Source organism: Streptomyces sp. NPDC007872 (genome assembly GCF_042868165.1).
In the GTDB taxonomy this organism is placed as follows: domain Bacteria; phylum Actinomycetota; class Actinomycetes; order Streptomycetales; family Streptomycetaceae; genus Streptomyces.
Genome location: NZ_JBIAEA010000004.1, coordinates 312,686 through 425,291, shown reverse-complemented (window position 1 = coordinate 425,291; position 112,606 = coordinate 312,686). Strand labels below are relative to the sequence as shown.

105 protein-coding genes and 4 tRNA genes (1 of these 109 only partly in view) are annotated in these 112,606 nt (G+C 71.7%); 44 read left to right on the top strand and 65 right to left on the bottom strand.

Going from position 1 to position 112,606, the window contains the following annotated elements:
• The 3 genes from rpsJ to gdhA form a co-directional block, all read right to left on the bottom strand.
• Positions 1-7 carry the beginning of a 30S ribosomal protein S10 gene (rpsJ, locus tag ACFYNX_RS16465; RefSeq protein WP_003948644.1) on the bottom strand. 302 nt of this gene lie to the left of the window's left edge, so only the first 7 of its 309 coding nucleotides appear in the window; it begins with the start codon at positions 5-7; the stop codon falls past the left edge of the window.
• Positions 8-392: 385 nt separating this feature from the next.
• Entirely contained in the window at positions 393-1,121 is a 729-nt protein-coding gene (locus tag ACFYNX_RS16460) for a sigma factor-like helix-turn-helix DNA-binding protein (RefSeq protein WP_388662057.1), read from the bottom strand.
• 68 nt (positions 1,122-1,189) lie between these two features.
• Positions 1,190-2,557 carry an NADP-specific glutamate dehydrogenase gene (gene gdhA, locus ACFYNX_RS16455; protein WP_365542571.1) on the bottom strand — a complete coding sequence of 456 codons (1,368 nt, stop codon included), beginning with the start codon at positions 2,555-2,557 and terminating at the stop codon, positions 1,190-1,192.
• Positions 2,558-2,914: 357 nt separating this feature from the next.
• On the opposite strand from gdhA, the gene ACFYNX_RS16450 reads away from it, so the two are divergent.
• Positions 2,915-4,903 (top strand): PIG-L family deacetylase, encoded by a 1,989-nt coding sequence (locus tag ACFYNX_RS16450; protein ID WP_388662055.1) that lies wholly within the window; start codon positions 2,915-2,917, stop codon positions 4,901-4,903.
• A gap of 132 nt (positions 4,904-5,035) precedes the next feature.
• On the opposite strand, the gene tuf is transcribed toward ACFYNX_RS16450, so the two are convergent.
• The 5 genes from tuf to ACFYNX_RS16425 form a co-directional block, all read right to left on the bottom strand.
• The gene (gene tuf / locus ACFYNX_RS16445) at positions 5,036-6,229 is read right to left on the bottom strand and encodes an elongation factor Tu (protein WP_026058274.1); all 1,194 of its coding nucleotides are present in this window, start codon (positions 6,227-6,229) and stop codon (positions 5,036-5,038) included.
• Positions 6,230-6,381: 152 nt separating this feature from the next.
• Complete coding sequence (fusA, locus tag ACFYNX_RS16440; protein ID WP_125657882.1) at positions 6,382-8,508, bottom strand: elongation factor G; 2,127 nt, start codon at positions 8,506-8,508, stop codon at positions 6,382-6,384.
• Positions 8,509-8,547: 39 nt separating this feature from the next.
• Positions 8,548-9,018, bottom strand: a complete 471-nt coding sequence (gene rpsG, locus ACFYNX_RS16435) for a 30S ribosomal protein S7 (RefSeq protein WP_015035567.1) — start codon at positions 9,016-9,018, stop codon at positions 8,548-8,550.
• 2 nt (positions 9,019-9,020) lie between these two features.
• On the bottom strand, positions 9,021-9,392 hold the full coding sequence (gene rpsL, locus ACFYNX_RS16430; protein WP_003948652.1) for a 30S ribosomal protein S12: 372 nt from the start codon (positions 9,390-9,392) through the stop codon (positions 9,021-9,023).
• Positions 9,393-9,695: 303 nt separating this feature from the next.
• Positions 9,696-10,145 (bottom strand): helix-turn-helix transcriptional regulator, encoded by a 450-nt coding sequence (locus tag ACFYNX_RS16425; protein ID WP_365542576.1) that lies wholly within the window; start codon positions 10,143-10,145, stop codon positions 9,696-9,698.
• A 199-nt stretch (positions 10,146-10,344) separates the two neighbouring features.
• On the opposite strand from ACFYNX_RS16425, the gene ACFYNX_RS16420 reads away from it, so the two are divergent.
• From ACFYNX_RS16420 to ACFYNX_RS16410, 3 genes are read left to right on the top strand one after another with little or no spacing between them, the layout of a single operon-like run.
• Positions 10,345-10,674, top strand: a complete 330-nt coding sequence (locus ACFYNX_RS16420) for a WhiB family transcriptional regulator (RefSeq protein ID WP_365542578.1) — start codon at positions 10,345-10,347, stop codon at positions 10,672-10,674.
• Positions 10,667-11,500: a hypothetical protein gene (locus ACFYNX_RS16415; RefSeq protein ID WP_388662051.1), complete on the top strand. Its 834-nt coding sequence runs from the start codon at positions 10,667-10,669 to the stop codon at positions 11,498-11,500. The genes ACFYNX_RS16420 and ACFYNX_RS16415 overlap by 8 nt, the downstream gene beginning before the upstream one ends.
• The gene (locus ACFYNX_RS16410) at positions 11,494-11,697 is read left to right on the top strand and encodes a hypothetical protein (RefSeq protein WP_388662049.1); all 204 of its coding nucleotides are present in this window, start codon (positions 11,494-11,496) and stop codon (positions 11,695-11,697) included. The genes ACFYNX_RS16415 and ACFYNX_RS16410 overlap by 7 nt, the downstream gene beginning before the upstream one ends.
• Positions 11,698-11,753: 56 nt before the next feature.
• Here ACFYNX_RS16410 and ACFYNX_RS16405 read toward each other — a convergent pair whose 3' ends face one another.
• On the bottom strand, positions 11,754-12,581 hold the full coding sequence (locus ACFYNX_RS16405) for a hypothetical protein (protein WP_365542582.1): 828 nt from the start codon (positions 12,579-12,581) through the stop codon (positions 11,754-11,756).
• Positions 12,582-12,896: 315 nt separating this feature from the next.
• On the opposite strand from ACFYNX_RS16405, the gene ACFYNX_RS16400 reads away from it, so the two are divergent.
• The 4 genes from ACFYNX_RS16400 to ACFYNX_RS16385 all read left to right on the top strand — a co-directional run bounded on the left by ACFYNX_RS16400 (position 12,897) and on the right by ACFYNX_RS16385 (position 14,893).
• Positions 12,897-13,307, top strand: coding sequence for a hypothetical protein (locus tag ACFYNX_RS16400; protein ID WP_365542584.1), 411 nt, complete (start codon positions 12,897-12,899; stop codon positions 13,305-13,307).
• 182 nt (positions 13,308-13,489) lie between these two features.
• The gene (locus ACFYNX_RS16395; RefSeq protein ID WP_388662047.1) at positions 13,490-14,101 is read left to right on the top strand and encodes a phage tail protein; all 612 of its coding nucleotides are present in this window, start codon (positions 13,490-13,492) and stop codon (positions 14,099-14,101) included.
• Between the two features lie 88 nt (positions 14,102-14,189).
• Complete coding sequence (locus tag ACFYNX_RS16390; protein ID WP_388662046.1) at positions 14,190-14,480, top strand: hypothetical protein; 291 nt, start codon at positions 14,190-14,192, stop codon at positions 14,478-14,480.
• Positions 14,481-14,593: 113 nt separating this feature from the next.
• Complete coding sequence (locus ACFYNX_RS16385) at positions 14,594-14,893, top strand: hypothetical protein (protein WP_388662045.1); 300 nt, start codon at positions 14,594-14,596, stop codon at positions 14,891-14,893.
• Between the two features lie 36 nt (positions 14,894-14,929).
• Here ACFYNX_RS16385 and ACFYNX_RS16380 read toward each other — a convergent pair whose 3' ends face one another.
• A complete protein-coding gene (locus ACFYNX_RS16380; RefSeq protein ID WP_388662044.1) occupies positions 14,930-15,730 on the bottom strand; it encodes a hypothetical protein in 801 nt (266 codons plus the stop codon).
• A gap of 301 nt (positions 15,731-16,031) precedes the next feature.
• On the opposite strand from ACFYNX_RS16380, the gene ACFYNX_RS16375 reads away from it, so the two are divergent.
• Complete coding sequence (locus ACFYNX_RS16375; RefSeq protein WP_388662043.1) at positions 16,032-16,262, top strand: hypothetical protein; 231 nt, start codon at positions 16,032-16,034, stop codon at positions 16,260-16,262.
• A gap of 96 nt (positions 16,263-16,358) precedes the next feature.
• Here ACFYNX_RS16375 and ACFYNX_RS16370 read toward each other — a convergent pair whose 3' ends face one another.
• Positions 16,359-16,781 carry a DUF3592 domain-containing protein gene (locus ACFYNX_RS16370; protein ID WP_388662041.1) on the bottom strand — a complete coding sequence of 141 codons (423 nt, stop codon included), beginning with the start codon at positions 16,779-16,781 and terminating at the stop codon, positions 16,359-16,361.
• A gap of 86 nt (positions 16,782-16,867) precedes the next feature.
• Here ACFYNX_RS16370 and ACFYNX_RS16365 point away from each other — a divergent pair, with 86 nt between their 5' ends.
• The 12 genes from ACFYNX_RS16365 (at position 16,868) to ACFYNX_RS16310 (ending at position 27,296) form a co-directional block, all read left to right on the top strand.
• Positions 16,868-17,740: a hypothetical protein gene (locus ACFYNX_RS16365; protein WP_388662039.1), complete on the top strand. Its 873-nt coding sequence runs from the start codon at positions 16,868-16,870 to the stop codon at positions 17,738-17,740.
• A gap of 24 nt (positions 17,741-17,764) precedes the next feature.
• On the top strand, positions 17,765-18,961 hold the full coding sequence (locus tag ACFYNX_RS16360; RefSeq protein ID WP_388662037.1) for a phage tail protein: 1,197 nt from the start codon (positions 17,765-17,767) through the stop codon (positions 18,959-18,961).
• The gene (locus ACFYNX_RS16355) at positions 18,958-20,205 is read left to right on the top strand and encodes a tape-measure protein (RefSeq protein WP_388662035.1); all 1,248 of its coding nucleotides are present in this window, start codon (positions 18,958-18,960) and stop codon (positions 20,203-20,205) included. The genes ACFYNX_RS16360 and ACFYNX_RS16355 overlap by 4 nt, the downstream gene beginning before the upstream one ends.
• 61 nt (positions 20,206-20,266) lie before the next feature.
• Positions 20,267-21,187, top strand: a complete 921-nt coding sequence (locus ACFYNX_RS16350) for a phage distal tail protein (protein WP_388662033.1) — start codon at positions 20,267-20,269, stop codon at positions 21,185-21,187.
• Between the two features lie 70 nt (positions 21,188-21,257).
• Positions 21,258-22,451, top strand: coding sequence for a hypothetical protein (locus ACFYNX_RS16345; protein WP_388662031.1), 1,194 nt, complete (start codon positions 21,258-21,260; stop codon positions 22,449-22,451).
• Between the two features lie 29 nt (positions 22,452-22,480).
• Positions 22,481-23,623 (top strand): hypothetical protein, encoded by a 1,143-nt coding sequence (locus ACFYNX_RS16340; protein WP_388662029.1) that lies wholly within the window; start codon positions 22,481-22,483, stop codon positions 23,621-23,623.
• A 10-nt stretch (positions 23,624-23,633) separates the two neighbouring features.
• Positions 23,634-24,731 carry a hypothetical protein gene (locus tag ACFYNX_RS16335; RefSeq protein ID WP_388662027.1) on the top strand — a complete coding sequence of 366 codons (1,098 nt, stop codon included), beginning with the start codon at positions 23,634-23,636 and terminating at the stop codon, positions 24,729-24,731.
• Positions 24,731-25,378 carry a hypothetical protein gene (locus tag ACFYNX_RS16330; protein ID WP_388662025.1) on the top strand — a complete coding sequence of 216 codons (648 nt, stop codon included), beginning with the start codon at positions 24,731-24,733 and terminating at the stop codon, positions 25,376-25,378. The genes ACFYNX_RS16335 and ACFYNX_RS16330 overlap by 1 nt, the downstream gene beginning before the upstream one ends.
• 28 nt (positions 25,379-25,406) lie before the next feature.
• On the top strand, positions 25,407-25,808 hold the full coding sequence (locus tag ACFYNX_RS16325; protein WP_388662023.1) for an ATP-binding protein: 402 nt from the start codon (positions 25,407-25,409) through the stop codon (positions 25,806-25,808).
• 75 nt (positions 25,809-25,883) lie between these two features.
• Entirely contained in the window at positions 25,884-26,795 is a 912-nt protein-coding gene (locus ACFYNX_RS16320) for a peptidoglycan-binding protein (protein ID WP_388662021.1), read from the top strand.
• A gap of 11 nt (positions 26,796-26,806) precedes the next feature.
• Positions 26,807-27,040, top strand: coding sequence for a hypothetical protein (locus ACFYNX_RS16315; RefSeq protein WP_388662019.1), 234 nt, complete (start codon positions 26,807-26,809; stop codon positions 27,038-27,040).
• Positions 27,027-27,296: a hypothetical protein gene (locus ACFYNX_RS16310; RefSeq protein WP_121831420.1), complete on the top strand. Its 270-nt coding sequence runs from the start codon at positions 27,027-27,029 to the stop codon at positions 27,294-27,296. Before ACFYNX_RS16315 ends, ACFYNX_RS16310 begins: the two co-directional genes overlap by 14 nt.
• A gap of 64 nt (positions 27,297-27,360) precedes the next feature.
• Here ACFYNX_RS16310 and ACFYNX_RS16305 read toward each other — a convergent pair whose 3' ends face one another.
• From ACFYNX_RS16305 to ACFYNX_RS16260, 10 genes are all read right to left on the bottom strand, one after another.
• A complete protein-coding gene (locus tag ACFYNX_RS16305; protein ID WP_125657876.1) occupies positions 27,361-31,260 on the bottom strand; it encodes a DNA-directed RNA polymerase subunit beta' in 3,900 nt (1,299 codons plus the stop codon).
• A gap of 100 nt (positions 31,261-31,360) precedes the next feature.
• Positions 31,361-34,843: a DNA-directed RNA polymerase subunit beta gene (gene rpoB, locus ACFYNX_RS16300; protein WP_125657873.1), complete on the bottom strand. Its 3,483-nt coding sequence runs from the start codon at positions 34,841-34,843 to the stop codon at positions 31,361-31,363.
• A 562-nt stretch (positions 34,844-35,405) separates the two neighbouring features.
• Positions 35,406-35,792, bottom strand: a complete 387-nt coding sequence (rplL, locus tag ACFYNX_RS16295; protein WP_125657869.1) for a 50S ribosomal protein L7/L12 — start codon at positions 35,790-35,792, stop codon at positions 35,406-35,408.
• 113 nt (positions 35,793-35,905) lie between these two features.
• Positions 35,906-36,436, bottom strand: coding sequence for a 50S ribosomal protein L10 (gene rplJ / locus ACFYNX_RS16290; protein WP_062752794.1), 531 nt, complete (start codon positions 36,434-36,436; stop codon positions 35,906-35,908).
• 251 nt (positions 36,437-36,687) lie between these two features.
• On the bottom strand, positions 36,688-37,617 hold the full coding sequence (locus ACFYNX_RS16285; protein ID WP_365542616.1) for a hypothetical protein: 930 nt from the start codon (positions 37,615-37,617) through the stop codon (positions 36,688-36,690).
• A 117-nt stretch (positions 37,618-37,734) separates the two neighbouring features.
• On the bottom strand, positions 37,735-38,463 hold the full coding sequence (gene rplA, locus ACFYNX_RS16280; RefSeq protein WP_125657863.1) for a 50S ribosomal protein L1: 729 nt from the start codon (positions 38,461-38,463) through the stop codon (positions 37,735-37,737).
• Positions 38,464-38,542: 79 nt separating this feature from the next.
• Positions 38,543-38,977, bottom strand: a complete 435-nt coding sequence (rplK, locus tag ACFYNX_RS16275; RefSeq protein WP_030318720.1) for a 50S ribosomal protein L11 — start codon at positions 38,975-38,977, stop codon at positions 38,543-38,545.
• Positions 38,978-39,135: 158 nt separating this feature from the next.
• Positions 39,136-40,026: a transcription termination/antitermination protein NusG gene (gene nusG / locus ACFYNX_RS16270; RefSeq protein WP_388662015.1), complete on the bottom strand. Its 891-nt coding sequence runs from the start codon at positions 40,024-40,026 to the stop codon at positions 39,136-39,138.
• Between the two features lie 44 nt (positions 40,027-40,070).
• Positions 40,071-40,358 (bottom strand): preprotein translocase subunit SecE, encoded by a 288-nt coding sequence (secE, locus tag ACFYNX_RS16265; RefSeq protein ID WP_125657856.1) that lies wholly within the window; start codon positions 40,356-40,358, stop codon positions 40,071-40,073.
• Positions 40,359-40,461: 103 nt separating this feature from the next.
• A tRNA-Trp gene (locus tag ACFYNX_RS16260) sits at positions 40,462-40,534 on the bottom strand.
• Between the two features lie 203 nt (positions 40,535-40,737).
• On the opposite strand from ACFYNX_RS16260, the gene ACFYNX_RS16255 reads away from it, so the two are divergent.
• From ACFYNX_RS16255 to ACFYNX_RS16245, 3 genes are all read left to right on the top strand, one after another.
• Positions 40,738-41,964, top strand: coding sequence for a pyridoxal phosphate-dependent aminotransferase (locus ACFYNX_RS16255; protein ID WP_365542620.1), 1,227 nt, complete (start codon positions 40,738-40,740; stop codon positions 41,962-41,964).
• Positions 41,965-42,080: 116 nt separating this feature from the next.
• A complete protein-coding gene (locus ACFYNX_RS16250) occupies positions 42,081-43,103 on the top strand; it encodes an adenosine deaminase (protein ID WP_365542621.1) in 1,023 nt (340 codons plus the stop codon).
• Positions 43,104-43,131: 28 nt separating this feature from the next.
• Complete coding sequence (locus ACFYNX_RS16245) at positions 43,132-43,767, top strand: NAD(P)H-binding protein (protein ID WP_365542623.1); 636 nt, start codon at positions 43,132-43,134, stop codon at positions 43,765-43,767.
• A gap of 10 nt (positions 43,768-43,777) precedes the next feature.
• On the opposite strand, the gene ACFYNX_RS16240 is transcribed toward ACFYNX_RS16245, so the two are convergent.
• The 6 genes from ACFYNX_RS16240 to ACFYNX_RS16215 all read right to left on the bottom strand — a co-directional run bounded on the left by ACFYNX_RS16240 (position 43,778) and on the right by ACFYNX_RS16215 (position 46,329).
• Positions 43,778-44,833, bottom strand: a complete 1,056-nt coding sequence (locus ACFYNX_RS16240; protein WP_365542625.1) for a UDP-N-acetylmuramate dehydrogenase — start codon at positions 44,831-44,833, stop codon at positions 43,778-43,780.
• A gap of 86 nt (positions 44,834-44,919) precedes the next feature.
• Entirely contained in the window at positions 44,920-45,348 is a 429-nt protein-coding gene (locus ACFYNX_RS16235; RefSeq protein ID WP_125657841.1) for a MaoC family dehydratase, read from the bottom strand.
• A gap of 2 nt (positions 45,349-45,350) precedes the next feature.
• Positions 45,351-45,803, bottom strand: coding sequence for a MaoC family dehydratase N-terminal domain-containing protein (locus ACFYNX_RS16230; RefSeq protein WP_388662011.1), 453 nt, complete (start codon positions 45,801-45,803; stop codon positions 45,351-45,353).
• Positions 45,804-45,886: 83 nt separating this feature from the next.
• On the bottom strand, positions 45,887-46,051 hold the full coding sequence (gene rpmG / locus ACFYNX_RS16225) for a 50S ribosomal protein L33 (RefSeq protein WP_003956487.1): 165 nt from the start codon (positions 46,049-46,051) through the stop codon (positions 45,887-45,889).
• An 89-nt stretch (positions 46,052-46,140) separates the two neighbouring features.
• Positions 46,141-46,213 (bottom strand) — tRNA-Met (locus ACFYNX_RS16220).
• Positions 46,214-46,256: 43 nt separating this feature from the next.
• A tRNA-Thr gene (locus ACFYNX_RS16215) sits at positions 46,257-46,329 on the bottom strand.
• A 218-nt stretch (positions 46,330-46,547) separates the two neighbouring features.
• On the opposite strand from ACFYNX_RS16215, the gene ACFYNX_RS16210 reads away from it, so the two are divergent.
• Entirely contained in the window at positions 46,548-47,831 is a 1,284-nt protein-coding gene (locus tag ACFYNX_RS16210) for an amidohydrolase family protein (protein ID WP_388662009.1), read from the top strand.
• A 2-nt stretch (positions 47,832-47,833) separates the two neighbouring features.
• A complete protein-coding gene (locus ACFYNX_RS16205) occupies positions 47,834-48,490 on the top strand; it encodes an SDR family oxidoreductase (RefSeq protein WP_388662007.1) in 657 nt (218 codons plus the stop codon).
• Between the two features lie 75 nt (positions 48,491-48,565).
• On the opposite strand, the gene ACFYNX_RS16200 is transcribed toward ACFYNX_RS16205, so the two are convergent.
• Positions 48,566-48,647 (bottom strand) — tRNA-Tyr (locus tag ACFYNX_RS16200).
• 172 nt (positions 48,648-48,819) lie between these two features.
• On the opposite strand from ACFYNX_RS16200, the gene ACFYNX_RS16195 reads away from it, so the two are divergent.
• The 3 genes from ACFYNX_RS16195 (at position 48,820) to ACFYNX_RS16185 (ending at position 50,528) form a co-directional block, all read left to right on the top strand.
• Positions 48,820-49,311: a YajQ family cyclic di-GMP-binding protein gene (locus ACFYNX_RS16195; protein ID WP_365542632.1), complete on the top strand. Its 492-nt coding sequence runs from the start codon at positions 48,820-48,822 to the stop codon at positions 49,309-49,311.
• Between the two features lie 96 nt (positions 49,312-49,407).
• A complete protein-coding gene (locus tag ACFYNX_RS16190) occupies positions 49,408-49,905 on the top strand; it encodes a methylated-DNA--[protein]-cysteine S-methyltransferase (RefSeq protein ID WP_365542634.1) in 498 nt (165 codons plus the stop codon).
• Entirely contained in the window at positions 49,902-50,528 is a 627-nt protein-coding gene (locus ACFYNX_RS16185; protein ID WP_365542635.1) for an alpha-ketoglutarate-dependent dioxygenase AlkB, read from the top strand. Before ACFYNX_RS16190 ends, ACFYNX_RS16185 begins: the two co-directional genes overlap by 4 nt.
• 3 nt (positions 50,529-50,531) lie before the next feature.
• Here ACFYNX_RS16185 and ACFYNX_RS16180 read toward each other — a convergent pair whose 3' ends face one another.
• From ACFYNX_RS16180 to ACFYNX_RS16120, 13 genes are all read right to left on the bottom strand, one after another.
• Entirely contained in the window at positions 50,532-50,939 is a 408-nt protein-coding gene (locus ACFYNX_RS16180) for a YccF domain-containing protein (protein ID WP_125668186.1), read from the bottom strand.
• Positions 50,936-51,799, bottom strand: a complete 864-nt coding sequence (gene htpX, locus ACFYNX_RS16175) for a zinc metalloprotease HtpX (protein ID WP_125668185.1) — start codon at positions 51,797-51,799, stop codon at positions 50,936-50,938. The genes ACFYNX_RS16180 and htpX overlap by 4 nt, the downstream gene beginning before the upstream one ends.
• Positions 51,800-51,946: 147 nt before the next feature.
• Positions 51,947-52,402 carry an MscL family protein gene (locus tag ACFYNX_RS16170; RefSeq protein WP_125668184.1) on the bottom strand — a complete coding sequence of 152 codons (456 nt, stop codon included), beginning with the start codon at positions 52,400-52,402 and terminating at the stop codon, positions 51,947-51,949.
• Positions 52,403-52,436: 34 nt separating this feature from the next.
• Positions 52,437-54,005, bottom strand: a complete 1,569-nt coding sequence (locus ACFYNX_RS16165; protein WP_388662004.1) for an NADH-quinone oxidoreductase subunit N — start codon at positions 54,003-54,005, stop codon at positions 52,437-52,439.
• A complete protein-coding gene (locus ACFYNX_RS16160; protein WP_388662560.1) occupies positions 54,002-55,555 on the bottom strand; it encodes a NuoM family protein in 1,554 nt (517 codons plus the stop codon). Before ACFYNX_RS16160 ends, ACFYNX_RS16165 begins: the two co-directional genes overlap by 4 nt.
• Positions 55,556-55,582: 27 nt before the next feature.
• On the bottom strand, positions 55,583-57,559 hold the full coding sequence (locus ACFYNX_RS16155) for an NADH-quinone oxidoreductase subunit L (protein ID WP_388662002.1): 1,977 nt from the start codon (positions 57,557-57,559) through the stop codon (positions 55,583-55,585).
• Positions 57,556-57,909: an NADH-quinone oxidoreductase subunit NuoK gene (nuoK, locus tag ACFYNX_RS16150; protein WP_365542642.1), complete on the bottom strand. Its 354-nt coding sequence runs from the start codon at positions 57,907-57,909 to the stop codon at positions 57,556-57,558. Before nuoK (ACFYNX_RS16150) ends, ACFYNX_RS16155 begins: the two co-directional genes overlap by 4 nt.
• Entirely contained in the window at positions 57,909-58,547 is a 639-nt protein-coding gene (locus tag ACFYNX_RS16145; protein ID WP_388662000.1) for an NADH-quinone oxidoreductase subunit J, read from the bottom strand. Before ACFYNX_RS16145 ends, nuoK (ACFYNX_RS16150) begins: the two co-directional genes overlap by 1 nt.
• Positions 58,544-59,110 carry a NuoI/complex I 23 kDa subunit family protein gene (locus tag ACFYNX_RS16140; RefSeq protein ID WP_388661998.1) on the bottom strand — a complete coding sequence of 189 codons (567 nt, stop codon included), beginning with the start codon at positions 59,108-59,110 and terminating at the stop codon, positions 58,544-58,546. The genes ACFYNX_RS16145 and ACFYNX_RS16140 overlap by 4 nt, the downstream gene beginning before the upstream one ends.
• On the bottom strand, positions 59,110-60,078 hold the full coding sequence (locus ACFYNX_RS16135; protein ID WP_365542648.1) for a complex I subunit 1 family protein: 969 nt from the start codon (positions 60,076-60,078) through the stop codon (positions 59,110-59,112). The genes ACFYNX_RS16140 and ACFYNX_RS16135 overlap by 1 nt, the downstream gene beginning before the upstream one ends.
• The gene (locus ACFYNX_RS16130) at positions 60,075-61,502 is read right to left on the bottom strand and encodes an NADH-quinone oxidoreductase subunit C (protein ID WP_388661996.1); all 1,428 of its coding nucleotides are present in this window, start codon (positions 61,500-61,502) and stop codon (positions 60,075-60,077) included. Before ACFYNX_RS16130 ends, ACFYNX_RS16135 begins: the two co-directional genes overlap by 4 nt.
• On the bottom strand, positions 61,499-62,092 hold the full coding sequence (locus ACFYNX_RS16125; protein ID WP_365542652.1) for an NADH-quinone oxidoreductase subunit B family protein: 594 nt from the start codon (positions 62,090-62,092) through the stop codon (positions 61,499-61,501). The genes ACFYNX_RS16130 and ACFYNX_RS16125 overlap by 4 nt, the downstream gene beginning before the upstream one ends.
• Positions 62,083-62,511, bottom strand: a complete 429-nt coding sequence (locus ACFYNX_RS16120; protein WP_199836967.1) for an NADH-quinone oxidoreductase subunit A — start codon at positions 62,509-62,511, stop codon at positions 62,083-62,085. The genes ACFYNX_RS16125 and ACFYNX_RS16120 overlap by 10 nt, the downstream gene beginning before the upstream one ends.
• A 217-nt stretch (positions 62,512-62,728) precedes the next feature.
• Between ACFYNX_RS16120 and ACFYNX_RS16115 the strand changes: the two genes are divergently transcribed.
• From ACFYNX_RS16115 to ACFYNX_RS16095, 5 genes are all read left to right on the top strand, one after another.
• Positions 62,729-63,904, top strand: a complete 1,176-nt coding sequence (locus ACFYNX_RS16115) for a sensor domain-containing protein (RefSeq protein WP_365542656.1) — start codon at positions 62,729-62,731, stop codon at positions 63,902-63,904.
• A gap of 257 nt (positions 63,905-64,161) precedes the next feature.
• The gene (locus ACFYNX_RS16110; RefSeq protein WP_388661993.1) at positions 64,162-65,448 is read left to right on the top strand and encodes a sensor histidine kinase; all 1,287 of its coding nucleotides are present in this window, start codon (positions 64,162-64,164) and stop codon (positions 65,446-65,448) included.
• A 130-nt stretch (positions 65,449-65,578) separates the two neighbouring features.
• The gene (locus ACFYNX_RS16105) at positions 65,579-66,238 is read left to right on the top strand and encodes a response regulator transcription factor (RefSeq protein ID WP_053641328.1); all 660 of its coding nucleotides are present in this window, start codon (positions 65,579-65,581) and stop codon (positions 66,236-66,238) included.
• Between the two features lie 369 nt (positions 66,239-66,607).
• The gene (locus ACFYNX_RS16100) at positions 66,608-68,545 is read left to right on the top strand and encodes a 2-oxoacid:acceptor oxidoreductase subunit alpha (RefSeq protein WP_365542660.1); all 1,938 of its coding nucleotides are present in this window, start codon (positions 66,608-66,610) and stop codon (positions 68,543-68,545) included.
• Positions 68,538-69,599 (top strand): 2-oxoacid:ferredoxin oxidoreductase subunit beta, encoded by a 1,062-nt coding sequence (locus tag ACFYNX_RS16095; protein WP_388661991.1) that lies wholly within the window; start codon positions 68,538-68,540, stop codon positions 69,597-69,599. Before ACFYNX_RS16100 ends, ACFYNX_RS16095 begins: the two co-directional genes overlap by 8 nt.
• Before the next feature lie 48 nt (positions 69,600-69,647).
• Here the strand turns inward: ACFYNX_RS16095 and ACFYNX_RS16090 are convergent, their stop codons facing one another.
• The 4 genes from ACFYNX_RS16090 to ACFYNX_RS16075 form a co-directional block, all read right to left on the bottom strand.
• A complete protein-coding gene (locus tag ACFYNX_RS16090) occupies positions 69,648-71,855 on the bottom strand; it encodes a bifunctional serine/threonine-protein kinase/ABC transporter substrate-binding protein (RefSeq protein ID WP_388661989.1) in 2,208 nt (735 codons plus the stop codon).
• 6 nt (positions 71,856-71,861) lie between these two features.
• The gene (locus tag ACFYNX_RS16085; RefSeq protein ID WP_388662558.1) at positions 71,862-74,039 is read right to left on the bottom strand and encodes a bifunctional serine/threonine-protein kinase/ABC transporter substrate-binding protein; all 2,178 of its coding nucleotides are present in this window, start codon (positions 74,037-74,039) and stop codon (positions 71,862-71,864) included.
• A gap of 485 nt (positions 74,040-74,524) precedes the next feature.
• On the bottom strand, positions 74,525-75,394 hold the full coding sequence (locus ACFYNX_RS16080) for a hypothetical protein (protein ID WP_388661987.1): 870 nt from the start codon (positions 75,392-75,394) through the stop codon (positions 74,525-74,527).
• 84 nt (positions 75,395-75,478) lie between these two features.
• Positions 75,479-75,895, bottom strand: a complete 417-nt coding sequence (locus ACFYNX_RS16075) for a helix-turn-helix domain-containing protein (RefSeq protein ID WP_365551495.1) — start codon at positions 75,893-75,895, stop codon at positions 75,479-75,481.
• Between the two features lie 120 nt (positions 75,896-76,015).
• Between ACFYNX_RS16075 and ACFYNX_RS16070 the strand changes: the two genes are divergently transcribed.
• The 4 genes from ACFYNX_RS16070 (at position 76,016) to ACFYNX_RS16055 (ending at position 79,389) form a co-directional block, all read left to right on the top strand.
• Positions 76,016-76,900, top strand: coding sequence for an NmrA family NAD(P)-binding protein (locus tag ACFYNX_RS16070; RefSeq protein WP_365551492.1), 885 nt, complete (start codon positions 76,016-76,018; stop codon positions 76,898-76,900).
• Between the two features lie 202 nt (positions 76,901-77,102).
• Positions 77,103-78,143, top strand: coding sequence for an EamA family transporter RarD (gene rarD, locus ACFYNX_RS16065; RefSeq protein WP_388661984.1), 1,041 nt, complete (start codon positions 77,103-77,105; stop codon positions 78,141-78,143).
• Positions 78,144-78,255: 112 nt separating this feature from the next.
• Positions 78,256-78,849, top strand: coding sequence for a DUF4291 domain-containing protein (locus ACFYNX_RS16060; protein ID WP_388661982.1), 594 nt, complete (start codon positions 78,256-78,258; stop codon positions 78,847-78,849).
• Positions 78,850-78,921: 72 nt separating this feature from the next.
• Positions 78,922-79,389: a VOC family protein gene (locus ACFYNX_RS16055; protein WP_388661980.1), complete on the top strand. Its 468-nt coding sequence runs from the start codon at positions 78,922-78,924 to the stop codon at positions 79,387-79,389.
• Positions 79,390-79,407: 18 nt separating this feature from the next.
• Here the strand turns inward: ACFYNX_RS16055 and ACFYNX_RS16050 are convergent, their stop codons facing one another.
• Positions 79,408-79,917, bottom strand: coding sequence for a DUF1203 domain-containing protein (locus ACFYNX_RS16050; protein ID WP_388661978.1), 510 nt, complete (start codon positions 79,915-79,917; stop codon positions 79,408-79,410).
• A gap of 322 nt (positions 79,918-80,239) precedes the next feature.
• Between ACFYNX_RS16050 and ACFYNX_RS16045 the strand changes: the two genes are divergently transcribed.
• Positions 80,240-81,559 carry a M28 family metallopeptidase gene (locus ACFYNX_RS16045; protein WP_388661976.1) on the top strand — a complete coding sequence of 440 codons (1,320 nt, stop codon included), beginning with the start codon at positions 80,240-80,242 and terminating at the stop codon, positions 81,557-81,559.
• A gap of 84 nt (positions 81,560-81,643) precedes the next feature.
• Here ACFYNX_RS16045 and ACFYNX_RS16040 read toward each other — a convergent pair whose 3' ends face one another.
• Complete coding sequence (locus ACFYNX_RS16040; RefSeq protein ID WP_388661974.1) at positions 81,644-82,870, bottom strand: outer membrane lipoprotein carrier protein LolA; 1,227 nt, start codon at positions 82,868-82,870, stop codon at positions 81,644-81,646.
• 247 nt (positions 82,871-83,117) lie between these two features.
• Between ACFYNX_RS16040 and ACFYNX_RS16035 the strand changes: the two genes are divergently transcribed.
• Positions 83,118-85,523: an FUSC family protein gene (locus ACFYNX_RS16035; protein WP_388661972.1), complete on the top strand. Its 2,406-nt coding sequence runs from the start codon at positions 83,118-83,120 to the stop codon at positions 85,521-85,523.
• Here ACFYNX_RS16035 and ACFYNX_RS16030 read toward each other — a convergent pair.
• Complete coding sequence (locus ACFYNX_RS16030; protein ID WP_125668293.1) at positions 85,466-86,476, bottom strand: polyprenyl synthetase family protein; 1,011 nt, start codon at positions 86,474-86,476, stop codon at positions 85,466-85,468. The two genes, ACFYNX_RS16035 and ACFYNX_RS16030, sit on opposite strands and share 58 nt — an antisense overlap.
• Positions 86,477-86,672: 196 nt before the next feature.
• Between ACFYNX_RS16030 and ACFYNX_RS16025 the strand changes: the two genes are divergently transcribed.
• Positions 86,673-88,178, top strand: a complete 1,506-nt coding sequence (locus tag ACFYNX_RS16025; RefSeq protein WP_388661970.1) for a peptide MFS transporter — start codon at positions 86,673-86,675, stop codon at positions 88,176-88,178.
• Positions 88,179-88,217: 39 nt separating this feature from the next.
• Positions 88,218-90,218, top strand: coding sequence for a CocE/NonD family hydrolase (locus ACFYNX_RS16020; protein WP_388661968.1), 2,001 nt, complete (start codon positions 88,218-88,220; stop codon positions 90,216-90,218).
• Positions 90,219-90,248: 30 nt separating this feature from the next.
• On the opposite strand, the gene ACFYNX_RS16015 is transcribed toward ACFYNX_RS16020, so the two are convergent.
• Entirely contained in the window at positions 90,249-91,586 is a 1,338-nt protein-coding gene (locus ACFYNX_RS16015; protein ID WP_388661966.1) for a peptidase, read from the bottom strand.
• 289 nt (positions 91,587-91,875) lie between these two features.
• Between ACFYNX_RS16015 and fahA the strand changes: the two genes are divergently transcribed.
• Complete coding sequence (gene fahA, locus ACFYNX_RS16010) at positions 91,876-93,102, top strand: fumarylacetoacetase (protein ID WP_388661964.1); 1,227 nt, start codon at positions 91,876-91,878, stop codon at positions 93,100-93,102.
• 3 nt (positions 93,103-93,105) lie between these two features.
• Here the strand turns inward: fahA and ACFYNX_RS16005 are convergent, their stop codons facing one another.
• The 16 genes from ACFYNX_RS16005 to ACFYNX_RS15930 form a co-directional block, all read right to left on the bottom strand.
• Complete coding sequence (locus tag ACFYNX_RS16005) at positions 93,106-93,936, bottom strand: carbohydrate-binding protein (protein ID WP_365543144.1); 831 nt, start codon at positions 93,934-93,936, stop codon at positions 93,106-93,108.
• Positions 93,937-93,977: 41 nt separating this feature from the next.
• A complete protein-coding gene (locus ACFYNX_RS16000) occupies positions 93,978-94,904 on the bottom strand; it encodes an AraC family transcriptional regulator (protein ID WP_365543141.1) in 927 nt (308 codons plus the stop codon).
• Positions 94,905-95,037: 133 nt separating this feature from the next.
• On the bottom strand, positions 95,038-96,699 hold the full coding sequence (gene nuoN / locus ACFYNX_RS15995; protein WP_365543138.1) for an NADH-quinone oxidoreductase subunit NuoN: 1,662 nt from the start codon (positions 96,697-96,699) through the stop codon (positions 95,038-95,040).
• Positions 96,696-98,267 carry an NADH-quinone oxidoreductase subunit M gene (locus tag ACFYNX_RS15990; protein WP_388661961.1) on the bottom strand — a complete coding sequence of 524 codons (1,572 nt, stop codon included), beginning with the start codon at positions 98,265-98,267 and terminating at the stop codon, positions 96,696-96,698. The genes nuoN and ACFYNX_RS15990 overlap by 4 nt, the downstream gene beginning before the upstream one ends.
• 5 nt (positions 98,268-98,272) lie before the next feature.
• Positions 98,273-100,210 carry an NADH-quinone oxidoreductase subunit L gene (gene nuoL / locus ACFYNX_RS15985; RefSeq protein WP_388661959.1) on the bottom strand — a complete coding sequence of 646 codons (1,938 nt, stop codon included), beginning with the start codon at positions 100,208-100,210 and terminating at the stop codon, positions 98,273-98,275.
• A 10-nt stretch (positions 100,211-100,220) separates the two neighbouring features.
• Positions 100,221-100,520, bottom strand: coding sequence for an NADH-quinone oxidoreductase subunit NuoK (nuoK, locus tag ACFYNX_RS15980; protein ID WP_365543129.1), 300 nt, complete (start codon positions 100,518-100,520; stop codon positions 100,221-100,223).
• Positions 100,517-101,398, bottom strand: a complete 882-nt coding sequence (locus ACFYNX_RS15975) for an NADH-quinone oxidoreductase subunit J (protein ID WP_388661956.1) — start codon at positions 101,396-101,398, stop codon at positions 100,517-100,519. Before ACFYNX_RS15975 ends, nuoK (ACFYNX_RS15980) begins: the two co-directional genes overlap by 4 nt.
• Complete coding sequence (gene nuoI / locus ACFYNX_RS15970) at positions 101,395-101,994, bottom strand: NADH-quinone oxidoreductase subunit NuoI (protein WP_388661954.1); 600 nt, start codon at positions 101,992-101,994, stop codon at positions 101,395-101,397. Before nuoI ends, ACFYNX_RS15975 begins: the two co-directional genes overlap by 4 nt.
• The gene (nuoH, locus tag ACFYNX_RS15965) at positions 101,969-103,330 is read right to left on the bottom strand and encodes an NADH-quinone oxidoreductase subunit NuoH (protein WP_388661952.1); all 1,362 of its coding nucleotides are present in this window, start codon (positions 103,328-103,330) and stop codon (positions 101,969-101,971) included. The genes nuoI and nuoH overlap by 26 nt, the downstream gene beginning before the upstream one ends.
• On the bottom strand, positions 103,327-105,825 hold the full coding sequence (locus tag ACFYNX_RS15960) for an NADH-quinone oxidoreductase subunit G (protein WP_388661950.1): 2,499 nt from the start codon (positions 105,823-105,825) through the stop codon (positions 103,327-103,329). Before ACFYNX_RS15960 ends, nuoH begins: the two co-directional genes overlap by 4 nt.
• Complete coding sequence (nuoF, locus tag ACFYNX_RS15955) at positions 105,822-107,174, bottom strand: NADH-quinone oxidoreductase subunit NuoF (protein ID WP_365543118.1); 1,353 nt, start codon at positions 107,172-107,174, stop codon at positions 105,822-105,824. Before nuoF ends, ACFYNX_RS15960 begins: the two co-directional genes overlap by 4 nt.
• The gene (nuoE, locus tag ACFYNX_RS15950; protein ID WP_365543115.1) at positions 107,171-107,911 is read right to left on the bottom strand and encodes an NADH-quinone oxidoreductase subunit NuoE; all 741 of its coding nucleotides are present in this window, start codon (positions 107,909-107,911) and stop codon (positions 107,171-107,173) included. Before nuoE ends, nuoF begins: the two co-directional genes overlap by 4 nt.
• Positions 107,908-109,230 (bottom strand): NADH-quinone oxidoreductase subunit D, encoded by a 1,323-nt coding sequence (locus tag ACFYNX_RS15945; protein WP_388661948.1) that lies wholly within the window; start codon positions 109,228-109,230, stop codon positions 107,908-107,910. Before ACFYNX_RS15945 ends, nuoE begins: the two co-directional genes overlap by 4 nt.
• On the bottom strand, positions 109,227-109,958 hold the full coding sequence (locus tag ACFYNX_RS15940) for an NADH-quinone oxidoreductase subunit C (RefSeq protein ID WP_125658824.1): 732 nt from the start codon (positions 109,956-109,958) through the stop codon (positions 109,227-109,229). Before ACFYNX_RS15940 ends, ACFYNX_RS15945 begins: the two co-directional genes overlap by 4 nt.
• Positions 109,955-110,509, bottom strand: a complete 555-nt coding sequence (locus tag ACFYNX_RS15935) for an NADH-quinone oxidoreductase subunit B family protein (RefSeq protein ID WP_365543107.1) — start codon at positions 110,507-110,509, stop codon at positions 109,955-109,957. Before ACFYNX_RS15935 ends, ACFYNX_RS15940 begins: the two co-directional genes overlap by 4 nt.
• Positions 110,510-110,526: 17 nt before the next feature.
• On the bottom strand, positions 110,527-110,886 hold the full coding sequence (locus ACFYNX_RS15930) for an NADH-quinone oxidoreductase subunit A (protein ID WP_019888619.1): 360 nt from the start codon (positions 110,884-110,886) through the stop codon (positions 110,527-110,529).
• 659 nt (positions 110,887-111,545) lie between these two features.
• On the opposite strand from ACFYNX_RS15930, the gene ACFYNX_RS15925 reads away from it, so the two are divergent.
• Complete coding sequence (locus tag ACFYNX_RS15925; RefSeq protein WP_365543104.1) at positions 111,546-112,460, top strand: C40 family peptidase; 915 nt, start codon at positions 111,546-111,548, stop codon at positions 112,458-112,460.
• Positions 112,461-112,606: the final 146 nt, after the last annotated feature.

The window sequence follows — 112,606 nt, the reverse complement described above, 5'->3', positions numbered from 1 at the left end:
CCGCCATGGCTACTAGTAGTCCTTTGTCTCGTAACGCTCTGGACTCGGGGGCTCTCGTGACTCCGCCTCCGACCCACGCGGTCGGGCGTGTCGCGCTCCCTCTACGCAGAAGTCCCTGAGGACTTCCCAACCAAGGGGGCGCGGTCCCGAGAACCGCGAGCCGGGGGCAGAACACCCACCGAGTGCCTGGCCGGTACCCCGCTGACGCTTCCCAGAAGATTCCCGTACGTCCGCTCCTGAGAAGGAGCGACGAGTACTGTGGGACTCGCTTCCGGTCCTCCCGACGGGAGGCGCGCAGCATCGGCACTCAACCGAGCAACCCCGACAGTCTGCCACACGGGGCCATCCGGCCGCCAATCGGGGTCCAAGACTGTACCCCACGTCACGTACACCTATGCGCCGGGGCGCACGCTTCGACGCCGCGCGCCCCGCCCCCCGCCCGGCAGGGACCGGTCCAGCAGCCGGGCGAGCCGGGCCGCCTCGGCCGCGTGTCCCCGGTCGTGGACGAAGCGGAGCACGGACCGCACCTCGGCGAGGCGGGCCGCGCGCTCCTCCCCCACGGGCAGGGCCCTCGCCCAGCCCCCCTCCACGATCGTCCGCCGAGCCCGGGCCACGTACCGCTCCAGGGTCTCCTCGGGCAGGTCGAAGAAGGCGGCGACCCGCGCGGGACCGAGGCCGCCGACGACGCGCAGGACGAGCGCGGTCCGGGCGGCCCGGGGCAGGTCCAGGTGGCAGCAGAGCAGGAACAGCGAGAGCGGCCCCTCCCAGACGTCCTCCCCCGGAGCGCCCCGCCCCGCGTACGCCAGGATCGCGCGGTCCGTGAGGGCCGGGGCCCCGGCCTCGCCGCGCCGGTCCGCCTCCGCGCGGCGCACCCGGTCGATCAGCGCGCCGACGGCGGTGGTGAGCAGCCGACTGCGCTCGTAGGAGGGGATCCCCCGCTCGGGCCACTCCCGGGCCGCCGCGACCAGGACCTCCTGGAAGACCCCCTCGCAGAGGTCGAAGTCGCCGAACCGGCCCACGAAGGCGGCGAGGACCTCCGGCGCGCACGCGCGCAGCAGGTCCTCGACCTCCTCCGGCCCGGCCGCACGCCGGAGGAAGACGTCCTCGTCACCGTGCCCCATCCCGGACGCTCCCTCCCCCGGCCCCCGCGGACCCGTCGTACGGACGCACGCGTGTGCGTGCGTACGGATCAGATGACGCCCTGCGCCAGCATCGCCTCGGCGACCCGCTCGAAGCCCGCGATGTTGGCCCCGGTGACGTAGTCGCCCGGCGCGCCGTAGCGCTCGGCCGTCTCGTGGCAGGCGGTGTGGATCGAGGTCATGATCCCGGCGAGCTCCGCCTCCACCCTCTCCGCGCTCCAGGACGTGCGGGAGTGGTTCTGGGCCATCTCCAGGGCGCTGACGGCGACGCCGCCCGCGTTGGCGGCCTTGCCCGGACCGAAGGCGACGCCGGCCCGCTGGAACAGGTGGACCGCCCCGGCCGTCGTGGGCATGTTGGCGCCCTCGGAGACGGCCTTCACGCCGTTGCGGACCAGGGTCGCCGCGTCGTCCTCATCCAGCTCGTTCTGCGTCGCGGAGGGCAGGGCGACGTCGGCGGGGACCTCCCAGACACGGCCGCCGGGCACGAAGCGCGCGGAGGCGCCCCGGCGTTCGGCGTAGTCGGCGACCCGGCCGCGCTCGACCTCCTTGATCCGCTTCAGCAGGTCGAGGTCGATGCCCTTGTCGTCGTACACATAACCGCTGGAGTCGGAGCAGGTGAGCGGGTTGGCGCCGAGGGCGAGGAGCTTCTCGATCGTATACAGCGCCACGTTGCCCGAGCCGGAGACGACGGCGGTCTGGCCCTCCAGGTCCTCGCCGCGCTCGCGGAGCATCGCCGCCGCGAAGAGCACGCTGCCGTAGCCGGTGGCCTCCGGGCGGATCGCGGAGCCGCCCCAGCCCGTGCCCTTGCCGGTGAGGACGCCGGCCTCCCAGCGGTTGGTGATCCGCCGGTACTGGCCGAAGAGGTAGCCGATCTCCCGGCCGCCGACGCCGATGTCACCGGCCGGCACGTCGGTGTGCTCGCCGAGGTGCCGGTACAGCTCGGTCATGAACGACTGGCAGAACCGCATGACCTCGGCGTCGCTGCGGCCGCGCGGGTCGAAGTCGCTGCCGCCCTTGCCGCCGCCGATGCCGAGTCCGGTCAGGGCGTTCTTGAAGATCTGCTCGAAGCCGAGGAACTTGACGATGCCCAGGTTGACGGAGGGATGGAAGCGCAGGCCGCCCTTGTACGGGCCGAGCGCGCTGTTGAACTCGACGCGGAAGCCCCGGTCGACGTGCGTCCGGCCCCGGTCGTCCTGCCACGGCACCCGGAAGACGATCTGGCGCTCCGGCTCGACGAGCCGCTCCAGGAGCCCCGGCTCGGCGAACTCGGGCCGGGCCGCGAGCACCGGGGCGAGGCTGTCGAGCACCTCGTGGACCGCCTGGTGGAACTCGGGCTGCGCCGGATTGCGGTGTTCGATCTCGGCGCGCAGGGCGTCGAGGGTGGAGCGGGCGGACTGCGGGTCGGGTCGGTTCGACACGTGGAACCCCCTTCTGGCACGGCTGTACGCCGGCGGAGAACCGGGTGGGAGCGCTCGGCGCCGTTGCCGCGCGCGCGGGAGGTGAGGACGGCCGCTCCGGGACTCCGTCGTCCCCGCCGCCGTGCTCACTGTTACATCCATGTGAATGCAAGCACCAGTAAGCAGATGCCCGGGTCCGCCATCCGAGACGCCCGCCGGCCCCGCCGCGCCCGCGCGCCCCCTCGTACGCGCCCGCGCGCACGCCCCTCGCACCCACCCGCACCCGCCTGCGCACACGCACAACCTCTTCGCACAGATGTCCGTCTTACAGACGTCCGTTTCCGCCGTCCCGGAGACCGCCGAGCGAAGGGCCCCGCAGTGCAGCACGTCCGACCCCGCCGCCGGGCGGTGCTCACCGCCGCCCTCGCCGTCACCGCGGCCGCCGCCGGGTGCTCCGTACCGGAGCCGCGCCGGAGCGCGCCGACCGCCGATCCGGCGCCGGGGAAGCCGATCGCGTCGGCACGGGCCCGCCGGGCGCTCCTGATGCAGTTCGCCGCGCACCCGGACGACGACCTGTACTTCATGAACCCGGACGCGCAGCGGCTGTTCGACGCGGGCGTCCCGCTCGTCTCCGTGTACGTGACGGCCGGCGAGCACACCGGCGTGAACCGGATCGCGGGGATGCCCGGGACGCCACCGGACCGGGCCGCCTACTCCGCCGCCCGCCACCAGGGCCTGCGCCAGTCGTACGCGGCGGCGCTCGGCCTGCCGCTGTTCACCCCGTGGAAGCGGGGCACGCTGGCGCTCCCCGGCGGCCGGCGGGCCGAGGTCGACGTCCTCGCACACGGCGGGCGCCGGGTCGAGCTGGTCTTCCTCAACCTGCCGATGCACACCCCCCGCCGGTACACGGCCCTGCCCGCGCTCTGGGAGGACCGCGCCCTGGAGCTGCGCACCCACCTGCCGGCCGGCTCCCCCGTCACCCGGGCCGACACCTACGACTACGACGGCCTGGTCGGCGTCCTGGCCGGGCTGCTCGCCCGCTACCGGCCCACCGTGGTGCACACCCTGGACCCCGACCCGGACGTCCAGCACAGCGACGAGGCCACCCGGCGGCGGGACTCCGAGCAGCCCGGCTACGCCGACCACGGGGACCACACGGCGGTCGCCTGCTTCACCTGGGCGGCGCTGTGCCGCCGGGTCTCGGACGCGGTCCGGGACGGCGAGCCGATACCGGCGTTCACCACGACGGCCTTCCGCGGCTACTACAACCGGCACTGGCCCAAGAACCTCCCGCCGGGGGTCCTGGCGGAGAAGGCGGCCCGGCTCGTCCCGTACGGCGGCGACCCCTCCTGGCCGTGCGGGAACCCCTCGGGCTGCGGCGACTACGGCGTCGGCGGCGACCGCCCGCTGACCAACCGCAAGGGCTGGGTCCGCTCCACCCACCACCGCTGGCCCGGCGCCCGCCCGGCCCTCGCCGAGGAGCCGGACGGCCGGCTCGCGGCGTACGGGGTCCTGGGCCTGCGCGCGGTCCGCTGGCGCGAGTCGGCGCCCGGCGGCGCCTGGGGCGAGCCGGAGGACCTCGGCGGCGGCCCGCTCGTCCCGGCGCTCGGCTCCGCGGTCCTGCCCGACGGGCGGGTGCTGCTCCTCGGGGTGCGGTTCGCCGCGCTCGACGGGCACGGCGGCGCCAACCGGCGCGAGGTGGTGCTCCTCGAACAGCGCTCCCCCGGCGGCCCGTTCCTCGCCTGGCGGGGCCTGGGGAACCCGGAGCGCGGGGACGACCGGGGGCGCCGGCTCGGCTCCCCGGTGGCGGTCGCGGCCCCCGACGGCCGGGTCCACCTCTTCGTGCGGAACGCGGACAAGCGCCTCTCGACCCGGGTCCGGGCGGTGGACGGCTCCTGGGGCCCCTGGCGGACGCTCCCCGGGACCGCCGAGGTCCAGGACGGCCCGGCCGTCTCGGTGGACGCCGCGGGCCGCGTCCACGTGTACGCGGCGGGCCGGGAGTCCGTACGGCACTGGGTGGACGGACGGGAGCGGACGGGGCGGCTGCCGCTCTCCGGCTCCACGGTGGCGAGCGCGGGCGGCGAGCTGTTCCACCGGCCCCCGGCGGACGCGCGGCTGCTCGGCCCGGCCGGCGACGCCGGTCTCGACGGGTACGGGGAGGTGGTCGCCGCGCGGTCGGCGGCGCTCGGCACGGTCCTGCTCGGCACGGACCCGCGCGGCCGCGCGGTGGTGCGGGCCGGCGGCCGGACCCGGGTCCGTACGGCGAAGGGCGGGGCGGCGGCCCCGGCCGCGCTGCACCTGGGGGCGCGGGGCGCGACCGTGGTGGGGCTCGGCGCGGACGGACGCCCGTGGAGCTGGAGGCCGTAGCGGAACCGACGGCCCCGGGAACGCGAGGACCTCGAAGAAAGCCCCGGGAACGCGAGGAGGCCCCGCACCTTTCGGTGCGGGGCCTCCCCCTACTGCTCGGCGACTCCTGCGAGTCACCAGGTCAGTTCAAGATCAGGCGGTGATCTTGACGACCTGGCCGGCGCCGACGGTCCGGCCACCCTCACGGATGGCGAACTTCAGGCCCTCCTCCATGGCGATGGGCTGGATCAGCTCGACGCTCATGGCGGTGTTGTCGCCCGGCATGACCATCTCGGTGCCCTCGGGGAGGGTCACGACGCCGGTCACGTCCGTGGTACGGAAGTAGAACTGCGGGCGGTAGTTGTTGAAGAACGGGGTGTGACGGCCACCCTCGTCCTTCGACAGGATGTAGGCCTGGGCCTCGAAGTTCGTGTGCGGCGTGACCGAACCCGGCTTGATGATGACCTGGCCGCGCTCGACGTCCTCGCGCTTGATGCCACGGAGGAGCAGACCGACGTTCTCACCGGCCTGGCCCTCGTCGAGCAGCTTGCGGAACATCTCGATACCGGTGACCGTGGTGGTGGTCTTCTCGGTCTTGATGCCGATGATGTCGACGGTCTCGTTGACCTTGAGGATGCCGCGCTCGATACGACCGGTGACGACGGTGCCACGACCGGTGATCGTGAAGACGTCCTCGATCGGCATCAGGAACGGCTTGTCGACGTCACGCTCGGGCTGCGGGATGGACTCGTCCACCGCGTGCATGAGGCCGAGGAGCTTCTCGCCCCACTCCTTGTCGCCCTCGAGCGCCTTGAGCGCCGAGACGCGGACGACCGGCAGGTCGTCGCCCGGGAACTCGTACTCGGAGAGGAGCTCACGCACCTCGAGCTCGACGAGCTCCAGGATCTCCTCGTCGTCCACCATGTCGGCCTTGTTCAGGGCGACGACGATGTACGGAACGCCGACCTGGCGGGCCAGGAGCACGTGCTCCTTGGTCTGCGGCATCGGGCCGTCGGTGGCGGCGACCACGAGGATGGCGCCGTCCATCTGCGCCGCACCCGTGATCATGTTCTTGATGTAGTCCGCGTGACCGGGGCAGTCGACGTGGGCGTAGTGACGCGACTCGGTCTGGTACTCGACGTGCGCGATCGAGATGGTGATACCGCGCTGGCGCTCCTCGGGAGCCTTGTCGATCTGGTCGAAGGCCGAGGCCTCGTTCAGGTCCGGGTACGCGTCGTGCAGCACCTTGGTAATGGCGGCCGTGAGGGTCGTCTTACCGTGGTCGATGTGACCGATGGTGCCGATGTTGACGTGCGGCTTAGTCCGCTCGAACTTCGCCTTCGCCACGGGGGTCCTCCTGGAGAGTGGTTCTGTACGCCTTGCTCATCGGCGCCAGGTGATCTTTGCTGGGATGCCATCCGCCGGGGACCGGATTCCTCGGGTCTCGGGGGCCGAGCCCCGGCGTCTGGTGTCAAGCCTAAAGCGTGAACTCGGGAGAGTTACTCGCCCTTGGCCTTCGCGATGATCTCCTCGGCGACGTTCCGGGGAACCTCGGCGTAGGAGTCGAACTGCATCGAGTAGCTTGCGCGACCCGAGGTCTTGCTGCGGAGGTCTCCGACGTAGCCGAACATCTCCGAAAGGGGCACGAGGCCCTTCACGACGCGAGCGCCGCTGCGCTCCTCCATGGCCTGGATCTGACCACGGCGGGAGTTGATGTCGCCGATGACCTCACCCATGTAGTCCTCGGGCGTGGTGACCTCGACGGACATCATGGGCTCGAGAATGACCGGCGAAGCCTTCCGCGCGGCCTCCTTGAAGGCCTGCGAACCGGCGATCTTGAACGCGAGCTCGGAGGAGTCGACCTCGTGGTAGCCACCGTCGAGAAGAATGACGCGGACGCCGGTCATCTCGTAGCCGGCCAGGATGCCGAACTGCATGGCCTCCTGCGCACCCGCGTCGACCGAAGGGATGTACTCCTTCGGGATGCGGCCACCGGTGACCTTGTTCACGAACTCGTAGGAGGCGTCGCCACCCTCGATGGGCTCGATCGCGATCTGCACCTTGGCGAACTGACCGGTACCACCGGTCTGCTTCTTGTGGGTGTAGTCCACGCGCTCGACGGTCTTGCGGATCGTCTCGCGGTACGCGACCTGCGGCTTGCCGACGTTCGCCTCGACCTTGAACTCGCGACGCATGCGGTCGACGAGGATGTCGAGGTGGAGCTCGCCCATGCCACCGATGATGGTCTGGCCGGTCTCCTCGTCCGAGTGGACCTGGAAGGAGGGGTCCTCCTCCGCGAGACGCTGGATGGCGACACCCAGCTTCTCCTGGTCACCCTTGGACTTGGGCTCGATGGCGACCTGGATGACCGGCGCCGGGAAGTCCATGGACTCCAGGATGACCGGGTTCTTCTCGTCGCACAGCGTCTCACCGGTGGTGGTCTGCTTGAGGCCCATGACGGCGACGATGTCGCCGGCGCCCACCGAGTCGATCTCCTCACGCTTGTTCGCGTGCATGCGGTAGATCTTGCCGATGCGCTCCTTCTTGCCCTTGACGGAGTTCAGCACCGCGGTGCCGGCCTCCAGGCGACCGGAGTAGATCCGGACGAAGGTGAGCTTGCCGAGGTGCGGGTCGCTCGCGATCTTGAACGCGAGGGCCGACAGCGGCTCCTCGTCGGACGGCTTGCGCCGGACGACGACCTCGGGGTCCTTGACGTCCTGGCCCTCGATGGCCTCGACGTCCAGGGGCGAGGGGAGGTAGCGCACGACCGCGTCGAGCAGGGGCTGAACGCCCTTGTTCTTGAAGGCGGTGCCGCAGAACACGGGGGTGACCGTGGTGTCGCCGCCCTTGCCGGAGGCGATGGTGATGCGACGGACGGCCGCGTAGATCTGCTCCTCGGTGGGCTCGACGCCCTCCAGGAACAGCTCCATGAGCTCCTCGTCGTTCTCCGCGACGGTCTCGACCAGCTTGCCGCGGTACTCCTCGGCCAGCTCGGCCAGGTCGGCCGGGATGTCGACGATGTCGTACATCTCACCCTTGCTGGCCTCGGCGGACCAGACGAGCGCCTTCATGCGGACGAGGTCGACGACGCCCTGGAAGTCGGCCTCGGCACCGATCGGGAGCTGCATGACGATCGGGGTGGCGCCGAGGCGGCCCACGATCATGTCGACGCAGCGCAGGAAGTCGGCGCCGGTGCGGTCGAGCTTGTTGACGAAGCAGATGCGCGGAACGCCGTAGCGGTCCGCCTGACGCCAGACGGTCTCGGACTGGGGCTCGACACCGGCCACACCGTCGAACACGGTGACAGCACCGTCGAGCACGCGCAGCGAACGCTCCACCTCGACGGTGAAGTCGACGTGGCCCGGCGTGTCGATGATGTTGATCGTGTGATCGACATTCTCGAGCGGCCAGTGGCAGGTCGTCGCGGCGGACGTGATCGTGATGCCGCGCTCCTGCTCCTGCTCCATCCAGTCCATCGTGGCAGCGCCGTCGTGGACTTCACCGATCTTGTACGAGACACCGGTGTAGAACAGGATCCGCTCGGTGGTGGTCGTCTTGCCCGCGTCGATGTGAGCCATGATGCCGATGTTGCGCACCTTGGCAAGGTCAAGCGAAGTGGTAGCCATATCGGCTCAGTCTTCTCTCGGTCTCGATGTGGGTTGCGACTACCAGCGGTAGTGCGCGAAGGCCTTGTTGGACTCGGCCATCTTGTGCGTGTCCTCGCGCTTCTTGACGGCAGCACCGAGGCCGTTCGAGGCGTCGAGGAGCTCGTTCATGAGGCGCTCGGTCATGGTCTTCTCGCGACGGGCGCGGGAGTAACCGACGAGCCAGCGGAGGGCGAGCGTGGACGCGCGGCCCGGCTTGACCTCGATCGGCACCTGGTAGGTGGCGCCACCGACACGGCGGGACTTGACCTCGAGGGCCGGCTTGACGTTCTCCAGCGCGCGCTTCAGCGTGATGACCGGGTCCTGGCCGGTCTTCTCGCGAAGACCCTCCATGGCGCCGTACACGATGCGCTCGGCGGTGGAACGCTTGCCGTCCAGCAGGATCTTGTTGATCAGCGAGGTGACAAGAGGAGAGCTGTAGACCGGGTCGATGATGACCGGGCGCTTCGGGGCGGGGCCCTTACGAGGCATTCTTACTTCTCCTTCTTGGCGCCGTAGCGGCTGCGAGCCTGCTTACGGTTCTTGACGCCCTGCGTGTCGAGGGAACCGCGGATGATCTTGTAGCGAACACCCGGCAGGTCCTTCACACGGCCACCGCGCACGAGCACGATGGAGTGCTCCTGCAGGTTGTGACCCTCACCCGGGATGTAGGCCGTGACCTCGATGCCGGAGGTCAGACGCACACGCGCGACCTTACGGAGCGCCGAGTTCGGCTTCTTCGGGGTGGTCGTGAACACACGCGTGCAGACGCCGCGACGCTGAGGGGAACCCTCGAGTGCGGGCGTCTTGTTCTTCTCGACCTTGTCCTGCCGGCCCTTACGGACCAGCTGCTGGATCGTAGGCACTACTTCTCCGGTTTCTGTGTGCCGTCGGTACAACTAACCTGGAACAGTCACCGACCCACGCGGTCGGGTGTGTCGAATCCTGCGGACCCCCGCCGGAAGCGGAAAGAACGGCGCGGATCACGGTGGCCGGTCTCGGACTCGTACAGCGGCTGTAGACACGCGCACGAGCCCGGGCACACCCCAGGCACAAGGTCTGAGCGTACCTATCGCACGGACTCCGGTCAAAACAAATGCGAGGCGGGGAAGGGCCCGGCCGGTGTCGGCCGGGCCCGGGTGACGACGACCGGAGCGAACGGGCGCCGGTCAGTCCCGCGCGACGCGGCGCGACTCGGCGGTCCCGCCGACACCGGGAGTCTCCCCGTCGGGCTCCAGGAACTGGTTCACGACTTTGACGAAGACGCCCATCCGCTCGTCGGGCACGCCCAGCCAGCGGGCGAAGTCCTCCAGGGAGGGCTGCCAGTCGCCGGCCGGGAGCAGGTCCGACGCCATCGGGAGTTCCTCGGGGGTCACGCGGCCGGACCGGATCAGCATGTCGCGGACGGAGACGCCGAGCAGCGGGGCGATCCTGCGCATGGTCTCCAGATCCGGCATGCTCTGCCGCTGGAGCAGTCGCGTCACGGCGGCGCGGTGCACGCCGGCCTCGTCCGCGATCCGGGACTTCCCGCCGCCGCGCGGGCTGTCGATGTCGTAACCGCGCTGTCTCATCAGGCCTTCGACCCAGCCTGCGAACGCGTCGAGCCCTTGGGTGCTCATGTGTCTACCACTCCCTCACTCCCCACCCTCCGGGTCCCACACTTTAGCGTGCTTGCGCGCACGGAATTACCTGATTTCGACGACGCAATCGTGTTGAACCGGTGAAGAACGGCGCGGAGGGCGGCTCGAATTTAGTTGCGCGCCCGCACGCAACGTGTCACTCTGGCTCGCCGCCGCACCCGTCGGCCCCCTAAGCCCCATGAGTCCCACCGGTCCCATGGCGTCCCGGCGGCCCCCGACCGTGGAGAACACCTTGTTCCAGCCCGAACCGTCCCCCTGGCAGGCCTCCGCCGCGTGCGCCGGCCTCTCCCCGTCCGTCGTCTTCGCCCGCCGCGCCCAGGAGGCGGCCCCGGCCCTGCGGGCCTGCGCCGACTGCCCCGTGCGCCGCGAGTGCGAGGCGGCGGTCGCCCCGGCCGAGAGCTACTTCGACGGCGTCTGCGCGGGCCGCCTCTGGCGCAACGGGCGTCCGGCGGACGCGCGGCGCGTGGCCAAGGCGGTCGCCCGGGTGGGCGGGGGCCGCCGTGGCTGACCGCACCGCGTCCGGTGCCGGGCCGGCGCGCGACGAGCGCGCCACCGAGTCCGTGCTGCGGGACATCGCGCTCTGGACCGCTTCCCTGGTACGGCAGTTCCCGGAGCTCTCCGAGGAGCTGGCGCCCGGCCGCCGCTCCCCCTCCGGCGCCGCACCCGCCGTCCCGCCGCCGGGACACGACGAGTTGGTCCGCCAGGAGCGGCGCGAGGCGCTGCTCCTGGAGCAGCGGCACGGACTCGCCGTCCCGGGCCACGGCGCCGCCCCGATCCGCCTCCACGTCTCCGACGCCATCCGGGACGTCACCGACGGCGTGGTGGAGCTGGAGGAGGCGGTCCGCGCCCGGCTCTCCCTGGCGCGACCGCCCCGGGCCGGGGTGATCGAACGCCTCCGGCGGATCGTCGGCCTCCTCGACCCGATCGCCGCGCACCCGGACCTGGCCCGGCACGTCCGGGACGAGATCCGCAGGATGGCCCGGCGCTGCGCCCGGACGCTGGGCGACGCGGAGACGGTCGTCCGGGTGTCGGGTCGCTGCCCCTGGTGCGACTCGGTGTCGCTGCGGGCGTTCCCGGACCGGCGCGCGGTGCTGTGCGTCAACCCGGCCTGCCTGTGTACGGACCCGGTGTGCGGCTGCCAGGACGACCCCGCCTACCGGCACCTGTGGCCGGAGCGGGAGTGGGAGGAACTCGCGGCCGCCTCCGGATCCCGTACGGAGGAGATCGAGGCGGCGATGGACACGGACACCGCGCCGGACGCGGTGAGGAGCGCCCCGCGCGCGACGACGAACGACGCGCGGACGACGAACGACACGGAGGAGACCTCGTGCTGAGCTCACCCGCCCTGCCGGCCCTGATCCCGGGACCGCTCGCCGCCGAGGAGGCGGGGGTCGCCCCCGCGACCATCCGCAAGTGGGTCCAGCTCGGCCACCTCAGGGCGGCCGGCAAGGCGGGCCGGGCGCAGCTCTTCCGCCTGGAGGACGTCTTCGCGGCGGAACGGGCGGCCCGTCGCCGCCCCCGCACCGTCTGACCCTCCGCCCGCCCGCACGAAGCGCCCCGCGTCCCCTCCGGACGCGGGGCGCTTCGTCATGCCGCCAGGAAGGCGCGGAGGGAGCGGACCAGGGCTTCCGCGAAGCGCTCGCGGACCGCCGGGTCGACGTGGTCCAGGGAGAGGTACGGGTTGAGGTCCTCCAGCTCGACGAGGAGCAGCCCGCCCTCCCGGGTACGGCAGGCGTCGACGCGCTGGACGCCGTGGTCGAGGGTGTTCCAGTCGACGAAGCGGCGCGCGAAGCCGAGGTCGCCGGCAGTGGGCTCGTACGGCTCCAGGACCCAGCGCCGCTCGGGGTCGGGGGCGTACAGGGCGTACTGGAAGAGGTCGTCCACGAAGTAGAAGGAGACCTCGTACCGGAAGTCGACGCGCGGCTGGACGAGGACCTCGCCGTACGCGAGGCCGGCGAGGTCCTCGTACGGCACGAAGCGCAGTCCTATGGAGTCGGCGCCGGTCTTGGGCTTGACCGCGTACAGCGCGGCGTCCGGCAGCCGGTCCAGGTCCTCGGGCCGGTCGACGGTGGGGATGACGGGGTGTCCGGCGGCGGTGAGGTCGAGCAGGTACTGCTTGCCGGCCATGTCCCCGCGGCCGTGCAGCGGGTTGTAGACGCGGACGCCGAGGGCGGTGGCCCGCGCGCGGAAGGCCTCGTACTCCTCCCGGTAGTGGAGGACGGGGCCGCTGTTGCGGACGACGACGGCGTCGAAGCCCTCCATGAGGGCAGCGGCGTCGAGCGGGTGGCAGAGGGCCAGGTCGAAGTCCTCGCGCAGCCGGGCGGTGAGGTGGACGTCCTCGTCGCCGTAGCGCCGGCCCCGGGCGGGATAGGCGAGGTCGGTGACGTAGAGCAGGCGGGGGCGGTCGGCGGGCACGGGCGGCTCCCTGGTTCGGTGGCGGTCAACCTACCGGGGCGGTGCGGCACGGCTTTCGGCGCGGCACGGCTTCCGTACGCCACGGCTTCCGGCGCGTCACAGCCCCCGTACGCCCCGCGTGCGGCAAGTCACCCACAGAACTAGTTGCGTGCGCGCACGCTCCCTGTCACAGTTGGTGCAGCGGCGGAGCTGCGCCCGCGGGTCGGGACACGGCTCCGCCGTCCGCCGTCCGGGCGCGCCACCGCGCCCCTCCCCCTCCCGCCGGGGCGCCCCGGGCGGCACCCCGTCCCGCTCCCCCTCCCGAGGAGACCCGTCATGACCACTCCCCCGAGTGCGTTCCCGGACGTCGAGAAGCTGGTCGTCGACGTCCTCAAGGCCGACCCCGCCCTGGCCGGCGCGACCGTCGCGGTCAACGCGCCGGCCGGCTTCGACGGCACGCAGAGCGCCGTCCTGGTGAACCGCCGCGGCGGCGCCTGGATCGGCGACCTGCACGTCGACATGCCGCTGATCGAGTTCGAGGTGTACGGGCCGACCAAGAACGCCGCCCACCTCCTCGCCAACGCGGCCCGGCGGGCGCTGCTCGCCACCATCGGCAAGCAGATCGGCACCGGCAATGTCGTCCACGACGTGGAGGAGCAGGACGGGCCGCGCTGGCTGCCCGACTACCTCTACCGGGGCGCCAACCGCTACCTCTGCGTCATCCGCCTCTCCCTGAGCGTCTTCTAGCCGCACCCGCCTCTCGCGGAGCGTCTCCCAGCCGCTCGCCGGGCGTCCGACCGGGCCGCTCACGGCCCCTCCCCGGACCGCCCGCCCCACAGACCAGGCCCCGCCGTCCGGCGGGGCCTTTGCCGTACCCGGGTCCCACGCCCGGAGCGGCGCCCTCACCCCCTCACAAGGAGAAACCCACCATGGCAGGAAACAACTCCGCCGAGATCCGCGTCGCCGGTACCGGAAAGCTCTACGTGGCGGAGGCCGGCACCTCCGCCCCGGCCACCTTCGGCACCGACGCCGCGGCCGACTGGACCGGCGCGGGCTGGAAGGACCTCGGCTTCACCTCCGGCGACGGCGTCACGTTCTCGAAGAAGGACAAGCTGGAGGCCATCGACTCGTGGCAGTCGGTCTCCCCGGTCCACTACATCTACTCCAGCCGTGACCTCTCGCTGAAGTTCTCGCTGCTCCAGTTCAACGAGGACACGCTGCCCTTCTTCATGGGCGGCGACGCCGTCAAGGCGGAGCCGACCCCGGCGGTCGACACCTACCGGTACGAGATCGCCGAGCGTCCGTTCGCGGACGTCCGCGCCCTCGGCCTGGAGTTCACCGACGTCAAGGCCGGCGGCACGACCGCGGTGCGGTACCGCTTCATCATCCCGCGCGGCCAGGTCACCGCCACCGACGACATCAAGCTGGCCCGCAAGGCGGCGTCCCAGCTCGGCATCACCTTCAGCGCGATGTCGAAGGGCGACGGCAAGCCGCTGGCGACCTTCCTCATGAAGGACGGCCAGTACTCCGCGACCGTCTGATCCCTCTCCACCCGGGGCGGGACGGCGCACCGCCGCCCGCCCCGCCCCCTCTCCTCCTCATCCACCCGACCAAGGAGTACGCATCACCATGGCCCGTTTCGACGTCAACGCCGCCCGCGCCCAGCGACAGGAGGCCCACGGCCGCAAGTGGTCCTTCGAACTGGACGGCGAGACCTACACCCTTCCGACCGAGCTGAGCCGCGCGACCGCCAAGGGGCTGCGCAAGCTCGACGACAACGACGTCGACGGCCTGCTCGCGCTCCTGATGGGCGAGGAGCAGTTCACCCGCTTCGAGCAGCACGACGTCACCGTGCAGGACGTGGCCGCCATCCTGGAGGCCTACGGCAAGGAGACCGGGCTCGGCCTGGGGGAAGACTGAGCCTCGTCGAGTTCGTCGACGAACACGCCGAGGCCCTCGAGGCGGACCTGCTCCGCTACTACGACGTCGACCTCCTCGACTGGCACCGGGGTGGTCTCTCCAGCCGCCGGATCGTGGTGTTGATCAAGCATCTGCCCAGGGAGAGCGCCGTCCAGCGCGAACTCCACGGCGAGGCCGCGGAGTGGTCGGTCACCGACCACCTGCTGGCGGCCGCGGTGGACCATCTGGCAGTCGCCAACTGGATGTTCGCCTGCGTCAACACGGGCGAGGACGATGATCCGCCGGAAGCACCGACGCCCGTGCCCCGTCCGGGCGGCCCCGACGGGGAAGGCGCCGGGCAGGACGCCCAGGACGCGTCCGCAGGGCAGGACGAAGGGGTGTCACCGCAAGCCCTCGCCCGGTTCTTCGGGTGATCTCGCGGCCCCGGAGCCCCCTTCCTTCCGAGCGGCTCAGGAAGGGGGCTCCGGAGGTACTTCCCGCGTCCGCTCGGAGATCATGTCCTCCTCCAGGGCCTTGGCCCGCTCGGACAGCCGGCGCCCCCGGCCCGCGCGCGACTCCGGCTCACCGGGCTCGGGGTCACGGCGGGCGGCGGGCGGCCCGGTCGGCGCATCGGTCAGCGGAGGGACGATCGGCCGACCGCCCTTGCGGCGGACGACCTTCCGCACCATCCGGGCGTTCCTGCGGGTACGGCCCTCCCGGACGACCGGCGCGGCTCCGTATTCCGCGGCAGCGGGTTCCCGTTCATCCGGGTCGGGCCGGGTCCGGAGTTCCGTTCCGTTTCCGACCCGGGGCTCCGGTTCCGGTTCGGGCTCGGAGGGCCGTTCGAACAGCTCGCGTTCCCGGCGGAGCCGCTCCTCGGCCTCGACGACCGCTGCGGGCGGTTCGAGGAGCCGGGCGAAAGGCAGCGCGATGACCCGAGCGCCCTCCCGGCCGTCGTCCGTACGCCGCGGGGGGCGGCGCGTTCCACGCGCGTCACCCTGGCCCTGGGCGTAGGCGTCGGCGAGACGTTTCTCGTACTCCCGCCGGATGCGAGGGAGTTCGTCCGTCACGGCCTCGGCCCAGCCGGCGGTGAACGCGGCAGCCTCCCGCCGGTCGACCTCGGGGCGGGGCAGGACGACGAGGTCCTCGGGTGCGTACCCATGGACGTGGACGAGTTCCGAGAGGTGTGCGATGAGGTGTGGCAGGTCCGGACGGGAGGCGAGCCAGTCGACACCCTGCTCCTGCCGGTCGGAACCCGGTTCCGTGTCCATGCGTCAGTACTGCCTTCCAGCCCCCTGGGGTCCCCGCGCCCCTCACACCCCTCGCCCCGTCGGATCCATACGGCCCGGGGGACGTGATCCCAGGTTACCTGGTCGAACACAAGCACCCATCGGACGTCAACCTGCCCGATAAATAGGCGGAAAGACGCCCCGTCAGGCGTTTCTCGCTCGACAAACATCGAACAAAGGTTCGAGAATGCATCACGCACAGCTCGTCGCAGCCGCCGGGACACCGCGCAGGCCCCACCCGTCACCGGGTCCTCGTCGGCACGCAATCGGAAGGCAGGGCACCATGACGTCCCAGTCCGGGGAAAGCCGCACACGGAGCACGCTCCGCGACCGCGTCCACGCGGTGCTGAACGGCCCCGGCCCTGTCGACGAGCATGCGCTGCTCGCCGTCCTCGACGCGGAGGCCGACGCCCGTGAACTCCGGGCGTACAAGGCCGGCTGGAACGACGCCCTCACCGAGCTGCGCGGCCGTCGCGGACACGACCACCGGAACCGCGCCCCCCGTCAGGACTGAGTCCTCCACCGATCCGTACGACACGACGGCCGCTCGCCCCGTTCACCAGGGGGTGAGCGGCCGTCGTGTCGTTCACGCCCACCGCTCCGCTCCGCGTCAGGAGAAGGACAGGGCCAATACGAGCCCGAGCACGAACACGGCGACCGCACCGCCGGTGACGTGCTTCGCGATCCACCCCTCCGAGGACGAGTCGACATCCGCCAAGGTGCCCGTCTGCGCCCGGGACGGCCGCTTCCGGTCGTACACGACCGGAACCACCGTCCCTACGGGGTCCGGCTCGGTGACCTGCAGCTCGTAGAAGTACGCGACGCGCTCCCCTCCCGGGAGGGAGATCCGGTAGTGGACCCGGAACTTGCCGTTCATGAAGTCGTGCATCGAGGAGACCGCCTCCCCCTCGACACCACGGAGCTCCAGCTTGCGCCGCCGGAGAAACATCATGACATTTCCGGTCGTCGCAAAAGCGGTGAACCCTCCTACGAGCGCAAGAACAATTCCTGTCACGAATAAGAACTGCCGCACAACTCCTCCTCCCGATCCCATGGGCCGCAAAAATAACAACGGCCTCTGCGCCGGGTCAATCCCGAGCAAAGATTTGAGGGACAGCCATGCCCGACGACCACGCCGAAGTTCTCGCCAGAATCGGCGAGGTGAAAACAAAGCTCGAAGAAGTGAGCAAGGCGGTCAATGCCAACAACAAGCCGCCGGCCGCCGTGACGAAAGAAGAACTCAACACGAAGACCGCTGAAATCATCGCGGCGGTCAAGGGAGGCAAGAGCGAGGCCAAAGAATGGTGGGAGGCCCTCCTCGAAGGGCTGGGCTTCAAGGACGCCCTCGCGGCCATCAAGGACCAGAAGAGTCTCGGCAGCATGCTGCCACTGCTCATCGGAGCCCTTGCCGTCCTGCTGGTCGGAAAAATGCTCGACCTAGGAAAGATCTTCAACGCGGGGCTGGAAAAGCTCACGAGGTCGATAGGTCGCCGTCGTGGCGATCCACAGGCCCAGGGGCGGATCCTCGCCATGACCGACAGCGGCATCCCCTGGGTGCGCCCCCGCGCCGAGGCCGAGGCCGCGCCGATCATCGCCATGGCCCGGGGAGCTCTCAGTCCCGGCGAACTGAACGACCTCAAGGACGCCCTCGTCGCGGTCAACCCCCACATCCGCACCTTCAACGAACGCATCGACGGCATGCCGTCGGGCCGACAGCTCGACAAGGCGGCCAAGGGCATCGAAAGGCTCAACACGGCCCTCGACAACACCGACACCCTCCGGCTCAAGGACATCACGAAGGACACCGGAATCCTCAAGAGCAACATGGAGGACTTCGCACCCCACAAGATTCCGCTTCGTCTCCGCCAGGCCACGGAAGCCGCCGAAAAACTCGACCGCGCCGGCCAGAACCTGCAAGAGCGTTTCCAGGCCCTGAAACTGGCCGCCGCCGGAGCAGAATCAGCCATCGCCGGTTCCGGGTCCGGCAACTGATCACTCCGGGAAAGGAGGGAATCCATGAGTCTCGTCAGTTCCACGAAGAAGGCGTCCGACGCCCTGCGCACCATGAAGACGCAGGCGTCCGGAGCCGGTGCCTCGGTCAAGAAGGTCGGCGACGCCGGCACGTCGGCCTCGGGTCGGCTCAAGAATCTCAAGACCAACGCCCAGGGATCCAGCACCCAGCTCAAGACCCTCAAGACCGCGTCGGATCAGGTCGAGCGCGCCATGAAGAAGGCCGGGGACACCGCCCAGTCGGCCGGCGGGAAGCTCGGCAAGTACGAGTCGGGTGCCGGAAAGGCCGCCAAGGGCCAGGACAAGCTCAACAAGTCCATGAAGGGCAACATCCTGGCCCGGTTGCTCGAACTCTTCATGCCGCTCATCGAGAAGATCGTCGAGATGGCGTCGCGGTCGAAGACCATGCAGACGGTCCTGAAGAAGGCGTTCGACGCCGTCAGGAGCGTCATCAGCTCGGTCATGAAGGCCATCGGCCCGATCATGAAGAAGGCCGGGGACCTGATCAAGTCGGTCTGGAACGGCATCAAAAGCGCCGTCTCCACCGTCGTCAAGGCCGTCGCGAACGTCATCAAGACCTACGTGAACGCCTGGAAGACGGTCATCACCACCGTGATGAAGGCGATCAAGTCCGTCGTCAGCTCGGTCTGGAACGGCATCAAGGCCGTCATCACCCCGGTGGTCAACTGGATCAAGACCACGATCCCGAAGGCGTTCAGCGCCGTCAAGGACAAGATGTCGTCCATCTGGAACGGCCTCAAGGACATCGCGTCCCGGGCGTTCAACGGCATCAAGGACGGCGTGAAGACCCCGATCAACGCCGTCATCCGGCTGATCAACAGCATGATCAACAGCCTCAACCGCGTCAAGGTCAGCGTCCCCGGCTGGGTGCCGCTCGTCGGCGGCAAGACCTTCGGCGTCAACCTGCCGACCATCCCCATGCTCGCCACCGGCGGTGTCGTCATGCCCCGCCACGGCGGCGTCCCGGCGATCCTCGCCGAGGCCGGTGAGGCCGAGGCCGTCCTGCCGCTCTCCAAGCTGGACCGGCTGCTCGCCCTCACCGCCCGCCGAGCCCGTGCGTCCCAGGCCCTCACCGGCGGAAAGGGCGGCGGGCTGCACATCGAGCACTACCACGCGGCCCGGGGCAGCGACCCGCAGTCCACGGCGGACGCCCTCATGTACCTGGCGAAGGCACGCGGATGAGTGCCTCCCTCGCTCTGCCGAACCCGTTCGCCGGCGTCGCCCCGGTGATGAACTCCCTGCGTCAGGGCCTCGGACAGGCGGGCGACTCACTGCGGCGACTACGGCAGGACGTCCAGCGGGCGGACGGTGGCCTCGGTGCCCTCGCCACTGGACTGCGCACCGCCGGCACCACCGTGCGGACCCTCGGTGCCAACGCCTCCGGGGCCGCGGCCTCCGTCGACAGGATCCGCCGGTCCACCGCGCCCGCCGGCGTCAAGCGGATCGGCACGGCGGCCGGCAAGGCCCGCACGGCTGCCGGGAGGATCGGCACCGGAGTCGGCGGCATCCTCGCGCTCCTCCTGCCGCTGCTGCCCGTCGCCGACCTCGTCACCGGTCTGATGGACACCTTCGGCACCGTGATGACCGTCGCCTCCGTCGCCATGACCGGCGTCAACGTAGCCATGCGGGCCAACCCGCTCGGCTTCCTCGTCGGCATCCTCGTGCCCGTCGCCGCGTACCTCATCGAGCTCGCGCTGAGCTCCGAGACCGGTCAGCGGATCATGAAGCAGGTCTTCGACCAGGCGCTCAAGGGCTTCCAGGCGATCCGGGCGTTCCTCGGCCCGCTCGTGAAGGCGATCGGCACCGCGATCGGAACCTACTTCAGGGGGTACCTGACGCTGATCACCGGAGTGGTCAGGGGCATCAGTGCCGTCGTCGGCGGGACCTCGAAAGTCGGAACAGCCGTCTCCACGGCCTCGAACGCGCTGCGCGGGATCGCCGCGAGCACCCTGGGCCAGGTCAAGGACGCCGTCCGGCCGGTCACCTCGTGGATCACCGAGAAGGCACCTGGCTTCTTCCGCACCGCCAAGGACGCGTTCTCCCGTTCCCTGCGCGGCATCGGCGACATGGTCGAGGGCGGCCTGAGCACCGTGCTCGGTGTCGTCAAGGGCCCGATCAACGGGCTGATCGCCTTCGCCAACTGGATCATCGACGGCCTGAACGAGCTGAGTTTCGACTTCCTCGGCAAGAAGTTCGGCGTCCACTTCGACAAGTTGCCCATGCTCGCCGAGGGCGGTGTCGTCTTCCCCGGCGGCACGGACACCTACCGCATCGACCCCGTCTCCCGGCTGGAGGACCGCCGCGTCCCGGCACTCACCGAGCCGCCCCTACCGCCCCACCGGATACGGGAGTTCCGCGAGCGGCCGGGCGCCGGCCCCCGGTCGACCGCCGAGGACCTGCTCTTCCTGGCGACCGCCCATCACTAAACGGCCGCCCCGCCCCGCCCCGCCCCGCCGACCCTCCCAGCAGAAGTGAGGTGACGGCCCCATGGCCGAGACCACCACGTACGCCGCACAGATCCTCACCGCCGACCTCGCGCCCGGCTCCCTCATCACCCAGGACGGACAGGTGCAGTGGGCCGGGTTCCTCATCGGGCCCGGCACCCCCTTCGCCGTCGACAAGTCCGGCCTGTCGGGCTGGGAGGACCTGCCCGAGTACGACTCCTCCGACGCCGACCGGCCCACCTCGCACGGCGCCTGGCCGGGCTCCCGGTTCGCCAAGCCGCGCAAGGTCGGCGGGACGATCGTGCTGATGCCCGAGTGGGACCAGGTGCCCGAGGCCGTCCGCGCGCTGCGCCAGGCCCTCGCCCTCCTCGACCAGGAGCGCTGGCTCACCGTCCGGCTGCACGGCGAACTGCTCACCGTGCGCGCCAGGATCGCCCAGCGCGTGGTCCCCGCCGACCAGGGCTTCGCCACCCAGGGCAGCTCCCGCATGTCCGTCCAGTGGCTGGCGGCCGACCCCCGCCGGTACGCCGTCAACGAGCAGACCGCGACCACCCCCGCCCCACAGCCCGAGTCCGGTCTGCGGTGGCCGCTGACCTGGCCGCTCGACTGGGGCCGGGCCACCTCCACCGGTGACATCGCCGTCGAGAACACCGGCTCGGCCGCCACCCACCCGGTGATCACCTTTCGCGGCCCGTGCTCGACGCCGACCGTCGCCGAGCGGGGCAGCACGCGCCGACTGCGGTACGCGATCGACCTGGCCGCGGGTGAGGAACTCACCATCGACACCGCCAACGGCACGGTCACGCTCAACAACACCGCGTCTCGCCGCCACACGGCGATGGCCGACTCCAGCCCCGAGGAGCTGTTCCTCCTCGAACCGGGCCCCACCGAGCTGTCCTTCCGGCCCGACGAAGCCTCCCCGGAGGCTCTGATGACGGTGCGCTGGCGCAGCGCCGAGTGGTGACCGCGGCCCCGCCGCCGAACGGACCGCGTCCCGATCCTCTTCTTCCCGCCCCTCCCCGAACGGAGAACCCATGAACCTGCGCAGTAGCTGGACCGCCGAGATCGGCCAGACCCGCGAGGACACCCGTCTGACGCAGACCGGCGTCACCACGCCGCTCGACCCCGTCCAGGTCCGCTCCGGCGTCCTGCCGGGCTCCTTCAACGGCCAGTACCGGCTCTCCGGTCTGTGGCTGGAGAAGGCCTCCGCGATGACGGCGACCCTCCACGAGGGGCGCGCCGTCATCCAGGGGTCGAGTTCTCAGGGCGCTTACCCGGTCACGCTCCCCGCCCCCCAGCAGCTCACCTTCGTGGCGGGCGACGCCCAGTACAACCGCGTCGACCTGGTCGTCGCCAGGGTCTACGACCACCTGTACGACTCCTCGAACCGCAACGAGGCGAAGATAGAGGTCGTCCAGGGCACCCCCGGCCAGGCCCCGCAGGCCCCGGCCGCCCCGCCGCTCAGCCTGCCGCTGTGGGAGGTGACCGTCCCGGCCGGCGCCAGCGCGGGCAACGGCGGCATCCCGTGGGGCACCGCCCTCAAGGACCTGCGCTCCACGGTCGTCTCCCTCGGCGGCATCGTCCCGGCCGAGGGCCCGGTCCAGTGGGGCAGCTACCCGGGGCAGTACCAGGACATCCCGAGCGGCGAGCTCCAGCGCTGGGACGGCGGTCGGTGGGTGTCGTACCCGGCGGGCATCGGCGGCGTCGTCCCGGCCAGCGCCTCCCTTGCACAGGGCGGCTACACCGGCCAGTACCGCGACACGGCCGCCGGACAGCTCCAGCGCTGGAACGGCACGGCCTGGCGGCCGGCGTTCCCGGGTCCGTACTACAGCGGGACCTTCGCCACGGGGACGACGACCTCGACGACGTACACGCCGACGCTCACGGGTTCGTCGGGCATCTCCCCCATCAGCTTCACGGCCCCGGCGGCGGGCAGCGTACTGGTCACGCAGAGCGCACGGATGTACGCCCAGGCGACCACGCCCCCCATGGTCTCCATGTCGGTCCGGATCACGCAGGGAAGCACGACGTGGTACGAGGTGGGTGACGACGCGGCGCTCGTCTGCACGAGCTCCACGCCCCTGTCGACGTCGTCGGTGATCCGCTTCTACGGACTGACCCCCGGGGTCGTCTACACGGTCACCCCTCATTACAAGGTCGGCGCCAACTCCACCCAGGTCAAGGGGTACTTCGGCGCCATCAACCTCGTGGTCCAGCTCCAGCACTGATCCCGCAGCCATCCCGACAGGAGATCCCCGTGCCCATACGCTCAGGCTGGCTGCTGCCCACCGGTCAGACCCGTCAGAACACCCGCGTCACCAGCATCGGCGCCGTCACCCCCACCGGCCCGCTCACCTCGCGCTCCGGCATCCTGCCCGGCGGAGGCGACGGCAAGTACCGCGTCGGCGGTCTCAACATCCTCGGCAGCGGCCCCATGACGGCCACCGTCCAGCAGGGCCGGGCCATCGTCCAGGGCGGCAGGACGGACGGCGCCTACGCGATCGCCGTCGACGAGGACACCACTGTCACCTTCGCCGACGGCGACCCGCTCAACCCGCGTCTCGACCTCGTCGTCCTGCGCGTGTACGACAACGACAGCGACGCCCTCGGCAAGTACGAGGCAGCCGTCGAGGTCGTCCGGGGCACGCCGGCCGCCACCCCGGTGGTGCCCGCCGCGCCTCCGGTCTCGCTCCCGCTGTTCGCAGTCAAGGTGAAGCCCGGGGCCTCCGCGGGCACCGGCGGCGTCGGCTGGGCCGACAGCGTCCTCACCGACCTGCGCACCACCCTGGTCTCGGCCGGCGGCATCCTGCCGGTCTACAACAACGCGGCGGTGCCGGGCGCCTACCCCGGCCAGTACCAGGACAACGACAATTCACACGTCCTCCAGCGCTGGGACGGCAGCGCCTGGGTCTCCTACCCCAAGGAGATCGGCGGCATCGCCCCCAACGGGGCACTGTCCACCGGAGGCTACGCGGGCCAGTTCCGCGAGACCAACGGCGTCCTCCAGCGCTGGAACGGCAGCTCCTGGGTGAACTACCACCCGCCGTACGACATCGAGGTCTTCAACACCGGCACCACCGCGTCGGCCGGTTGGTCCCTCCTCTACTTCTCGGGGCGCCGCACCCGAGCGGGCCTCGTCATGGTGCGTATAGCCCTCACACGCACCGGCCCGGACATCACCGCCAGCAACGCCGGCCGCATCAGCGACCAGCCCCTGTGCACCCTGCCGGCCGGTTGGTCCCCGGCCCTGCCCCTCGAAACGGTGGCCTCGGACATCTACGGCTCGGGCGCCGCGAGCATCGCCACGACCACCGCGCAGGTCACCCTGCGCGACTGGACCCCCAACGCCGTCATCCCCACCGGCCGGGTCCTCAACGTTACCGCCACCTACGTCCTGTAAGGAGCCCGCGATGGCACTCGACACGCCCTACCGGGCGATCTTCTGCGACCTGGTCACCGACCAGACCATCGACATCCTGCCGCTGCGGGACGTCCAGTTCGACGACTACATCGGCAAGGCCGGGTCCCTCTCCGGCACCATCCCCATCCCCGACAAGGCCATCGCCGACCGGGTGAAGCAGGTCAAGGAGGGACGCACCGCGGTCTATCTGGAGCGCGACGGCGACCTGTGGTGGGGCGGCATCGTCTGGACCACCACCCTCCAGTCCAGCGGCCGGGGGGTGCTGACCCTCTCCCTCCAGGCGGCCACCTTCGACTCGTACGCGGGCCGCCGGCGCATCCGCACCAGGATCGATTACCCCACGCTCACCGATCAGTTGGAGATCGCCCGCCGGCTGTGGAGGGAACTCACCCGGAAGGACACCTTCAAGATCACCTACGGCGAGGAGACCTCGACCGTCAAGCGGACCGCCTCCTGGCGGGACGGCGACGAGACCGTCTACCTGGAGGCGCTGGACCAGCTCGCCTCCCAGCAGAACGGTTTCGAGTACCAGATCATGGTCTACCGGGACCCGGTCAGCGGCGAACGCGTGCGGCAGCTCCGGCTTGGCGCACCCCAGATCCGCACCGGCGCGACCGACCTGGTCTTCGACCGGCCGGGGACGATCCTGTCGTACTCCTTCCCCTGGGACGCGACCCGCGGCGGCACCACCTCCGTCGCCCGGGGCGCGTCCACCAACAGCAACGCCGCCGCCGAGTCCCGGCCGCTGGTCTCCGCGCCGCAGGTCGACACCGCTCTGATCGCGGCCGGCTGGCCGCCGATCGACCTGTCGTCGGACCACAACGAGGTCACCGACAGGGCAACCCTGGACGCGATCGCCGCCGCGGAACTCGCACAGGCCCGCGGTGCCGTCGTGGTCCCCGCGATCAGCATCCGCCTCGGTGGCGTCGTCCCGCCCGCGCTCCTGGGCCGCTTCGCCCGCATCCGCATCACCGACGAGTGGTACTCCACCGGCCTGGACGTCCGTTACCGCATCGTCGGCGTCAAGGTCACCCCGTCCGAGCGCGGCCGTCCCGACACGGCCGAGCTGTACCTGGAGGAGGCCTGATGCCCCAGTTGCCCGAGGACATCATCGACCGGCTCAACCGGATGGAACGCCGGATCAAGGCCCTCTCCACCGCCGTCAACACCCGTCCGCCCCTCAACGAGATCGTCAACGGCCAGCTCACCGTGAAGCGCACCAGGGCCGACGAGTCGACGGTCCCCGTCGTCCAGATGGTCGCCGGTTCGCCGATGTCGTCCAGCAAGCAGGTCATCCAGGTCTTCGACGGGTACGAACACGAGCTCTTCGCGGACGACGCCAACACCGGCGGCCTCGCCCGGCCCTGGCTGGCCATGATGCCGCCCGTGGACCAGAACTACCTCCGGTGGCCGTCCACCACCAGCACCACCTTCACCACCATCGCCCGGTCCTTCAACCCGGTCTGGCAGCCATGGATGCGCCTGCTCATGTACACGAGGGCGATCGGCGGGGCCGGTCAGATCAAGGTCCTCGTGGACGGCGTGCAGTTCGGCCCCGTCGTCGCCGGCAACACCAACTTCGAACACATCGGCCCGGTCACCAGCGACCTGCAGAACAAGTTCGGCAAGGTCGTCAGCTTCGAGGTCCAGGCCATGGCCGCGACCGGCGCCACCGTCTACGCCCAGCCCGTCCTGATGTTCGGTACCAACAGCGTCAAGAGCCCGGGCGCCTGACGCCTCCGAAGCCGACGAGGAGCACACCATGAAGACCGATCCCGCACAGCCCTGGGGCGTGGCCATCGACTACGCGGGCCGCGCCATCGTCACCGAGGGCGGCCACACCTTCGCCGTACGCGTCTACGACAACACCTTCGGCAGCACCCTGGAACCGGACTCGATCACCGGCGCGTACCCGTCCGTGTACGTCTCCGCTCACATCACCGAGACCGGCGCGCGGGACGCCGTCCTGCGCGGCTCCGGCCTGGTCGTGGTCGACGCGCGGGACGGCGCCCCCACCGTTCCCGACGCCTCCGCCGTCGAGCGGGCCGTGGCCGCCGCGCTCGCCGACTTCGGCGCCCGGCGCGAGGCCTACGCCGCCCTCTGCGCGGCCTGGGCACCGCCCGCGCCGGAGCCGGAACCGACAGATCCGGCGCCCGTGCCGTAACCGGCGCTCCGCCCGCCCGTACCTCCGCCCCGAGCCCCCACCGGCCGGGGCCTTCACATGTCCGGAGGACACCCCATGGCCACTCCCCTCACCGCGGACCGGCTCCTCGCCGCGCTCCGCGCCGAAGGCGTCACCGTCGTCGAACACCCCGGCTGGCGCAACCACGACCGCAGCGGACACGGCGCCTGGGGCCCGGTCACCGGCGTGATGATCCACCACACCGTCAGCTCCGGCACCGCCTCGTCGGTCGACATGTGCTTCAACGGCTACGCGGGCCTGCCCGGCCCGCTCTGCCACGGCGTGATCGCCAAGGACGGCACCGTCCACCTGCTCTCCGCCGGGCGCGCCAACCACGCCGGCGGCGGCGACCCGTCCGTCCTCAAGGCCGTCGCCGGTGAGACGTACGGCGACCGGCCGCCCGCCCCCCGCGCCCACCAGGGCAGCGCGCACGCCGTCGACGGCAACTCCCGCTTCTACGGATTCGAGTGCGTCAACCTCGGCAACGGCACCGACCCCTGGCCGACCGCCCAGCTCGACGCGATCGAGCGGGTCTCCGCCGCCCTGTGCCGGGCCCACGGCTGGGGCGCCCGGTCCGTCATCGGCCACCTGGAGTGGTCCGACTGGAAGAGCGACCCCAAGGGCTTCGCCATGCCGGTGATGCGCGAGCGGGTCCGGGCCCGGCTGAACAAGGCCCCCGCCAAGCCCGCCCCGGGCGCCGGCAAGCCGGCCGCCCCCCGCCTCCACCCGTTCCCGGGCACCTCGTTCTTCCGCGCGGAGACGAGCTCCCCGGTCATCACGGCGATGGGCCGCCGCCTCGTCGCCGAGGGCTGCTCCGCGTACGCCGTCGGCCCCGGCCCCCGCTGGAGCGAGGCCGACCGGCGCAGCTACGCGAAGTGGCAGCACAAGCTCGGCTTCCGCGGCTCCGACGCCGACGGCGTCCCCGGCGCCGTCTCCTGGAACGCCCTGAAGGTCCCGTACACCCCGTGAGGAGCGCCCCGATGTCCGATGCCGCCAAGCGCACGGTCCGCACCGTCCTCCAGTCCGCCGTCGGCATCGCCGTCGTCCTCCCCGCGCTCGTCGACGCCTCCGGCGTCCCCGCGACCCTCCCCTGGGTCGCGGGGGCGCTCGCCGTCGCCGGCGGACTGGCCCGGGTGATGGCCCTCGACGCGGTGCAGGCCCTGTTGCCGTCCTGGCTGCGCAGCTCACCGGGCGGTGCCGATGACCGAGTCTGATCCGAACGACCCCGTCACCGTCGCCGTCGCCGTCGAACTGGAGCGCCTCCGGGGCACCCTGGAGGCCGGTTTCGCCCGGACGGACGGCTCCCTCGCGCTGCTCGTGCAGCGCAGCGACCAGACCGACAAACAGCTCGCGGACCACGAGGCCCGCCTCGACGCCCTGGAACGCACCCGCTGGCCGCTGGCCAGCATCGCCGCCCTGACCGCGAGCGCCGGGGTGCTCGTCGCGGTGTGGGAGCTGACGGCCCGGTGAGACGCCCGAAGGGCGGTCACCCCGTGTGCACGGGGTGACCGCCCTTCGGTATCAGGCGACTCGCCTACTGGTTGTACGGACCGTAGTCGTAGTCCTCCAGCGGAACGGCCTGGCCGGAGCCCGAGCCGAACGGCGAGTAGTCGATGTCGTCGTAGCCGACGGCCGAGTACATCGCGGCCTTGGCCTCCTCGGTCGGCTCGACCCGGATGTTGCGGTAGCGGGACAGACCCGTACCGGCCGGGATGAGCTTACCGATGATGACGTTCTCCTTGAGGCCGATGAGGCTGTCGGACTTGGCGTTGATCGCCGCGTCCGTCAGCACTCGGGTCGTCTCCTGGAAGGAGGCGGCCGACAGCCAGGACTCCGTCGCCAGCGAGGCCTTGGTGATGCCCATGAGCTGCGGACGGCCGGAGGCGGGGTGACCGCCCTCGGTGACCACCCGGCGGTTCTCGGTCTCGAACTTCGACCGCTCGACCAGCTCGCCCGGAAGCAGCTCCGCGTCGCCGGACTCGATGATCGTCACGCGGCGCAGCATCTGCCGGATGATGATCTCGATGTGCTTGTCGTGGATCGACACGCCCTGCGAGTTGTAGACCTTCTGGACTTCGCCGACCAGGTGGACCTGGACCGCGCGCTGACCGAGGATCCGGAGCACGTCGTGCGGGTTGGTGGCACCCACGGTGAGCTTCTGGCCCACCTCGACGTGGTCGCCCTCGCCCACGAGCAGACGGGCGCGCTTCGAGATCGGGAACGCCGTCTCGTCGCTGCCGTCGTCCGGGGTGACGACGATCTTCTTGGTCTTCTCGGTCTCCTCGATGCGGACGCGGCCGGCCGCCTCCGAGATCGGGGCGACACCCTTCGGCTGCCGGGCCTCGAAGAGCTCGACGACACGGGGCAGACCCTGGGTGATGTCGTCACCGGCCACACCACCGGTGTGGAAGGTACGCATCGTGAGCTGGGTACCGGGCTCACCGATGGACTGGGCGGCGATGATGCCGACCGCCTCACCGATGTCGACCAGCTTGCCGGTGGCGAGCGAACGGCCGTAGCAGAACGCACAGGTGCCGACGGCGGACTCACAGGTCAGGACCGAACGGGTCTTGACCTCCTCGACGCCCGCGTTGACCAGGGCGTCGATGAGCACGTCACCCAGGTCGACGTTGGCCGGCGCGATGACCTTGCCGTCCACGACGACGTCCTCGGCGAGCATCCGCGCGTACACGGAGGTCTCGACGTCGTCCGTCTTGCGCAGGACACCCGTCTCGTCCTTCGCCGCGATCCGCAGCTTCAGACCGCGCTCGGTGCCGCAGTCCTCCTCGCGGATGATGACGTCCTGCGAGACGTCCACCAGACGACGGGTCAGGTAACCCGAGTCGGCGGTGCGCAGGGCGGTGTCGGCGAGACCCTTACGGGCACCGTGCGTCGAGATGAAGTACTCGAGGACGGAGAGGCCCTCGCGGAAGGACGCCTTGATGGGACGCGGGATGGTCTCGTTCTTCGCGTTCGACACCAGACCGCGCATACCCGCGATCTGCCGCATCTGCATCATGTTTCCTCGGGCACCCGAGTCGACCATCATGAAGATGGGGTTGGTCTTGGGGAAGTTCGCGTTCATCGCCTCGGCGACCTCGTTGGTCGCCTTGGTCCAGATCGCGATGAGCTCCTGCGTGCGCTCTTCCTTGGTGATCAGACCGCGCTCGTACTGCTTCTGGACCTTCTCGTCCTGCGCCTCGTACCCGGCGACGATCTCCTTCTTCGCCTCGGGGACGACGACGTCGGAGATGGCCACGGTGACGCCGGAGCGGGTCGCCCAGAAGAAGCCGGACGCCTTCAGGTTGTCGAGCGTCGCCGCCACGATGACCTTGGGGTAGCGCTCGGCCAGGTCGTTGACGATCTCGGAGAGCTGCTTCTTGCCCACCGAGTAGTCGACGAACGGGTAGTCCTCGGGCAGCAGCTCGTTGAAGAGCGCGCGGCCCAGGGTGGTGCGCAGGCGGAACGAGTCCCCCTGCTGCCACTCGGGCTCGCCCTCCTCGCGCGCCGGCGGGGTCCAGCCGCGCGGCGGGATGGTGCCCACCGGGAAGCGGATGTCGATCGGCGACTGCAGCGCGAGCTCGCCGGCGTCGAACGCCATGATCGCCTCGGCCGTGGAGCCGAACGCGCGGCCCTCGCCCTTGGTGTCACGCAGCTCGCCGTCGGTGGTCAGGAAGAACAGACCGAGGACCATGTCCTGGGTCGGCATCGTGACCGGGCGGCCGTCGGCCGGCTTGAGGATGTTGTTCGAGGACAGCATCAGGATGCGGGCCTCGGCCTGCGCCTCCGCGGAGAGCGGCAGGTGGACGGCCATCTGGTCACCGTCGAAGTCCGCGTTGAACGCGGTGCAGACGAGCGGGTGGATCTGGATGGCCTTGCCCTCGACGAGCTGCGGCTCGAAGGCCTGGATGCCGAGGCGGTGCAGCGTGGGCGCACGGTTCAGCAGGACCGGGTGCTCGGCGATGACCTCTTCGAGGACGTCGTACACGACCGTGCGGCCGCGCTCGACCATCCGCTTGGCCGACTTGATGTTCTGCGCGTGGTTCAGGTCCACCAGGCGCTTCATCACGAACGGCTTGAAGAGCTCCAGCGCCATGGCCTTCGGCAGACCGCACTGGTGCAGCTTGAGCTGCGGGCCGACGACGATGACGGAACGGGCCGAGTAGTCGACTCGCTTGCCGAGCAGGTTCTGACGGAAACGACCCTGCTTGCCCTTGAGCATGTCGCTCAGGGACTTCAGCGGGCGGTTGCCGGGACCGGTGACCGGGCGACCGCGACGACCGTTGTCGAAGAGGGCGTCCACGGCCTCCTGGAGCATGCGCTTCTCGTTGTTCACGATGATCTCGGGCGCGCCGAGGTCGAGAAGCCGCTTCAGGCGGTTGTTGCGGTTGATCACGCGGCGGTACAGGTCGTTCAGGTCGGAGGTCGCGAAGCGGCCACCGTCGAGCTGCACCATCGGACGCAGGTCCGGCGGGATGACCGGCACGCAGTCGAGAACCATGCCCTTGGGGCTGTTCGCGGTCTGCAGGAACGCGGAGACGACCTTGAGGCGCTTGAGCGCACGGGTCTTCTTCTGGCCCTTGCCGGTGCGGATGATCTCGCGGAGGCGCTCGGCCTCCTCCTCCAGGTCGAAGGACTCCAGGCGCTTCTGCAGCGCCGCGGCGCCCATCGAGCCGTCGAAGTACGTGCCGAAGCGGTCACGCAGCTCGCGGTAGAGGAGCTCGTCGCCCTCCAGGTCCTGGACCTTGAGGTTCTTGAAGCGCGACCAGACCTCGTCCAGACGGTCGATCTCGCGCTGCGCGCGGTCGCGGAGCTGCTTCATCTCGCGCTCGGCGCCCTCGCGCACCTTGCGGCGCACGTCGGCCTTGGCGCCCTCGGCCTCCAGCTCGGCGAGGTCGTTCTCGAGCTTCTTGGCGCGGGCCTCCAGGTCGGAGTCGCGGCGGTTCTCGATCTGCTGGCGCTCGACGGAGACGTGCGCCTCCAGCGAGGGCAGGTCACGCGTACGGCGCTCGTCGTCGACGTACGTGATCATGTACGCCGCGAAGTAGATGACCTTCTCCAGGTCCTTCGGGGCGAGGTCGAGCAGGTACCCCAGGCGCGACGGGACGCCCTTGAAGTACCAGATGTGGGTGACGGGGGCGGCGAGCTCGATGTGGCCCATCCGCTCGCGGCGCACCTTGGCGCGGGTGACCTCGACGCCACACCGCTCACAGATGATGCCCTTGAAGCGGACGCGCTTGTACTTGCCGCAGTAGCACTCCCAGTCCCGGGTCGGACCGAAGATCTTCTCGCAGAAGAGTCCGTCCTTCTCGGGCTTGAGCGTGCGGTAGTTGATGGTCTCCGGCTTCTTGACCTCGCCGTGGCTCCACTGACGGATGTCGTCAGCGGTGGCCAGACCGATCCGGAGCTCGTCGAAGAAGTTGACGTCGAGCACTATGCGTCAATCCCTCTCAGGGTTGTAAGGCTGTGGGTCTGATACGGGGGTCCTGGGGCCGGCGGGGGGACCGTGACTGGTCCCCCCGGCCGGACTCCCGTCAGACCTCTTCGACGCTGCTCGGCTCGCGCCGGGACAGGTCGATGCCGAGCTCCTCCGCTGCGCGGAAGACGTCCTCGTCGGTGTCGCGCATCTCGATGGACATGCCGTCCGAGGACAGCACCTCCACGTTGAGGCACAGGGACTGCATCTCCTTGATGAGCACCTTGAAGGACTCGGGGATGCCGGGCTCAGGGATGTTCTCGCCCTTGACGATGGCCTCGTAGACCTTCACGCGGCCGGTCACGTCGTCGGACTTGATCGTCAGCAGCTCCTGGAGGGCGTACGCGGCGCCGTAAGCCTCCAGCGCCCACACCTCCATCTCACCGAAGCGCTGGCCACCGAACTGGGCCTTACCACCCAGCGGCTGCTGGGTGATCATCGAGTACGGGCCGGTCGAACGCGCGTGGAGCTTGTCGTCGACCAAGTGGTGGAGCTTGAGGATGTACATGTACCCGACGGAGATCGGGTCCGGGAACGGCTCGCCGGAGCGGCCGTCGAACAGCCTCGCCTTGCCGGTCGGGAGCACCATGCGCTCGCCGTCGCGGTTCGGGATGGTGTGGTTCAGCAGGCCCGCGAGCTCGTCCTCGCGCGCACCGTCGAAGACCGGGGTGGCGACGTTGGTGCCGGGGGCGACCTGGTCGGCGCCGATGGCCTGGAGGCGCTGCGCCCACTCGTCCGCGAGGCCGGAGACGTCCCAGCCGCGGCTGGCGAGCCAGCCGAGGTGGATCTCCAGGACCTGTCCCGGGTTCATTCGGGACGGGACGCCGAGCGGGTTGAGGATGATGTCGACCGGGGTGCCGTCCTCCAGGAACGGCATGTCCTCGATCGGCAGGATCTTCGAGATGACGCCCTTGTTGCCGTGACGGCCGGCGAGCTTGTCACCATCGGTGATCTTGCGCTTCTGGGCCACGTAGACGCGGACGAGCTGGTTGACGCCCGGGGGAAGCTCGTCGCCCTCCTCGCGGTCGAAGACGCGCACGCCGATGATCTTGCCGATCTCGCCGTGGGGCACCTTCAGGGAGGTGTCGCGGACCTCGCGGGCCTTCTCGCCGAAGATCGCGCGGAGCAGGCGCTCCTCCGGGGTCAGCTCGGTCTCGCCCTTGGGCGTGACCTTGCCGACCAGGATGTCGCCGGCGACGACCTCGGCACCGATGCGGATGATGCCGCGCTCGTCGAGGTCGGCGAGGACCTCCTCGGAGACGTTCGGGATGTCCCGGGTGATCTCCTCGGGGCCCAGCTTGGTGTCACGGGCGTCGACCTCGTGCTCCTCGATGTGGATCGAGGAGAGGACGTCGTCCTGCACGAGGCGCTGCGACAGGATGATCGCGTCCTCGTAGTTGTGGCCCTCCCACGGCATGAACGCCACGAGCAGGTTCTTGCCGAGCGCCATCTCGCCGTCTTCGGTGGCGGGACCGTCGGCGAGAACCTGGCCCTCGATGACGCGGTCGCCCTCGTCCACGACGACCTTCTGGTTCACAGAGGTGCCCTGGTTGGAGCGGGAGAACTTGTGCAGGCGGTACGTGATGTACGTGCCGTCGTCGTTGGCGACCGTGATGTAGTCGGCCGACAGCTCCTGGACGACACCGTCCTTCTCGGCCTTGAGCACGTCGCCGGCGTCGGTGGCGCAGCGGTACTCCATGCCGGTGCCGACGAGCGGGGCCTCCGACTTGATGAGCGGAACGGCCTGGCGCATCATGTTCGCGCCCATGAGGGCGCGGTTGGCGTCGTCGTGCTCCAGGAACGGGATCATGGCGGTCGCGACCGACACCATCTGGCGCGGCGAGACGTCCATGTAGTCCACGTCGGCCGGGAGGACGTAGTCGACCTCGCCGCCACGCTTGCGGACCAGGACGCGGTTCTCGGTGAAGCGCAGTTCGTCGTCGAGCCCGGCGTTGGCCTGCGCGATGACGAAGCGGTCCTCCTCGTCGGCGGTGACGTAGTCGACCTCGTCGGTGACCTGGCCGTCGACGACCTTGCGGTACGGCGTCTCGATGAAGCCGAACGCGTTGACGCGGCCGTACGAGGCGAGCGAACCGATCAGACCGATGTTCGGGCCTTCGGGGGTCTCGATCGGGCACATGCGTCCGTAGTGGGACGGGTGCACGTCTCGGACCTCGAAGCCGGCCCGCTCGCGGGACAGACCACCGGGACCCAGGGCCGAGAGACGACGCTTGTGCGTCAGACCCGACAGCGGGTTGTTCTGGTCCATGAACTGCGAGAGCTGGCTGGTGCCGAAGAACTCCTTGATGGAGGCGACGACCGGCCGGATGTTGATCAGGGTCTGCGGCGTGATCGCCTCGACGTCCTGCGTGGTCATGCGCTCGCGGACGACGCGCTCCATGCGGGCCAGACCCGTGCGGACCTGGTTCTGGATGAGCTCGCCGACGTTGCGCAGACGACGGTTGCCGAAGTGGTCGATGTCGTCGGTCTCGACGACGATCTCGTTGCCGTTCTCGCCGATCGTCTCGGTCTCGCCCGCGTGGAGCTTCACGAGGTACTTGATCGTGGCGATGACGTCGTCCGTGGTGAGGACGCCGGCGTCCAGCGGCTCGTCCGCGCCGAGCTTCTTGTTCACCTTGTAGCGGCCGACCTTCGCGAGGTCGTAGCGCTTCGGGTTGAAGTAGAGGTTCTCGAGCAGCGTCTGGGCGGCCTCGCGGGTCGGCGGCTCGCCCGGGCGGAGCTTGCGGTAGATGTCGAGCAGCGCGTCGTCCTGGCCCTGGGTGTGGTCCTTCTCCAGGGTGGCGCGCATGGACTCGTACTCGCCGAACTCCTGGAGGATCTGCTCGGTGGTCCAGCCGAGGGCCTTCAGGAGGACGGTGACGGACTGCTTGCGCTTGCGGTCGATGCGGACGCCGACCAGGTCGCGCTTGTCAATCTCCATCTCCAGCCAGGCACCCCGGGACGGGATGATCTTGGCGGAGAAGATGTCCTTGTCGGAGGTCTTGTCGATCGACGAGTCGAAGTAGACGCCCGGGGAGCGGACGAGCTGCGACACCACGACACGCTCGGTGCCGTTGATGACGAAGGTGCCCTTGTTGGTCATGAGCGGGAAGTCGCCCATGAAGACCGTCTGGGACTTGATCTCGCCGGTCTCGTTGTTGGTGAACTCGGCGGTGACGAAGAGCGGGGCGCCGTACGTGAAGTCACGGTCCTTGCACTCGTCGATCGAGTTCTTCGGCGGCTCGAAGCGGTGGTCGCGGAAGGTCAGCGACATCGACCCGGAGAAGTCCTCGATCGGGGAGATCTCCTCGAAGATCTCCTCCAGACCGGACTTCGTGGGGACGTCCTGTCCCGACTCAAGGGCAGCCTCGACGCGAGCCTTCCAGGCGGCGTTGCCGAGCAGCCAGTCAAAGCTCTCGGTCTGCAGCGCGAGGAGGTTCGGAACCTCGAGGGGCTCCTTGATCTTTGCAAAGGAGATGCGCAGCGGGGCGGTGCTTGCGCCGTTGTTCGTATTGGTCGAGGCGTTGCGCGAGGCGGCCAAGAGGGGGTCCTTCCGAGGGCTCGGACTCACTACGCGCGTACCGGTCCCCAGCAGAGCTTCATGGCAGACGTTTCCTGAGATGACCGAAAGGCCAGGTCAGAAAGGGTCGGTCGATGAAACGGATGCGAAGGTATGCCCCTGGTGACGGGCAGGGGGCAGCTAACAGGCAGCGCAAAGGGTCAGTGTAGCCACTTGGCTCACTGATGTCCAGGGCGAGTTCTTCGCGACCCTCGTTGCTCTCAACTCCGCGCTACTTCGCGCCGTGCGGCGCACCTCGATACTGCCCGTTCCGCCGTCGATCCATGCCTCGGATGTGGATCGTTGTGACGACGCGTCCTGAGAATTGCGCGCTCCGTGCGGTTCGTCAAGGGGCCCCGTCCCGCGGGGCGCACGGCGAAGATCACCATACTCCGCTTCCGGCGCCCCTCCGGACGCCCGCCACGCCCGTATCCGGGAACGCCGAAAGGCGACCACCCATGTGGATGATCGCCCTTCGGTGCCCCCGCGTTACACGGAAAGCGTCGCGCGGGAGCGGGAGTCGGCTCGGCGAACCGAAACGGCCTTACTTGACCGTGGCGGAGGCGCCGGCGGCCTTGAGGGACTCGGCGGCCTTCTCGGCGACGTCCTTCGCGACCTTCTCGAGGACCGGCTTCGGGGCGCCGTCGACGAGGTCCTTGGCCTCCTTGAGGCCCAGGGAGGTGAGCTCGCGCACGACCTTGATGACCTGGATCTTCTTGTCGCCGGCACCCTCGAGGATGACGTCGAACTCGTCCTGCTCCTCGACGGCGGCGGCGGCGTCGCCACCACCCTGACCCGGAGCGGCAACGGCGACGGCCGCGGCGGCGGTGACGTCGAACTTCTCCTCGAAGGCCTTCACGAACTCGGAGAGCTCGATGAGGGTGAGCTCCTCGAACTGGGCGAGGAGTTCGTCCTGGGTGAGCTTCGCCATGATGGGCGATCCTTCCACTAATTCGGCAGGTGCCGGAGGTGTGTAGAGGCGGGCGTACTGTCGGCCCGCTGCGATCCGCGCACTAGGCGGCGCGGATCAATGCGCGAGCCGAGTTACTCGGCACCGCCCTGCTCGGCGAGCTTGACGCGAAGCGCCTCCGCGGTGCGGACGAACTTCGACGGCAGCGCCTGGAAGAGCGAGGCAGCCTGGGACTGCTTGCCCTTGAACGCGCCGGCCAGCTTGCTGAGCAGAACCTCGCGGGACTCGAGGTCCGCGAGCTTCTTGATCTCATCCGCGGAGAGCGCCTTACCGTCAAGGACACCGCCCTTGATGATGAGGTTCGGGTTCTCCTTGGCGAAGTCACGCAGGGCCTTCGCCGACTCCACCGGGTCACCGGTGACGAAGGCGACCGCGGTCGGACCAGCGAAGTGCTCGTCCAGCGCGGTGATCCCGGCCTGGTTGGCCGCAATCTTGGTCAGCGTGTTCTTCACCACGGCGTACTGGGCGTTCTCACCGAGCGAACGACGCAGCGTCTTGAGCTGCGCGACGGTGAGACCCCGGTACTCGGTCAGCACAGCGGCGTTCGAGCTGCGGAACTGGTCCTCCAGCTCGGCCACCGAGGCAGCCTTGTCGGGCCTTGCCATAAGCGTCGGCCTCCTTCCGGGTGATGGGACCGCTCGGAAGGGGCTGAACAAAACAAAACGCCCCGGGCGCAGGCGCACGGGGCTCAGCTCGACCGTTTCACAAGGAATCGGGAACTCTTCCACAGTCACCTGCGCGGGTCGTTCGCATCTCTCAGCGAATCCTTCGGCCACCGCGCCCGAACGGGCGCAGAGACGACCAGCGGTCTTTGGCTTCTGTGGAAGAGTACGCGACCGGATCGGTCCGGGGCAAATCAGCCCTGGCCCAGCTCCTTCAGCATCGCGACCAGGTCGAAGGTGTCGCCGGCGGGCGGGGCCTGGACGGCGGCCTCGGTGCCGTAGTCGGTGTAGTCGGCGCGGATCTGCATCGCGCCGGCGGCCATGGTCATGCCGATGTCCATGCGGGCCGGGTAGCCGTCCTCGTTGACCCAGACCTCGGTGTCGTAGCCCTTGAGCCCGGTCTTCTTCACGTTGGCGAGGAGGGCCTGGTAGTCCTTCTCGGGGAGGAGCTTGGACGCCTCGTTCGCCTTGAGCATCTGCTCGAAGGTGAGCGTGCCCTTGTAGTGCTGCGTCTCCATGCCGTTGACCTTCTCGGCCCCCACGTGCTTGAGGTCCGGGGAGTCGAGCAGCAGGGCGAGCTGCTGGGCCGGGTCCTGGTTCATGCTCTCCAGGCTGCCGGTCATCTGCTTCTGCAGCGCCTTGTCGCCGGAGGCCTCGGCGGCGGCGCCCATGTCCAGCTTCATCCAGCGCTTGCCGCCCATCTCGGCGGCCTGCGCGGCACCCATGTCCATGTACATGACGTTGTCGGCCATGATCATGCGAACCTGCTGCGGGCCCGCCGGGTCGCCCGCGCCGAGCAGGGAGCCCTTCATGGTGATGTCCATCACCGCGGGGTCCCAGCCCTGGACGCCGGTGAGCTGCGCCGTGCCGGACTCCGCACCGGCACCGGTCATGCTCATCGTCATCCTGACCTTGGCGGCCTTGGCCTCGGAGGTCTTGACGTACGCGGCCTGGATGACCTTCGTGACCTCGCCGAGGGTCTGCGTCTCCGGCGCGGCGGGCCGCGGGGCCGCCGCCGGCTTCTTCGCGCCCTCGTCCCCGTCGTCCTGACAGCCCGCGAGGCCCGTCACGACGGCCGCGGCCGTCAGGACGACGCCCGCGCGCTTCCATGCGGACATGCTCATGTTCCCCACCCCTGGTCGTTCATGTTCTTTACAGTCTTTTGAACCGTAGCAAAGAGCCGGCCCCGCACCTCCGGAGAGGTGCGGGGCCGGCTGACCGCTTCAGCGAGCCGATGGGGCTCAGACCGCGGCCGGGTCCTCCTCGACGAGGAGGTTGCGGGTGCGGTTGGAGTCCAGCGGGATGCCGGGGCCCATCGTCGTCGTCAGGGTCGCCTTCTTGATGTAGCGGCCCTTGGCGGCGGACGGCTTCAGACGGAGGATCTCCTCCAGGGCCGCGGCGTAGTTCTCGACCAGCTTCGTCTCGTCGAAGGAGACCTTGCCGATGATGAAGTGCAGGTTCGAGTGCTTGTCGACGCGGAACTCGATCTTGCCGCCCTTGATGTCGTTGACGGCCTTGGCGACATCGGGGGTGACGGTGCCGACCTTGGGGTTCGGCATGAGACCACGCGGGCCGAGGACGCGGCCGAGGCGGCCGACCTTGCCCATGAGGTCCGGGGTGGCCACCACGGCGTCGAACTCGTTCAGGCGGTTGCCCTTGGAGATCTCGTCGATGAGCTCGTCGGAGCCGACGATGTCGGCGCCGGCGGCAATCGCGGCCTCGGCACGGTCACCGGTCGCGAAGACCAGGACCCGGGCGGTCTTGCCGGTGCCGTGCGGGAGGTTCACGGTGCCACGGACCATCTGGTCGGCCTTGCGCGGGTCGACGCCCAGGCGGAAGGCGACCTCGACGGTGCCGTCGAACTTCGTGGTGGCGGTGTCCTTGGCGAGACGGACGGCCTCGAGGGGAGCGTAGTTCCGCTCGCGGTCGACCTTGGCGTCCGCGCTGCGGAGAGCCTTGCTGCGCTTCACTTCTTCTCCTGTTGGTTCAGGTGTGGAGTCGTGGTGCGGACCAGCGCTTGGTCCTACCACTGGATCACAAGGGGGGTGATCAGCCCTCGACCGTGATGCCCATGGAGCGGGCGGTGCCGGCGATGATCTTCGACGCGGCGTCGAGGTCGTTGGCGTTCAGGTCGGGGAGCTTGACCGTGGCGATCTCGCGGACCTGGGCGGCCGTGAGCTTGGCGACCTTGGTCTTGTGCGGCTCGCCGGAGCCCTTGTCCACACCGGCGGCCTTGAGGATCAGCTTCGCGGCCGGCGGGGTCTTGGTGATGAAGGTGAAGGAACGGTCCTCGTAGACCGTGATCTCCACCGGCACGACCATGCCGCGCTGCGACTCGGTCGCGGCGTTGTAGGCCTTGCAGAACTCCATGATGTTGACGCCGTGCTGACCCAGCGCGGGGCCGACCGGCGGGGCCGGGTTGGCCGCACCGGCGTTGATCTGGAGCTTGATAAGCCCCGTGACCTTCTTCTTCTTGGGAGGCATTGCTCTCTCCGGGTCCTAGTGAGAGTGTTCAGCCCGCCACCCGGACATCCGGATGGAGGCATACCGCACCACGATAACGGGTATACACGTGCGGCTAAAAACCGAGCAGGTCAGAGCGGCTACGAGAGCCACTCTGACCTGGTCGGAAAACCGTGGGATCAGTTCTTCTGGATCTGGTCGAAGCTGAGCTCGACCGGGGTCTCGCGGCCGAAGATCTCGACGAGGCCCTTGACCTTCTTCGAGTCGGCGTTGATCTCGTTGATCGTGGCCTGGAGGGTGGCGAAGGGGCCGTCGGTGACGGTGACCGAGTCGCCGACCTCGAAGTCCAGGACCTGGACCTCCAGCTTGCGGGCCGGAGCCGGCTTGCCCTCGGCCTCGGCGGCCTCGCGGGCGGCCTTCTCCTCGGCCTCCGGGGCGAGCATCTTGACGATCTCGTCCAGGGTCAGCGGGTACGGGTCGTAGGCGTTGCCCACGAAGCCGGTGACGCCGGGGGTGTTGCGGACGACGCCCCAGGACTCGTTCGTGAGGTCCATGCGGACGAGCACGTAGCCGGGGAGCTTGTTCTGCTTGACGTTCTTCCGCTCGCCGCCCTTGATCTGGACGATCTCTTCCTCGGGGACCTCGGCCTGGTAGATGAAGTCCTCGACGTTGAGCGAGACGGCGCGCTGCTCCAGGTTGGCCTTCACGCGCTTCTCGTAGCCCGCGTAGGTGTGGATGACGTACCACTCGCCGGGAAGGGTGCGCAGCTCCTCGCGGAGCGCGGCGACCGGGTCGACCGGGGCGGCGTCCTCCTCGGTCTCCTCGACCTCGGCGGCGGCCTCGTCCTCGTCCGACTCCTCGGCGTCCTCGTCGGACTCCTCGGCGTCGGTCTCGTCGGCGTCCTCGGACTCGTCCTCGGCGCTCTCGTCCTCGGCGGTCTCGTCGGCGGCGGCCTCGCCCGCAGCGTCGTCAGCAGCGTCGGCCTGGTCCTCGTCGGCGGCCTCGACGATGTCCAGCTCGTCCTCGACGGACTCGGACTCGAAGGCGTCGTTCAGGTTCGCGTCAGACACGGTGGCTGCTTCTTCCTGCGATACAGATGGGGTGGAACAAAAAGTCAGCCGAAGACGTACTTGACTGCTTCCTGGAAGCCATAGTCAATCACGGTGACGAGGCCGATCATGATGACGACGAAGACGATCACCACGGTGGTGTACGTCGACAACTGGCTGCGCGTGGGCCAGACGACCTTGCGGAGCTCCGCGATGATCTGGCGGTAGAAGAGCGCGAGGCGGCCCAGGGGGCCCTTCTTCCCGCGCTTTCCGCCCTTACGGGACTTCTTCTTCGACTCTGCCGTCTCGTCGTCGGCATCAGGCGTGTCGATGGAGCCTACGGCGTCCGTCACGATGTCTCACCTGATTCCGGGTCGGCCGTGCCGCGCCCGGGTGGAGCCGCACGGCGGTGCAATGAAGTACGTACATGCGCACAACACCTGGCGGTGTGTGTAGCAGGGCCGGAGGGACTTGAACCCCCAACCGCCGGTTTTGGAGACCGGTGCTCTACCAATTGAGCTACGACCCTTTGTCAGTTACCCAACCTACCGCATCGTGAGACGCGGCCGGTGCGGACCAACGAGGAGTGAGCATACGTGGTCAGGGGCCCCTACGTCGAACAGAAACCGCGCCGACCTGCCGACGGGCGCGCGTACGACCGGGAATGACCGTTCCTGTCCGCTCCGTGAAACCTGTGTGCCCGCCGCCGAGACGGTCTGGGACGATGGCCGCATGAGCGCTGCTACCCCTCCCACCGAGCGTCGGGTCTCCGCCCGGATCGGTGCGATCTCCGAGTCCGCCACCCTCGCCGTCGACGCCAAGGCCAAGGCCCTCAAGGCCGCCGGCCGCCCGGTGATCGGTTTCGGCGCGGGCGAGCCCGACTTCCCGACCCCCGACTACATCGTCGAGGCGGCCGTGGAGGCCTGCAAGAACCCCAAGTACCACCGCTACACGCCGGCCGGCGGCCTGCCCGAGCTGAAGGCCGCCATCGCCGCCAAGACGCTGCGCGACTCCGGCTACGAGGTCGACGCGTCCCAGATCCTGGTGACCAACGGCGGCAAGCAGGCGATCTACGAGGCCTTCGCCGCGATCCTCGACCCGGGCGACGAGGTCATCGTCCCGGCGCCGTACTGGACGACGTACCCCGAGTCGATCCGCCTCGCGGGCGGCGTCCCGGTGGAGGTCGTGGCCGACGAGACGACCGGCTACCGGGTCTCGGTGGAGCAGTTGGAGGCGGCCCGCACGGAGAAGACCAAGGTCGTCCTCTTCGTCTCCCCCTCGAACCCGACCGGCGCCGTCTACAGCGAGGCCGACGCCGAGGCGATCGGCCGCTGGGCCGTCGAGCACGGCCTGTGGGTCCTGACGGACGAGATCTACGAGCACCTGGTCTACGGCGACGCGAAGTTCACCTCGCTGCCGGCGATCGTGCCCGAGCTGCGCGACAAGTGCGTCGTGGTCAACGGCGTGGCGAAGACGTACGCGATGACGGGCTGGCGCGTCGGGTGGATCGTGGGCCCGAAGGACGTCGTGAAGGCCGCCACGAACCTCCAGTCGCACGCCACGTCCAACGTGAGCAACGTCGCGCAGGTCGCCGCGCTCGCCGCCGTCTCCGGGAACCTGGACGCGGTCGCGGAGATGCGGACCGCCTTCGACCGGCGCCGCCAGACGATCGTGCGGATGCTGAACGAGATCGACGGCGTCCTCTGCCCGACCCCGGAGGGCGCGTTCTACGTGTACCCCTCGGTCAAGGAGCTGCTCGGCAAGGAGATCCGCGGCAAGCGCCCGCGGACCTCGGTCGAGCTGGCCGCCCTGATCCTGGACGAGGCCGAGGTCGCGGTCGTCCCGGGCGAGGCCTTCGGCACCCCGGGCTACCTGCGCCTGTCGTACGCGCTCGGCGACGAGGACCTGGTGGAGGGCGTGTCCCGGATCCAGAAGCTGCTGGCCGAGGCGACCGCCTGATCGCAGCCGCACACGGGCCCCGGTTCCCCGGAACCGGGGCCCGTTTCTGCGTTCGGGAGGACCCCGATCGGGGAAAGGGGCTGTCCTCGCCCGTTCGGGTGCGGCAGGATCGGCCGATGGAGCACGATTCCCGCGACCTCACCCTGTTGCCCAAGGCCCACCTGCACCTGCACTTCACCGGTTCGATGCGGCCCACGACGCTGATCGAGCTGGCCGACAAGTACGGCGTGCACCTCCCCGAAGCGCTGAGCAGCGGTACGCCGCCCAAGCTGCGGGCGACCGACGAGCGCGGCTGGTTCCGCTTCCAGCGGCTCTACGACATCGCCCGCTCCTGCCTGCGCGCGCCGGAGGACATCCGGCGGCTGGTCCGCGAGGCCGCCGAGGAGGACGTCAGGGACGGTTCGGGGTGGCTGGAGATCCAGGTCGACCCCACCTCGTACGCCCCGCACCTCGGCGGGCTCATCCCGGCCCTGGAGATCATCCTGGACGCGGTCGAGTCGGCGTCCCGGGAGACCGGGCTCGGGATGCGGGTCCTGGTGGCGGCGAACCGGATGAAGCACCCCCTGGAGGCCCGCACCCTGGCCCGTCTCGCGGTCCGGTTCGCGGACCGGGGCGTGGTGGGCTTCGGGCTCTCCAACGACGAGCGCCGGGGCATGGCCCGGGACTTCGACCGGGCGTTCGCCATCGCGCGTGACGGCGGCCTCCTGGCGGCCCCGCACGGCGGCGAGCTGACGGGCCCGGCGTCGGTGCGGGACTGCCTGGACGACCTGCGGGCGGCGCGGGTCGGCCACGGGGTGCGGGCGGCGGAGGACCCGCGGCTGCTGCGCAGGCTCGCCGAGCGCGGGGTGACCTGCGAGGTCTGCCCGGCGTCGAACGTGGCCCTCGGGGTGTACGAGAAGCACGAGGACGTACCGCTGCGGACCCTCTTCGACGCGGGGGTGCCGATGGCGCTCGGCGCGGACGACCCGCTGCTCTTCGGGTCGCGGCTCGCGGCGCAGTACGAGATCGCCCGCCGGCACCACGGCTTCACGGACGCGGAACTGGCGGAGCTGGCACGGCAGTCGGTGCGGGGTTCGGCGGCGCCCGAGGGGGTACGGGAGAAGCTGCTCGCGGGCATCGACGACTGGATCGGGTCCTGAACGGGCCCTGCCACGGGGGAGGCACGGGATGAGGCTCACCGTCTTCGGCGCGACCGGCGGCGTCGGCCGGGAGGTCGTCCGCCAGGCGCTGGCCGCGGGCCACGAGGTGACGGCGGTGGTGCGGAACCCGGCGCGGCTCGCGGTGACCGGTACGCGGCTCGTGGTCCGGCGGGCCGAGGACCTGTCGGACCCCGGGGAGCTGCGCGCGGCGGTCGCGGGCCGGGACGCGGTGCTCTCGGGCCTGGGCGCCAGGAGCCGGGCGGACGCGGGCGTGGCGGCCCGGCTGACCCGCTCGGTGCTCGCGGCCATGGAGGCGGAGAAGGTGCGCCGCCTCGTCGTGGTCAGCGCGGCCCCGCTGGGCCCGGTCCCGGCCGGGCAGGCCCTCGTGGACCGGGCGGCCCTCACGGTCGTGAGCGCGGTCCTGAAGGACGTCTACGCCGATCTGCGGGCCATGGAGGCCGACCTCGCCGCGAGCGACGCCGACTGGACGGCCGTGCGTCCGCCCCGGCTGACGGACGGTCCGGGCACCGGCCGCTACCGCACGGTCGTCGCCGGCACCCCGCCCCGGGGCCGCTTCCTGGCCCGCGCGGACGTGGCCCACGCGATGCTGGCGGTGATCGACGACCCGGCGACGGTCAAGCAGGGCGTGGGCGTCGCGTACTGAGGGGGCTCCCTCAGATCTCCACGCCGACGGTGACGGGCTCGTTGACGAGGGTGATCCCGAAGGCGTCCCTGACCCCGGCGACGACCTCGCGGGCGAGGGCGAGGAGGTCCTCGGTGGTCGCCCCGCCCCGGTTGGTGAGGGCGAGCGTGTGCTTGGTGGAGATCCGGGCGGGCCCGGAGCCGTACCCCTTGGTGAACCCGGCCCGGTCGATCAGCCAGGCCGCCGAGGTCTTCACCGCGTCGTCGCCCGCGGGGAAGGCGGGCGGGACGACGTCCGGGCCGAGGCGCTCGGCCACGCGCGCGAGGAAGGCCTCGTACTGTCCGGCCGTGAGGATCGGGTTGGTGAAGAAGGAGCCCGCCGACCAGGTGTCGTGGTCCTCCGGGTCCAGGACCATGCCCTTCCCGGCGCGCAGCTTCAGGACGGTCTCGCGGGCGGCGGCGAGCGGGACGCGGTCACCGGCCTCGACGCCGAGGGCGCGGGCGGTCTCGGCGTACTTGATCGGCGCGGAGAGCCCGTCGGCGTCCTCCAGGTCGAAGCGGACGCGCAGCACGACGTACCGCTCGGGGTGCTCCTTGAAGCGGCTGTGCCGGTACGAGAAGGCGCACTCGGCGTTGGTCAGCGTGACCGTCTCGCGGGTGGTCCGGTCGTACGCGACGACCTCGGTGACGGTGGCGGAGACGTCCTGTCCGTACGCGCCGACGTTCTGGATCGGGGTGGCCCCGGCCGAGCCGGGGATCCCGGCCAGGCACTCGATCCCGGCGAGCCCGGCCTCGACGGTCCGCGCGACGGCGTCCGTCCAGACCTCGCCGGCGGCCAGCTCGAGCCGGGTCCCGTCGAGCGAGAAGCCGGTGGTGGCGATCCGGAGCGCGGTGCCGTCGAAGCCCTTGTCCCCGATGACCAGGTTGGAACCGCCGCCGACGATCAGCAGCGGCGTCCCGGCGTCGTCGGCCTCGCGGACGGCCGCGACCACCTCGTCGTCGGTGGCGGCGGTGACGAGCCGGGAGGCGGGGCCGCCGAGGCGGAAGGTGGTGAGGGGGGCGAGGGGGGCGTCGTTGAGGAGCTGCACGGGGCCAAGAGTACGTTTCTCTGCTGCCACAGTAGAAAAGTAGAAGCCCCGGCGCCGTCGGGCACCGGGGCTCTCGTACGCACCCCTCAGGCGAGCCGCACCACGGCCCGGCTCATCCCCAGGACCTTCTGGCCCGCGCTGGTCGCGGTGAGGTCCACCCGTACGAGGCCGTCGTCCAGCTTGGCGGCGACCTTGGCGGCGACCTCGATCAGGGCGCCGGTGTCGTCGTCGGGGACGACGACGGGCTTGGTGAAGCGGACGCCGTACTCGACGACGGCGGCGGGGTCGCCGGTCCAGTCGGTGACGACGCGGATCGCCTCGGCCATGGTGAACATGCCGTGGGCGATGACGTCGGGCAGGCCGACCCCGACCGCGAACTTCTCGTTCCAGTGGATGGGGTTGAAGTCCCCGGAGGCACCGGCGTACCGGACGAGGGTGGCGCGGGTCACGGGAAACGACTGCGCGGGCAGTTCGGTGCCGACCTCGACCTCGTCGTAGGCGATCTTCGCGGTCATGGTCAGGCCTCCTCGGGCGCTCGGGAGACGAGCTTGGTCCAGGCGGTGACGACGTGCTCGCCGGTCTCGTCGTGGACCTCGCCGCGGATGTCCAGGATGTCGTTGCCGGCGAGGGACTTGATCGCCTCGATGGTGGAGGTGACCGAGAGCCGGTCCCCGGCCCGTACGGGGCGGGTGTAGACGAACTTCTGGTCGCCGTGGACGACCCGGCTGTAGTCGAGGCCGAGCTGCGGGTCCTCGACGACCTGTCCGGCCGCCTTGAACGTGATGGCGAACACGAAGGTGGGCGGGGCGATCGCGTCGGGGTGGCCGAGCGCCTTGGCCGCCTCGGCGTCGGTGTACGCGGGGTTGGCGTCCCCGATCGCCTCGGCGAACTCGCGGATCTTCTCGCGGCCGACCTCGTAGGGCGGGGTGGGCGGATAGGTCCGGCCCACGAAGGACTGGTCGAGCGCCATGGACTCGATACCTCCTGGATCTGTTGCCGACAAACGACACGAGGCCGCCCCCGGAATGGGGGCGGCCTCGTGTACGAGCCTGATTAGCGCGTCTCGCGGTGCGCGGTGTGCGAGTTGCAGCGGGGGCAGTGCTTCTTCATCTCAAGACGGTCCGGGTTGTTACGCCGGTTCTTCTTGGTGATGTAGTTCCGCTCCTTGCACTCCACGCAGGCCAGCGTGATCTTCGGGCGGACGTCGGTGGCAGCCACGTGAGTGCTCCTTGGACGGACGGTTGGACGGATGAACGCATAAAAGGGTAGCCGATCGAAGGACCGACCCCGCAATCGGCTACCGTGTGTAGCGGTGACCGGACTTGAACCGGTGACACAGCGATTATGAGCCGCTTGCTCTACCGACTGAGCTACACCGCTTTGATGATCCGGATCCCGCCCGAAGGCGGGTCCTTCTCACCAGAGCCCCAATACGGAATCGAACCGTAGACCTTCTCCTTACCATGGAGACGCTCTACCGACTGAGCTATTGGGGCGAGCGAGGAAGACATTACACGGTCTCCGGCCCATCTCCCAAATCCGTTTCCCCGCGACGATTCGGGCCCTCCCACCAGGCGTCACGTACGCCACACGTGCCCTCATCGGTACGCCCGTCGCGCCCCTCCCCGCAGGTCACCGCGGGCGCCCCTAGGCTCGGTCGCACGCCGCCCGACCCTGCCCCCGATCCCGTCCCCGAGGAGCGTTGAGGAGCCGGATGCCAGCCGACAGCAAGCAGCCCCAGCCGCCCGAGGAGGGGGCCGGGGCCGGCTCCGGCCCGACCTCGCTCCTGCTCTCGCACGCGCGGCTCGCCGACGGGCGGACCGTGGACGTGCGGCTCGTGGGCGACCGGATCGAGGCGGTCGGCACGGCGGGCAGCCTCGCGCCCGCGGCCGCGGGGGCCCGGGTGGACCTCACGGGGCATCTGCTGCTGCCCGCTCCCGCCGAGCCCCACGCCCACGCCGACACCGCGTTCTCCGCGGACCGGCCCGGCCCCGGCCCGTACGACGGGGAGGAGGTGCGGCGCCGGGCCACGGAGGCCGCGCTGCTCCAGCTCGGGCACGGGGCGACCGCGCTACGCGCGCACGTGCGGATCGACGACGGGCAGGGCCTCGGGCCGCTGGAGGAGGTGCTCCGGGCCCGGCGTTCGCTGCACGGACTCGGCGAGCTGCTGCCCGTCGCCGTGCCCCGGCTGCTGACCGGGACGGCGGGGGCGGACGGGCGGGCGCTGCTGCGGGACGCGGTGGGAAGGGGCGCGGTCGCGGTCGGCGGCCGTCCGGAACTGGACCCGGATCCGGCCGGGCACGTGGCGGCGGCCCTGGAGGTCGCGGCGGAGCACGGCGTACCGGTGGACCTGCACACGGAGGGTGACGATCCGGCGTGGCTGGCCCGGTTGGCGGCGATGGCCGGGGAGCTGGGGACGGGGGTGACGATCGGCCCGTGCGCGGGCCTCGCCCGCCTCCCCCCGGAGGTGGCGGGGCGGGCGGCGGAGCGGCTGGCGGCGGCCGGGGTGGGAGTGGTGTGCCTGCCGCAGGGCGGGTGCCGGGACGCGAGGTCGCGGGGCGTGGCGCCGGTGCGGCTGCTGCGGTCGGCGGGGGTGCGGGTGGCGGCCGGGAGCGGGGCGCTGCGGGACGCGGCCAATCCGGTGGGGCGCGGGGACCCGCTGGAGGCGGCGTACCTGCTGGCCTCGCAGGGCGGGCTCGCGCCGGAGGAGGCGTACGGGGCGGTGGGCGCGGAGGCGCGGGCGGTGCTGGGCCTTCCTGAGGTGCGGGTGGAGGCGGGCTTCCCGGCGGAGCTGCTCGCGGTGCGGGGCGAGCGGCTCGCGGGCGTGCTGTCCCTGGCGTACAGCCGGATCGTGGTGCACCGGGGGCGGGTGGTGGCGCGGACGAGCGCGGTGCGGGAGTACTGCGACTCGGCGGCGCTCGACCTGCCGCGGCAGGCGCGGACGAGGCGGCCGCCCGGGCCGGGGGGCCCTCGGGCCGGTCCCGTCGTACGGTCGTGAGTATGCGCATCGTCATCGCTGGAGGACACGGACAGATCGCCCTGCGCCTGGAGAGGCTGCTCTCGGCGGGCGGGCACGAGCCGGTGGGGATCATCCGCCGGCCCGAACAGGCGGCGGACCTGCGGGAGGCGGGTGCCGAACCCGTGGTCCTGGACCTGGAGACGGCGTCGTCCCCCCTGGTGGCCGACGCCCTGCGGGGCGCGGACGCGGTGGTCTTCGCCGCGGGCGCGGGCCCGGGCAGCGGGGTGGACCGCAAGGACACGGTGGACCGGGGGGCCGCGGTGCTCTTCGCGGACGCGGCGGAACGGGCGGGGGTGCGGCGGTACGTCGTCATCTCCTCGATGGGCGCGGACGCGTCCCACCCGGGCGAGGAGATCTTCGACGCCTATCTGCGGGCCAAGGGCGCGGCGGACGACGAGATCCGCTCCCGTACGGCCCTGGACTGGACGATCCTGCGCCCCGGCACCCTCACGAACGACGCGGGCACGGGCCTGGTCCGCCTGGAGGCCCGTACGGGCCGCGGCACGGTCCCCCGCGACGACGTGGCGGCGGTCGTCGCGGAACTCCTGGACACTCCGGCGACGTCCGGCCTCACCCTGGAACTGATCTCGGGCTCGACGCCGCTCTCGGTGGCGGTGAAGGCGGTGGCCGGAAACTGACCCGGAGCGGCACCGCACGCTCCGTACGACGAGAGAAGGTCCCCGGTACGAGTACCGGGGACCTTCGACATCGCGTGGCGGCGCCAGGATTCGAACCTGGGTAGGCTAAGCCGACGGATTTACAGTCCGCTCCCATTGGCCACTCGGGCACACCGCCATGGGATCGTCGCCTTGTAGATCCGCTTTTCGGCGGTGCTCCGTGGCAACGACGTAAACAATACCCGATCCCCGGGGGTGGTCCGCCACCGGTTTGATCAGCGGTTCGGGCCCCGGCTCGCCCCCTAGGCTTTGCGCTGTATCCACAGCACCCGAGCAAGGAGCCACGAGTCATGGCCGACTCCAGTTTCGACATCGTCTCCAAGGTCGATCGGCAGGAGGTCGACAACGCCCTCAACCAGGCCGTCAAGGAGATCTCGCAGCGTTACGACTTCAAGGGGACCAACGCCTCGATCTCCTGGTCGGGCGAGAAGATCCTCATGCAGGCGAACGGCGAGGAGCGGGTCAACGCGATCCTCGACATCTTCCAGTCCAAGCTGATCAAGCGGGGGATCTCGCTCAAGTCGCTGGACGTCGAGGGCGAGCCGCAGCTCTCCGGCAAGGAGTACAAGCTCTTCGCCTCGGTCACCGAGGGCATCTCCCAGGAGAACGCCAAGAAGGTCGCGAAGGCCATCCGCGACGAGGGCCCCAAGGGCGTCAAGGCGCAGGTGCAGGGCGACGAGCTGCGGGTCAGCTCGAAGAGCCGCGACGACCTCCAGGCCGTCCAGGCGCTCCTCAAGGGCAAGGACTTCGACTTCGCGATCCAGTTCGTGAACTACCGCTAGTCCCCCGTCGAAGGTCGTGTCCGAATCCCGCCGGACCCCTCGTCGGCGGCCCCGCACACTGGGTCGTGGAAGAGTCGTGCGGGAGAGGAAGCAGTCATGACCGTGTACGCGTACGTGGACGGCCCCCTGGGCGAGATGCTGCTGGTCGGGCGGCTCGCGCCGGGGGGTCGTGCCGTGCTGCGGTCGTTGTCCCTGCCGGAGCAGAAGGGCGCCGTCGTGGTCGAGGACGGCTGGACGCGCGCGCCCGGGGCCTTCGAGGAGGTCGCCGGGCAGTTGCGGGAGTACTTCGCCGGGGAGCGGGAGCGGTTCGAGGTGCCGGTCGACGGCGACGCCGGGACGGAGTTCCAGCGGCGCGTCTGGCGCGTGCTCGAAGACGTGCCGTACGGCACCACCGTCTCGTACGGGGAGGTCGCCCGGCGCGTCGGTTCGGCCGGGGCCGGGGTGCGGGCCGTGGGGACCGCGATCGGGCGCAATCCGCTGCTCGTGGTGCGGCCCTGCCACCGGGTGATCGGGGCCGATGGGGCCCTGCGCGGGTACGCCGCCGGGGTCGAGCGCAAGGAGCGCTTGTTGGGCCTGGAGGGGGTCCTGGTGTGAGTGAGGGGCTCTTTCCGCGGGATCGGGTCCTCGTGGCTCCCGGGGCCGTGCACGTGCCCGCGTGGCTCCCGTTCTCGCGGCAGCGGGAGCTGGTGGACGCCTGCCGGGAGTGGGGGCGCGGGCCCTTCCCGTACCGGCGGACCGTGCTGCCGGGCGGGGGCGTCATGTCGGTGCGCTCGCTGTGTCTGGGGCGGCAGTGGGTGCCGTACCGGTATCTCGACGCCGTCGGCCTCGCACTGCCCGGGTGGCTGGTCTCGCTCGGGCGGGAGGCCGTTGCCGAGGCCTACGGGGAGCACGGCGGTTTCACGCCCGACACCGCGCTCGTGAACTTCTACGCGCCCGGGGCGCGGATGGGGATGCACCAGGACCGGGAGGAGCGCTCCGGGGCGCCGGTGGTGTCGCTGAGCCTCGGGGACCGGTGCGTGTTCCGGTTCGGGAACGCGGAGGACCGGGGGCGGCCCTACCGGGACGTCGAGCTGGTCTCCGGGGACCTGTTCGTCTTCGGCGGGCCCTCGCGGTGGGCGCACCACGGGGTGCCCCGGGTGTTCCCCGGGACCGCCGAGCCCGGCCTCGGCGTGAAGGGGCGGCTCAACATCACCCTGCGGGAGACCGGGATCCCGTAGTCCTCAGTAGCTCTGGGGGACGTGGACGCCCGCGGCCCTGTCCGTGGAGACGATCTCCTTGCCGAGCGGCAGCAGCGAGACCGGGATCAGCTTGAAGTTCGCGATGCCCAGCGGGATGCCGATGATCGTGATGCAGAGGGCGATGCCGGTGGTGATGTGGCCGAGCGCCAACCACCAGCCGGCGAGGATCAGCCACAGGACGTTGCCCACGCAGGAGGGCGCGCCCGCGTCGCGGCGGTCGACGACCGTCTTGCCGAAGGGCCACAGGGCGTAGATCCCGATGCGGAAGGCGGCGAGCCCGAAGGGGATGCCGATGATCGTGATGCAGAGCAGGAGTCCCGCGAGCATGTAGCCGAGGAACATCCAGAATCCGCACAGGATCAGCCAAATGACGTTCAGGATCGTCTTCACGGGCGTCGACCTGCCATCTGTTCGAGCCGGGCGATGCGTTCGGCCATCGGCGGGTGGGTGGAGAACATCTTGGAGAGGCCCTGGCCGGGCCGGAACGGGTTCGCGATCATCATGTGGCTCGCGGTCTCGATCCGGGGCTCGGGCGGCAGCGGCAACTGCTTGGTGCCGGCCTCCAGCTTCCGCAGGGCGCCCGCCAGGGCGAGCGGGTCGCCGGTGAGCTGGGCGCCGGAGGCGTCGGCCTCGTACTCCCGGGAGCGGGAGATGGCGAGCTGGATGACCGAGGCGGCGATCGGGCCGAGGATCATGATCATCAGCATGCCGAGGAGACCGGGGCCGTCGTCGTCGTTGGAGCGGCCCACGGGGATCAGCCAGGCGAAGTTCACCAGGAACATGATCACGGAGGCGAGCGCGCCGGCGACCGAGGAGATGAGGATGTCCCGGTTGTAGACGTGGCTCAGCTCGTGGCCGATGACCCCGCGCAGCTCCCGCTCGTCCAGGAGGGCGAGGATGCCCTCGGTGCAGCAGACGGCGGCGTTGCGCGGGTTGCGGCCGGTGGCGAAGGCGTTGGGCGCCTGGGTCGGCGAGATGTAGAGCCGGGGCATGGGCTGGCGCGCCTGCGTGGAGAGCTCGCGCACCATCCGGTAGAGCGCGGGCGCCTCGAACTCGCTGACCGGGCGGGCGCGCATGGCCCGCAGCGCCAGCTTGTCGCTGTTCCAGTACGCGTACGCGTTGGTGCCGAGCGCCACGACGAGCGCGACGATCAGTCCCGTACGCCCGAAGAAGCTGCCGATGACGATGATGAGGGCCGAGAGCCCTCCGAGGAGGACGGCGGTCCTCAGCCCGTTGTGCCGGCGGTGCACGGTACGCCCTCCAGGTGGTGCGGCAGGGGAACCCTTTTCTCCGTGGTGGTCCACTCCTTCAGTGGACCCTCCCGTACTGGTCAACGCCAGGCGGGAGGTTCGGGTTCCCCCGGCCGCACCGGGGGTGGCCGTGGGCCGTTCGGGTGATCAGCGGGGCGCCGGGACCTCGACCTTCTCCAGGAGGGTGCCGACGGGCTCGACCTCGCCGGTGCAGAAGGCGCAGCGGGAGGCGATGGCCGGGATCTCGCTGTAGCAGTGGGGGCAGTCGCGCTTCTCCGACTTGGGGTCGGCCGCCGCCGCCTTGGCGAACTTGTGCTGGATCCCCGTCATCGGGACGACGATCAGGAAGTAGAGGACCGCCGCGGTGATGACGAAGGCGATGGTCGCGGAGATGGCCAGGCCGTAGGGGAAGACGGTCTTGCCGATGCTGAACGTCGCGTCGTTGAAGTTGCCGACGGAGCCGGTGGCGAGGCCGATGAGCGGGGTGATGAAGGCCTTGCTGAAGCCCGTGACGACGGAGGTGAACGCCGTTCCGACGGCCAGACCGATGGCCATCGAGATGACGTTCCCGCGAAGTATGAAGTCCTTGAATCCGTTCAGCACGGGGTCCTGCTCCTAGGTTCTGCTCGGATGGGGGTCAGAAGAGCGCCGTCGTCGCGAAGCGGAGGGCGAACTGCGGGTAGCCCGACAGGACGGCTCCGGCGGCGGCGGTCAGCGCGATCGCCAGGACGACCGGCACGGGGGGCCGGTGGGAGGGCCGGTGGTGGGGGGCGGCGCTGCCCTCCCGGGCCTCTTCCGGGGCTTCTGCCGGGGCCTCTCCCGGCGCTTCTGCCGGGGCTTCTTCCGGGGTGCGGAAGAGCAGGGCCGTCCAGCGGAGGTAGTAGGACAGCGCGATCACGACGTTGAGCGCCATGACCACGGCCAGCCAGCCCAGGCCCGCGTCGACGGCCGCCGAGAAGACGGTCACCTTGGCGAAGAGGCCGATGATACCCGGGGGCAAACCGGCCAGATTCAGGAGGAAGAAGGCGAGCGCGAGGGCGGCGGCGGGGTGCGTCGCGTACAGGCCCCGGTAGTCCTCGATCCGGTTCCGGGGGCGCACGCGCGCGACGAGCGCGACGACCGCGAAGGCGCCGAGGTTCACGACGGCGTACATCAGGGCGTACGCGACGGTGGCGCCGATCTGGTCGTCGCTGGAGTACGCGGCGGCCGCGATCGGCACCAGGAGGTAGCCGGCCTGGGCGACGGAGGACCAGGCGAGCAGCCGGACCGCGCTCCACGCGCGCGTGGAGAGCTGGCGCAGGGCGGCGACGTTCCCCGCGGTCATGGTGAGCGCGGCGAGGACGGCGAGCGCCGGGCCCCACACGTCCGCGTACGAGGGGAAGGCGACGACGGTCACCAGGATCAGGCCGGTGAAGCCGACGGCCTTGCCGACCACGGAGAGGTAGGCGGCGACGGGCAGCGGGGCGCCGACGTAGGTGTCGGGGACCCAGAAGTGGAAGGGGACGGCGGCCGTCTTGAAGGCGAAGCCGACGAGAGTGAGGGCGACGCCCGCCTCGGCGAGGGTCTGGAGCTGCCCGGGGACGTCGTCGAGGCGCTGGGCGATCTCCGTGAGGTGGAGGGTACCGGTCGTCGCGTACACGAAGCTCGCGCCGAGCAGGGTGACGGCGGTCGCGGTGACGGAGGAGAGGAAGAACTTGAGGGCGGCCTCGCCGGACATGCGGTCGCCGCGCTTGAGGCCGACGAGCGCGAAGGCGGGCAGGGAGGCCACCTCCAGGGCGACGACGAGGGTCGCGAGGTCCCGGGAGGCGGGCAGCAGGGCGGCTCCGGCGGCGGAGGAGAGCAGCAGGAACCAGTACTCGCCGGCCGGGAGCCTCTCCCGGGTCTCGTCCAGGGAGAGCAGCGCGGTGAGGAGCGCCCCGCCGAGGACGAGGAGCTGGACGACCAGGGTGAAGTGGTCGGCGGTGTAGCTGCACGCCGTGACCCGCGTGTCGGGGGTGAGGCAGAAGGTGGAGCGGTCGCCGGCCCGCAGCGGGACGAGGAGCGCGAGGGCGGCGACCAGGCCGCCGGTCGCGGTCCAGCCGAGGATCCGCTTGCGCTCCGGCGGGACGAAGAGGTCGGCGACGAGGACGGCGAGGGCGACCGCGGCCGTGAGGACGGGGGGCGCGATCGTGAGCCAGTCGACGGACTGGACGAGCTGCGACGTCACTGGGTGCCTCCGGCGAGGAGCTTCTGGACGGCCGGGTCGGTGAGGCCGAGGAGGACGGCGGGCCAGAGTCCGGCGAGGACGGTGAGGGCGACGAGCGGGGTCCAGGCGGCGAACTCGTACCCCTGGACGTCGGCGATCGGGGCCTCCCCGGCGGGCCGGGGGCCGCCCATGCAGACGCGGCGGACGACGATCAGGAGGTACGCGGCGGTGAGCAGGGTGCCGAAGGCGCCGATCGCCGTGAAGGTGAGGAAGGCGGGGCGGCTGAGGCCCTCGGCGGGGTCGAAGGCGCCGAAGAGGGCCAGCATCTCGCCCCAGAACCCGGCGAGGCCGGGCAGGCCGAGGGAGGCGACGGCGGCGAAGGCGAGGAGGGCGCCGAGGCGGGGCGCGCGGCCGTAGAGGGCGGCCCCGGTGGCGCCGGCGAGGGTGTCGAGGTCGGCGGTGCCGTACCGGTCCTTGACCGCGCCGGCCAGGAAGAAGAGCAGTCCGGTGACGAGGCCGTGGGCGACGTTGGCGAAGAGGGCGCCGTTGACCCCGGTGGGGGTCATGGTGGCGATGCCGAGGAGCACGAAGCCCATGTGCCCGACGGAGGAGTACGCGATGAGCCGCTTGAGGTCGCCCTTGGCGCCGGGGCGCGCGAGGGCGAGGCAGGCGAGCGAGCCGTAGACGATCCCGGCGACGGCGAAGGCGGCGAGGTACGGGGCGAAGGTCCGCATGCCGTCGGGCGCGATCGGCAGGACGATCCGGACGAAGCCGTACGTGCCCATCTTGAGCAGGACGCCGGCGAGGAGGACGGAGCCGACGGTGGGGGCGGCGGTGTGGGCGTCCGGGAGCCAACTGTGCAGCGGCCACATCGGGGTCTTCACCGCGAGCCCGATCCCGATCGCGAGGACGGCGATGACCTGCACGGACGCGGTCAGTCCGCGGCCGTTGTCAGTGGCGAGTGCCACCATGTCGAATGTGCCCGACTTCACACCGATGAGGAGGAGTCCGAGCAGCATGACGACGGAGCCGAGGAGCGTGTAGAGGACGAACTTCGTGGCGGCGGCGCGCCTGCCCTCGCCGCCCCAGCGGGCGATGAGGAAGTACATCGGGACGAGGACCGTCTCGAAGGCCAGGAAGAAGAGGACGAGGTCGAGGACGGCGAAGCTGGCGAGGGTGCCGGACTCCAGGACGAGGAGCAGGGCGACGAAGGCCTTGGGGGCGGGGCCCGCCGGGGGCCTGAAGTAGGAGTGGAGCGCGCAGAGGAAGCACAGGAGCGCGGTCAGGACCAGGAGGGGGAGGGAGATGCCGTCGACACCGAGGTGGATGCGCACGTCCAGTGCCCTGATCCACCTGATGTCCGTCGTGGCCTGCATCGTCGACGGGTGGTCGTGGTCGAAGCCGGCCGCGAGGACGAGGGTGGCGAGCAGGATCACGCCGGTGACGGTGACGCCGTGGCGCAGGACGGCCTGGTCGGGTGATGTCCCCTTCAGGCCCGGTGGGGCCGGTAGGAGGGCCGCGGCGGCGCCGAGGAGCGGTCCGGCGACGATCAACGCCAGAAGGAACTGCATCACGGATTCGCTGATATCGATCACGGCTCACGCTCCGGCGACGGCGTTGGCGAGGGCGACTGCGGCGATCGCCAGGACGACGGAGCCGGCGAGCAGGGCGCTCAGATAGGTCTGGACGTTGCCGGTCTGGGCGCGGCGGACGAGCCACCCCAGGCCCTTGGCGGAGCCGGCGGCGCCCCGGACGTAGGTGTCGACGACCTCGCGGTCCAGGAAGCGGACCAGGGAGGCGGCGGCGAGTACGGGGCGGACGAAGGCGGCCCGGTAGACGGCGTCCAGGTGGAAGCCGTCGGCGGCGGGGCGGTGCAGCGGTCCGAGGAGGGCGCGGCCGGGGTCGGCCGGGTCCTCGGCGGGGTGCGGCAGGTGCAGCGCCTCGGCCTCGACCAGGCCCGCGTCGGCGTCCGGGTGGGCGACGTGCTGGGTGGGGACGACGGGGGCCCGGGCGGCGAGGGTGCGCCAGACGGCGTAGGTGACGGCCGCTCCGGCGGCGGCGAGGCCGGTGCCGAGGACGGCGGTGACGAGGGTCGGGGCGAGCTCGTTCCCGTCGAACCAGTCGGGGAGGTACCGGACGGTCAGGCCGAAGCCGAGGGAGGGGACGGCCAGGACCCACAGGACGGAGGTCATGGCGATCGGCTGGCGGCCGTGATGGGGGGCCTCGGCGCCCCGGCCCCGGAAGGTGCGCAGCCAGAGGCGGAGGGCGTAGGCGGCGGTGAGGAGGGCGGTCAGGAGGCCCGCGACGAGGACGGTCCAGCCGGCTCCGGCGGGGGCGACGGTCCGGTCCCCGAGCGCGGTGTGCTCGGCGGCCACCAGGACGGCCTCCTTGGAGAAGAAGCCGGCGAAGGGCGGGAGCGCGGCGAGCGCGAGGAGGGCGACGGTCATCGTCCAGTACGCGTCCGGGATCCGCTTCGCGAGGCCGCTCATGCGGGACGTGGCGGTCAGCGAGTTCGTACCGGCGGCGTGGATGACCACGCCGGCGGCGAGGAAGAGCAGCGCCTTGAAGGCGGCGTGCGAGAGGAGGTGGAAGACGGCGGCGCCCCGGTCGCCGACGGCGAGGGCTCCGGCCATGTAGCCGAGCTGGCCGATCGTCGAGTAGGCGAGGACCCGCTTGATGTCGTCCTGGGCGAGCGCGGCGAGCGCCGAGCCGACCATGGTGACCGCGGCCGTCACGGCGAGGACGGTCATCGCGGCGGCGGAGGCGGCGAAGACGGGGAGCAGCCGGGCCGTGAAGTAGATGCCGGCCGCGACCATCGTGGCGGCGTGGATGAGCGCGGAGACGGGGGTGGGGCCCGCCATGGCGTCCGGGAGCCAGGTGTGCAGCGGGAACTGGGCGGACTTGCCCGCGACGCCGGCGAGCAGCAGCAGCGCGATGAGGGTGGGGTGGTCGAGGCCGCCGGTCGCGACGGCGCCGAGGACGCCGGTGATCCGGAAGGTGCCGGCGTCGGCGGCGAGCGCGAAGAGGCCGATGAGGAAGGGAACGTCGCCGAGCTTGGTGACGAGGAAGGCCTTGAGGGAGGCGGACCGGGCCTCGGGGGTCTCCCAGTAGTGGCCGACGAGGAAGTACGAGCAGATGCCCATGACCTCCCAGCCGACCAGGAGCACCATCAGGTCGCCGGAGTAGACGACGAGGAGCATCGCGGCGGTGAAGAGGGAGACGAGCGCGGCGTACGAGGAGTAGCGGGGGTCCTCGCGGAGGTAGCCGGTCGAGTAGATCTGCACGCAGGTCGCGACCACCCCGACCAGGACGGCGACGAGGGCGGCGAAGCCGTCGACGTGCAGGGCCAGGTCGATCGGGACCGAGCCGGTGGGGGTGAGCTGGGTGGCGGCGTCGATCGCCTTCCCACCGCCCTGACGGACCGCCACGAGCACGGCCAGGACGGCGGCGGCGAGGGTCGGGAGGACGGCGAGGGGGCGGACGAAGCCGGGGGCGGTGCGGCCGAGGAGGAGCCCGGCGGCGGCACCGAGGAAGGGGAGGAGGGGGACGAGGACGGCGAGGGTGGTCGTGGTCACGCGGCGGCCTCGGTCTTCTCGTCGGAGGTCTTGTCCGGGTCCGGGTGCTCCGCCGTGTCGCGGAGGCGGTCGATGTCCGAGGTGCCGCGGTTGCGGTGGACCATCAGGACGATCGCGAGGCCGATGCCGATCTCCGCGGCGGCGACGGCGATGGTGAAGAGGGTGAGGGCCTGGCCGGCGTGGAGGGCGTCGCGGAGCCAGACGTCGAAGGCGACGAGGTTGAGGTTGACGGCGTTGAGCATGAGCTCGACGGACATCAGGACGAGGATCGCGTTGCGGCGGGCGAGGACGCCGTAGAGGCCGGTGCAGAAGAGGAGGGCGGCGAGGACGGCGGGGTAGGCGAGGTGCATCAGCGGACGCCTCCGGCCTTCGTCGCGGTCTTCCCCGTGTCCTTCTTGCCGGTGTCCTTCTCGTCGGTGTCCTTCTCGTCGGTGTCCTTCTTCCGGGAGAGGACGATCGCGCCGACCAGGGCGGCCAGGAGGAGCACGGACAGCGCCTCGAAGGGCAGCACCCAGTGCCGGAAGAGGATCGAACCGGTCACCTCGGTGGAGCCCTGGACGGCTCCGTCGAGGTCGATCCAGGTCGTGCGGAAGGCGTCGACGACCACCCAGACGAGCGCGGCCGCGGCGGCCAGGGCCACGGCGAGGGCGACCGGGCGGTTGGCCGAGTCGGTGTCCGGGGAGCGGCCGATGGGGGCCTTGGTGAGCATGAGGCCGAAGAGGAGGAGGACGACGACGGAACCGACGTAGATCAGCACCTGGACCCAGGCGATGAACTCGGCGGTCAGGAGCAGGTACTCGACCGCGAGGCCGCCGAGGGCCACGACCAGCCAGAGGGCGGCGTGCACCAGGTGGCGGGTGGTGACGGTGACGACGGCGGCGCCGAGGGTGACGAGGCCGACGAGGAGGAAGGCGATCTCCACGCCGGTGGGCGAGAGGAAGCCGTGTTCCTCTGCGGTTCGTGCCGCTTGTACTGCTGTCAGGATCACCGCTGTTCCCCTTCGGCCGCCGCCGCTGCCTTCTCCGCCGCCTTGCGGGCGGCGGCGATCTCCTTCGGTTCCTCCGCGCGCGGGTCGAGCGCGGGGGGTTCCGGGACCGTCCACATCCACTCGCGGAGCTTGTCGCGCTCGTGCGTCAGCTCGTGGATGTCGGTCTCCGCGTACTCGAACTCGGGCGACCAGAACAGCGCGTCGAAGGGGCAGACCTCGATGCAGATGCCGCAGTACATGCAGAGCGCGAAGTCGATGGCGAAGCGGTCGAGGACGTTCCGGCTGCGTTCGCGGCCGCCGGGGGCGGCGGGCGGCACCGTCTCCTTGTGGGAGTCGATGTAGATGCACCAGTCGGGGCACTCGCGGGCGCAGAGCATGCAGACCGTGCAGTTCTCCTCGAACAGGCCGATGACCCCGCGGGTGCGGGGCGGGAGTTCGGGCTGCACGTCGGGGTACTGCGCGGTGTGCGAGCGCTTCGTCATCGTGCGGAGGGTGACGGCGAGGCCCTTGGCGAGGCCGGAGCCGGGGATGCCGGGCCGGGAGGGCGGGAGAAGAGGGGCCATTACTGGATCGCCACCTTCACGATGCCGGTGAGCGCGATCTGCGCGAGGGCGAGCGGGACGAGCGTCGTCCAGGCGAGGCGCTGGAGCTGGTCCTCGCGCAGGCGCGGGTAGCTGACCCGCAGCCAGATGACGACGAAGGCGAGGACGGCGGTCTTCAGGAGGGTCCAGACCCAGCCGAGGCCGTCGGCGCCGAGGGGGCCGTGCCAGCCGCCGAGGAAGAGGACGGTGGTGAGGCCGCAGAGGACGACGATGCCGGCGTACTCCGCGAGCAGGAAGAGGGCGAAGCGGAGGCCGGTGTACTCGGTGTACGCGCCGAAGATGATCTCCGAGTCCGCGACCGGCATGTCGAACGGCGGCCGCTGGAGCTCGGCGAGGCCGGCCACGAAGAAGACGAGCGCGCCGACGATCTGCCAGGGCACCCACCACCACGCGAAGGCGTTCAGGATGCCGGGGAGGGAGACGGTGCCGGCGGCCATCGCGACGGAGGCGGCGGCGAGGAGCATCGGGAGCTCGTACGCGAGGAGCTGGGCGGCCGTCCGCAGGCCGCCGAGCAGCGAGAACTTGTTCGCGGACGCCCAGCCGGCCATGAGGCTGCCGAGGACGCCGACGCCCATCACGGCGAGCACGAAGAAGATGCCGGCGTCGACGACCTGCCCGACGGCCCCCTCGCCCGGGCCGACCGGGATCGCGACGAGGACGAGGAGGTACGGGAGGAGGGCGACGGCCGGCGCGAGCTGGAAGACCCGCCGGTCGGCGTCCTTCGGGACCACGTCCTCCTTCTGCGCGAACTTCACGCCGTCGGCGACGAGCTGGGCCCAGCCGTGGAAGCCGCCGGCGTACATGGGGCCGAGGCGGCCCTGCATGTGGGCCATGACCTTGTGCTCGGTCTGGCCGACGACGAGCGGCAGCACGAGGAAGACGGCGAAGACGACGAGGAGCCGGAGGGCGACGTCGAGTACGTCGTTCACGCGGGATCGCCTCCGGCGGGGTGGGTGGGGTCGGTGGGGTCGGGGTCGATGGGCTTTTCCTTGCCGGGCTCGGCACCCTTGCCGGGTTCGGCGTCCGTGCCGGGTTCGGCCGGGGCGGGCTCGGCCGGGGCGGGTTCGGCCGGGGCGGTCGGCTCGGTGGCGGTGTCCGGCTCCGCCGGAGTTGCCGGGGCCTCCTGCGGGGCCGGTGCGGTGTCCTGTTCCGCCGGGGCCGCCGGTTCCTCGTCGAAGGCCGGGCGGGCGTGGTGCCAGGGGGCGTCCGAGCTGCGGTGGGCGCGGGGGGTCCTCGGTTCCTGGGGCGCCTGGCTCGCGGAGCCGTCGGCCGCCGAGCGGGAACGGCGCGGCGTGCGGGCCGCCCCGGGCGGAGTGCCCTCCGTCGCGTCCGGCGCCGTCGACCGGCTCACGGAGCCGTCCGAGGCCGAGCGGGAGCGGCGTACCGGAGCACCCGGCTCCCCCACCGCCTGGCTCGCGGAGCCGTCCGACGCGGAGCGGGAGCGGCGCGGCGGGCGCGGTGCCTCGGGCGGGGTCTCCCCCGCCGCGTCCCCCGCGGGCGCCTGGCTGACCGAGCCGTCCGACGCGGAGCGGGAGCGGCGCGCCGGAGTGCCCGGTTCCTCCGCCGTCCGGCTCGCCGGACCCTCCGGCACCGAGCGGGTCCGGCGGGCCGGGGCCGTCGTCGGGTCCTGGCTCGCCGAGCCCTCCGACGCCGAACGGGCACGACGTACCGGGGGCGTCGCCGTCGGGTCGGCCGGGGTGGTGTCCGTCGTCGTGCGGGTGCGGCGGGCCGGGCGTTCGGCGCGGGTGGGGGCCGGGGGGAGCTGGCCCTTGAGGGGGCCCCACTCGTTGGGGTCCGGGACGCCCGGGGGAAGCATCTGGCGGCGCTTGGGGCCGCCTTCGTGCGACTCGCCCGGCTCCTTCGCGCCCGGCCACGCCTTGGCGACCCGGGCCGCGAGGACGAAGTCCTTGCGCAGCGGGTGGCCCTCGAAGTTCTCGGGGAGGAGCAGCGGGACCAGGTGCGGGTGGCCCGTGAAGTCCACGCCGAACATCTCGTGGGTCTCGCGCTCGTGCCAGCCCGCGCCCGCGTACACCTCCACCGCCGTGGGGAGGACGGGGGCGGAGTGCGGGACCGTCGTACGGACGAGGAGGCGGCGGGGAGAGCCGCCCTCACCGGCACCGCCCCCGCCGAGCGCCACCACGTGGGCGCAGACCCGGATCCCCGTGCCCGGCTCGTCGACCGCGCTCAGCCAGTCGAAGTAGGTGCAGCCCAACGCGTCACGGGCCGTCGTCAGGGCCGTGGTCCAGGAGGCCGGCGGGACGTCGACCGTCAGCAGGTCGTACGCCCGTTCCGCCGTCGACTCCTCGCCGAAGACCTCCGTCACCGACTCCGGGAGGGTGTCGTACGCGTTCATGCCGTGCCTCCCGGCGGGGGCGTCAGCGGGCTCGTCAGTTCCGCGACCGAGGGGGACGCCGCGTACCGCTCCGCCAGGCTCTCCCGCGCGATCTTCTCCTGGAGCTTGAGGATGCCCTGGAGCAGCGCCTCGGGCCGGGGCGGGCAGCCCGGTACGTACACGTCGACCGGGATGATCTGGTCGACGCCCTTCGTCACGGAGTACGAGTCCCAGTACGGGCCGCCGCAGTTGGAGCAGGCGCCGAAGGAGATGACGTACTTCGGCTCGGGCATCTGCTCGTAGAGGCGCTTCACGGCCGGTGCCATCTTGTCCGTCACCGTGCCCGAGACGATCATCAGATCGGCCTGGCGCGGGCCGGGCGCGAAGGGGATCACGCCGAGGCGGATGAAGTCGTGGCGGGCCATCGACGCGGCGATGAACTCGATCGCGCAGCAGGCGAGGCCGAAGTTGAAGACCCACAGGCTGTAGCGGCGGCCCCAGTTGAGGACCACCTTCATCGGCTCCGGGGCAAGGCGGGCGAGCGCGCCCAGCTTCGGAGCGGGCAGGGCCACGGGGCCGGGGCCGGATCCGGTTTCGGGTGTTACGTCCACGTCAGGACGCCCTTCTTGTACGCGTAGAGCAGCCCCACGGCCAGGAAGCCGAGGAAGACGAACATCTCGACCAGGGTCGTGGCGCCGTAGCCGGGCGCGGCGAAGACCGTCGCCCAGGGGAAGAGGAAGATCGAGTCGACGGCGAAGATCACGTAGAGGAAGGCGTACACGTAGTAGCGGACCTGGGTGTGCGCCCAGCCCTCCCCCACGGGGTCGACGCCGCACTCGTACGTGAGGAGCTTCTCGGGCGTCGGCACGACGGGCCGCAGCAGCCTGCCCGCGCCGAACGCCACGGCGACGAAGAGCACGCCGACGACGGCGAGCAGGCCGACGACGGAGTACGTCTGGAAGTAGTCCGCCGCGTCGGCCGCGACAACGGTCGGTTCCCGCACGTCCGCCCCTCGGTCCAGGTGCCCCATGGGTCACTTCTGTTCTGTACGCATCTGTACGCACGCGAGTCTAGGCCCTGCTAAAGGGACCGTAAGCAGTCGTGGCGACCGGTCCCGCGCGGGCCCCGGGTCGGCCCCGGGCCAACCCCGGACCGGCCCCGGATCGGCTCCGGTGGGGTTAACCCCCCTTCCGTTCGACCGCCTCCCCCATGGCGACGCGCGATCCGCGCCGGGCACCCTGGGGCCCATGAGTGCCGATCACGACTCCGCCGCCGTCCCCGCCGCCCCGGCGCGCCCCCGTACCGCCTACGGGAAGGAGACCTGGAAGGAGATCGCCTTCCTCCTCTCCAACCTCCTCACGACGCTGGCCGGTTTCGTCTACGCGGTGGTGAGCGTCCTGCTCGGGGTGGGCCTCTCGGTCACCGTGGTCGGCCTCCCGCTGCTCGCCCTCGGCCTCGGCGGCGCCCGGCTGCTCGGCCGGTCGGAGCGGGGGCGGGCCCGGGGCCTGCTCGGCGTCGCGGTCCGGGAGCCGTCCCCGCTGCCCCGGCGCGACGGCTTCTTCGGCTGGCTGTGGTCCGCGCTGAAGGACCCGGTGGCCTGGCGGACCCAGTTGTACGGGCTGATCCGGCTGCCCTGGGGGATCGTGACCTTCACGGTCACCCTGGTCTCGCTCCTCGTCCTCTGGCCCGTGCTGCCCTTCGTCGCGCGGTTGCTCGCGAGCGCCGACCGGGGCATGGTCCGGGGGCTGCTCTCGCCCTCCGACGAGCTGGAGCGGCGGATCGCCGAGCTGGAGTCGGACCGGGGCGTGGTCGTCGACACCGCCGCCGCCGACCTGCGGCGCATCGAACGCGACCTGCACGACGGCGCGCAGGCCCGGCTCGTCGCCCTCGCGATGGGGCTCGGCCTGGCGAAGGAGAAGCTCCTCGACGACCCGGAGGCCGCCGCCGCGATGGTCGACGAGGCGCACGGCGAGGTGAAGCTCGCGCTCCAGGAGCTGCGGGACCTGGCCCGGGGCATCCACCCGGCCGTCCTCACCGACCGGGGGCTCGGCGCCGCCCTGTCCTCCGTCTCGGCGCGCTGCACGGTCCCGGTGCGGGTCGACGTCGACCTGGCCGAGCGGCCGGCGGAGGCGATCGAGGGCATCGCGTACTTCACGGTCTCGGAGCTGCTCCAGAACGTCTCCAAGCACTCCCGCGCCCGGTCCGCCTCCGTGGAGGTGTGGCGGACGGGCGGACGGCTGGTGCTCCAGGTCCGGGACGACGGCACCGGCGGGGCGCGCCTCGACGGCGGCACGGGGCTCGCCGGGCTCGCGGAGCGCCTCGGCGCGGTCGACGGCGTCCTCGCCCTGGACTCCCCGGCGGGCGGTCCGACGACGGTCACGGCGGAACTGCCGTGGCGGGACCGGGTCGCGGCCGCACGGTAGGCCCCCGGGGCCCCCGGACCCTCAGACCCCCGGACCCTCAGACCCCCGGGCCCCCGGGCCCCCGTGGTGGGGAAAACCCCCGCCCGCAGACGCCGACCTCCCTCATGGTCCGGCCCCCGCCGGAACGGAACCCTGGAACACGTACGCACGCACCGCACCGCACGGCACCACCCCAGCCCGGCCCGGCCCGGGCCCGCCGAACGCGTACCGCCCGAGCCCACCACCCCGGCCCCCACCAGCAGAGAAGGACGTTCGCCATGCCCTCCCACCGACTCCCCGCCGTGATCCGCGCGCCGTTCGAGGGCCGCACCTGGCGCGCCCTCGGGTACGTGCTGATCGGCCTCCCGCTGAGCATCTGCTGGTTCGCGCTCTCCGTCTCCCTCGTCTCGACCGGCGCCGGGCTGCTGATCACCTTCCTCGGCGTCCCGGTCCTGGCCGGGGCGCTCGCCCTGTGCCGGGGCTTCGGCGCGGTGGAGCGGGCCCGGGCGCGGGCGCTGCTCGGCCTGGACGTGGCGGCGCCGGAGCCGGTGCGCGGCCGGACCGGCGGGGCGTTCTCGTGGATGGGGGCCATGCTGAAGAGCGGGGCCTCGTGGCGCCACCTGCTCTACGCGTTCGTGCACATGCCGTGGGCGGTGTTCTCCTTCTCGGTGGCGGTCGCGTTCTGGGGATGGGGCTGGAGCCTCTTCACGTATCCGCTGTGGCAGTGGACGTTCCCCGCGTACGTCGGGCAGGACGGGATCCAGTTGTACGGCGACGGGACGCACGGCCTGTACCTGGACTCGCCCTTCGAGATCGCGGTGACCTGCGCGGTCGGCCTCCTGTTCGTGCTGGTCGGGCCGTGGCTGCTGCGCGGGCTCGTCGCCGTCGACCGGTTCCTGGTGGCCGGGCTGCTCGGCCCGTCCCGGCCGGCGTCGCGCGTGACGGAGCTGGAGTCGGACCGGGGCGTGCTCGTGGACACCGCCGCCGCCGACCTGCGGCGCATCGAGCGGGCGCTGCACGACGGCGCGCAGGCCCGGCTCTCGGCGCTCGCCATGGACCTGGGCCTGGCGAAGGAGAGGCTGGCGGAGGACCCGAAGGCGGCGGCGGTCCTGGTGGACGAGGCGCACGGCGAGGTGAAGCTGGCGCTCCAGGAGCTGCGGGACCTGGCCCGGGGCATCCACCCGGCCGTCCTCACCGACCGGGGCCTGGACGCGGCCCTGTCGGCGGTGGCCTCGCGCTGCGCGGTCCCGGTGTCGGTGGACGTGGACCTGCCGGCGCGGCCGGTCGCGGCGATCGAGGGCATCGCGTACTTCACGGTCTCGGAGCTCCTGCGGAACGTCACCGAGCACGCGTGGGCGCGGCGCGCCCGGGTGGACGTGTGGCGCTCGGGCGACCGGCTGATGCTCCAGGTCCGGGACGACGGCGTCGGCGGCGCGGAGACGGCGGCCGGGCGGAGCCTGGCGACGCTCTCCGAGCGGGTCGGGGCGGTGGACGGGGTCTTGGTCGTGGACTCGCCGGCGGGCGGCCCGACGACGGTCACGGCCGAACTGCCCTGGCGGGCGTAGATCCCGTCCGGCGGATCGGGATCGGGGCCCTCCGTCGGCCCCCGGGTGCGATGCTGGGGCCTCGACGGAAGACCGGACGACCTGATCGTGGGGGCTGTGGGGCGTGGGAGAGCGGGACGTGGCGGGACGGGTGCGGGTGGTCATCGCCGAGGATTCGGTACTGCTCCGGGAGGGGCTGACCCGGCTCCTGACCGACCTGGGGCACGAGGTCGTCGCCGGGGTCGGCGACGGCGAGGCCCTGGTGGAGACGGTGGGGAAGCTCGCGGCCGAGGGGGCGCTGCCGGACGTGGTGGTGGCGGACGTGCGGATGCCGCCGACCCACACGGACGAGGGCGTGCGGGCGGCGGTGCGCCTGCGCGGGGACCACCCGGGGCTCGGGGTGCTCGTCCTGTCGCAGTACGTGGAGGAGCAGTACGCCACCGAGCTCCTGGCCGGTTCCAGCCGGGGCGTGGGCTACCTCCTGAAGGACCGGGTCGCGGAGGTACGGGAGTTCGTGGACGCGGTCGTCCGGGTCGCCGGGGGCGGCACGGCCCTGGACCCGGAGGTCGTGCAGCAGCTCCTCGGCCGCAGCCGGCAGCAGGACGTCCTGGCGAACCTGACCCCGCGCGAGCGGGAGGTCCTGGGACTGATGGCGGAGGGGCGGACGAACTCGGCGATCGCGAAGGCGCTGGTCGTGAGCGACGGCGCGGTGGAGAAGCACATCAGCAACATCTTCCTGAAGCTGGGGCTCTCGCCGAGTGACGGCGATCACCGGCGGGTACTCGCCGTACTGACGTACCTGAGGTCGTGACGTACCTGAGGCCCCGACGTACCTGAGGCCCTGGGGTCCTGAGGGGGCTCCGGAGCTCCGGTACCCGGGGCCGCCGGGCCCCGCGTGCCCGCCCGCCGGTTCCGGCCGCCGGAACCGGCCCCTCGGCCGCCCTCCGAGCGACAGAAAGCCCGGAACCAGACCTTCCGGAACACTTCGGGCGGCGACACGACGTGACGAACCCTGACAGAACGGATCCCGAAAAGCGGTCCATGATGCAAGAAGTCCAGGGAGACTCGCCCCCGCCGTCGTAGGGTGGGCAGCGGGACGGACGGTGATCGGCCGACCGCGCCCCGAGCTCCTCCCCGCCTCCGGCGGAGAGTCCCCTTGCCACGAGGGAGGTCCAGTTCAGTGACCAGCCAGGTCAGCAGCGAGGCCGGCGAGGCCCTGCTCGGGGAGCAGAGAGGCGCCCCGGCCGCGTCCCAGGACGGCAGTGCGAAGGAGGTCCGGCGCCTCGATCGGGTGATCATCCGTTTCGCGGGCGACTCGGGCGACGGCATGCAGCTCACGGGTGACCGGTTCACCTCGGAGACGGCGTCCTTCGGGAACGACCTGTCGACGCTGCCGAACTTCCCGGCCGAGATCCGGGCGCCCGCCGGGACGCTGCCGGGCGTCTCCTCGTTCCAGCTCCACTTCGCCGACCACGACATCCTCACCCCGGGCGACGCGCCGAACGTGCTGGTCGCGATGAACCCGGCGGCGCTGAGGGCGAACATCGCCGACGTGCCGCGCGGCGGCGAGGTCATCGTCAACACCGACGAGTTCGCCAAGCGGGCCATGGCGAAGGTCGGCTACGCGGTCTCGCCCCTGGAGGACGGGTCCCTGGAGGGCTACCGGGTGCACCCGGTGCCGCTGACGACGCTGACCCTGGAGGCGCTCAAGGACTTCGGCCTGCCCCGCAAGGAGGCCGAGCGGTCGAAGAACATGTTCGCGCTCGGGCTGCTGTCCTGGATGTACCACCGGCCGACCGAGGGCACCGAGGCCTTCCTGCGCCGCAAGTTCGCGAGGAAGCCGGAGATCGCCGAGGCGAACGTGGCCGCGTTCCGGGCCGGCTGGAACTTCGGGGAGACCACCGAGGACTTCGCCGTCTCCTACGAGGTCGCCCCCGCGACCCGCGCCTTCCCCACGGGCACGTACCGCAACATCTCGGGGAACCTGGCCCTGTCGTACGGCCTGGTCGCCGCCGCCCGCCAGGCCGACCTGCCGCTCTACCTCGGCTCGTACCCGATCACCCCGGCCTCCGACATCCTGCACGAGCTGTCGAAGCACAAGAACTTCGGCGTGCGGACCTTCCAGGCCGAGGACGAGATCGCCGGGATCGGCGCCGCGCTCGGCGCGGCCTTCGGCGGCTCGCTCGCCGTCACCACCACCTCCGGCCCCGGAGTGGCGCTCAAGAGCGAGACGATCGGCCTGGCCGTCTCCCTGGAGCTGCCGCTGCTGGTCGTCGACATCCAGCGCGGCGGCCCGTCGACCGGTCTGCCGACCAAGACCGAGCAGGCCGACCTGCTCCAGGCGATGTACGGGCGCAACGGCGAGGCGCCCGTGCCGGTCGTCGCGCCGAGGACGCCCGCCGACTGCTTCGACGCGGCCCTCGAGGCGGCCCGGATCGCCCTGGCGTACCGCACGCCGGTCTTCCTGCTCTCCGACGGCTACCTCGCCAACGGCTCCGAGCCGTGGCGGATCCCGGACACCGGCGAGCTGCCCGACCTGCGGACCGCGTTCGCCACCGGCCCCAACCACACCCTCGCCGACGGCACCGACGTCTTCTGGCCCTACAAGCGCGACCCCGAGACCCTGGCCCGCCCGTGGGCCGTACCGGGCACGCCCGGACTCGAGCACCGCATCGGCGGCATCGAGAAGCAGGACGGCACGGGGAACATCTCCTACGACCCGGCCAACCACGACTTCATGGTCCGCGTCCGCCAGGCCAAGATCGACGGCATCGACGTGCCCGACGTCGAGGTCGACGACCCGGACGGCGCGCGCACCCTGGTCCTCGGCTGGGGCTCCACCTACGGGCCGATCACCGCCGCCGTCCGCCGCGTCCGCCGCGAGGGCGGCCACGTCGCCCAGGCCCACCTGCGCCACCTGAACCCCTTCCCGAAGAACCTCGGCGAGGTGCTGAAGCGGTACGGGACGGTCGTCGTCCCCGAGATGAACCTCGGCCAGCTCGCCACCCTGCTCCGGGCGACGTACCTGGTCGACGCGCGCAGCCACACCCAGGTCAACGGCATGCCGTTCAAGGCCGAACAGCTCGCCGCCGTCCTCAAGGAGGCCATCGATGCCTGAGCCCGCCCCGTCGCTCCTGCACCTGGTGCCGAAGGCCGAGGCCGTCCAGTCGATGAAGGACTTCAAGTCCGACCAGGAGGTGCGCTGGTGCCCCGGCTGCGGCGACTACGCCGTCCTGGCCGCCGTGCAGGGCTTCATGCCCGAACTCGGCCTGGCCAGGGAGAACATCGTCTTCGTCTCCGGCATCGGCTGTTCCTCCCGCTTCCCGTACTACATGAACACCTACGGGATGCACTCCATCCACGGCCGGGCCCCCGCCATCGCCACCGGTCTGGCCACCTCGCGCCGCGACCTGTCGGTCTGGGTGGTCACCGGCGACGGCGACGCGCTGTCCATCGGCGGCAACCACCTCATCCACGCCCTGCGCCGCAACGTCAACCTCAAGATCCTGCTCTTCAACAACCGGATCTACGGCCTGACCAAGGGCCAGTACTCCCCCACCTCCGAAACGGGCAAGATCACCAAGTCGACCCCGATGGGCTCCCTGGACGCGCCCTTCAACCCGGTCTCGCTCGCGCTCGGCGCGGAGGCGTCCTTCGTGGCCCGCACGGTCGACTCCGACCGCAAGCACCTCACCGAGGTCCTGCGGCAGGCCGCCGACCACAACGGCACGGCCCTGGTGGAGATCTACCAGAACTGCAACATCTTCAACGACGGGGCCTTCGACGCCCTGAAGGACAAGGAACGGGCCCAGGAGGCGGTGATCCGCCTGGAGCACGGGCAGCCGATCCGCTTCGGCACCGACCTCGCCAAGGGGGTCGTGCGGAACGCGTCCACCGGTGACCTGGAGGTCGTCGACGTGACGCCCGCGAACGAGGGCGAGGTCCTCGTCCACGACGCCCGCGCCACCACCCCCACCACCGCCTTCGCGCTCTCCCGCCTCGCCGACCCCGACACCCTCCACCGGACCCCCGTGGGGGTCTTCCGGTCGGTGGAACGGCCGGTGTACGACACGCTCATGGCGGAGCAGCTCGACACGGCCGTGGAGCGGCAGGGCAAGGGCGACCTCGCCCAGCTCCTCACCGGCAACGACACCTGGACCGTCGTCGGCTGACGCGACGGCACCGTGAGGGAGGGCGGGCCCGTACGGGCCCGCCCTCCCTCACGTCTTCCCCGTCCTCTTCGCCTCCGCCACCGCCGCGTCCGCGAAGTCCCCCAGGAAGTACGGCTTCCCGTCCTTCACCTTCCACAGGAAGAGCCCGACGAGGTTCGCGACGACGCTCTCCCTGCCGTCCGAGGAGTACGTCTTGGCGAGGCCCTTGTACGGGGTCTGGCGCAGGCCGTTCGCCACGCCGGACGCCACCGACTCGGAGTGGTTCCCGACCGTCGTGCCCAGCGCCTGGAGCGTCCAGTTGACGACGTCGTACGCCTCCGTGGCGTACGGGTCGACGGGGGTGGTGCCGGGCAGTCCCCAGCGCTTGCGGTACGCGGCGGCGAAGTCCTTCGCCGCCGGGAGGCCGTCCGGGTCGACGCGGCCCGCGCCGAAGTACCAGCCCTCGGCCGCCGGGCCCGCGAGGTCGAGGAACTCCCGGGTGAAGGGCTGTTCGACGCTGCCGCAGGGTCCCCGGAAGCCCCGGTCGCGCAGGGCCTTCGCGCAGAGGGCGGCCCGGCGCGGCGAGACCCCCACGTACATCACGGCCTGCGGGTCCGTCGCGAGGGCGGCCCGTACGGCGGGGGCGAAGTCCTCGCCGTCCGCCTCGACGGGGTGGGCGGTCACCGTCCCGCCCTTGGACTGCGAGGGCGGGGTCTGTTTGAGGCTCTTGATCGCGAACCAGGTGGACCGGCCGCCGTCGCGGTCCTCCACGAGGGCGGTCCGGACGATCCCGCGCTCGGAGAGGTAGCGCACGAACGGGACGATCATCGTGTCCGGGGAGGGGCGGGGTTCGAAGTAGGTGCGCTGGGTGGTCTGGCCCTCCACCGTGGTGCCGTTCGGGACGGCGGCGAGGACGCTCACCAGGGGGACGGAGCGGTCGACGAGTTCGGCCACGGCGGCGACCACGCTCGGGACGGTCGTCGGGCCGAGGACGCCGACGAGCCCCGGGTCCTCGAGCAGGGTGCGGGCGGCGGTCGTGGCGCGCTTTCCGTCCCCGCCGTCGTCCACGACCCGCAGGACCACGTCGAAGGCCCGGTCCCGGCGGGCGTTGAAGGTCTCCACGGCCAGCCGGGCGCCGCGCTCCTGCGCCCGCCCGGCCTCCTCGGTGGGGCCGCTCAGGTCGGTGAGGACGCCGATCGTGTACGCGGGGAGGACGGCGCCCTTGCCCGTTCCCGTCCCCGTGCCCTTCCCGGCGGGGCCACGGCCGAGGAGCCAGGCGGTCAGGCCGCCCGCGCCGGCGACGGCCACCGCCGAGCCGGTCGCCAGGACGCGGCGGCGCGAGACCCCGGCGGGGGGTTCGGGGGCCGCGAGCACGGTCGGTTCGGGGACCGGCAGGTCGAGGACGCGGGAGGAGCTCCGGGCGATGAGCGCGGGCAGGCCGGGCGGCAGCCAGTCCCCCGCCGGGCCCCCGGCCTCCCCGAGGGCGGCCCGCACCCGCGCGGCCGTGGGGCGGGCCGCCGGGTCCTTGGCCAGACAGGCCGTGACCAGGGGCAGGAGCGTGTCCGGGACCTCGCCGAGGTCCGGCTCCTCGTGGACGGTGCGGTAGACGACGGCGGCCACCGCGCCCGTACCGAAGGGGCGTTCGCCGGTGAGGGCGTACGCGAGGACGCAGCCGAGCGCGAAGACGTCGGCGGCCGGGCCGACCTCGTCCGGTCCGCCGGCGCGGGCCTGTTCGGGGGCGAGGAAGCCGGGGGTGCCGATCATCGCGTCCGTGGCGGTCAGGGCGGTGGCCCCGGCGGAGCGGGCGATGCCGAAGTCGATGAGGCGCGGCCCGTCGAGGGCGAGGAGGACGTTCCCCGGCTTCACGTCCCGGTGGACGAGCCCGGCCGCGTGCACGTCGGCGAGCGCGTCCGCGAGCCGGGCGCCCAGGGCCCGCACGGTCGGTTCGGGCAGGGCGCCGTGCAGGGCGACGGCCTCGGCGAGCGAGGGCCCGGGGACGAACTCGGTGGCCAGCCAGGGCTCCCGGGCCTCCGGGTCGGCGCCGAGGACGCGGACCACCCAGCGGCCGGTGATCCGCCCGGCGGTCCGGGTCTCGCGGCGGAACCGCTCCCGGAAGCCGGGGTCGGCGGCGTGCTCGGCGCGGACGATCTTGAGCGCGGCGAGCGTGCCGCCGGGGGTGCGGGCGAGGTAGACCACGCCCATGCCGCCGGCGCCGAGGCGGCCGAGGAGCCGGTGGCCGGCGATCGAGGACGGGTCGGCCCTGCGGAGCGGCTGCACGGGCGATCAGGCCTTCGCCATGTTGGCGGGCACGGCGGGCGCGGCCCCGATCGACTTGTAGGCGCCGTTCTGCACGCCGTACACGAACGTGCCGACGCCGCTGAGGTCGCCGTACTCGTCGAAGGAGTACCCGCCCATGACGCCGGTGTACTTCTTGGCCCGGAGCTGTGCCCAGAGGCCCTTGCGGGCCGGGGGCCGGCCCGCCTTCGCGTTCCGGGCGAGCTGGTCGAGGACCATGTTCACGACGTCGTACGACTCGCCCGTGTAGTACGCGGGAGGGGCGCCGTAGCGCTTGCGGTGCGCGGCGACGAACCCGGCCGTCTTCGCCCGGTCCCCGGCCTTGACCTTGGTGTCCTTCTCGCGGTCCAGGGGGTCGAGGACGGGCACGCCGAAGAACCAGTTCTCGGCGGCGGGTCCGGCCTCCTTCAGGAAGGCGGGGCCGAAGGCGTGCTGGCCGACGAACCGGGGTCCGGTGAAGCCGAGTTCGGCGAGGGCGCGGGCGGCGAGGACGGCGGTCTCGCGGACCCCGCAGTGGACGTACGCGTCCATGCCGGCGTCGATCATCCCGCCGAGGATCCCGCGGTAGTCCCGCGCGTGGGCGGGGACGACCCGGTAGTACGGGTCGATCCTGGCCTGTCCGAAGCCGAACTGGACGCCGCGCACGAGCAGCCAACTGTACTGGTCGTCCGTGCGCTCCTGGAGGACCCCGGGCTTGCGGACGGTGGGCAGGAGCGTGACGGCGAACGCGAGGTAGGCGCCGCCCATGAGGTGGCTGGGCATGGCCCGCAGCACCGTGGCGTTGGGCGGGCTCTGCTCGTCCCGCCGGGTGAACAGGTTGAACCCGGCGGAGGTGGTGAGCAAGGGGAGGCCGGACTCCTCGAAGGCGGGGAGCGCGGACTGTCCGGTGTCGTCGGAGGTGGGGCCGAGGACGGCGACGACGCCGGGGTCGGTGGTGAGCCTGCGGGCCGCTTCGAGGGCGGCGTTCCGGTCGCCCCGGTCGTCGGAGACCTTGAGTTCGAGGGCGAACGGCTTGTCCTCGCGGGCGTTGAACTGCTCGACGGCGAGGCGGGCGCCGCGCTCCTGGGCCCGTCCGATCTCCTTGGCCGGTCCGGAGAGGTCGGCGAGGACGCCGATCTTCCAGGTGGTGCGGGGCGGGGCGGCCTTGCCGTCGCCCTTCTTGCCGTCGTCGCCCCCGAGGGCCGACCGGACGGCGAGGGCTCCGCCGCCGGCGGCGAGGACGGCGGCGCCGGAGGCGAGGAGCAGGAAGCCGCGCCTGCTGCGCTTCGGCGGCTCCGCCGTTCCCGTGCCGGGCGCGGTCGCGTCGATCTCGGGCAGGACGAGCATCCGGGCGGAGCGCTCGGCGATGGTCCGGACGACGGGGGCGGGCAGCCACTCGGCGGCGGCGCCGGGGGTGTCCTCGACGAGCCGTACGCCGATCTCCGCGGCGGTCGGGCGGGCGGCGGGGTCCTTGGCGAGGCAGGCCCGGACGAGGTCGAGCAGCTCCTCGGGCACGCCGGTGAGGTCGGGCGCGTCGTGGACGGTCCGGTAGAGGAGGGCGTCCGGGGTGCCGGTGCCGAAGGGCGGGCGTCCGGTCGCCGCGTACGCGAGGAGGCAGCCGAGGGCGAAGACGTCGGCGGCGGGGCCGACGGCGTCGGCGCGGGCCTCGGCCTGCTCGGGGGCGAGGAAGCCGGGGGTGCCGACGACCATGTCGGTGGCGGTGAGGGCGGTCTCGCCGGTGGCGCGGGCGATGCCGAAGTCGATGAGCCGGGGGCCGTCGACGGCGAGCAGGACGTTTCCGGGTTTGACGTCCCGGTGGACGAGCCCGGCGGCGTGCACGGCGGCGAGGGCGCGGGCGACGGCCCACCCGAGGAGCCGGACGCTCCGCTCGGGCAGCGCGCCGTGCGCGGCGACGGCCTCGCCGAGGGAGGGCCCGGCGACGAAGGCGGTGGCCATCCAGGGCTCGGGGGCGTCCGGGTCGGCGCCGGTGACGGGGACGGCCCAGGGACTGGAGACCCGCCGGGCGGCCTCGACCTCCCGCCGGAACCGGGCCCGGAAGTCGGGCTGGTCGGCCTGGTCGGCATGGGTGACCTTGACGGCGGCGAGCTCGCCGTTGGCCGTACGGCCCAGATAGACGACGCCCATGCCACCGGCTCCGAGCCGCCCGAGCAGCCGGTAACCGGCGATGACGGAGGGGTCGGAGGGGAGGAGGGGGTGGAGGTCGCCGGGGTGGGGGTGGGGTGGGGTGGCCGGGGGGTGGGGAGTCTCGACCGGGGGCCGGGACGGCTCGGCAGGGGGCCGGGCTGGGGTCCCTGCGGGGTTCCCCGCGGGGGGCTGGGGAGGGAGCGGGGGCGGGTTCCCCGCCGGGCTCCCTGCCGGGGGCCGGGGCGGGAACGGGGGCTGTCGGGGCGGTTGCGGGGCGCCTGCAGGAGACGAGTTCTCCGCCGGGGACGGGCTCCCCGCCGGAGGTTCGGCCGAGGGTCGGGGGTCCGCGTGCCCGGCCCCGGGCGCGTTCCGGCGGCCGGCGCCGGGCCGGGCCGGCGGGGTCGGCAGGGGGCCGATCCGGGGGTCGCGCGGCGGCTGGTACCCGGCCCCGCCCGACGCCTCCCGCCCATCCTCCGGCTCCCGCCCGTCCTCCGGCTCCCGGTCGTCTCCGGGGTTCACGGGGCGGCTCATGACTGGACCTCCAGCTCGTCCTTGACGCGTTCGAGCATGGTGACGAGGGCCTGGACCTGGGCGGTGACGGTGCCGACCGTCGTGTCGGTCGCCTGCTCGCTGTAGCCCGGGGCTCCCTTGACGACCGTGGCGACGGTGACCTGGCCGATCCGCGACTGGTACCAGCCGTAGAACTGCTTCCCGGGGACCGCGTCGCTGTAGTAACCGCCGCGCTCGCCGAGGGAGTCGGTGGCGGTGTAGTTGCCGCCGAGGCCGAAGGGGTTGCCGAGGGAGATGAGCCCCTCGATGCGCTCGCCGTCGCGCAGCCTCTGGTTCGGGCAGCGGAGCGCCTCCTCCAGGGTCTCGGCCATCTCCCAGTCGGCGTCGTCCTCGGTGCGGTGCACGGTGACGGTGGCGGCGACCCGGAGGGTCCCCCGGCCGTCGGCGGCGGGGACCTCGCTGTAGGCGGTGACGCTGGAGAGGACGTCGGAGGGCCGGGTGCCGGTCTCCCAGGAACAGCCGTCCCCGAGCACGGGCCAGTAGTCGGGGTCGCTGAGGTACGGAGTGCGCTTCACGTAGTCCGGGCCCCAGGCGTCGGGCCCGGCGACGACGGCGAGGGCGAGCCTCCTGGCGTCGGCGGCGTTCTTCGGCACCCGCTTCGGGTCGGGGGTGAAGTCCAGGGCGGTCGGCGTGGCGACGGGAGTGGGGGTGGGGTCCGGAGCGGCCGTGGCCGTACCGCTCGGGGCCGACGCCCCGCTCGTACTGCTCCTGCCGCCGGGTTTCGCCCCGTCGTCGCGGTCGTCGTCGCCCGCGCACCCGCTCACGATGAGCCCGCCCACCAGCACGGCACAGCAGACGCCCAGCAGTCTTCGGTCCCCGTACGCCACAGTTCCCCCACGGTCGCTACCCGGATTGCCCGAACGGCGATCAGATCGTACGACCTGCCGGGTCAACTCACCTTGGCCAAGACCTCATTGGGACAGAGCGGTGGCACTCTCGCGACGCGCCTCGTCGTACCGCTCGCGGGCCTCCTGGACGGCGGCCACCTGCTGCTCGCTCCAGTGGGCGAGCGCCCAGACCTGGCGGGCGGCCTCGGTGCCGAGCGGGGTGAGGGCGTAGTCGACGCGGGGCGGGATGACCGGCTTGGCGTCGCGGTGGACGAAGCCGTCGCGCTCCAGGGTCCGGAGCGTCTGGGCCAGCATCTTCTCGCTGACGTTCCCGATGCGGCGGCGCAGCTCGCTGAAGCGGTACGGACGCTCCAGGAGGGACGCCATGACGAGGACGCCCCAGCGGCTGGTGACGTGCTCCAGGACCGCCCGCGAGGGGCACATCGGTTCGAAGACGTCGGGCAGCGGGGCCATCGCACTCACCTCTCCACTTACCTCCATGCCAGTACCTTACTTCAAAGTGGGCACTTCCGAAAAGTTAGTGCCGGTCCTACGGTGAGTACACCGTTCCATTTTCTCCATGTTCTTCGTGTTCACGCACCCCACACCCAAGGAAGCACCATGAGCATCGTCGTCACCGGAGCCACCGGACAGCTCGGCCGTCTCGTCGTCGACGCCCTCCTCGCCGCCGCCCCGGCCGAGGGCACCGCCCCCGCCGGGCGGATCGTCGCCGTCGTCCGCGACAAGGAGAAGGCCGCGGACCTGGCCGAGCGCGGGGTCGAGCTGCGGATCGCCGACTACAGCCGCCCCGAGACCCTGGCGGACGCCTTCGAGGCCGGCGACCGGGTGCTCCTGATCTCCGGCAGCGAGGTCGGCCGGCGCGTCGCGCAGCACGCCGCCGTGATCGACGCGGCGAAGGCGGCGGGCGTGGCCCAGCTCGCGTACACGGGCGTCCTCGGCGGCGACGACGCCGACTTCGAGCTGGCCGCCGAGCACAAGGAGACCGAGCGCCTGATCCTCGCCTCCGGCCTGCCGTACACCTTCCTCCGCAACGGCTGGTACAGCGAGAACTACACCGCCAACCTCGCCCCCGTCCTCGCCCACGGCGCCGTCGTCTCCAACGCCGGCGAGGGCCGGATCGCCTCCGCCTCCCGCGCCGACTACGCCGCCGCCGCGGCCGCCGTCCTGACCGGCCCGGCCGAGGAGCACCTGAACGAGGTCTACGAGCTGAGCGGCGACACCGCCTGGTCCTTCGCCGAGTACGCGGCCGAGGTCGCCGCCCGGTCCGGCCGCGAGGTGACGTACACCCCCGTCTCCGCCGAGGCCCACCTAGAGATCCTCACCGGCGCCGGCCTCCCGCGCCCCTTCGCCGAGATCCTGGTCGACGTCGACCGGGCCGCCGAGCACGGCGCGCTCGCCCTGCGGACCGGCGACCTGACCCGGCTGATCGGCCGCCCGACCACCCCGGTCGGCGTCTCGGTCCAGGAAGCGCTCGACGCCTCCTGACGACCGCCGGGCCGCCGTGCCCGTACCGCAGGACCGTCGTGCCCGTACCGCAGGGCCGTCATGGCCGTACCGCCAAGCCCTCACGCCCGTACCGCCGGGCCGTCATGACCGTATAGCGGTACGGGCATGACAACCCGCCCCGTGCGGCGCTACCGTCGTCGGAGCGACCGACAGGACGGCGCGGCACAGGGCGGGAGGTTCGATGAAGACGGAGAACGAGGGGCGAACAGGCCTGCTCTACGGGATCGGCGCCTACGGCATGTGGGGCCTGGTCCCCCTCTTCTGGCCGCTCCTCAAGCCCGCCGGAGCGATGGAGATCCTCGCCCACCGGATGGTGTGGTCCCTGGTCTTCGTGGGGCTCGCCCTGCTCGTCCTGCGCCGCTGGGGCTGGGTGCGGGAGCTGGCGCGCAGCCCGCGCAAGCTCGGCCTGATCACCCTCGCCGCCACCGTCATCACCGTGAACTGGGGCCTCTACATCTGGTCCGTGAACGCGGGCCACGTCGTCGAGGCCTCCCTCGGCTACTTCATCAACCCGCTCGTCACCATCGCGCTCGGCGTCCTCGTCCTCCAGGAGCGGCTGCGCCCGGCCCAGTGGGCGGCGGTCGGGATCGGTTTCGCGGCCGTGCTCGTCCTCGCGATCGGGTACGGGCAGCCGCCGTGGATCTCGCTCGTCCTCGCCTTCTCCTTCGCGCTCTACGGCCTGGTGAAGAAGAAGGTGAACATCGGGGGCCTGGAGTCGCTGGCCGCCGAGACCGCCGTCCAGTTCCTGCCCGCCCTCGCGTACCTGGTCTGGCTAGGCAGCCGGGGCACCCTGGCGTTCGGCGCGCACGGCGCCGGCCACACCGCGCTGCTCGCCGCCACCGGCCTGGTCACGGCGATCCCGCTGGTCTGCTTCGGCGCGGCGGCGATCCGGGTCCCGCTGTCGACGCTCGGCCTCCTCCAGTACCTCGCGCCGACCTTCCAGTTCCTCCTCGGCGTCCTCTACTTCCACGAGGCGATGCCGCCGGAGCGCTGGGCGGGCTTCTCCCTCGTCTGGCTCGCCCTGACGATCCTCACCTGGGACGCGCTGCGGACGAACCGGCGCAACCGGGCGGCGATCGCGGCGGCGACGGCGGCGGGAGCGGCCGAGGGGGCGGACGCGGCCGGAACCCCGGAACCGGCCGGGACCCCGGAACCGGTCGAAGGCGCGGGGCCGGTGGAAGGCGCGGGGCCGGTCCGGACCGCGCCCACGACCGGACGCTGACCGTATGCCCCGACCGCCGGGGGGTACGGGGCGCCTACGAGCCGCTCACGGGCGGCTCGGCCCCGGAATAACCGGTGGTGGGGGACGGCGCCCCGCCCCCACCCTGAACCCCATGGAAGAACCGAAGTACCGGATCCGCGCGCTCCACACCGAGCGCACGGTCACCGTCTACCAGGCGTACCGGCCCGAGATCGGGCTTCCGGCGGCGCGGGAGGGCCGGTTTCCGGCCGTCTGGAAGCGGGACCGGATGACGTGGATCAAGCCGTCGTTCCTGTGGATGATGTACCGCTCGGGCTGGGGCGCGAAGGAGGGCCAGGAGACCGTCCTGGCCGTGGAGATCACCCGCGAGGGGTTCGAGTGGGCCCTGCGGAACGCCTGCCTCTCCCACTACGCGCGCGGCTTCCACCCCGACCGGGACGCGTGGCAGCGGCAGTTGCGGACGTCCCCGGCCCGGGTCCAGTGGGACCCGGAGCGCGACCCGCGCCTGAACCCCCTCCCGTACCGCTCGCTCCAGCTCGGCCTGGCGGGCGAGGCGTCCCGCCGGTACGCGGACGAGTGGACGGTGTCGATCACCGACGCGACGCCGCTCGCCCACCGCGCCCACGCCCTGGTCCGGGCCGGCGACGTGGACGGCGCCCGCGCGCTGTTGCCCCGGGAGGAGCCGTACCCGGAGCCGGAGGGGCTCCTGGACCACCTGCGGGCCTGACGGGGCCGCGCGTTCCGGCGGAAAGAACCGTTCCGGTGGCACGGGCGGGGAGGGGACGTTACAACCGGTTCCATGAAACCCCTGCACTGGAAGCTCGTCGTCGACGCCACGGACCCGCACGCGCAGGCCGCCTTCTGGGCCGCCGCCCTGCACTACCGGGAGGAGGACCACAGTCCGCTCGTGCGGCGGCTCCTCGACATGGGGGCCGTGCCCGACGGGGTGACGACCACCGTGCACGGGGGCACGGAGGACGAGCGGCTCGGCTGGCGCGACCTCGCCGCCGTGCGGCACCCGGACGAGCCGTACGACGAGGACACCGACGCGGGCCTGGGCCACCGGATCCTCTTCCAGCGGGTCCCGGAGGCGAAGACCGTCAAGAACCGCGTCCACCTGGACCTCCACGCGGAGACGGGCGCCCGCGACAAGGAGGTCGCCCGCCTGGTAGACCTCGGCGCGACGGTCCTGCACGAGGTGAACGAGCCGTCGGGCTCGTGGGTGGTCATGGCGGATCCGGAGCGGAACGAGTTCTGCGTGCAGTAGCGGTCGTACGGGAGGGGATCAGGGGCGGCGGACCTCGAAGTGGAAGCAGCCGTACTCGACGGCCCGGACGTGGACCAGGGCCACGGCGGGGTCCTCGAAGGCCTCCGCGAGGGCCCGGTCGAAGCCTTCCGCGGGGTGCTCCGGAAGCTCCAGGAGCCGGCCGCCGACGATCCGGCCCGCCGCGTCGTACCGGCGGAGGACGCGCAGGGCCCCGGGCCGCGCGAAGGGGTACTCCTCCGAGGGCGCGGGCCCGCCGCACTCCCCGGCGTGCACGAAGACGGGGCCCTGCTCGTCGTACGCGCCCGGTTCCGCCCCCGTCTCCGCCGCCCAGCGGCGCAGCGGCGCGTACGAGACGAGCGCGATCCGCTCGCCGGGGGCGGCGGGACGCAGACAGCAGCGGAGGGGCTCCCCGCCCCCGGTGGCCGGGTACGGCACGCAGGGCCGCCCGGCGTCGTCGACGACGCGCAGCGCGGCGAGGGCGGCGGGCGCGACGGCCCGGGGGACGTAAGGGGTCTCGGCGGTACGCATGGCTCCAGCGTCGCCCCTCCCCCGCCCGCCCGCTGGCGGGATTCGGACGTCGCTTTCGACCGAAGTGGCTCTGTCGGCAAGGGAGTCGGGCCGAAAGGTCACAGACGCCCCCCGTCCGCTGAGCGAACACCCCTGACCGGTTTCCGCTCTTGACGTGAACACATCCTGTCACTGAACATTCAGCACGCACAGCGGAACGCTCGCGCAACAGACAACTGAACACTCCGCACGCATTCGTACAGCTCCAACGCCTCGCGGCCTCCCACGCCCGGGGCGTCTCGCACGTTCCGTCCCATCCCCGTTCGGAATCCGGAGCCCCCACATGAACATCTCCGTGCCCAGACGCGTCACCGCGGTCGCCGCCCTCGCGGCGCTCGCGCTCGCCGGTCTCACCGGGACCAGCGCCACCGCCCGGCCCGCCGAGGCCGCCGGTGCCGCCGCCGCGCCCGACATCTCGCTCGCCGCCGTCAAGCAGCACTTGACGGACCTCCAGTCCATCGCCACCTCCAACGGAGGCAACCGGGCCCACGGCCGCGCCGGTTACAAAGCGTCGATCGACTTCGTGAAGGCGAAGCTGGACGCCGCCGGATACACCACCAGCCTCCAGACGTTCACCACCAGCGGCGCCACCGGCTACAACCTGATAGCCGACTGGCCGGGCGGTGACCCCAACCAGGTCCTGATGTCCGGTTCGCACCTCGACTCGGTGACCTCGGGCCCCGGCATCAACGACAACGGCTCCGGCTCCGCCGCGATCCTGGAGACCGCCCTCGCCGTCTCCCGCGCCGGCTACCAGCCCTCCAAGCACCTGCGGTTCGCCTGGTGGGGCGCCGAGGAGCTGGGCCTCGTCGGCTCGAAGTACTACGTCAACAACCTTCCGACGACCGAGCGTTCGAAGATCAAGGGCTACCTCAACTTCGACATGATCGGCTCGCCGAACCCGGGTTACTTCGTCTACGACGACGACCCGACGATCGAGAAGACCTTCAAGGACTACTACGCCGGACTCGGCATCCAGACGGAGATCGAGACCGAGGGCGACGGCCGCTCCGACCACGCCCCGTTCAAGAACGTCGGCGTCCCGGTCGGCGGCCTGTTCAGCGGCGCCGACTACACCAAGACGTCGGCGCAGGCGCAGAAGTGGGGCGGCACCGCCGGCCAGGCGTTCGACCGCTGCTACCACTCCTCCTGCGACACCACCGCGAACATCAACGACACCGCCCTCGACCGCAACAGCGACGCCATCGCGCACGCGGTCTGGACGCTGTCCGCCGGCTCCACCACGCCGCCCACCGGCAAGGTCTTCGAGAACACCGCCGACGTGTCCATCCCGGACAACGGCGCCGCGGTCACCTCGACGGTCAACGTCACCGGCGTCACCGGCAACGCGCCCAGCAACCTGGCCGTCGGCGTGGACATCGTCCACACCTACCGCGGTGACCTCGTGGTCGACCTCGTCGCCCCCGACGGCTCGGTCTACAGCCTGAGCAACCGCTCCGGCGGCAGCGCCGACAACATCGTCCAGACCTTCACCGTCAACGCCTCCTCCGAGGTCGCCAACGGCGCCTGGAAGCTCCGCGTCCAGGACAAGGCCTCGGCCGACACCGGCTACATCAACGCCTTCAAGCTGACCTTCCCGTAACCCTCACGGGCAAGGCGAGAGAACGCCCGGGCGGGTCGGTGACCATCGCCCCCGACCCGCCCGGGGTCCCAACCGGTCAGGCCGTCACTTGCCGGAGTTCGCCGCCTCCACCAGGGCGTCCTTCGTCACCGCGCCGACGTAGACCTTGCCGTCGTCGGTGAGGAGCGCGTTCACCAGCTTCGTCTTGAAGAGGGTGCCCGAGCCGAACGTCCCGGTGACCTTGTCGCCGAAGGAGTCCAGGAATCCCTGGAGCTCCTTCGGCGCCTCGTCCGTCCTGGGCGCCGGGGCACCGGTGTCGAGCTTCGCGATGGTCGTCCAGCCCTCGCCGAGGACGTTCAGGCCCTTGCCGAGGCCCCCGGGGCCCCCGAAGCCCCCGCCGAACTCCTTCCCGAAGTCCTTCTCGAAGTTCTCCGGGAGCTTCCGGGACTTCCGCGCCTCCTCCGCGCCCTCCGTCACCTTCGCGCCCTCCGGCGCCTCGAAGGCGAAGACCGACGCGTCCGGGCGGGCGAAGTCGACCTTCGTGAAGCCCGCGTCCACGACCGGCTTGCCGCCCTCGACCGAGGAGAGCGTGAACTTCAGCGGGGTGCCGTTCGCCGCGTCCACCGCGATCTTCACCGACGCGACCGTCGAACCGGCCTGCTTCGGCTTGATCACCAACTGGTACGCGTCCCGGCCCGCCACCCGCGCCGTGCCGTCGACCGTGATCGACGTGGTGTCGCCCGCCGCCTTCAGGACCTCGTCCGCGAGCTCCTTGGGCGTCGCCGGAAGCTCCTTCCCCTCGGCCGCCGGGCCCTCCGGGGCGCCCTTCTCGTGGAAGACCTCGTTCGACTCGCTGTCGTAGCCCCAGACGTCGTCGCCGTTGTGGATCAGGCTGTACTCGTCGGAGCCGTCGAGCAGGGTGAGCTTCTGGCGCTCGGGGCCGTCCGCCGCCAGGCGCAGCGTGTGGGTGCCCGAGGCGAGTTCGGTGAGCTTCTGCGCGGGGTCCGCCGTGGAGGCCCCGCCGCCCTGGCCCCCGAGGCCGGACGCCAGGCCGCCGAGGGCCGGCAGGCCCAGGTCGGTGGAGACCTTGAAGGTGCCGGAGAGGGTCTGGGTCTCCGAGCCCGCGATCTTCTCGATGAGCTGCTGGGCCGTGATCTCCGGCAGGTCCGGGTCGCCGGCCGCCGCGAGCGCCGGGACCAGACCGATGGTCGCCGCGGCCACGCCGGCCACCGCGACGGGGACGACGTACCGGCTCGCCCTGCGACGGGTCTCGCCACGAGCCTCGCCGCGGACCTCGCTGGGGGTCTCGCTGGGGACTTCGTTCGCTGCCATGGTCTCCGCTACCTCCGTGCGCCCTGGAGAGGCCCCGAACGGCCTCATGTGGTCGATGTACCCCATCCCACCAAACGGGGAGGACGGAATCGTCAGCCCCCGGGATCAACCTCGCGTACCCCTTCGGGATGACCCGACCCCGAGACCGGCCCGGACCCGCACATGCGGAACTACCGCTTCCGCGAAGGCGGGGCCCGCGCTCCCGGGCGAGACTGGCGGGAGGGGGAACGGGTCGAGAGGAGCCGTCATGGCCGAGGGGCTCTCCGCGGTGGCGCGCACCGGGCGCCACGCCGCGCACGTCACGGCCGCGACCGCCGCCGGGTTCTATCCGGCGCTCCACCTCCTGGACCGGCCGGTCGCCGGGATCTACGCCCTGTTCACCCCCATCGCGTTCGGCATCCTCTCCCCGCTGCCCGGAGCGGGCCGGGACCGCGCCGCGACCGTGCTGCGGGCGGTGCCGGCCGCGGCCGTGCTCGTCGTCCTCGGGACCGTGCTCGCGGTCGGGACCTGGCCGGCCGTCGCGGGCATGCTGGCGGTCGGGTTCGCGCTGGCCTTCGGGGCGGCCTGCGGGCCCCGGATCGCGGGCGCCGCCCCCGGGCTCCAGCTCTTCTACATCCTGGCCTGCTTCCCGCCGTACGAGCCGGGGACGCTGCCGCAGCGGCTCGCCGGGCTCGTCGTCGGCGGGGTGCTCCTGGCCCTGGCCGAGGCGGTGTTCTTCCCGGACGCGCCGGAGCCCTCGTACCGGGGGCGGATCGCCGACGCCCTGGACCTGGCGGCCCGCGCCGCCTCCGGAGTCGTCCGCGGGGAGGGGCCGGACCCGGAGACCGCCGGGCGGCTCGGGGCGGCCGGGCGGGAGCTGCGCCTGTCGCGGCTGCCCGCCGGGGCCCGGCCGACGGGCGCGGGCCGGACGGACCGGGCCCTGGCCCAGGCGGGGGCCGCGACCCGCCGGCTCCTCGACCAACTGGCCCTCCTCGCCGCGCACGACCCGGCCTCCGGGGACACGGTCTCGGCGGAGCTGCTGCGGGGGATCGCGGCGAACTGCACGGAGACGGCCGAAGCCCTGCGCAGGGGGGACCGGGGGCGGCGGGCACGGCGGGGGCGCCCCCTCCCCGGCCCGCAGCTCCTCGAAGAGATGGTCGCGGACTTCCTGAAGGCACGCGGGGCCCCGGCGGAGAGCACCGGGGCCTCCGCCGGGCGGCGGGCCGGGGCCACCGACGACGGACCGGCCGCGCGGACCGCGGTCCCCGACCCGCCCGCCCCCGCCCTCCGTACCGTCCTCGTCCGGCGTTCGACCGTTCTGACGGCGGCCGTGTCGGCGGTGACCGTCCGCACGGCCGCCTCCCTCGCGCTCGGCGGCCGGGAGCGGCTCCACGGGCTGCCCCACGAGCAGTTCTGGTACGCGGCGGAGGGGACGGCCCGGCTCGTGGCCGTCCGGGTCAGGGGCAATCTGACCCGGCGCTCCGTCGTCTTCCAGAACGCGCTGCGCACCGCGCTCGGTCTGGCGCTCGCCCGGCTCGTGGCCGGTTCGCTCGACCTGACGCACGGCTTCTGGGTGCTGCTCGCCGTCCTGACCCTGGGGCGGACCACGGCGGGCGCCACCTGGTCGGCCGTGCGGGCGGCGGCGGCCGGGACCCTGGCGGGGGCGTTCGCGGCGGGGCTGCTGATCGTGGGGGCCGGGGGCGCCTCCGACGTGTACGCGGCGCTGCTCGTGCCGATGATGCTGGTGGCCTTCACGCTGGGTCCGCTCGGCGGCCCGTCCCGGGGCCAGGGGCTCTTCACGCTCGTCGTCGCCACGGCCTTCGCCCAGATCGCGCCGGTGACCTGGCGGCTCGCGGAGGCCCGTCTGGTCGACGTGCTCACCGGCAGCGCGATCGGCCTGCTGTGCGGCCTGCTCGCCTGGCCGGCGGGGGCCCGCGCCGAGATCCGGTACGGCATGTCGGGCCTGCTGCGGGCCGCCGCGCCGGTGGTCCGTGCCACGACGGCGGCGGTGACGGACGGGAGCGGGGAGGGCGCGCCCCAGGCCGGGAGCGGGGAGGACGCGGCCCGGGCCGGAGGCCGGGAGGGCGCGCCCCGGGCCGGGAGCGGGGAGGACGCGGTCCCGGCCGGGGAGGCGGAGGGCCCCGGCCCCGCCTCCCCCGGCGTACGGCTCACCCTGCACCGGCTCCGGATCGCCGAGGCGGTCTACGCGCAGTACCGGACGGAGCCCGCCGCGGACGCCGCCGGGTCCGCCCACGACTGGCTCTCGGTGCTGGACTACGGGTCGCGGACGCTGGTCGGGGCCTACTGGCTGCCCCGTATGGACGGCATGCCCGGCCTTCCGGCGGACGCCCGGCGCTGGGCGCACGAGACGGCCGAGGAGGTGGTCGCGGCGACCGTGCGGGCGGCGGGATTCCCCCCGGACGGCGTGCGGGTCCGTCCCGCGCCCCTGCCGCCGGAGGTGGCGGAGCGGGTGCCCGCGCCGCTCCTCGCCCCGCTCACGGACGTGGAGGTCTGGCTCCACGCGCTCGCCCGGGACCTGGAGGCGGGCTCGCCCCCGGAGCCGGAGGACCGGAAGGGCCGGACGGGCCGGACGGGCCGGACGGACCGGCCGGAGGGTCAGCCCGCCCGGTACACCACCGCGTCGCACAGCTCCGCGAGCGCCGACTTGGCGTAGCCGTCGGGCAGCGGCGCCAGCATCGCGCGGGCCTCCTCCGCATACCGCACGGTGTCCCGGCGGGCCTGCTCCAGGGCCGGGTGGGCGCGCAGCCTGCGCAGGACCTCGGCGTGCCGGGCGTCGTCGGTGAGGTCGCCGTCGACGAGGGCGACGAGCTCGACGTCCTCGGGGCGCCCGTGCGCGGCGGCCGCGGCCCGCAGGCGCAGGACGGGCAGGGTCGGGATGCCCTCGCGCAGGTCGGTGCCGGGGGTCTTGCCGGACTCGTGGGAGTCGGAGGCGATGTCGAGGACGTCGTCGGCGAGCTGGAAGGCGACGCCGAGCCGCTCGCCGTACTGGGTGAGGGTGTCGACGACGCCCTCGTCGGCGCCGGCCATCATCGCGCCGAAGCGGCAGGCGACGGCGACGAGGGAGCCGGTCTTGCCGCCGAGGACGTCGAGGTAGTGGTCGACGGGGTCGCGGCCGTCGGCGGGCCCGGCGGTCTCCAGGATCTGGCCGGTGACGAGCCGCTCGAACGCCTCGGACTGGATGCGGACGGCCTCCGGGCCGAGGTCCGCGAGCGTGTGGGAGGCGCGGGCGAAGAGGAAGTCGCCCGTGAGGACGGCGATCGAGTTGCCCCAGCGGGTGTTGGCGCTGGGGACGCCGCGCCGGACGTCGGCCTCGTCCATGACGTCGTCGTGGTACAGCGTGGCGAGGTGGGTCAGCTCGACGACCACGGCGGCGGGCACGATGCCGGGCGCGTAGGGGTCGCCGAACTGGGCGGCGAGCATCACGAGCAGCGGGCGGAAGCGCTTCCCGCCGGCCAGGACGAGGTGCTGCGCGGCCTCCGTGATGAAGGGGACGTCGCTCTTGGTGGCGTCCAGGAGGCCCGCCTCCACGGCCGCCAGACCGGTCTGGACATCGGCCTCAAGAGCCTGGTCCCGCACGCTGAGGCCGAACGGCCCGACGACGGTCACGAGGGGGTCTCCTGTCTGCTGACGCCTGCTGTCGCTACACGGTCGGCAGCGATCACACGGGACGGTCACACGGATTGTCGATGTGTCGCTGGATTCACTCAAGCCAGCGTATCCGGTCACCTTTCGATCACCGTGGGCGCCTTCCCGTCACCCCCGGTATGTTCGTGATCAGCCGATACCACCAGGAGTAGGCGTTTTGTCCCGAACGAACATCGACACCGATCCGGACGGCGAGCAGCCCCCGCCGGAGGACGACCACGCCTTCCTCGGGCACCCGAGGGGCCTGCTGACCCTCTCGGGCCTGGAGGTCTGGGAGCGGTTCTCGTTCCTCGGCATGCAGGCGATCCTCGTCCTCTACTTCGCCGCCGCCGTCGCCGACGACGGACTCGGCATGTCCCCGGGCACCGCCGCCTCGGTCTCCGCCGCCTACGGCACGCTGGTCTACCTGGTCTCGGTGGCCGGCGGCTGGCTCGCGGACCGCGTCCTCGGCTCGTACCGCGCCGTCCTGTGGGGCGGGATCCTGATCGCCTGCGGCCACTACTCCATGGCGGTCCCCACGGCCGCCATGACCTGGGTGGGGCTCGGTCTGATCAGCGCCGGGACCGGCCTGCTCAAGCCGAACGTGGCGACGATGGTCGGCAAGCTCTACCGCACGGACGACGACCGCCGCGACGCCGGTTTCGCGCTCTACTACACGGCGATCAACATCGGCGCCTTCGCCGGTCCGCTGATCACCGGCTGGCTCGCCGACCACCGGGGCTACCACTGGGGCTTCTCGGCCGCCGCGATCGGCATGACCTTCGGTCTGGTGCAGTACGTGGCGGGCCGGCGTCACCTGGCCGGACGCAGGCACGCCGCCGAGTTCGCGCTCGCCCCGGACGCCATGCGCCGGGCGGTCCGGCTGATGGTCGCGGGCGCGGTCGCCACGGCCGTCGTCGCCACGGTCCTGGCCCTGGTCGGGTGGCTGACGATCGACCGGTTCGTGGACGTGCTGACCCTGGTCTCGGTGGTCGCGCCGGTCGTCTACTTCCGGGTGATGTTCACCAGCCCCCGGGTCACGGCCGAGGAGCGCGGCCGGCTGCGGCCGTACGCGGTGCTCTTCCTGGCCTCGGTGGTGTTCAACTTCATCCTCTTCCAGGCGTACTCGACGATGATCCTGCTGGCCTCCACCAACGCCCGCACCACGATCCTCGGCTTCGACTTCCCGGCGAGCTGGTACGCCTCCGCCCTCGGCGCCTTCGAGGTGGCCCTGGCGCCCGTGGTGGCCGCCGTCTGGTCCCGGATGGGCCACCGGCAGCCGCACGTCTCGAACAAGATCGCGTTCGGGGTGGTCCTGGGCGGCCTGTCCTTCCTCCTGATGGTCCTGCCGACCTCGGGGCACGCGGACGACACCTACCGGATGGCCGCCTGGTGGATCGTCGGTTCGTACGTGCTCCTCGGCCTCGGCGACGTGCTCCTGGAGACCTCCGGGATGTCGGCCACCAGCAAGCTCGCCCCGAAGGCCTTCTCCAGCCAGACGATGTCGCTCTGGTTCCTCTCCCTCGCGCTGGCCAACGGGATCCAGGCCCAGACCGTGAAGTTCTACGACGACGTCTCCAAGCCCGTGTACTTCGGCGTGAACGGCGCGGTGGCCGTCGCCGCCGGCCTCGTCGTGATCGCCCTGGCGCCCTGGCTGCGCCGCACCATGCACCCCGTCCGCTGAGCGCCGCACCCCGCCTTCTCCCGTCCCCGAGGTGACCCGATGCCGAAGATCCGCACCGACTTCCCGTACGAGACCCGCCGCGAGGACGTCCGCATCCCGACGGCGGACGGCACCCTCCTGTACGCGCGCGTGTGGCGCCCGGTCACCGAGGAGCCCGTACCGGCGCTCCTGGAGTACCTGCCGTACCGCCTGAGCGACTGGACCGCGCCCCGCGACCACCAGCGCCACCCCTGGTACGCGGGCCACGGCTACGCCTCCGTGCGGGTGGACGTGCGCGGCCACGGCAACAGCGAGGGGCTGCCGGGCGACGAGTACGACGCGACCGAGCTGGCGGACGGCGTGGCCGTGGTGAACTGGCTCGCCGAGCAGCCCTGGTGCACGGGCCGGGTCGGCATGTTCGGCATCTCCTGGGGCGGCTTCAACTCCCTCCAGATCGCCGCCCTCGCCCCCGAGCCCCTGAAGGCGGTCGTCACCGTCTGCTCCACCGACGACCGGTACGACAACGACGTGCACTACATGGGCGGCTCGGTCCTCGGCGTCGACATGCACGCCTGGGGCGCCACCATGCTCGCCTTCGCCTCCCGGCCGCCGGACCCGGAGTACGCGGGCGAGGAGTGGCGGTCGATGTGGCTGCGGCGCCTGGAGGCCGTGGAGCCCCTCGTCGACACCTGGCTCTCCCACCAGACCCGGGACGCCTACTGGAGGCACGGCAGCGTCTGCGAGGACTACGGGGCGATCGGGGCCGCCGTCCTCGCCGTGGGCGGCTGGCACGACCCGTACCGGGACACCGTCCTGCGGCTCGTCGAGCACCTCCCGGCGGACCGGGTGCGCGGGATCGTCGGGCCCTGGTCGCACCAGTACCCGGACCGGGGCCTGCCGCCGGGGCCCGCGATCGGCTTCCTCCAGGAGACCCTGCGCTGGTGGGACCACCACCTCAAGGGGGCCGCGAACGGCGTGATGGACGAGCCCCCGCTGCGGTCCTGGATCAGCGACTCGCACCCGCCGGCCACCGTCTACGAGGAGCTGCCGGGCCGCTGGGTCGCCGACCCCGCCTGGCCCTCCCCGCACGTCACCCCCGTCACGTACGGCTTCCAGGGCTCCCCGGTCGTCGTCGACTCGCCCCAGCAGACCGGGATCGACGCGGGCCGCTTCTTCCCCTTCGGCAACGACGCCGACCTGCCGCCCGACCAGCGCGAGGAGGACGCCCACTCGGCCTGCTTCGACTTCCCCGTGCCGGAGGACGGCGACCCGGTCGAGATCCTGGGCCGCCCGTCGGTGACCCTGTCCCTGCGCGCGGCCGCCCCCACCGGGCAGGTGATCGCCCGGCTCTGCGACATCGCCCCGGACGGCTCCTCCACCCTCGTCACCCGGGGCGCCCTGAACTTCTCCGCCCGCCACGGCCGCGACCGGGCCGAACCGGCCCTGATCGGGGAGACGGAGGCGTTCGTCTTCGAACTGAACGGCATCGGGCACGCCTTCGCGCCCGGCCACCGGGTGCGGCTCGCGGTCTCCTCCACGTACTGGCCGTGGATCTGGCCCCAGCCCGACGCGGCGGGCTTCACCCTCGACCCGGCGGGTTCCTCCCTCACCCTGCCGGTCCGCCGCCGCACCGAGGACGCGGTCGCGTGGGAGGAGCCGGAGCAGGCCGCGCCGCTGGGCGTGGTCCACCCGGCCTCCCCGGAGGAGCGGCGCCCGGAGCGGGTGGTGGTCCGGGACGTGGCCAAGGGCGAGTGGCGCCTGGAGGTGGACCCGAAGTACGGCGGCACGCGCGTGTACCCGGACGGCCTGGAGTTCACCGAGGACGCCCTGGAGACGTACACGATCGAGGAGAGCGGCCCGCTGACCGCCCGCACCCGCTCGGACTGGACGATCCGGCTGCGCCGCCCCGACCGGGGCTGGGACGTCGGCGTGGACACCCGCTCGGAGATCACCTGCGACGCGGAGGCCTTCCACACCTGGAACGAGGTGGTGTGCCGGGAGGGCGACGAGGTGGTCTTCCGCCGCACCTGGGAGAAGCGGATCCCCCGTACGGCGGGCTGAGCGCGCGTACGGGGGATCCGGGACCGCTGGTCACGCCCGCGGGCCGGCCTTGCGGCGGCGGGCGGCGAACACCGCGCCGGCGCCGAGGGCGACGGCTCCGGCGGCGGCCAGGCCGAGCTGCGGCAGGACGTCGTTCGCGCCGGTGGCGGCGAGGGTCCCGCCGGTCGTCACCGGGGTGGTGGACGAACCGCCCTGCTGGGTGGTGCCGGTGTTGCCGGTGGTGGTCACCGGGGCGGGCGTCGAGGTGGAGGGCGACGGGGTCGGGGTCGGGGCCGGCTTCGGCTTGTCGCCCTTGGCGGCGAGGATGCCGAAGTCGGCGTACGCGTCGTCCAGGCTCATGCCGCAGGTGCCGTCGTTGTTCTCGTACTGGCCGAAGGTGTAGATCGAGCCCTCGCCGGCGGGGGCGTCGGCGGCGACCGTGAGGCGCAGCTTCACGTCGTGGTGGGCGCCCTTGGCGAGCTCGCCGAGCTCGATGGCCTCGAACTTCTCCCCGACGGACGTCCACGCGGGGGCGTCCGCCGAGGACCACTCGACGGGGAGGACCCACTTCTCGAAGTCCGTGTCCTCGTCGATGTCCTCGTCGAGGTCGGGCTCCCGCAGGGCGTTGACGTAGACGTCGACGAGGTCCAGGGTCCGGTCGGAGGTGTTGGTGACGCGCATCGAGAAGACGGCGGGCTGTCCGGCGGTGACCTGCTCCGGACCGCTCAGGGCGATCCGCACGGCCTCGTTCGGCTCGCAGGCCCCTTCCATGTCCTCGTAGAACGCCAGCTCCTCCTTGGCGTCGTCGAGCTTCCGGGAGGCGGTCTTCTGCGCCTCCCGGGCGAGGGTGACGGCGCGCGAGGCGGCGACGCGCGCGTCGGTGAAGGCGGTGCCGGTCTCGGTCACCTTCGCGTCGGCGGCGGTCTTGGCGGCGGCGGCCGCCTCGGCGGCGGTCCCGGCCGCCGCGACGGCGTCGGCGGCGGCCTGCTTCTGCTCGGGAGCGGCGTCGCCGGGGAGGGCCTTCTCCTCGTCCTGGGCCTTGACGAGCGCCTTGTCGGCGGCCTCCTTGGCCGCGGCGGCCTCGACGGCGGCCTTCTCGGCGTCGGCGATCGCCTTCTTGAGGGGGTGGTCGGCCTTGTCGAAGCCCTTCAGGGCCTCCTTGGCCCCGGCGACGGCGACGACGGCGTCGTCGTACGCCTCCTGCGCCAGCGCGACCGCGGCCTTGAGCTCGTCGAGCGTCGGCTCCTTGTCGTCCTCGCCCTGCGCGGGCTTCTGCGTCGACGCGGACGACGGCTTGGTGTCGGCGAACGCCGGGGCGGCGGATAGGAACACGACCGGGGTGGTCACGGCGGCGGCCACGGCGGTCGCGAGAATGCGACGGATCTTCACAGTGCGGGACCTTTTTCCTGGTCAGGGAAGAGTGAGAGAAAAGCGGGCGCGCACTCGCGGCTGCTTCACGCGGCGCGATACCACCGTGATCGTAGGGCCGCGGACGCCCCTGCGGGAGGACGTTCTCCGCGGCCCGGACCCGGCGGGGGACACCGGTGGGCACCCAAAGGGAGCGAACGCGGACAGTTGCCCACGGAGGCCGCGCTTTCCGTGTGATCCATGTCATCAGCGCCCGGCGGCCCGCCCCGTAACGTGTCCCCCACACCCGTGGAAAGCGAGGCAAGCACCGATGTCCGAGCACAGCCCGCTCGACCTGGCCGAGGGCGATCCCTTCGGCCCGCACAACCTCCCGTACGGCGTCTTCTCCACCGCCGAGGAGCCCGACCGGCGCCGGCTCGGCGTCCGGATCGGCGGGTACGTGCTGGACGCGGGGGCCGCGGCGCACGCGCTCGGCTCCCCCTACGCGTCGCTGCTCGCGCAGCCCGGCCTCGACCCGCTGCTCGCCGCCGGGCGGACCGCCTGGCGCGACGTCCGCCGGGCGCTCACGGCCTGGGTGACGGTCCCCGCGCACCGGGCCGACGTCGAACCGTTCCTGCACCCGCTGGACGCGGTGACGCTGCACCTGCCGTACGAGGTCGCGGACTACGTCGACTTCTACGCGAGCGAGCACCACGCGACCAACGTGGGCCGGATCTTCCGCCCCGACGGCGACGCGCTCACCCCCAACTGGAAGCACCTGCCGATCGGTTACCACGGTCGCGCGGGCACGGTCGTGGTCTCCGGCACCGACGTCGTGCGCCCCTCGGGGCAGCGCAAGGCGCCCGCCGACCCGGCGCCGGTCTTCGGGCCCTCGGTGAAGCTGGACATCGAGGCGGAGGTCGGCTTCCTGGTCGGCACCCCGTCGGAGCTGGGCCGGCCGGTGCCGCTCGCCGACTTCCGGGAGCACGTCTTCGGCCTGACGCTGCTCAACGACTGGTCGGCGCGGGACGTGCAGGCCTGGGAGTACGTGCCGCTCGGCCCGTTCCTCGGCAAGTCGTTCCAGACGTCGGTCTCGGCGTGGGTGACGCCCCTGGAGGCCCTGGACGCGGCCCGGACCGCCCCGCCCGCGCGGGACCTCCCCCTCCTGCCGTACCTGGACGACGCGGACGAGGAGGAGCCGGGCGGCTTCGACCTGCGGATCTCCGTGGAGATCAACGGCGAGGTGGTGGCCGAGCCGCCGTTCTCCTCGATGTACTGGACGGCGGCCCAGCAGCTCGCCCACATGACGGTGAACGGCGCGTCGCTGCGCACGGGCGACCTGTACGGCTCCGGGACGGTCTCCGGGCCGGAGGTGAACCAGCGCGGTTCGCTCCTGGAGCTCACCTGGAACGGGCGGGACGCGCTCGAACTGTCCGGCGGCAAGCGGACGTTCCTGGAGGACGGCGACGAGGTCGTCCTGACGGCGTGGGCGCCGGGCCCGGACGGCACCCGGGTCGCCCTGGGCGAGGTCCGGGGCCGGATCGCCCCCGCCGTCTGACCGTCAGGCGGTCCGCCAGAGGGCGGGGACGTTCGGCGGCTGCCAGCCGGGCTGGGCGGTGTGGGCCTGGAGGCACACGTAGCCCAGCCCGCCGTAGGTGACGGCGTCCCCGGCCTTGTAGGCGGTGCCGACCGCCCAACTTCCCCCCGGCGGCTGGGTGGTCGGGGTCGGGGTGGGCGTCGGCGTGGGGCCGGGGTTCTGCGCCACGTTCAGGACGAAGTCGAAGGCGGCCTCGCGCGCCCCGCCCGCGTCCCGCACGGTCATGAGCAGCCGCGGGTCGAAGAGGCTGTCGGTGTTGTTGCGGGGCTCGTTCGGGAAGTAGAGCTGCGTGGTGAGGACCGGGCGGCCGGGGGCCTGCACCTTGACGTGGAGGTGACGGGTGCGGCCCGGGTAGAGGCCGGGCACGATCGTGGTGAGCTTGAAGGAGCCGTCGGCGCCGGTGAACTGGTGGCCGCGGAAGCGGAACCCGGTGTTGTCGTAGGCGCCGTTGGTGTCGGCCTGCCAGAAGTCCAGGAGGACGCCGGATATCGGCCGGCAGGCGAGCCCGAAGGCGTACCCGCTGACGGTGAGCCGGACGCCGGGGGTGTTGGCCTCCAGCAGGCTGGTCCGCAGCGGGGAGTTGGGCTTGAAGTACGGGCCCTCGATCTGCTCCGGGGTGGGGTCGTCGCCGTCGTCGCACGCGGGGGTGAGCGCGGGCGCCTCCCCGCTCTCCGTCAGGGTGCGGGCGAGCGCGGGGACGCCCATGAGCACCGCGGGCGCCGCCATGCCGGCCGCGAGCGCGGCCCGCAGGACGGTCTTGCGGCTGACGTGCCCGGTGCTGGTCTCGTGGTCCATGTGCCTGGCTCCTCGGGTGGGGGCTGGGATCGGCAACGAACCTAGGGGCCCGCGGCACCGGGTTCGATGGACGGAACACGGCGGTCGTGGTCTTTTCGGAAGCGCCCGGGGCTGCGGCCGACCTCCCTGCGGAAGAAGCGGCAGAAGTAGGCGGCGTCCTCGAACCCGACCCGCGCGGCGACCTGCCGCACGGGCAGCGCGGTGGCGACGAGCAGCCGCTGCGCCTCCCGCACCCGCTCCTGGCGGAGCAGTGCGGCGGGGGTGCGGCCGGTGGCCGCCCGCACCACCTCGGTGAGGTGCCCGGGCGTCACCCCGATCCGCTCGGCGCACTCCCGTACGGAGAGCCCGGCGGTCCCGGCGGTACGGGCGAGGCGCAGGAACTCCCCGGCCAGGCCCGACGACGGCTCCCCTCCCCCGCCCCCGCCCCCGCCGGGCAGCCGGACGGTCCGCACGAGGAGCACGTGCAGCAGGGACCGCAGCACCCCGGCGAACCCGTCGGCCCCGTGCCGGTACTCCTCCGCCAGGTCGCCCATCAGGCGGGCCGTGCGCTCGTGGGTGGCGGCGTCGAGGTCCACCCAGGGCCGCTCTCCGAGCCGCCGCAGCAGCTCCTCGTCGTCGGGTCCGCCGACCAGGAACTCGGGCGTGAAGAGGGCGAGCGACCCTTCGAGCCCGCGCACGCCCTCCCAGTGGTGCACCTGTCCGGGCAGGATCACCCCGAGCTGCGGCGGCCGCACCTCGTACCGCTCCAGGTCGAGCACGTGGACCCCGGACCCCTCGACGACGTGCACGATCTCGTAGAAGGTGTGCCGGTGCGGGTACGCGGCCCGCGACATCGGCCCCATCGCGTCGAACCCCCCGGCGGCGAAGGGCACCTGGTCGGGCAGCCGCAGTTCGAGCCGGTGCACGGGCGGGTCGCCGTTCCTCGGGGCGGCGCAGGGCGCTCCGGGTAAGACCGTGGTGCCGCGCATGGAACCATCCCTCCACGACTGGTACAGACCATTCGGTGCGGCTCCCACGATGGCACGGCGTCCGGCGGCGGTGAAGTACGCCGAAGGGCCCGGCTCCTGGGGAGCCGGGCCCTTCGTGCGCGTCCGTCCGGGGTTACCGCACGAACACGCTCGCCTGGCTCGCCAGGTCCAGGAAGTACTGCGGGGCGAGGCCGAGGGCCAGGGTGACGGCCACGCCCGCCGTGATGGTGATCGTGGTCAGGGCCGAGGGGACGGCGACCGTGGGGCCGTCGGCCTTGGGCTCGCTGAAGAACATGAGCACGATGACCCGGACGTAGAAGAAGGCAGCGATCGCCGAGGAGATCACGCCGACCACCACGAGGACGCCCGCGCCGCCCTCCGCCGCCGCCTTGAAGACCGCGAACTTGCCGGAGAAGCCGGAGGTCAGCGGGATGCCGGCGAAGGCGAGCAGGAAGACCGCGAAGACCGCCGCGACGAGCGGCGAACGGCGTCCCAGACCGGCCCACTTGGAGAGGTGGGTGGCCTCGCCGCCCGCGTCCCTGACCAGGGTGACGACGGCGAAGGCGCCGATCGTCACGAAGGAGTACGCCCCCAGGTAGAAGAGGACGGACGAGATGCCGCTCGGGGTGGCGGCGATGACGCCCGCGAGCAGGAACCCGGCGTGCGCGATGGACGAGTACGCCAGGAGCCGCTTGATGTCGGTCTGGGTGATCGCGATGATCGCGCCGCCCAGCATCGTCACGATGGCGACGCCCCACATGACCGGCCGCCAGTCCCAGGTGAGGCCCGGGAGCACCACGTAGAGCAGGCGGAGCAGCGCGCCGAAGGCGGCGACCTTGGTCGCGGCGGCCATGAAGCCGGTGACCGGGGTCGGGGCGCCCTGGTAGACGTCCGGGGTCCACATGTGGAACGGCACGGCGCCGACCTTGAAGAGGAGCCCCATGAGGACCATGGCGAAGCCGATGAGGAGCAGCGCGTCGTTCCCCATGGTGTCGGCGAGCGCCGGGTTCACCGAGGTGACCGTCCCGTCGACGACGTCGGCGATCGTGGCGTACGAGACGGAGCCCGCGTAGCCGTAGAGCAGGGCGATCCCGAAGAGCAGGAAGGCCGAGGAGAAGGCGCCGAGCAGGAAGTACTTGACGGCCGCCTCCTGCGACATCAGCCGCTTGCGGCGGGCGACGGCGCACAGCAGGTACAGCGGGAGGGAGAAGACCTCCAGGGCGACGAAGAGCGTCAGGAGGTCGTTGGCCGCCGGGAAGACCAGCATGCCGGCGACGGCGAAGAGGGCGAGCGGGAACACCTCGGTGGTGGTGAACCCGGCCTTGACCGCCGCCTTCTCCTGGTCGCTGCCGGGCACGGCGGCGGCCTCGGCGGCGAAGGAGTCGACCCGGTGGCCGTGGTCGGCCGGGTCGAGCCGGCGCTCGGCGAAGGTGAAGACCGCCACGATCGAGGCCAGGAGGATGGTGCCCTGGAGGAACAGGGCGGGTCCGTCGACCGCGACGGCACCCATGGCCGCGATGTGGGCCTTGGTGGAGCCGTATCCGCCGGCGGCCAGGCCGACGACGGCGGCGAAGGAGGCGGCGAGCGCGAGGACGCTCAGGAAGACCTGGGCGACGTAGCGGCCCCGACGGGGCACGAACGCCTCGACGAGGACGCTGACGATCGCGGCGCCGACCACGATGAGCACGGGCGCGAGCTGCGTGTACTCGATGTGGGGTGCCGGGATCTTCTCCAGCGGCTCGGCTGCGGCCGTCCACAGGGTGTGGACGGAGGATGCGACGGCGGGAGTGCTCACTTGGCCGCCTCCACTTCGGGCTGGGGGTCCTTCTGCTGGACGTCGGACATGGTGTGCCGCACCGCCGGGTTCACGACGTCCGTCAGCGGCTTCGGGAAGACCCCGAGGAAGATCAGGAGGGCGATCAGCGGGACGACCACGGCCAGCTCGCGCGGCCGCAGGTCGGGCAGTCGGCGCACCTCCTCCTTCACCGGCCCGGTCATCGTCCGCTGGTACAGGACGAGGGTGTAGAGCGCGGCGAGGACGATGCCGGTGGTGGCGATGACGCCGGCCACCGGGTAGCGGGCGAAGGTGCCGACCAGGACCAGGAACTCGCTGACGAACGGGGCGAGTCCGGGCAGCGACAGGGTCGCGAGGCCGCCGATCAGGAAGGTGCCGGCGAGCACCGGGGCGACCTTCTGCACGCCGCCGTAGTCGGCGATGAGCCGCGAGCCGCGCCGGGAGATCAGGAACCCGGCGACCAGCATCAGGGCGGCGGTCGAGATGCCGTGGTTGACCATGTAGAGCGTGGCGCCCGACTGGCCCTGGCTGGTCATCGCGAAGATGCCCAGGATGATGAAGCCGAAGTGCGAGATGGACGCGTAGGCGACCAGGCGCTTGATGTCCCGCTGCCCGACGGCGACCAGGGCCCCGTAGACGATGCTGATCAGGGCGAGGACGACGATCGCGGGCGTGGCCCACTTCGAGGCCTCGGGGAAGAGCCCGAGGCAGAAGCGGAGCATCGCGAAGGTGCCGACCTTGTCGACCACGGCGGTGATGAGGACGGCGACCGGGGCGGTCGCCTCCCCCATCGCGTTCGGCAGCCAGGTGTGCAGCGGCCACAGCGGCGCCTTCACCGCGAAGGCGAAGAAGAAGCCGAGGAACAGCCAGCGCTCGGTGCTGGTCGCGATCTCCAGGGAGCCGTTGGCGCGGGCCCCGGCGATCTCGGTGAGCGAGAAGTTCCCCGCGACCACGTAGAGCCCGATGACGGCGGCCAGCATGATCAGGCCGCCGACCAGGTTGTAGAGGAGGAACTTGACGGCCGCGTAGGAGCGCTGGGCCGCCGCGTTCTCGTCGGAGCCCGCGTGGGCGCGGTCGCCGAAGCCGCCGATGAGGAAGTACATCGGGATGAGCATGGCTTCGAAGAGGATGTAGAAGAGGAAGACGTCGGTGGCCTCGAAGGAGAGGATCACCATCGCCTCGACCATGAGGATCAGGGCGAAGAAGCCCTGGGTGGGCCGCCAGCGCTTCGAGGACGTCTCCAGGGGGTCGGCGTCGTGCCAGCCCGCCAGGATCACGAACGGGATCAGCAGCGCGGTGAGCGCGATCAGCGCCACCCCGATGCCGTCCACGCCCAGCTCGTAGCGGACGCCGAAGTCCTTGATCCAGGCGTACGACTCGGTGAGCTGGTACCGCTCGCCGCCCGGCTCGAACCGGGCGAAGACGAGTCCGGCGAGGACGAGCGTGGCGAGCGAGACGAGCAGCGCCAGCCACTTGGCGGCGGTGCGGCGGGCGGCGGGCACGGCGGCGGTCAGGACCGCACCGACCGCCGGCACCGCTGCCGTCACCGTAAGGAGCGGGAAGGACATAAGGGTTACACCGCCCTCATCAGCAGGGTCGCGGCGATCAGCACCGCCGTACCTCCGAACATGGAGACCGCGTACGAGCGGGCGTAGCCGTTCTGGAGCTTGCGCAGCCGGCCGGAGAGGCCGCCGACGCCCGCCGCCGTGCCGTTGACCACGCCGTCCACCAGGGAGTGGTCGACGTAGACGAGCGAGCGGGTGAGGTGCGTGCCGCCCGTGACGAAGACGGCGTGGTTGAAGTCGTCCTGGAGCAGGTCGCGGCGGGCCGCCCGGGTGAGCAGCGAACCGCGCGGGGCGACCACCGGGACCGGCCGGCGCCCGTACTGGAGGTAGGCCAGGCCGACGCCGATCACCATGACGGCGACGGTGGCGGCGGTGACGGCCGCGGCGCCGATCGGCGGGTGCCCGTGCTCGTAGCCGGTGACCGGCTCCAGCCACTCGACGAACCCGGCGAACTCGAAGACCGCGCCCCCGGCGACCGATCCGACGGCGAGCAGCACCATCGGGATCAGCATGGACTTCGGCGACTCGTGCGGGTGCGGCATGGCTCCCGCGGCGTGCTCGGCGGCCGGTTCGGCGTCGGGCGTCCGGTCCGGGTCGGGCGCCGGCTGCCAGCGCTTCTCGCCGAAGAAGGTCATCAGCATCACGCGGGTCATGTAGTACGCGGTGATGGCCGCGCCGAGCAGGGTGACCGCGCCGAGGATCCAGCCCTCGGTGCCGCCCTTCGCGAAGGCCGCCTCGATGATCTTGTCCTTGGAGAAGAAGCCGGACAGGCCGGGGAAGCCGATGATCGCGAGGTAGCCGAGGCCGAAGGTCACGAAGGTGACCGGCATGTACTTCCGCAGGCCGCCGTACTTCCGCATGTCGACCTCGTCGTTCATGCCGTGCATGACCGAACCGGCGCCGAGGAAGAGCCCGGCCTTGAAGAAGCCGTGCGTCACCAGGTGCATGATCGCGAAGACGTAGCCGATGGGGCCGAGGCCGGCCGCCAGGATCATGTAGCCGATCTGCGACATCGTCGAACCGGCGAGCGCCTTCTTGATGTCGTCCTTGGCGCAACCGACGATCGCACCGAAGAGGAGCGTGACGGCTCCGACGATGGTGACGACGAGCTGCGCGTCCGGGGCTGCGTTGAAGATGTCGGCGGAGCGGACGATCAGATAGACACCGGCGGTCACCATCGTGGCCGCGTGGATGAGGGCCGAGACCGGGGTCGGGCCCTCCATCGCGTCCCCGAGCCAGGACTGGAGCGGCACCTGGGCCGACTTGCCGCAGGCCGCGAGGAGCAGCATCAGGCCGATCGCGGTCAGCGTCCCCTGGGAGGCCTGGCCGCTCGCCTCCAGGACCGGCCCGAAGGCGAAGGTCCCGAAGGTGGTGAACATCAGCATGATGGCGATCGAGAGGCCGATGTCGCCGACCCGGTTGACCAGGAACGCCTTCTTGGCGGCGGTGGCCGCGCTGGGCTTGTGCTGCCAGAACCCGATCAGGAGGTACGAGGCGAGGCCGACGCCCTCCCAGCCGAAGTACAGGAGCAGGTAGTTGTCGGCGAGGACGAGCAGGAGCATCGCCGCGACGAACAGGTTCAGGTAGCCGAAGAACCGGCGGCGGCGTTCGTCGTGCTCCATGTAGCCGATGGAGTACACGTGGATGAGGGTGCCGACCCCGCTGATCAGCAGGACGAACGTCATGGAGAGCTGGTCGAGCTGGAAGGCCATGTCCGCCTGGAAGCCCTCGACGGGGATCCAGGTGAAGAGCCGCTGGTGCAGGGCCCTCTCCTCGGCGCCCTTGCCGAGCATGTCGGCGAAGAGCGCCAGGCCGATCGCGAAGGAGACGGCCGCGAGGAGCGTGCCGATCCAGTGGCCGGCCCTGTCGAGGCGCCGGCCGCCGCAGAGCAGGACGGCGGCGCCCAGCAGGGGCGCGCCGACGAGCAGAGCGATGAGATTTTCCACGGTCAGCCCCTCACAGCTTCATCAGGCTTGCGTCGTCGACCGAGGCCGAGTGGCGGGCACGGAAGACGGACACGATGATCGCGAGCCCGACGACGACCTCCGCGGCGGCGACGACCATCGTGAAGAAGGCGATGACCTGGCCGTCGAGGTTGCCGTGCATGCGGGAGAAGGTGACGAACGCGAGGTTGCAGGCGTTGAGCATCAGCTCCACGCACATGAAGACCACGATCGCGTTGCGCCGGATCAGGACCCCGGCCGCGCCGATGGTGAACAGCAGGGCCGAGAGGTACAGGTAGTTGACGGGATTCACCGGGTGGCCTCCTCTTCGTCCCGGTCCCGGCCGAGCGCGTCCCGGTCCCGGCCGAGCCGCTCCTCGGAGCGCTGCTCCAGGGCCTTCAGGTCGGCCATGGCCTCGGTGGACACGTCCCGGATCTGGCCCCGCTTGCGCAGGGTGCCCATGACGGTGAGCTCCGCCGGGGTGCCGTCGGGCAGCAGGCCCGCGACGTCCACGGCGTTGTGCCGGGCGTAGACGCCGGGCGCGGGCAGCGGCGGCACGTGCTTCCCCTCCCGCACGCGCTGCTCGGCGAGCTCGCGCTGGGTGCGGGCGCGTTCGGTGCGCTCGCGGTGGGTGAGGACCATCGCGCCGACGGCGGCGGTGATGAGGAGCGCGCCGGTGATCTCGAAGGCGAAGACGTACTTGGTGAAGATGAGGGCGGCGAGGCCCTCGACGTTTCCGCCGCGCGCGCCGTTGGCGGCGCCGAGTCCGGCGAACTCGGTGATCGAGGCGTTCCCGATGCCGGCGGCGAGCAGGATCCCGAAGCCGAGGCCGCAGGCGGCGGCCCACCAGCGCTGGCCCTTGAGGGTCTCCTTCAGGGAGTCCGCGGCCGTGACGCCGACCAGCATGACGACGAAGAGGAAGAGCATCATGATCGCGCCGGTGTAGACGACGATCTGGACGACGCCGAGGAAGTACGCGCCGTTGGCCAGGTAGAAGACCGCCAGGATGATCATGGTCCCGGCGAGGCAGAGCGCGGAGTGGACGGCCCTGCGCATCAGGATCGTGCACAGCGCGCCGATCACGGCGACGGTGCCGAGGACCCAGAACTGGACGGCCTCGCCGGTGGAGGTCGCGTAGGCCGCGAGGGTCTCGGTGGCGAAGGGGGCGACGGGGGCGAGGGGGGCGCTCACGCGTCCACCTCCTCGTCGGCGTCGTCCTTCTCCCTCTTGGAGGCGGCGGCCTGCCGGACGGTGCCGGGGGCGGCCCCGGTGACCAGGCCCCGGTAGTAGTCCTGCTCGTCCATGCCCGGGAAGATGGCGTGCGGGGTGTCGACCATCTCCTCCTCCAGGCCGGCGAGGAGCTGCTCCTTGGTGTAGATCAGGTTCGCCCGGGAGGAGTCGGCCAGTTCGAACTCGTTGGTCATCGTCAGCGCGCGCGTGGGGCAGGCCTCGATGCACAGGCCGCACAGGATGCAGCGGGCGTAGTTGATCTGGTAGACGCGGCCGTAGCGCTCGCCGGGCGAGTAGCGCTCCTCGTCCGTGTTGTCCGCGCCCTCCACGTAGATGGCGTCGGCGGGACAGGCCCAGGCGCACAGCTCGCAGCCGACGCACTTCTCCAGGCCGTCGGGGTGACGGTTGAGCTGGTGCCGGCCGTGGAAGCGGGGCGCCGTCGTCTTCTGCTGCTCCGGGTACTGCTCGGTCAGCCGCTTCTTGAACATGGCCTTGAAGGTCACGCCGAAGCCGGCCACCGGATTCTGGAAGTCAGACACCGTCCGTCTCCTTTCCATCACTCGCAGTAGCAGTATCGGGGGCGCCACTGACAACGAGGTCCCGGTCGTGCCGCGACCTGCGCCGGGGCACGGGCGGCAGGGACTGTCCGGGCTTGGGCGGTACGGGGAAGCCGCCGGCCATCGGGTCGAAGGTCCGGTCCTCCTCGGGGGCGGGCGCCGCCGCCTTCGCCTTCCGGTCGCGGAAGAGGTCGACCACGAAGGAGAGGAGGAGCAGGGCGAGCACGGCCCCGGCCACGTACAGGACGATGTTGGTGAACGCGATGTTCTCGTTGCGCAGCGCCCGGACGGTGGCGACCAGCATCAGCCAGACCACGGAGACCGGGATGAGGACCTTCCAGCCGAGCTTCATCAACTGGTCGTAGCGGACGCGGGGCAGGGTGCCGCGCAGCCAGATGAAGAAGAACAGCAGCAACTGCACCTTGATCACGAACCAGAGCATCGGCCACCAGCCGTGGTTCGCGCCCTCCCAGAAGGTGGAGACCGGGTACGGGGCCCGCCAGCCGCCCAGGAAGAGGGTCACCGTCACGGCCGAGACCGTCACCATGTTCACGTACTCGGCGAGCATGAACATCGCGAACTTGATCGACGAGTACTCGGTGTTGAAGCCGCCGACGAGGTCGCCCTCGGACTCCGGCATGTCGAAGGGGGCGCGGTTGGTCTCGCCGACCATCGTGACGACGTAGATGATGAACGAGACCGGCAGCAGGATCACGAACCAGCGGTCCGCCTGCGCCTCGACGATCGCCGAGGTCGACATCGACCCGGAGTAGAGGAAGACGGAGGCGAAGGCCGCGCCCATGGCGATCTCGTAGGAGATCATCTGCGCGCAGGAGCGCAGGCCGCCCAGGAGCGGGTACGTGGAGCCGGAGGACCAGCCCGCGAGGACGATGCCGTAGATGCCGACGGAGGCGACCGCGAGGACGTACAGCATCGCGATCGGCAGGTCGGTGAGCTGCATCGAGGTGCGGTGGCCGAAGACCGAGACCTCGTTGCCCGCCGGGCCGAAGGGGATCACGGCGATCGCCATGAAGGCGGGGATCGCGGCGACGACCGGGGCGAGGACGTAGACGACCTTGTCGGCCTTCTTGACGATCACGTCCTCCTTGAGCATCAGCTTGATGCCGTCCGCGAGGGACTGGAGGAGGCCCCAGGGGCCGTGCCGGTTGGGGCCGACGCGCAACTGCATCCAGGCGACGACCTTGCGCTCCCACACGATGGAGAAGAGCACGGTGACCATCAGGAAGGCGAAGCAGAAGACGGCCTTGACCGCGACGAGCCACCAGGGGTCCGTGCCGAACATGGACAGGTCTTCAGCGGCGAGCGGCACGCTCATGCCTGCACCTCCGTGACGTCGGCGGGGCGCGGGGCCGCCGGGCCGATGCGGACCAGGTCGCCCGGGCGGGCGCCGGTGTCGGAGAGGACGCCGTGTCCGGTCGAGTTCAGCGGGAGCCAGACGACGCGGTCGGGCATCTCGGTGACCAGGAGCGGGAGGGCGGTGGACCCGGCCGGGCCGGTGACCTCCAGGAGGTCGCCGTCCTTGACGCCGGTGTCGGCGGCGGTGGCGGCGGAGAGGCGGGCGACCGCCGCGTGCCGGGTGCCGGCGAGGGCGGTGTCCCCCTCCTGGAGGCGGCCGAGGTCGAGCAGCATCCGGTGTCCGGCGAGGACGGCCTCGCCGTCGCCGGTGCGGGGCGCGGGCCGGCCGGGCTCCGTGGGCTCGGTGGCCCGCCCGTGGGCCCAGCCGCCGAGCCGGTCCAGCTCGCGCCGTACGGCCCTGAGGTCGGGCAGGCCCAGGTGGGCGTCGAGGGCGTCGGCCAGCATGTGCAGGGCGCGGGTGTCGGTCGGGGGGAGCGGCCGGGTCATCTGCTCCGGCTTGAGCGCGGCCTCGAACATCCGCGCCCTGCCCTCCCAGTTGAGGAAGGTGCCGGGCTTCTCGGCGACGGCGGCGACCGGCAGGACGACGTCGGCGCGGTCGGTGACCTCGCCGGGCCGCAGTTCCAGGGAGACCACGAAGGCCGCGTCGAGCGCCTCGCGCGCGCGTGCCGGGTCCGGCAGGTCGGCGACCTCGACGCCGGCGACGAGCAGGGCGGCGAGTTCGCCGGTGGCGGCGGCCTCCAGGATCTGGCCGGTGTCGCGGCCGTAGCGGGCGGGGAGTTCGCGCAGGCCCCAGGCGGCGGCGACCTCCTCACGCGCGCGGGGGTGGGTCGCGGGCCGGCCGCCGGGGAGCAGCGAGGGCAGCGCGCCCGCCTCGACGGCGCCGCGTTCGCCGGAGCGGCGCGGGATCCACACGAGCCGGGCGCCGGTGGCGGCGGCGGTGCGCAGGGCGGCGGTGAGCGCGCCGGGCACGCCCGCGAGGCGCTCGCCGACGGCGAGGACGGCGCCCTCCCGGCGGAGGTCCTCGGCGGCGGCGAGCCCGTCGCCGGTGAGGCCGACCCGGGAGGTGAGGGCGTCGAGCCACTCGGTCTCGGTGCCGGGGGCGGCCGGCAGCAGGGTGCCGCCGGTCTTCTCCAGGCCCCGGGTGGCGAAGGCGGCGACGGCGTAGGTCTTCTGGCCGCGCTTGCGCCAGGCCTTGCGGAGCCTCAGGAAGACGCCGGGGGCCTCCTCCTCGGACTCCAGGCCGACGAGGAGCACGGCCGGGGCGGCCTCCAGGGAGGTGTACGTGACGCCCTTGCCGTCCAGGTCGCGGCCGCGTCCGGCGACGGCGGAGGCCAGGAAGTCGGCCTCCTCGCCGGAGTGGACCCGGGCCCGGAAGTCGACGTCGTTGGTGTCGAGGGCGACCCGGGCGAACTTGGCGTACGCGTAGGAGTCCTCGACGGTCAGCCGGCCGCCGGCCAGGACGCCGGTGCGGCCGCGGACGAGGCCGCGGGCGGCGGCCTCCAGGGCCTCGGGCCAGGAGGCCGGCTCCAGCTCACCGGTCGCGGCGTTCCGCACGAGCGGGCCGGTGAGCCGGTCGCGCTGTTGTGCGTACCGGAAGCCGAAGCGGCCCTTGTCGCAGATCCACTCCTCGTTGACCTCCGGGTCCTCGGCGGCGAGCCGCCGCATGACCTTGCCGCGCCGGTGATCGGTGCGGGTGGCGCAGCCGCCCGCGCACTGCTCGCACACGGACGGCGAGGAGACCAGGTCGAAGGGGCGGGAGCGGAAGCGGTAGGCGGCCGAGGTGAGGGCGCCGACCGGGCAGATCTGGATGGTGTTGCCGGAGAAGTACGACTCGAAGGGGTCGCCCTCGCCGGTGCCGACCTGCTGGAGCGCGCCGCGCTCGATCAGCTCGATCATCGGGTCGCCCGCGACCTGGTTGGAGAAGCGGGTGCAGCGGGCGCAGAGCACGCAGCGCTCGCGGTCGAGGAGGACCTGGGTGGAGATCGGGACCGGCTTCTCGTAGGTGCGCTTGACGCCCTCGAAGCGGGACTCGGCCTGTCCGTGGGACATGGCCTGGTTCTGCAGGGGGCACTCGCCGCCCTTGTCGCAGACGGGGCAGTCGAGCGGGTGGTTGACGAGCAGCAGCTCCATCACGCCGTGCTGGGCCTTCTCGGCGACGGGGCTGGTGAGCTGCGACTTCACCACCATGCCGTCGGTGCACGTGATGGTGCAGGAGGCCATGGGCTTGCGCTGGCCCTCGACCTCGACGATGCACTGGCGGCAGGCGCCGGCGGGGTCGAGGAGCGGGTGGTCGCAGAAGCGCGGGATCTCGATGCCGAGCTGTTCGGCGGCGCGGATGACCAGGGTCCCCTTGGGGACGGAGACCTCGATGCCGTCGATGGTCAGCGTGACGAGGTCCTCCGGCGGCACGGCCGGGCTGCCGCCTCCCGCCGGTCCGGACTCGGTGACGGTCATGCGGTCACCTCCTTGTGGTTGTCCGCCCAGGCGGTCGACTTGGCCGGGTCGAAGGGGCAGCCCTTGCCCGTGATGTGCTGCTCGTACTCCTCGCGGAAGTACTTCAGGGAGGAGAAGATCGGCGAGGCGGCGCCGTCGCCGAGGGCGCAGAACGACTTGCCGTTGATGTTGTCGGCGATGTCGTTGAGCTTGTCGAGGTCGGACATCTCGCCCTTGCCGTCCTCGATGTCGCGCAGGAGCTGGACGAGCCAGTACGTGCCCTCGCGGCAGGGGGTGCACTTGCCGCAGGACTCGTGGGCGTAGAACTCGGTCCAGCGGGTGACGGCCCGGACCACGCAGGTGGTCTCGTCGAAGCACTGGAGCGCCTTGGTGCCGAGCATGGATCCGGCGGCGCCGACGCCCTCGTAGTCGAGGGGCACGTCGAGGTGCTCGTCGGTGAACATCGGGGTGGAGGAGCCGCCGGGGGTCCAGAACTTGAGGCGGTGGCCGGGGCGCATCCCGCCGCTCATGTCGAGGAGCTGGCGCAGGGTGATGCCGAGCGGGGCCTCGTACTGGCCGGGCGAGGCGACGTGCCCGGAGAGCGAGTACAGCGTGAAGCCCGGGGACTTCTCGCTGCCCATGGAGGTGAACCAGTCCTTGCCCTTGTTCAGGATCGCGGGAACGGACGCGATGGACTCGACGTTGTTCACCACGGTGGGGCAGGCGTAGAGGCCGGCGACCGCGGGGAAGGGGGGCCGCAGCCGGGGCTGGCCGCGGCGTCCTTCGAGCGAGTCGAGGAGCGCGGTCTCCTCGCCGCAGATGTACGCGCCGGCGCCGGCGTGCACGGTGAGTTCGAGGTCGAGCCCGCTGCCCAGGACGTTCTGCCCGAGGTATCCGGCGGCGTGGGCCTCGCGGACGGCCTCGTGGAGGCGGCGCAGGACGGGGACGACCTCGCCGCGCAGGTAGATGAAGGCGTGGCTGGAGCGGATCGCGTAACAGGCGATCACGATGCCCTCGATGAGGGAGTGCGGGTTGGCGAAGAGGAGCGGGATGTCCTTGCAGGTGCCGGGCTCGGACTCGTCGGCGTTGACGACGAGGTAGTGCGGCTTGCCGTCGCCCTGCGGGATGAACTGCCACTTCATGCCGGTGGGGAAGCCGGCGCCGCCGCGGCCGCGGAGCCCGGACTCCTTGACGTACGCGATGAGGTCGTCGGGGCTCATCGCGAGGGCCTTCCGGAGGCCCTGGTAGCCCTCGTGGCGCTCGTAGGTCTCCAGGGTCCAGGAGTCGGGCTGGTCCCAGAAGGCCGAGAGGACGGGGGCGAGGAGCTTCTCGGGGCTGCTGTTGTCGATCTCGGCTGCCAAGGTCATCACTTCCCCTCCTGACCGGAGGCCTCACCGCGCGGGTGGACGATTCGGTGGTGCGGCTGCTCGCCCTTGGCCAGTCGGAGGCCGACGAGGGAGGCGGGGCCCGCGCCGCCGGTGGCCTCGACGGCGCCGGGGCGCTCGTCGGGGAAGCCGGCGAGGATGCGGGCGGTCTCCTTGAAGGTGCAGAGCGGGGCGCCGCGGGTGGGCTCGACGGTCCGGCCGGCCCGCAGGTCGTCCACCATCTTCTTGGCGGACTCGGGGGTCTGGTTGTCGAAGAACTCCCAGTTGACCATCACGACGGGCGCGAAGTCGCAGGCCGCGTTGCACTCGATGTGCTCGAGGGTGACCTTGCCGTCCTCGGTGGTCTCGTTGTTGCCGACGCCGAGGTGTTCCTTGAGCTCGTCGAAGATGGCGTCGCCGCCCATGACCGCGCAGAGGGTGTTGGTGCAGACGCCGACCTGGTAGTCGCCGGAGGGCTTGCGCCGGTACATGGTGTAGAAGGTGGCGACGGCGGTGACCTCGGCGGTGGTGAGGCCGAGGACGTCGGCGCAGAACGCCATGCCGGTGCGGGTGACGTGGCCCTCCTCGGACTGCACGAGGTGCAGCATCGGCAGGAGCGCGGAGCGGGAGTCGGGGTAGCGGGCGACGATGGCCCGCGCGTCCTCCTCCAGGCGGGCGCGGACGTCCGCCGGGTAGCCGGGGGCGGGGAGCTGGGGCATGCCCAGGCTGATCTGCTCGGTCATCGGTCGACGCCTCCCATCACGGGGTCGATGGAGGCGACGGCGACGATGACGTCGGCGACCTGGCCGCCCTCGCACATCGCCGCCATGGCCTGGAGGTTGGTGAAGGACGGGTCGCGGAAGTGGACCCGGTAGGGGCGGGTGCCGCCGTCGGAGACGACGTGCGCGCCGAGCTCGCCCTTGGGGGACTCGACGGCCGCGTAGGCCTGGCCGGGCGGGACCCGGAAGCCCTCGGTGACCAGCTTGAAGTGGTGGATCAGGGCCTCCATGGAGGTGCCCATGATCTTCTTGATGTGGTCGAGGGAGTTGCCGAGGCCGTCGGTGCCGAGCGCGAGCTGGGCGGGCCAGGCGATCTTCTTGTCGCCGACCATGACCGGACCGGGCTCCAGGCGGTCGAGGCACTGCTCGACGATCCGCAAGGACTGGCGCATCTCCTCCAGGCGGATCAGGAAGCGCCCGTAGGAGTCGCAGGTGTCGGCGGTGGGGACCTCGAAGTCGTAGTCCTCGTAGCCGCAGTACGGGTCGGTCTTGCGCAGGTCGTGCGGGAGGCCCGCGGAGCGCAGGATCGGTCCGGTGGCGCCGAGCGCCATGCAGCCGGTGAGGTCGAGGTGGCCGACGTCCTGCATGCGGGCCTTGAAGATGGGGTTGCCGGTGGCGAGCTTGTCGTACTCCGGCAGGTTCTTCTTCATGGTCCTCACGAACTCGCGCACGGCGTCGACGGCGCCGGGCGGGAGGTCCTGGGCGAGGCCGCCGGGGCGGATGTACGCGTGGTTCATGCGCAGGCCGGTGATCAGCTCGTACAGGTCCAGGATCATCTCGCGGTCCCGGAAGCCGTAGATCATGATCGTGGTGGCGCCGAGCTCCATGCCGCCGGTGGCAATGCAGACCAGGTGCGAGGAGAGCCGGTTGAGCTCCATGAGCAGGACGCGGATCACGCTGGCGCGGTCCGGGATCTGGTCGGTGATCCCGAGGAGCTTCTCCACGCCGAGGCAGTACGCCGTCTCGTTGTAGAACGAGGTGAGGTAGTCCATGCGCGTGACGAAGGTGGTGCCCTGCGTCCAGGTCCGGTACTCGAGGTTCTTCTCGATGCCGGTGTGGAGGTAGCCGATGCCGCAGCGGGCCTCGGTGACGGTCTCGCCGTCGATCTCCAGGATGAGGCGGAGCACTCCGTGGGTGGACGGGTGCTGGGGCCCCATGTTGACGACGATCCGCTCGTCGTCGGCCTGGGCGGCGGACCGGGCGACCTCGTCCCAGTCGCCGCCGGTCACCGTGTAGACGGCGCCTTCGGTGGTCTCGCGGGGAGACGCGTGGGGAGTGGTCACGAGTACGACCTCCGCTGGTCCGGAGCCGGGATCTGGGCGCCCTTGTACTCGACGGCGATGCCGCCGAGGGGGTAGTCCTTGCGCTGCGGGTGGCCCTGCCAGTCGTCCGGCATCATGATCCGGGTGAGGGCGGGGTGGCCGTCGAAGACGATCCCGAAGAAGTCGTACGTCTCGCGCTCGTGCCAGTCGTTCGTCGGGTAGACGGCGACGAGGGACGGGATCCTCGGGTCGGTGTCCGGGGCCGAGACCTCCAGGCGGATCATCCGGCCGTGGGTGAGCGAGCGCAGGTGGTAGACGGCGTGCAGCTCGCGGCCCTTGTCGTGCGGGTAGTGGACGCCGGAGACGCCGGTGCAGAGCTCGAAGCGGAGCGCCGGGTCGTCGCGCAGGGTGCGGGCCGTGCGGACCAGGTGCTCGCGCTCGACGTGGAAGGTGAGCTCGCCGCGGTCGACGACCGTCTTCTCGATCGCGTTCTCCGGGAGGAGCCCCTGCTCCTCCAGGGCGCCCTCCAGCTCGTCGGCGACCTCGTCGAACCACCCGCCGTAGGGGCGGGCGGCCGGACCGGGGAGCCGGACCGAGCGGACGAGGCCGCCGTAGCCGGAGGTGTCGGCGCCGCTCTGGGCGCCGAACATGCCGCGCTGGACGCGGACCTCCTCGCCGTGGTCCCCGCGCTGGCCCGGCAGGTTCTGCGCGCTGAGGTCCTTCTCTGGGTTGGGTGTCTCGTCGCTCACCGGAGCAGACCCTTCAATTCGATGGTCGGCAGTGCCTTGAGCGCCGCCTCCTCCGCCTCGCGCGCCGCCTCCTCGGCGTTCACGCCGAGCTTGGAGGCCTGGATCTTCTGGTGGAGCTTGAGGATCGCGTCGATCAGCATCTCGGGGCGCGGCGGGCAGCCGGGCAGGTAGATGTCGACCGGCACGATGTGGTCGACGCCCTGGACGATCGCGTAGTTGTTGAACATGCCGCCCGAGGAGGCGCAGACGCCCATGGAGATCACCCACTTGGGGTTGGGCATCTGGTCGTAGACCTGTCGCAGGACGGGCGCCATCTTCTGGCTGACGCGGCCGGCGACGATCATCAGGTCGGCCTGGCGCGGCGAGCCGCGGAAGACCTCCATGCCGAAGCGGGCCAGGTCGTACCGGCCGGCTCCGGTGGTCATCATCTCGATGGCGCAGCAGGCGAGGCCGAAGGTCGCGGGGAAGACGGACGCCTTGCGCACCCAGCCCGCGGCCTGTTCGACCGTCGTCAGCAGAAAGCCGCTCGGGAGTTTCTCTTCGAGTCCCATAGGTGCCCCTCAGCCCCTCAGTCCCATTCCAGGCCGCCGCGCCGCCACACGTAGGCGTAGGCGACGAAGACGGTGAGCACGAAGAGCAACATCTCCACGAGCCCGAAAAGCCCCAGGGCGTCGAAGGTGACGGCCCAGGGGTAGAGGAAGACGATCTCGATGTCGAAGACGATGAAGAGCATCGCCGTCAGGTAGTACTTGATCGGGAAGCGGCCGCCTCCGGCGGGCGTGGGGGTGGGCTCGATGCCGCACTCATACGCTTCCAGTTTCGCCCTGTTGTACCGCTTTGGCCCGATGAGCGTGGCCATGACCACGGAGAAGATCGCAAACCCCGCACCCAGGGCACCGAGCACGAGGACGGGCGCGTACGCATTCACGCTCCTCGCTCCTTCCAGTCGTCCTTGACCGTTGGACCGCACCGCCGTGCCGTGAAAGATCGCCCCCATGTGAGGCAGTTCACAAGCCCGGCTGCCCCGCATCTTATGCCTGCCTCTCTGTGATCTGCGACACGGGGTGCAGCACGTAGTTTGTGATCTCCACCACCTGACGAAGGATCATGAAGTCGGATGAGCGGTGATCTTGTCGCGCGAAGCGCCCAGGTGATCACCAGATGTGACATCCGTACCGGAAATCGCTGCTCGGAGGGGGTGTCGCACTATCAAGTGTTGGCGCCTACATGCAAATTGGCAGTGGACGCGAACGGGTGGTAAAGGCCCCGCCGTTCGCCCGGTCGGGGGGTCGCGCGTACCGAGGTGGACACGTGCGCGTTTTCACGAGCCCCCCTGTGATCTGCATCACGGGCGGGAAGTCCGAAAAGAAGGGGGCTTGGCCAAGGGTGTCAAGGAGTGGTAAGCGTCGGACAATTCGGGCGTTTCAATGAAAACCCATGATCACGGCTCGGATGACCCATGCCCGATTTGCCCGTTACGGCGTCAATAAGGGCGCCACAGAAGCGGATTCACAGGTTCCGAACGTAACTGTGGCGCAACCCACGTTTCTTGAAGGGAACCGTCAAGCCCTGATAGCGGTTGTTCCCATGTCCCACACCGCTCACATACCCAGCCACCGGAAGCCCCGCCGCAGCGCCTCGAAGCTCGCGCTCCGGGCCGGAGTCGCCGGTGGCGTCCTCGGCACCATCGCGGTGGCCGGTGCTGCCGGGCCGGCGAATGCCGAGCCGGTGACCGAGACCATCGAAATGCCCACCCTGGGCTCCCTCGACGTCGGCACCAACCTCGCGAGCGCGGTCGCCGCCTCCGCCGAGGCGTCCCAGCAGGAGGCCCTGGACCAGAGCCTCCAGAGCCTGGAGCAGGCGGCCCTCAAGAAGGCCGCCCAGGACGCCAAGAAGGCGAAGGCCGAGGCGGACCGCAAGGCCGAGGCCGAGCGCGCCGAGAAGGCCCGCCTCAAGGCGGAGAAGGAGCGCCAGGAGGCCGCGGAGGCCGCCGCGCGCGCCTCCCGCAGCGAGGAGCGCACCCGGCTCTCCACCGCCTCCTCCACGGACTCCTCGGGCTCCTCCGGCTCCTCGGACGACGGCGGCTCGTCGTCCTCCGACGGCGGCTCCAGCGCCTCGGACAGCGGCAGCCGCACCCAGGCCCCCTCGGGCTCCGCCGCCTCGATCGTGGACTTCGCCCGCGCCCAGGTCGGCGACTCCTACGTCACCGGCGGCACCGGCCCCAACTCGTGGGACTGCTCCGGCCTCGTCCAGGCCGCCTACCGCGCGGCCGGCATCGACCTGCCCCGCATCTCGTACCAGCAGTCGAGCATGGGCAGCTCCGTCTCCCTGGACGACCTCCAGCCGGGCGACATCCTGTACTGGGGCAGCCGCAGCGGCTCGTACCACGTCGCCGTCTACGTCGGCGGCGGCAACTACGTCGGCGCGCAGAACTCCTCCACCGGCGTCGTCGAGCGCTCCCTGGACTGGGACCCGCCGTCGGGCGCCGTGCGCATCCTCTGAGCGTTCCCACTCGGGCGCTCACGCGGAAGGGCCGTGGCGCCCCCCGGGGGGGGCCCGGCCCGCCGGCCCGTGCGGGGGCCCCGCGACCCCGGCGGGCACCGCCCCCGCGGGCGGGCGCGCCGGGGGGCGGCCCCCCCCCCCCCCGG

What these genes read in the sequence shown, in the direction of transcription:
- ACFYNX_RS16460 (WP_388662057.1), bottom strand. Translation starts at nt 1,121, where the DNA reads ATGGGGCACGGTGACGAGGACGTCTTCCTCCGGCGTGCGGCCGGGCCG.
- fusA (WP_125657882.1), bottom strand. Translation starts at nt 8,508, where the DNA reads ATGGCTACCACTTCGCTTGACCTTGCCAAGGTGCGCAACATCGGCATC.
- rpsG (WP_015035567.1), bottom strand. Translation starts at nt 9,018, where the DNA reads ATGCCTCGTAAGGGCCCCGCCCCGAAGCGCCCGGTCATCATCGACCCG.
- ACFYNX_RS16425 (WP_365542576.1), bottom strand. Translation starts at nt 10,145, where the DNA reads ATGAGCACCCAAGGGCTCGACGCGTTCGCAGGCTGGGTCGAAGGCCTG.
- ACFYNX_RS16420 (WP_365542578.1), top strand. Translation starts at nt 10,345, where the DNA reads ATGAGTCCCACCGGTCCCATGGCGTCCCGGCGGCCCCCGACCGTGGAG.
- ACFYNX_RS16400 (WP_365542584.1), top strand. Translation starts at nt 12,897, where the DNA reads ATGACCACTCCCCCGAGTGCGTTCCCGGACGTCGAGAAGCTGGTCGTC.
- ACFYNX_RS16395 (WP_388662047.1), top strand. Translation starts at nt 13,490, where the DNA reads ATGGCAGGAAACAACTCCGCCGAGATCCGCGTCGCCGGTACCGGAAAG.
- ACFYNX_RS16390 (WP_388662046.1), top strand. Translation starts at nt 14,190, where the DNA reads ATGGCCCGTTTCGACGTCAACGCCGCCCGCGCCCAGCGACAGGAGGCC.
- ACFYNX_RS16380 (WP_388662044.1), bottom strand. Translation starts at nt 15,730, where the DNA reads ATGGACACGGAACCGGGTTCCGACCGGCAGGAGCAGGGTGTCGACTGG.
- ACFYNX_RS16375 (WP_388662043.1), top strand. Translation starts at nt 16,032, where the DNA reads ATGACGTCCCAGTCCGGGGAAAGCCGCACACGGAGCACGCTCCGCGAC.
- ACFYNX_RS16365 (WP_388662039.1), top strand. Translation starts at nt 16,868, where the DNA reads ATGCCCGACGACCACGCCGAAGTTCTCGCCAGAATCGGCGAGGTGAAA.
- ACFYNX_RS16360 (WP_388662037.1), top strand. Translation starts at nt 17,765, where the DNA reads ATGAGTCTCGTCAGTTCCACGAAGAAGGCGTCCGACGCCCTGCGCACC.
- ACFYNX_RS16355 (WP_388662035.1), top strand. Translation starts at nt 18,958, where the DNA reads ATGAGTGCCTCCCTCGCTCTGCCGAACCCGTTCGCCGGCGTCGCCCCG.
- ACFYNX_RS16350 (WP_388662033.1), top strand. Translation starts at nt 20,267, where the DNA reads ATGGCCGAGACCACCACGTACGCCGCACAGATCCTCACCGCCGACCTC.
- ACFYNX_RS16345 (WP_388662031.1), top strand. Translation starts at nt 21,258, where the DNA reads ATGAACCTGCGCAGTAGCTGGACCGCCGAGATCGGCCAGACCCGCGAG.
- ACFYNX_RS16335 (WP_388662027.1), top strand. Translation starts at nt 23,634, where the DNA reads ATGGCACTCGACACGCCCTACCGGGCGATCTTCTGCGACCTGGTCACC.
- ACFYNX_RS16330 (WP_388662025.1), top strand. Translation starts at nt 24,731, where the DNA reads ATGCCCCAGTTGCCCGAGGACATCATCGACCGGCTCAACCGGATGGAA.
- ACFYNX_RS16325 (WP_388662023.1), top strand. Translation starts at nt 25,407, where the DNA reads ATGAAGACCGATCCCGCACAGCCCTGGGGCGTGGCCATCGACTACGCG.
- ACFYNX_RS16320 (WP_388662021.1), top strand. Translation starts at nt 25,884, where the DNA reads ATGGCCACTCCCCTCACCGCGGACCGGCTCCTCGCCGCGCTCCGCGCC.
- ACFYNX_RS16315 (WP_388662019.1), top strand. Translation starts at nt 26,807, where the DNA reads ATGTCCGATGCCGCCAAGCGCACGGTCCGCACCGTCCTCCAGTCCGCC.
- ACFYNX_RS16310 (WP_121831420.1), top strand. Translation starts at nt 27,027, where the DNA reads ATGACCGAGTCTGATCCGAACGACCCCGTCACCGTCGCCGTCGCCGTC.
- rplL (WP_125657869.1), bottom strand. Translation starts at nt 35,792, where the DNA reads ATGGCGAAGCTCACCCAGGACGAACTCCTCGCCCAGTTCGAGGAGCTC.
- rplJ (WP_062752794.1), bottom strand. Translation starts at nt 36,436, where the DNA reads ATGGCAAGGCCCGACAAGGCTGCCTCGGTGGCCGAGCTGGAGGACCAG.
- ACFYNX_RS16285 (WP_365542616.1), bottom strand. Translation starts at nt 37,617, where the DNA reads ATGAGCATGTCCGCATGGAAGCGCGCGGGCGTCGTCCTGACGGCCGCG.
- rplK (WP_030318720.1), bottom strand. Translation starts at nt 38,977, where the DNA reads ATGCCTCCCAAGAAGAAGAAGGTCACGGGGCTTATCAAGCTCCAGATC.
- ACFYNX_RS16255 (WP_365542620.1), top strand. Translation starts at nt 40,738, where the DNA reads ATGAGCGCTGCTACCCCTCCCACCGAGCGTCGGGTCTCCGCCCGGATC.
- ACFYNX_RS16250 (WP_365542621.1), top strand. Translation starts at nt 42,081, where the DNA reads ATGGAGCACGATTCCCGCGACCTCACCCTGTTGCCCAAGGCCCACCTG.
- ACFYNX_RS16245 (WP_365542623.1), top strand. Translation starts at nt 43,132, where the DNA reads ATGAGGCTCACCGTCTTCGGCGCGACCGGCGGCGTCGGCCGGGAGGTC.
- ACFYNX_RS16235 (WP_125657841.1), bottom strand. Translation starts at nt 45,348, where the DNA reads ATGACCGCGAAGATCGCCTACGACGAGGTCGAGGTCGGCACCGAACTG.
- ACFYNX_RS16230 (WP_388662011.1), bottom strand. Translation starts at nt 45,803, where the DNA reads ATGGCGCTCGACCAGTCCTTCGTGGGCCGGACCTATCCGCCCACCCCG.
- ACFYNX_RS16210 (WP_388662009.1), top strand. Translation starts at nt 46,548, where the DNA reads ATGCCAGCCGACAGCAAGCAGCCCCAGCCGCCCGAGGAGGGGGCCGGG.
- ACFYNX_RS16205 (WP_388662007.1), top strand. Translation starts at nt 47,834, where the DNA reads ATGCGCATCGTCATCGCTGGAGGACACGGACAGATCGCCCTGCGCCTG.
- ACFYNX_RS16195 (WP_365542632.1), top strand. Translation starts at nt 48,820, where the DNA reads ATGGCCGACTCCAGTTTCGACATCGTCTCCAAGGTCGATCGGCAGGAG.
- ACFYNX_RS16190 (WP_365542634.1), top strand. Translation starts at nt 49,408, where the DNA reads ATGACCGTGTACGCGTACGTGGACGGCCCCCTGGGCGAGATGCTGCTG.
- ACFYNX_RS16160 (WP_388662560.1), bottom strand. Translation starts at nt 55,555, where the DNA reads ATGCAGTTCCTTCTGGCGTTGATCGTCGCCGGACCGCTCCTCGGCGCC.
- nuoK (WP_365542642.1), bottom strand. Translation starts at nt 57,909, where the DNA reads ATGCACCTCGCCTACCCCGCCGTCCTCGCCGCCCTCCTCTTCTGCACC.
- ACFYNX_RS16140 (WP_388661998.1), bottom strand. Translation starts at nt 59,110, where the DNA reads ATGGCCCCTCTTCTCCCGCCCTCCCGGCCCGGCATCCCCGGCTCCGGC.
- ACFYNX_RS16130 (WP_388661996.1), bottom strand. Translation starts at nt 61,502, where the DNA reads ATGAACGCGTACGACACCCTCCCGGAGTCGGTGACGGAGGTCTTCGGC.
- ACFYNX_RS16120 (WP_199836967.1), bottom strand. Translation starts at nt 62,511, where the DNA reads ATGGGGCACCTGGACCGAGGGGCGGACGTGCGGGAACCGACCGTTGTC.
- ACFYNX_RS16115 (WP_365542656.1), top strand. Translation starts at nt 62,729, where the DNA reads ATGAGTGCCGATCACGACTCCGCCGCCGTCCCCGCCGCCCCGGCGCGC.
- ACFYNX_RS16110 (WP_388661993.1), top strand. Translation starts at nt 64,162, where the DNA reads ATGCCCTCCCACCGACTCCCCGCCGTGATCCGCGCGCCGTTCGAGGGC.
- ACFYNX_RS16095 (WP_388661991.1), top strand. Translation starts at nt 68,538, where the DNA reads ATGCCTGAGCCCGCCCCGTCGCTCCTGCACCTGGTGCCGAAGGCCGAG.
- ACFYNX_RS16075 (WP_365551495.1), bottom strand. Translation starts at nt 75,895, where the DNA reads ATGGAGGTAAGTGGAGAGGTGAGTGCGATGGCCCCGCTGCCCGACGTC.
- ACFYNX_RS16070 (WP_365551492.1), top strand. Translation starts at nt 76,016, where the DNA reads ATGAGCATCGTCGTCACCGGAGCCACCGGACAGCTCGGCCGTCTCGTC.
- rarD (WP_388661984.1), top strand. Translation starts at nt 77,103, where the DNA reads ATGAAGACGGAGAACGAGGGGCGAACAGGCCTGCTCTACGGGATCGGC.
- ACFYNX_RS16060 (WP_388661982.1), top strand. Translation starts at nt 78,256, where the DNA reads ATGGAAGAACCGAAGTACCGGATCCGCGCGCTCCACACCGAGCGCACG.
- ACFYNX_RS16055 (WP_388661980.1), top strand. Translation starts at nt 78,922, where the DNA reads ATGAAACCCCTGCACTGGAAGCTCGTCGTCGACGCCACGGACCCGCAC.
- ACFYNX_RS16050 (WP_388661978.1), bottom strand. Translation starts at nt 79,917, where the DNA reads ATGCGTACCGCCGAGACCCCTTACGTCCCCCGGGCCGTCGCGCCCGCC.
- ACFYNX_RS16045 (WP_388661976.1), top strand. Translation starts at nt 80,240, where the DNA reads ATGAACATCTCCGTGCCCAGACGCGTCACCGCGGTCGCCGCCCTCGCG.
- ACFYNX_RS16040 (WP_388661974.1), bottom strand. Translation starts at nt 82,870, where the DNA reads ATGGCAGCGAACGAAGTCCCCAGCGAGACCCCCAGCGAGGTCCGCGGC.
- ACFYNX_RS16035 (WP_388661972.1), top strand. Translation starts at nt 83,118, where the DNA reads ATGGCCGAGGGGCTCTCCGCGGTGGCGCGCACCGGGCGCCACGCCGCG.
- ACFYNX_RS16020 (WP_388661968.1), top strand. Translation starts at nt 88,218, where the DNA reads ATGCCGAAGATCCGCACCGACTTCCCGTACGAGACCCGCCGCGAGGAC.
- fahA (WP_388661964.1), top strand. Translation starts at nt 91,876, where the DNA reads ATGTCCGAGCACAGCCCGCTCGACCTGGCCGAGGGCGATCCCTTCGGC.
- ACFYNX_RS16005 (WP_365543144.1), bottom strand. Translation starts at nt 93,936, where the DNA reads ATGGACCACGAGACCAGCACCGGGCACGTCAGCCGCAAGACCGTCCTG.
- ACFYNX_RS16000 (WP_365543141.1), bottom strand. Translation starts at nt 94,904, where the DNA reads ATGCGCGGCACCACGGTCTTACCCGGAGCGCCCTGCGCCGCCCCGAGG.
- ACFYNX_RS15990 (WP_388661961.1), bottom strand. Translation starts at nt 98,267, where the DNA reads ATGTCCTTCCCGCTCCTTACGGTGACGGCAGCGGTGCCGGCGGTCGGT.
- nuoI (WP_388661954.1), bottom strand. Translation starts at nt 101,994, where the DNA reads ATGGAAAGGAGACGGACGGTGTCTGACTTCCAGAATCCGGTGGCCGGC.
- nuoH (WP_388661952.1), bottom strand. Translation starts at nt 103,330, where the DNA reads ATGAGCGTGCCGCTCGCCGCTGAAGACCTGTCCATGTTCGGCACGGAC.
- ACFYNX_RS15960 (WP_388661950.1), bottom strand. Translation starts at nt 105,825, where the DNA reads ATGACCGTCACCGAGTCCGGACCGGCGGGAGGCGGCAGCCCGGCCGTG.
- nuoE (WP_365543115.1), bottom strand. Translation starts at nt 107,911, where the DNA reads ATGACCGAGCAGATCAGCCTGGGCATGCCCCAGCTCCCCGCCCCCGGC.
- ACFYNX_RS15935 (WP_365543107.1), bottom strand. Translation starts at nt 110,509, where the DNA reads ATGGGACTCGAAGAGAAACTCCCGAGCGGCTTTCTGCTGACGACGGTC.
- ACFYNX_RS15925 (WP_365543104.1), top strand. Translation starts at nt 111,546, where the DNA reads ATGTCCCACACCGCTCACATACCCAGCCACCGGAAGCCCCGCCGCAGC.